The 111,241-nt window shown below is 70.4% G+C and carries 109 protein-coding genes (1 of these 109 cut by a window edge); 51 read left to right on the top strand and 58 right to left on the bottom strand.

The features are described 5' to 3' along the window. A protein-coding gene (locus AB0J02_RS36470; protein ID WP_363198145.1) for an EF-hand domain-containing protein crosses the window boundary here: on the bottom strand, positions 1 to 215 show its start. Its footprint begins 340 nt before the window's first position; the window shows 215 of its 555 coding nt (coding positions 1–215); it begins with the start codon at positions 213 to 215; its stop codon lies off the left edge, out of view. 270 nt (positions 216 to 485) lie between these two features. Between AB0J02_RS36470 and AB0J02_RS36465 the strand changes: the two genes are divergently transcribed. The 4 genes from AB0J02_RS36465 to AB0J02_RS36450 all read left to right on the top strand — a co-directional run bounded on the left by AB0J02_RS36465 (position 486) and on the right by AB0J02_RS36450 (position 5,131). After that, the gene (locus AB0J02_RS36465) at positions 486 to 1,211 is read left to right on the top strand and encodes a GntR family transcriptional regulator (RefSeq protein ID WP_363198144.1); all 726 of its coding nucleotides are present in this window, start codon (positions 486 to 488) and stop codon (positions 1,209 to 1,211) included. A 22-nt stretch (positions 1,212 to 1,233) separates the two neighbouring features. Continuing rightward, a complete protein-coding gene (gene solA, locus AB0J02_RS36460) occupies positions 1,234 to 2,376 on the top strand; it encodes an N-methyl-L-tryptophan oxidase (protein WP_363198143.1) in 1,143 nt (380 codons plus the stop codon). Positions 2,377 to 2,471: 95 nt separating this feature from the next. After that, positions 2,472 to 3,932 carry a sodium:solute symporter family protein gene (locus AB0J02_RS36455; RefSeq protein WP_363198142.1) on the top strand — a complete coding sequence of 487 codons (1,461 nt, stop codon included), beginning with the start codon at positions 2,472 to 2,474 and terminating at the stop codon, positions 3,930 to 3,932. Beyond that, entirely contained in the window at positions 3,929 to 5,131 is a 1,203-nt protein-coding gene (locus AB0J02_RS36450) for an FAD-dependent oxidoreductase (protein WP_363198141.1), read from the top strand. Before AB0J02_RS36455 ends, AB0J02_RS36450 begins: the two co-directional genes overlap by 4 nt. 33 nt (positions 5,132 to 5,164) lie before the next feature. Here AB0J02_RS36450 and AB0J02_RS36445 read toward each other — a convergent pair whose 3' ends face one another. Further along, positions 5,165 to 6,355 (bottom strand): FAD-dependent monooxygenase, encoded by a 1,191-nt coding sequence (locus tag AB0J02_RS36445; protein ID WP_363198140.1) that lies wholly within the window; start codon positions 6,353 to 6,355, stop codon positions 5,165 to 5,167. Positions 6,356 to 6,490: 135 nt separating this feature from the next. Between AB0J02_RS36445 and AB0J02_RS36440 the strand changes: the two genes are divergently transcribed. Then, on the top strand, positions 6,491 to 7,270 hold the full coding sequence (locus AB0J02_RS36440; RefSeq protein ID WP_363198139.1) for an IclR family transcriptional regulator: 780 nt from the start codon (positions 6,491 to 6,493) through the stop codon (positions 7,268 to 7,270). 72 nt (positions 7,271 to 7,342) lie between these two features. Here the strand turns inward: AB0J02_RS36440 and AB0J02_RS36435 are convergent, their stop codons facing one another. Then, on the bottom strand, positions 7,343 to 8,620 hold the full coding sequence (locus AB0J02_RS36435; protein ID WP_363198138.1) for a DUF3500 domain-containing protein: 1,278 nt from the start codon (positions 8,618 to 8,620) through the stop codon (positions 7,343 to 7,345). A gap of 111 nt (positions 8,621 to 8,731) precedes the next feature. Further along, entirely contained in the window at positions 8,732 to 9,484 is a 753-nt protein-coding gene (locus AB0J02_RS36430) for an FCD domain-containing protein (RefSeq protein WP_363198137.1), read from the bottom strand. Between the two features lie 67 nt (positions 9,485 to 9,551). On the opposite strand from AB0J02_RS36430, the gene AB0J02_RS36425 reads away from it, so the two are divergent. Continuing rightward, positions 9,552 to 10,430: a fumarylacetoacetate hydrolase family protein gene (locus AB0J02_RS36425; protein WP_363198136.1), complete on the top strand. Its 879-nt coding sequence runs from the start codon at positions 9,552 to 9,554 to the stop codon at positions 10,428 to 10,430. Between the two features lie 376 nt (positions 10,431 to 10,806). Here AB0J02_RS36425 and AB0J02_RS36420 read toward each other — a convergent pair whose 3' ends face one another. Together AB0J02_RS36420 and AB0J02_RS36415 are read right to left on the bottom strand one after the other, a co-directional pair. Then, entirely contained in the window at positions 10,807 to 12,312 is a 1,506-nt protein-coding gene (locus AB0J02_RS36420) for an arabinofuranosidase catalytic domain-containing protein (protein ID WP_363198135.1), read from the bottom strand. A gap of 563 nt (positions 12,313 to 12,875) precedes the next feature. Continuing rightward, the gene (locus AB0J02_RS36415; RefSeq protein WP_363198134.1) at positions 12,876 to 13,583 is read right to left on the bottom strand and encodes an MBL fold metallo-hydrolase; all 708 of its coding nucleotides are present in this window, start codon (positions 13,581 to 13,583) and stop codon (positions 12,876 to 12,878) included. Between the two features lie 106 nt (positions 13,584 to 13,689). Here AB0J02_RS36415 and AB0J02_RS36410 point away from each other — a divergent pair, with 106 nt between their 5' ends. Beyond that, positions 13,690 to 14,238 carry a TetR/AcrR family transcriptional regulator gene (locus tag AB0J02_RS36410; protein WP_363198133.1) on the top strand — a complete coding sequence of 183 codons (549 nt, stop codon included), beginning with the start codon at positions 13,690 to 13,692 and terminating at the stop codon, positions 14,236 to 14,238. A gap of 49 nt (positions 14,239 to 14,287) precedes the next feature. Here the strand turns inward: AB0J02_RS36410 and cynR are convergent, their stop codons facing one another. Then, positions 14,288 to 15,199: a transcriptional regulator CynR gene (gene cynR / locus AB0J02_RS36405; RefSeq protein ID WP_363198132.1), complete on the bottom strand. Its 912-nt coding sequence runs from the start codon at positions 15,197 to 15,199 to the stop codon at positions 14,288 to 14,290. Between the two features lie 180 nt (positions 15,200 to 15,379). Between cynR and AB0J02_RS36400 the strand changes: the two genes are divergently transcribed. Then, positions 15,380 to 15,895 (top strand): nucleoside deaminase, encoded by a 516-nt coding sequence (locus tag AB0J02_RS36400; protein ID WP_363198131.1) that lies wholly within the window; start codon positions 15,380 to 15,382, stop codon positions 15,893 to 15,895. Between the two features lie 64 nt (positions 15,896 to 15,959). Here the strand turns inward: AB0J02_RS36400 and AB0J02_RS36395 are convergent, their stop codons facing one another. Continuing rightward, a complete protein-coding gene (locus AB0J02_RS36395; protein WP_363198130.1) occupies positions 15,960 to 17,411 on the bottom strand; it encodes an MFS transporter in 1,452 nt (483 codons plus the stop codon). 206 nt (positions 17,412 to 17,617) lie between these two features. Here AB0J02_RS36395 and AB0J02_RS36390 point away from each other — a divergent pair, with 206 nt between their 5' ends. Next, positions 17,618 to 18,058 (top strand): MarR family winged helix-turn-helix transcriptional regulator, encoded by a 441-nt coding sequence (locus tag AB0J02_RS36390; protein WP_363198160.1) that lies wholly within the window; start codon positions 17,618 to 17,620, stop codon positions 18,056 to 18,058. A 25-nt stretch (positions 18,059 to 18,083) separates the two neighbouring features. Here the strand turns inward: AB0J02_RS36390 and AB0J02_RS36385 are convergent, their stop codons facing one another. From AB0J02_RS36385 to AB0J02_RS36375, 3 genes are all read right to left on the bottom strand, one after another. Beyond that, positions 18,084 to 18,518 (bottom strand): anti-sigma factor antagonist, encoded by a 435-nt coding sequence (locus AB0J02_RS36385; RefSeq protein WP_363198129.1) that lies wholly within the window; start codon positions 18,516 to 18,518, stop codon positions 18,084 to 18,086. Positions 18,519 to 18,707: 189 nt separating this feature from the next. Continuing rightward, on the bottom strand, positions 18,708 to 19,070 hold the full coding sequence (locus AB0J02_RS36380; protein WP_363198128.1) for a hypothetical protein: 363 nt from the start codon (positions 19,068 to 19,070) through the stop codon (positions 18,708 to 18,710). A gap of 287 nt (positions 19,071 to 19,357) precedes the next feature. After that, the gene (locus tag AB0J02_RS36375) at positions 19,358 to 19,993 is read right to left on the bottom strand and encodes a hypothetical protein (protein WP_363198127.1); all 636 of its coding nucleotides are present in this window, start codon (positions 19,991 to 19,993) and stop codon (positions 19,358 to 19,360) included. Between the two features lie 190 nt (positions 19,994 to 20,183). Between AB0J02_RS36375 and AB0J02_RS36370 the strand changes: the two genes are divergently transcribed. Then, entirely contained in the window at positions 20,184 to 20,717 is a 534-nt protein-coding gene (locus AB0J02_RS36370; protein WP_363198126.1) for an SRPBCC family protein, read from the top strand. Positions 20,718 to 20,761: 44 nt separating this feature from the next. Here AB0J02_RS36370 and AB0J02_RS36365 read toward each other — a convergent pair whose 3' ends face one another. Together AB0J02_RS36365 and AB0J02_RS36360 are read right to left on the bottom strand one after the other, a co-directional pair. Beyond that, on the bottom strand, positions 20,762 to 22,828 hold the full coding sequence (locus AB0J02_RS36365; RefSeq protein WP_363198125.1) for a glycosyl hydrolase family 28-related protein: 2,067 nt from the start codon (positions 22,826 to 22,828) through the stop codon (positions 20,762 to 20,764). Positions 22,829 to 22,984: 156 nt separating this feature from the next. Then, a complete protein-coding gene (locus tag AB0J02_RS36360) occupies positions 22,985 to 23,494 on the bottom strand; it encodes a 2'-5' RNA ligase family protein (RefSeq protein ID WP_363198124.1) in 510 nt (169 codons plus the stop codon). 182 nt (positions 23,495 to 23,676) lie between these two features. Between AB0J02_RS36360 and AB0J02_RS36355 the strand changes: the two genes are divergently transcribed. The 3 genes from AB0J02_RS36355 to AB0J02_RS36345 are packed head-to-tail and all read left to right on the top strand — an operon-like array spanning position 23,677 to position 26,100. Beyond that, entirely contained in the window at positions 23,677 to 23,991 is a 315-nt protein-coding gene (locus AB0J02_RS36355; RefSeq protein WP_363198123.1) for a hypothetical protein, read from the top strand. Then, positions 23,988 to 25,193 (top strand): cupin domain-containing protein, encoded by a 1,206-nt coding sequence (locus AB0J02_RS36350; protein ID WP_363198122.1) that lies wholly within the window; start codon positions 23,988 to 23,990, stop codon positions 25,191 to 25,193. The genes AB0J02_RS36355 and AB0J02_RS36350 overlap by 4 nt, the downstream gene beginning before the upstream one ends. A gap of 10 nt (positions 25,194 to 25,203) precedes the next feature. Next, the gene (locus AB0J02_RS36345) at positions 25,204 to 26,100 is read left to right on the top strand and encodes a sucrase ferredoxin (RefSeq protein WP_363198159.1); all 897 of its coding nucleotides are present in this window, start codon (positions 25,204 to 25,206) and stop codon (positions 26,098 to 26,100) included. A gap of 13 nt (positions 26,101 to 26,113) precedes the next feature. Here the strand turns inward: AB0J02_RS36345 and AB0J02_RS36340 are convergent, their stop codons facing one another. From AB0J02_RS36340 to AB0J02_RS36330, 3 genes are read right to left on the bottom strand one after another with little or no spacing between them, the layout of a single operon-like run. Further along, a complete protein-coding gene (locus tag AB0J02_RS36340) occupies positions 26,114 to 26,425 on the bottom strand; it encodes an antibiotic biosynthesis monooxygenase (protein ID WP_363198121.1) in 312 nt (103 codons plus the stop codon). Positions 26,426 to 26,478: 53 nt separating this feature from the next. Next, positions 26,479 to 27,813: a family 43 glycosylhydrolase gene (locus AB0J02_RS36335; protein ID WP_363198120.1), complete on the bottom strand. Its 1,335-nt coding sequence runs from the start codon at positions 27,811 to 27,813 to the stop codon at positions 26,479 to 26,481. Between the two features lie 41 nt (positions 27,814 to 27,854). After that, complete coding sequence (locus tag AB0J02_RS36330) at positions 27,855 to 29,354, bottom strand: sulfatase-like hydrolase/transferase (RefSeq protein ID WP_363198158.1); 1,500 nt, start codon at positions 29,352 to 29,354, stop codon at positions 27,855 to 27,857. Positions 29,355 to 29,713: 359 nt separating this feature from the next. Here AB0J02_RS36330 and AB0J02_RS36325 point away from each other — a divergent pair, with 359 nt between their 5' ends. The 4 genes from AB0J02_RS36325 to AB0J02_RS36310 all read left to right on the top strand — a co-directional run bounded on the left by AB0J02_RS36325 (position 29,714) and on the right by AB0J02_RS36310 (position 33,575). Further along, positions 29,714 to 30,907 carry an ROK family protein gene (locus AB0J02_RS36325; RefSeq protein ID WP_363198157.1) on the top strand — a complete coding sequence of 398 codons (1,194 nt, stop codon included), beginning with the start codon at positions 29,714 to 29,716 and terminating at the stop codon, positions 30,905 to 30,907. 19 nt (positions 30,908 to 30,926) lie between these two features. Further along, complete coding sequence (locus tag AB0J02_RS36320; protein ID WP_363198119.1) at positions 30,927 to 31,739, top strand: ABC transporter permease; 813 nt, start codon at positions 30,927 to 30,929, stop codon at positions 31,737 to 31,739. Continuing rightward, entirely contained in the window at positions 31,736 to 32,515 is a 780-nt protein-coding gene (locus tag AB0J02_RS36315) for an ABC transporter ATP-binding protein (protein ID WP_363198118.1), read from the top strand. The genes AB0J02_RS36320 and AB0J02_RS36315 overlap by 4 nt, the downstream gene beginning before the upstream one ends. A 76-nt stretch (positions 32,516 to 32,591) precedes the next feature. After that, positions 32,592 to 33,575, top strand: a complete 984-nt coding sequence (locus AB0J02_RS36310; RefSeq protein WP_363198117.1) for an aliphatic sulfonate ABC transporter substrate-binding protein — start codon at positions 32,592 to 32,594, stop codon at positions 33,573 to 33,575. Between the two features lie 42 nt (positions 33,576 to 33,617). Here AB0J02_RS36310 and AB0J02_RS36305 read toward each other — a convergent pair whose 3' ends face one another. Genes AB0J02_RS36305 through AB0J02_RS36295 form a run of 3 tightly spaced genes read right to left on the bottom strand, consistent with a single transcriptional unit; the run spans position 33,618 to position 36,031 of the window. After that, positions 33,618 to 34,421: a siderophore-interacting protein gene (locus tag AB0J02_RS36305; RefSeq protein WP_363198116.1), complete on the bottom strand. Its 804-nt coding sequence runs from the start codon at positions 34,419 to 34,421 to the stop codon at positions 33,618 to 33,620. A gap of 17 nt (positions 34,422 to 34,438) precedes the next feature. Continuing rightward, entirely contained in the window at positions 34,439 to 35,347 is a 909-nt protein-coding gene (locus AB0J02_RS36300; protein WP_363198115.1) for a PDR/VanB family oxidoreductase, read from the bottom strand. Positions 35,348 to 35,401: 54 nt separating this feature from the next. Then, the gene (locus AB0J02_RS36295) at positions 35,402 to 36,031 is read right to left on the bottom strand and encodes an MSMEG_1061 family FMN-dependent PPOX-type flavoprotein (RefSeq protein WP_363198114.1); all 630 of its coding nucleotides are present in this window, start codon (positions 36,029 to 36,031) and stop codon (positions 35,402 to 35,404) included. A gap of 134 nt (positions 36,032 to 36,165) precedes the next feature. On the opposite strand from AB0J02_RS36295, the gene AB0J02_RS36290 reads away from it, so the two are divergent. Next, positions 36,166 to 36,807 carry a TetR/AcrR family transcriptional regulator gene (locus tag AB0J02_RS36290; protein ID WP_363198113.1) on the top strand — a complete coding sequence of 214 codons (642 nt, stop codon included), beginning with the start codon at positions 36,166 to 36,168 and terminating at the stop codon, positions 36,805 to 36,807. 24 nt (positions 36,808 to 36,831) lie between these two features. Here the strand turns inward: AB0J02_RS36290 and AB0J02_RS36285 are convergent, their stop codons facing one another. The 20 genes from AB0J02_RS36285 to AB0J02_RS36190 form a co-directional block, all read right to left on the bottom strand. After that, on the bottom strand, positions 36,832 to 37,680 hold the full coding sequence (locus AB0J02_RS36285; protein WP_363198112.1) for an ABC transporter permease: 849 nt from the start codon (positions 37,678 to 37,680) through the stop codon (positions 36,832 to 36,834). Between the two features lie 32 nt (positions 37,681 to 37,712). Further along, entirely contained in the window at positions 37,713 to 38,747 is a 1,035-nt protein-coding gene (locus tag AB0J02_RS36280; protein ID WP_363198111.1) for an ABC transporter substrate-binding protein, read from the bottom strand. 14 nt (positions 38,748 to 38,761) lie between these two features. Next, positions 38,762 to 40,354 carry a carboxylesterase family protein gene (locus AB0J02_RS36275; RefSeq protein ID WP_363198110.1) on the bottom strand — a complete coding sequence of 531 codons (1,593 nt, stop codon included), beginning with the start codon at positions 40,352 to 40,354 and terminating at the stop codon, positions 38,762 to 38,764. A 26-nt stretch (positions 40,355 to 40,380) separates the two neighbouring features. Continuing rightward, entirely contained in the window at positions 40,381 to 41,073 is a 693-nt protein-coding gene (locus AB0J02_RS36270) for a GntR family transcriptional regulator (protein WP_363198109.1), read from the bottom strand. A gap of 66 nt (positions 41,074 to 41,139) precedes the next feature. Further along, on the bottom strand, positions 41,140 to 42,000 hold the full coding sequence (locus AB0J02_RS36265; RefSeq protein ID WP_363198108.1) for an amidohydrolase family protein: 861 nt from the start codon (positions 41,998 to 42,000) through the stop codon (positions 41,140 to 41,142). Between the two features lie 46 nt (positions 42,001 to 42,046). Beyond that, positions 42,047 to 43,027 (bottom strand): ABC transporter substrate-binding protein, encoded by a 981-nt coding sequence (locus tag AB0J02_RS36260; RefSeq protein ID WP_363198107.1) that lies wholly within the window; start codon positions 43,025 to 43,027, stop codon positions 42,047 to 42,049. 77 nt (positions 43,028 to 43,104) lie between these two features. After that, positions 43,105 to 43,983 (bottom strand): hypothetical protein, encoded by an 879-nt coding sequence (locus AB0J02_RS36255; RefSeq protein ID WP_363198106.1) that lies wholly within the window; start codon positions 43,981 to 43,983, stop codon positions 43,105 to 43,107. Continuing rightward, entirely contained in the window at positions 43,980 to 45,161 is a 1,182-nt protein-coding gene (locus AB0J02_RS36250) for a DUF3500 domain-containing protein (protein WP_363198105.1), read from the bottom strand. The genes AB0J02_RS36255 and AB0J02_RS36250 overlap by 4 nt, the downstream gene beginning before the upstream one ends. Before the next feature lie 35 nt (positions 45,162 to 45,196). Beyond that, the gene (locus tag AB0J02_RS36245; RefSeq protein ID WP_363198104.1) at positions 45,197 to 46,144 is read right to left on the bottom strand and encodes a hypothetical protein; all 948 of its coding nucleotides are present in this window, start codon (positions 46,142 to 46,144) and stop codon (positions 45,197 to 45,199) included. A 5-nt stretch (positions 46,145 to 46,149) separates the two neighbouring features. Beyond that, positions 46,150 to 47,802, bottom strand: coding sequence for a thiamine pyrophosphate-binding protein (locus AB0J02_RS36240; RefSeq protein ID WP_363198103.1), 1,653 nt, complete (start codon positions 47,800 to 47,802; stop codon positions 46,150 to 46,152). Continuing rightward, positions 47,799 to 48,869, bottom strand: a complete 1,071-nt coding sequence (locus tag AB0J02_RS36235) for an amidohydrolase family protein (RefSeq protein ID WP_363198102.1) — start codon at positions 48,867 to 48,869, stop codon at positions 47,799 to 47,801. Before AB0J02_RS36235 ends, AB0J02_RS36240 begins: the two co-directional genes overlap by 4 nt. A 53-nt stretch (positions 48,870 to 48,922) precedes the next feature. Further along, positions 48,923 to 49,783 (bottom strand): aldolase/citrate lyase family protein, encoded by an 861-nt coding sequence (locus AB0J02_RS36230; protein ID WP_363198101.1) that lies wholly within the window; start codon positions 49,781 to 49,783, stop codon positions 48,923 to 48,925. Then, a complete protein-coding gene (locus tag AB0J02_RS36225) occupies positions 49,780 to 50,409 on the bottom strand; it encodes an SRPBCC domain-containing protein (RefSeq protein ID WP_363198100.1) in 630 nt (209 codons plus the stop codon). Before AB0J02_RS36225 ends, AB0J02_RS36230 begins: the two co-directional genes overlap by 4 nt. A gap of 138 nt (positions 50,410 to 50,547) precedes the next feature. Further along, entirely contained in the window at positions 50,548 to 51,342 is a 795-nt protein-coding gene (locus AB0J02_RS36220) for an ABC transporter ATP-binding protein (RefSeq protein ID WP_363198099.1), read from the bottom strand. A 312-nt stretch (positions 51,343 to 51,654) separates the two neighbouring features. Next, positions 51,655 to 52,890: an MFS transporter gene (locus AB0J02_RS36215; protein ID WP_363198098.1), complete on the bottom strand. Its 1,236-nt coding sequence runs from the start codon at positions 52,888 to 52,890 to the stop codon at positions 51,655 to 51,657. A gap of 29 nt (positions 52,891 to 52,919) precedes the next feature. Next, entirely contained in the window at positions 52,920 to 54,005 is a 1,086-nt protein-coding gene (locus AB0J02_RS36210; RefSeq protein ID WP_363198097.1) for an ABC transporter substrate-binding protein, read from the bottom strand. A 20-nt stretch (positions 54,006 to 54,025) separates the two neighbouring features. Then, complete coding sequence (locus AB0J02_RS36205; RefSeq protein ID WP_363198096.1) at positions 54,026 to 55,111, bottom strand: ABC transporter substrate-binding protein; 1,086 nt, start codon at positions 55,109 to 55,111, stop codon at positions 54,026 to 54,028. 61 nt (positions 55,112 to 55,172) lie between these two features. After that, complete coding sequence (locus tag AB0J02_RS36200) at positions 55,173 to 56,039, bottom strand: amidohydrolase family protein (RefSeq protein WP_363198095.1); 867 nt, start codon at positions 56,037 to 56,039, stop codon at positions 55,173 to 55,175. Positions 56,040 to 56,115: 76 nt separating this feature from the next. Next, positions 56,116 to 57,012, bottom strand: coding sequence for a hypothetical protein (locus AB0J02_RS36195; protein WP_363198094.1), 897 nt, complete (start codon positions 57,010 to 57,012; stop codon positions 56,116 to 56,118). 276 nt (positions 57,013 to 57,288) lie between these two features. Beyond that, on the bottom strand, positions 57,289 to 57,969 hold the full coding sequence (locus AB0J02_RS36190; RefSeq protein ID WP_363198093.1) for a GntR family transcriptional regulator: 681 nt from the start codon (positions 57,967 to 57,969) through the stop codon (positions 57,289 to 57,291). Between the two features lie 750 nt (positions 57,970 to 58,719). On the opposite strand from AB0J02_RS36190, the gene AB0J02_RS36185 reads away from it, so the two are divergent. The 4 genes from AB0J02_RS36185 (at position 58,720) to AB0J02_RS36170 (ending at position 63,651) form a co-directional block, all read left to right on the top strand. Beyond that, entirely contained in the window at positions 58,720 to 59,865 is a 1,146-nt protein-coding gene (locus AB0J02_RS36185) for an ABC transporter substrate-binding protein (protein WP_363198092.1), read from the top strand. A 156-nt stretch (positions 59,866 to 60,021) separates the two neighbouring features. Further along, positions 60,022 to 61,674, top strand: coding sequence for an iron ABC transporter permease (locus tag AB0J02_RS36180; RefSeq protein WP_363198091.1), 1,653 nt, complete (start codon positions 60,022 to 60,024; stop codon positions 61,672 to 61,674). Positions 61,675 to 61,691: 17 nt separating this feature from the next. Beyond that, positions 61,692 to 62,834 (top strand): ABC transporter ATP-binding protein, encoded by a 1,143-nt coding sequence (locus AB0J02_RS36175; RefSeq protein ID WP_363198090.1) that lies wholly within the window; start codon positions 61,692 to 61,694, stop codon positions 62,832 to 62,834. Between the two features lie 151 nt (positions 62,835 to 62,985). Beyond that, positions 62,986 to 63,651 carry a DUF5701 family protein gene (locus tag AB0J02_RS36170; protein WP_363198089.1) on the top strand — a complete coding sequence of 222 codons (666 nt, stop codon included), beginning with the start codon at positions 62,986 to 62,988 and terminating at the stop codon, positions 63,649 to 63,651. Between the two features lie 14 nt (positions 63,652 to 63,665). Here the strand turns inward: AB0J02_RS36170 and AB0J02_RS36165 are convergent, their stop codons facing one another. Next, positions 63,666 to 63,947, bottom strand: a complete 282-nt coding sequence (locus AB0J02_RS36165; protein ID WP_363198088.1) for a DUF3253 domain-containing protein — start codon at positions 63,945 to 63,947, stop codon at positions 63,666 to 63,668. Between the two features lie 163 nt (positions 63,948 to 64,110). Between AB0J02_RS36165 and AB0J02_RS36160 the strand changes: the two genes are divergently transcribed. Further along, a complete protein-coding gene (locus AB0J02_RS36160) occupies positions 64,111 to 65,169 on the top strand; it encodes a vWA domain-containing protein (protein WP_363198087.1) in 1,059 nt (352 codons plus the stop codon). A gap of 136 nt (positions 65,170 to 65,305) precedes the next feature. Further along, positions 65,306 to 66,295: an NAD-dependent epimerase/dehydratase family protein gene (locus AB0J02_RS36155; protein ID WP_363198086.1), complete on the top strand. Its 990-nt coding sequence runs from the start codon at positions 65,306 to 65,308 to the stop codon at positions 66,293 to 66,295. A 17-nt stretch (positions 66,296 to 66,312) separates the two neighbouring features. Here the strand turns inward: AB0J02_RS36155 and AB0J02_RS36150 are convergent, their stop codons facing one another. Both AB0J02_RS36150 and AB0J02_RS36145 read right to left on the bottom strand, forming a co-directional pair. Then, complete coding sequence (locus AB0J02_RS36150; protein ID WP_363198085.1) at positions 66,313 to 67,422, bottom strand: HAMP domain-containing sensor histidine kinase; 1,110 nt, start codon at positions 67,420 to 67,422, stop codon at positions 66,313 to 66,315. Positions 67,423 to 67,557: 135 nt separating this feature from the next. Next, complete coding sequence (locus AB0J02_RS36145) at positions 67,558 to 68,298, bottom strand: response regulator transcription factor (RefSeq protein ID WP_363198084.1); 741 nt, start codon at positions 68,296 to 68,298, stop codon at positions 67,558 to 67,560. A 114-nt stretch (positions 68,299 to 68,412) separates the two neighbouring features. Between AB0J02_RS36145 and AB0J02_RS36140 the strand changes: the two genes are divergently transcribed. From AB0J02_RS36140 to AB0J02_RS36130, 3 genes are read left to right on the top strand one after another with little or no spacing between them, the layout of a single operon-like run. Then, on the top strand, positions 68,413 to 69,147 hold the full coding sequence (locus AB0J02_RS36140; RefSeq protein WP_363198083.1) for a glycosyltransferase family 2 protein: 735 nt from the start codon (positions 68,413 to 68,415) through the stop codon (positions 69,145 to 69,147). After that, on the top strand, positions 69,144 to 69,761 hold the full coding sequence (locus AB0J02_RS36135) for a DUF2064 domain-containing protein (protein WP_363198082.1): 618 nt from the start codon (positions 69,144 to 69,146) through the stop codon (positions 69,759 to 69,761). The genes AB0J02_RS36140 and AB0J02_RS36135 overlap by 4 nt, the downstream gene beginning before the upstream one ends. Further along, complete coding sequence (locus AB0J02_RS36130) at positions 69,758 to 70,546, top strand: class I SAM-dependent methyltransferase (RefSeq protein WP_363198081.1); 789 nt, start codon at positions 69,758 to 69,760, stop codon at positions 70,544 to 70,546. The genes AB0J02_RS36135 and AB0J02_RS36130 overlap by 4 nt, the downstream gene beginning before the upstream one ends. Before the next feature lie 316 nt (positions 70,547 to 70,862). Here the strand turns inward: AB0J02_RS36130 and AB0J02_RS36125 are convergent, their stop codons facing one another. Then, positions 70,863 to 72,113, bottom strand: coding sequence for a molybdopterin-dependent oxidoreductase (locus AB0J02_RS36125; protein ID WP_363198080.1), 1,251 nt, complete (start codon positions 72,111 to 72,113; stop codon positions 70,863 to 70,865). A 113-nt stretch (positions 72,114 to 72,226) separates the two neighbouring features. Between AB0J02_RS36125 and AB0J02_RS36120 the strand changes: the two genes are divergently transcribed. Then, positions 72,227 to 73,582 (top strand): hypothetical protein, encoded by a 1,356-nt coding sequence (locus tag AB0J02_RS36120; protein ID WP_363198079.1) that lies wholly within the window; start codon positions 72,227 to 72,229, stop codon positions 73,580 to 73,582. A 23-nt stretch (positions 73,583 to 73,605) separates the two neighbouring features. Here the strand turns inward: AB0J02_RS36120 and AB0J02_RS36115 are convergent, their stop codons facing one another. From AB0J02_RS36115 to AB0J02_RS36085, 7 genes are all read right to left on the bottom strand, one after another. Then, a complete protein-coding gene (locus tag AB0J02_RS36115; RefSeq protein ID WP_363198078.1) occupies positions 73,606 to 74,307 on the bottom strand; it encodes a GntR family transcriptional regulator in 702 nt (233 codons plus the stop codon). Positions 74,308 to 74,429: 122 nt separating this feature from the next. Continuing rightward, a complete protein-coding gene (locus AB0J02_RS36110) occupies positions 74,430 to 75,473 on the bottom strand; it encodes an LLM class flavin-dependent oxidoreductase (protein WP_363198077.1) in 1,044 nt (347 codons plus the stop codon). Between the two features lie 53 nt (positions 75,474 to 75,526). Further along, the gene (locus AB0J02_RS36105; protein ID WP_363198076.1) at positions 75,527 to 75,775 is read right to left on the bottom strand and encodes a tautomerase family protein; all 249 of its coding nucleotides are present in this window, start codon (positions 75,773 to 75,775) and stop codon (positions 75,527 to 75,529) included. A gap of 1 nt (position 75,776) precedes the next feature. After that, positions 75,777 to 77,309, bottom strand: a complete 1,533-nt coding sequence (locus AB0J02_RS36100; RefSeq protein WP_363198075.1) for an aldehyde dehydrogenase — start codon at positions 77,307 to 77,309, stop codon at positions 75,777 to 75,779. Further along, positions 77,302 to 78,042 carry an alpha/beta fold hydrolase gene (locus AB0J02_RS36095; RefSeq protein WP_363198074.1) on the bottom strand — a complete coding sequence of 247 codons (741 nt, stop codon included), beginning with the start codon at positions 78,040 to 78,042 and terminating at the stop codon, positions 77,302 to 77,304. The genes AB0J02_RS36100 and AB0J02_RS36095 overlap by 8 nt, the downstream gene beginning before the upstream one ends. A 6-nt stretch (positions 78,043 to 78,048) precedes the next feature. After that, entirely contained in the window at positions 78,049 to 78,600 is a 552-nt protein-coding gene (locus AB0J02_RS36090) for an amino acid synthesis family protein (RefSeq protein WP_363198073.1), read from the bottom strand. After that, the gene (locus AB0J02_RS36085) at positions 78,597 to 79,217 is read right to left on the bottom strand and encodes an amino acid synthesis family protein (RefSeq protein ID WP_363198072.1); all 621 of its coding nucleotides are present in this window, start codon (positions 79,215 to 79,217) and stop codon (positions 78,597 to 78,599) included. Before AB0J02_RS36085 ends, AB0J02_RS36090 begins: the two co-directional genes overlap by 4 nt. Before the next feature lie 182 nt (positions 79,218 to 79,399). Here AB0J02_RS36085 and AB0J02_RS36080 point away from each other — a divergent pair, with 182 nt between their 5' ends. The 3 genes from AB0J02_RS36080 (at position 79,400) to AB0J02_RS36070 (ending at position 83,069) form a co-directional block, all read left to right on the top strand. Next, positions 79,400 to 80,356: a flavin reductase gene (locus AB0J02_RS36080; RefSeq protein WP_363198071.1), complete on the top strand. Its 957-nt coding sequence runs from the start codon at positions 79,400 to 79,402 to the stop codon at positions 80,354 to 80,356. A 34-nt stretch (positions 80,357 to 80,390) separates the two neighbouring features. Continuing rightward, positions 80,391 to 81,836: a cytosine permease gene (locus AB0J02_RS36075; RefSeq protein ID WP_363198070.1), complete on the top strand. Its 1,446-nt coding sequence runs from the start codon at positions 80,391 to 80,393 to the stop codon at positions 81,834 to 81,836. 192 nt (positions 81,837 to 82,028) lie between these two features. Then, positions 82,029 to 83,069 carry a YdcF family protein gene (locus AB0J02_RS36070; RefSeq protein WP_363198069.1) on the top strand — a complete coding sequence of 347 codons (1,041 nt, stop codon included), beginning with the start codon at positions 82,029 to 82,031 and terminating at the stop codon, positions 83,067 to 83,069. Positions 83,070 to 83,080: 11 nt separating this feature from the next. Here the strand turns inward: AB0J02_RS36070 and AB0J02_RS36065 are convergent, their stop codons facing one another. Both AB0J02_RS36065 and AB0J02_RS36060 read right to left on the bottom strand, forming a co-directional pair. After that, positions 83,081 to 83,233 (bottom strand): hypothetical protein, encoded by a 153-nt coding sequence (locus tag AB0J02_RS36065; RefSeq protein ID WP_363198068.1) that lies wholly within the window; start codon positions 83,231 to 83,233, stop codon positions 83,081 to 83,083. Positions 83,234 to 83,388: 155 nt separating this feature from the next. Beyond that, positions 83,389 to 83,979, bottom strand: coding sequence for a TetR/AcrR family transcriptional regulator (locus AB0J02_RS36060; protein ID WP_363198067.1), 591 nt, complete (start codon positions 83,977 to 83,979; stop codon positions 83,389 to 83,391). 190 nt (positions 83,980 to 84,169) lie between these two features. On the opposite strand from AB0J02_RS36060, the gene AB0J02_RS36055 reads away from it, so the two are divergent. Together AB0J02_RS36055 and AB0J02_RS36050 are read left to right on the top strand one after the other, a co-directional pair. Next, the gene (locus AB0J02_RS36055; RefSeq protein ID WP_363198066.1) at positions 84,170 to 85,291 is read left to right on the top strand and encodes an NAD(P)/FAD-dependent oxidoreductase; all 1,122 of its coding nucleotides are present in this window, start codon (positions 84,170 to 84,172) and stop codon (positions 85,289 to 85,291) included. Positions 85,292 to 85,629: 338 nt separating this feature from the next. Continuing rightward, positions 85,630 to 86,622, top strand: a complete 993-nt coding sequence (locus AB0J02_RS36050) for a hypothetical protein (protein ID WP_363198065.1) — start codon at positions 85,630 to 85,632, stop codon at positions 86,620 to 86,622. Positions 86,623 to 86,670: 48 nt separating this feature from the next. On the opposite strand, the gene AB0J02_RS36045 is transcribed toward AB0J02_RS36050, so the two are convergent. Beyond that, positions 86,671 to 87,426: a helix-turn-helix transcriptional regulator gene (locus AB0J02_RS36045; protein ID WP_363198064.1), complete on the bottom strand. Its 756-nt coding sequence runs from the start codon at positions 87,424 to 87,426 to the stop codon at positions 86,671 to 86,673. Positions 87,427 to 87,525: 99 nt separating this feature from the next. Between AB0J02_RS36045 and AB0J02_RS36040 the strand changes: the two genes are divergently transcribed. The 3 genes from AB0J02_RS36040 (at position 87,526) to AB0J02_RS36030 (ending at position 89,772) form a co-directional block, all read left to right on the top strand. Next, on the top strand, positions 87,526 to 88,317 hold the full coding sequence (locus AB0J02_RS36040; protein ID WP_363198063.1) for a sulfite exporter TauE/SafE family protein: 792 nt from the start codon (positions 87,526 to 87,528) through the stop codon (positions 88,315 to 88,317). Between the two features lie 166 nt (positions 88,318 to 88,483). Continuing rightward, a complete protein-coding gene (locus AB0J02_RS36035) occupies positions 88,484 to 89,356 on the top strand; it encodes an MEDS domain-containing protein (protein ID WP_363198062.1) in 873 nt (290 codons plus the stop codon). Then, on the top strand, positions 89,353 to 89,772 hold the full coding sequence (locus AB0J02_RS36030; RefSeq protein WP_363198061.1) for an ATP-binding protein: 420 nt from the start codon (positions 89,353 to 89,355) through the stop codon (positions 89,770 to 89,772). Before AB0J02_RS36035 ends, AB0J02_RS36030 begins: the two co-directional genes overlap by 4 nt. An 84-nt stretch (positions 89,773 to 89,856) precedes the next feature. Here the strand turns inward: AB0J02_RS36030 and AB0J02_RS36025 are convergent, their stop codons facing one another. Beyond that, positions 89,857 to 90,282, bottom strand: coding sequence for a cupin domain-containing protein (locus AB0J02_RS36025; RefSeq protein WP_363198156.1), 426 nt, complete (start codon positions 90,280 to 90,282; stop codon positions 89,857 to 89,859). Between the two features lie 318 nt (positions 90,283 to 90,600). On the opposite strand from AB0J02_RS36025, the gene AB0J02_RS36020 reads away from it, so the two are divergent. The 4 genes from AB0J02_RS36020 to AB0J02_RS36005 all read left to right on the top strand — a co-directional run bounded on the left by AB0J02_RS36020 (position 90,601) and on the right by AB0J02_RS36005 (position 93,983). Next, complete coding sequence (locus AB0J02_RS36020) at positions 90,601 to 91,131, top strand: hypothetical protein (RefSeq protein ID WP_363198060.1); 531 nt, start codon at positions 90,601 to 90,603, stop codon at positions 91,129 to 91,131. Between the two features lie 145 nt (positions 91,132 to 91,276). After that, complete coding sequence (locus AB0J02_RS36015; protein ID WP_363198059.1) at positions 91,277 to 92,521, top strand: globin domain-containing protein; 1,245 nt, start codon at positions 91,277 to 91,279, stop codon at positions 92,519 to 92,521. A 148-nt stretch (positions 92,522 to 92,669) separates the two neighbouring features. Further along, positions 92,670 to 92,864, top strand: a complete 195-nt coding sequence (locus AB0J02_RS36010) for a hypothetical protein (protein WP_363198058.1) — start codon at positions 92,670 to 92,672, stop codon at positions 92,862 to 92,864. A 165-nt stretch (positions 92,865 to 93,029) separates the two neighbouring features. Continuing rightward, positions 93,030 to 93,983, top strand: coding sequence for a YihY/virulence factor BrkB family protein (locus AB0J02_RS36005; protein WP_363198057.1), 954 nt, complete (start codon positions 93,030 to 93,032; stop codon positions 93,981 to 93,983). Positions 93,984 to 94,023: 40 nt separating this feature from the next. Here the strand turns inward: AB0J02_RS36005 and AB0J02_RS36000 are convergent, their stop codons facing one another. Together AB0J02_RS36000 and AB0J02_RS35995 are read right to left on the bottom strand one after the other, a co-directional pair. Then, the gene (locus AB0J02_RS36000) at positions 94,024 to 95,454 is read right to left on the bottom strand and encodes a sugar porter family MFS transporter (RefSeq protein WP_363198056.1); all 1,431 of its coding nucleotides are present in this window, start codon (positions 95,452 to 95,454) and stop codon (positions 94,024 to 94,026) included. Then, positions 95,447 to 96,298 (bottom strand): phytanoyl-CoA dioxygenase family protein, encoded by an 852-nt coding sequence (locus AB0J02_RS35995; RefSeq protein WP_363198055.1) that lies wholly within the window; start codon positions 96,296 to 96,298, stop codon positions 95,447 to 95,449. Before AB0J02_RS35995 ends, AB0J02_RS36000 begins: the two co-directional genes overlap by 8 nt. A 114-nt stretch (positions 96,299 to 96,412) precedes the next feature. Here AB0J02_RS35995 and AB0J02_RS35990 point away from each other — a divergent pair, with 114 nt between their 5' ends. After that, a complete protein-coding gene (locus AB0J02_RS35990; protein WP_363198054.1) occupies positions 96,413 to 97,417 on the top strand; it encodes a LacI family DNA-binding transcriptional regulator in 1,005 nt (334 codons plus the stop codon). Positions 97,418 to 97,424: 7 nt separating this feature from the next. Here AB0J02_RS35990 and AB0J02_RS35985 read toward each other — a convergent pair whose 3' ends face one another. Then, positions 97,425 to 98,327, bottom strand: a complete 903-nt coding sequence (locus tag AB0J02_RS35985) for a carbon-nitrogen hydrolase family protein (RefSeq protein ID WP_363198053.1) — start codon at positions 98,325 to 98,327, stop codon at positions 97,425 to 97,427. Between the two features lie 296 nt (positions 98,328 to 98,623). On the opposite strand from AB0J02_RS35985, the gene AB0J02_RS35980 reads away from it, so the two are divergent. The 3 genes from AB0J02_RS35980 to AB0J02_RS35970 all read left to right on the top strand — a co-directional run bounded on the left by AB0J02_RS35980 (position 98,624) and on the right by AB0J02_RS35970 (position 102,554). After that, positions 98,624 to 99,535, top strand: a complete 912-nt coding sequence (locus AB0J02_RS35980; protein WP_363198052.1) for a LysR family transcriptional regulator — start codon at positions 98,624 to 98,626, stop codon at positions 99,533 to 99,535. Between the two features lie 81 nt (positions 99,536 to 99,616). Next, entirely contained in the window at positions 99,617 to 100,978 is a 1,362-nt protein-coding gene (gene hisD / locus AB0J02_RS35975) for a histidinol dehydrogenase (RefSeq protein ID WP_363198051.1), read from the top strand. A gap of 124 nt (positions 100,979 to 101,102) precedes the next feature. Next, positions 101,103 to 102,554: an amino acid permease gene (locus AB0J02_RS35970; RefSeq protein ID WP_363198050.1), complete on the top strand. Its 1,452-nt coding sequence runs from the start codon at positions 101,103 to 101,105 to the stop codon at positions 102,552 to 102,554. 3 nt (positions 102,555 to 102,557) lie between these two features. Here AB0J02_RS35970 and AB0J02_RS35965 read toward each other — a convergent pair whose 3' ends face one another. Next, positions 102,558 to 103,556, bottom strand: coding sequence for a LacI family DNA-binding transcriptional regulator (locus AB0J02_RS35965; RefSeq protein WP_363198049.1), 999 nt, complete (start codon positions 103,554 to 103,556; stop codon positions 102,558 to 102,560). A gap of 214 nt (positions 103,557 to 103,770) precedes the next feature. Between AB0J02_RS35965 and AB0J02_RS35960 the strand changes: the two genes are divergently transcribed. The 7 genes from AB0J02_RS35960 (at position 103,771) to AB0J02_RS35930 (ending at position 111,140) form a co-directional block, all read left to right on the top strand. Further along, complete coding sequence (locus AB0J02_RS35960) at positions 103,771 to 104,910, top strand: hypothetical protein (protein WP_363198048.1); 1,140 nt, start codon at positions 103,771 to 103,773, stop codon at positions 104,908 to 104,910. Between the two features lie 5 nt (positions 104,911 to 104,915). Next, positions 104,916 to 105,653, top strand: coding sequence for an alpha/beta fold hydrolase (locus tag AB0J02_RS35955; protein WP_363198047.1), 738 nt, complete (start codon positions 104,916 to 104,918; stop codon positions 105,651 to 105,653). A gap of 74 nt (positions 105,654 to 105,727) precedes the next feature. Next, entirely contained in the window at positions 105,728 to 107,038 is a 1,311-nt protein-coding gene (gene hisD / locus AB0J02_RS35950; RefSeq protein ID WP_363198046.1) for a histidinol dehydrogenase, read from the top strand. After that, positions 107,035 to 107,808 carry an SDR family oxidoreductase gene (locus tag AB0J02_RS35945; RefSeq protein WP_363198045.1) on the top strand — a complete coding sequence of 258 codons (774 nt, stop codon included), beginning with the start codon at positions 107,035 to 107,037 and terminating at the stop codon, positions 107,806 to 107,808. The genes hisD (AB0J02_RS35950) and AB0J02_RS35945 overlap by 4 nt, the downstream gene beginning before the upstream one ends. Continuing rightward, a complete protein-coding gene (locus AB0J02_RS35940; RefSeq protein WP_363198044.1) occupies positions 107,805 to 108,602 on the top strand; it encodes an aldolase/citrate lyase family protein in 798 nt (265 codons plus the stop codon). The genes AB0J02_RS35945 and AB0J02_RS35940 overlap by 4 nt, the downstream gene beginning before the upstream one ends. Positions 108,603 to 108,711: 109 nt before the next feature. After that, the gene (locus AB0J02_RS35935) at positions 108,712 to 110,058 is read left to right on the top strand and encodes an MFS transporter (protein ID WP_363198043.1); all 1,347 of its coding nucleotides are present in this window, start codon (positions 108,712 to 108,714) and stop codon (positions 110,056 to 110,058) included. A gap of 83 nt (positions 110,059 to 110,141) precedes the next feature. Continuing rightward, positions 110,142 to 111,140, top strand: a complete 999-nt coding sequence (locus AB0J02_RS35930; RefSeq protein ID WP_363198042.1) for an ester cyclase — start codon at positions 110,142 to 110,144, stop codon at positions 111,138 to 111,140. Positions 111,141 to 111,241 lie beyond the last annotated feature (101 nt).

Here is a 111,241-nt window from a genome sequence, read left to right as displayed (position 1 = left end):
TCGGTGTCGGCGATCTCGGCCAACACCTCCCACAAACGGGTGAGTTGCTCGTTCAGCTGGCGCTGCTGGGGAGAGTTGGGCTTGTGCCCGAACTCCTTGCCCATGCGCTGGGCGGCCTGGTCGAAGTCCGCCTTCTCGATGACGCCGTTCTGGTCCGTGTCGTACGTACGGAAGTGGCGGCTGAGCTTTTTGTCGAGGAAATTGGGGCCTGGCACGATTGGTTCCCCCTCAAGGCTTGTGGGGTCCTATTTGCCGAGAACGTAGCAACAGCCGCGGTACGGAGACACGGCGATTTCGGGTCGGAATCGCCACACCACGGACACCGAGGGACAACTCGGCCAGCTCTTGGCACCCGTCACCTCGCGCGGCGCCTTGACGCCCCGCCCGCACGCGGGGCGGCAGGGCGCCCGAGAATGGGCCGGCACCTGCGATCACCTCGTTCCGCACTATTGACCGGTCAATTGACGAATGGTTGGATCAAATCAATGGACGCGCCCAAGTACCAGCAGATCCGGGCCGAGATCGAGGCCCGGATCACCTCGGGCGAACTGCAGCCCGGCTCCCGGGTCCCGACGGAGGCCGAGCTGCGCGAGGAGTACGGGGTCAGCCGCGCCACCGCGCAGCGCACCCTGCACGAACTCGCCCAGGCAGGGCTGGTGGTCCGCTACCGGCGACGGGGAACCTTCGTCGCCGAGGGGGCCCGCCAGGAGAATCTGCTGCGCTTCACCGACGTGCGGCAGACGGGGCCCGAAGTGCCGGGCCCGCACACCGTCCACTCCGCCCGGGTCGTTCCGGCGGGCGATGCCGATGTCGCCCTGCCGGGGGTCCCCGACACCGATCCCGTCAACGAGCTGCGGCGCGTCAAGTACAGCGAGCAGGGCGAACCACTCGCCGTCGAACTCAGCGCCGTGCCCTTCGCCCTCGCCCCGCACCTGCTGAGCGAGGACCTCGAACACCTCACTGTCCTGCACTACTTCCACCGCACCGGTGTCCCGGTCAGCACCTCTCGGATGTACATCGAACCGCTGATCCTGGACGAGACGACCGCCGCCCTCCTCGAAACCCCGCCGGGTGAGGCCGTCCTGCGGCTGCGGCGGCTGACACGGCTGGCCGACGGCGGCCTCGCGGAGGCCATGTGGCACATCATGCGCCCGGGCCTCACCGAGTTCTTCGTCGAGCAGTCCGTCCTGGAGGTGCCGGGCAACCGCTGAACAGCACATCGGAAGGAACCCCATGCCCGCTCCCCCGCCGCGCGTCGCCGTCGTCGGCACCGGCGTCATCGGCGCCATGACCGCCTGGCACCTCGCCGCCCGCGGCGCCGAGGTGCTCGCCTTCGACGCGTACGGCCCCGGCCACGACCGCGGCGCCTCGGCCGGCGAATCGCGGATCTTCCGCACCGCCTACAAAGAAGGTGCCTCCTACGTCCCGCTGCTGCGCCGCTCCTACGAGCTGTGGCGCCGTCTGGAGACCGAGTCCGACCGGGACCTCCTCACACTCTGCGGAGGCCTCACCCTCGGCCCGCCCGACCACCCGGACCTGCGCGCCGTACGACGCAGCGCCGCCGAACACGGCCTGGACATCGAGGTGTTGGACGCCGCCGAGGCCGGCCGCCGGTTTCCTCAGCACCGGCTGGACGACGACGAGATCGCCGTCCTCGACCGACAGGCCGGTGTGCTGCGCCCCGAACCCGCCGTGCAGGCCGCACTCGCCCGCGCGCAGGAACTGGGCGCCCAACTCCTCCCGTACCACCCGGTGACCGGTATCGACGAGCGCTCCGGCGGCGGCTGGCGCATCCGTACACCGCGGGCCACGTACGACGCCGATCACGTGGTCCTCAGCCCCGGCCCCTGGACCGGTTCCTTCGAGCGGCTCGCGGGCCTGCCGCTGCGGGGCCGGCGCATCACAGCCGCGTGGTTCGCCGCCCGGGACATCGCGGCGCACCGGCCCGACAGGCTGCCGATCGCCATCCGGCGCCACCGGGACGCGGGCTTCTCCTGCTTCCCCGTACTGGACGGCACGGCCGTCAAGATCGTGCCCCACCACCTGGCCTGGCCCGACGCGGACGCACCCGAGGATCTGCCCCGCGGCGCGGACGCCGAGTTCGCGCAGGCCGCCTCGGCCGCCGTGGCCCGGCTGCTGCCCGGTCTCGTCCCGCACCCGGTGCGGATCGGGGTCTACGCCGAGGCGTCCAGTGCCGACGAACACGCGCTGCTCGGCCCGCTGCCCGGTGCGCGCGACGCCACGCTCCTGGCCGGCTTCTCCGGGCACGGCTTCAAACTCGCCCCCGTCTTCGGGGAGATCGCCGCCTCACTGGTCACGGAGGGCAAGTCCCCCTACGACATCGCGTTCCTCGATCCGGCGCGCTTCACCGCCTGACACCCGGCACACCACCCACCGCCACACCGCCCCACCCCCACAGCACGGCACCCGCATGCCTCCCGGCCCCTCCCGCCCACCGAGGAGCGTGACCCTTGCTGCACCACTCCACCGCGCAGATCGCCGCCATCGTCGTCGCGGCCCTGCTCATCATCGCCGCCGGAGCCTGTCTGTCGGTGTACTTCGGCCGCCGCGCCAAGAACTCCGCCGACTGGCTCTCCGCCCCCGAGTCCCTCCCTCTCATCGTCGTCGTCATCACCCAGTTCGCGACCGCCGCGGGCGGCGGGGTGCTGATCGCCCACGTGGGCATCGCGTACACCTCCGGCTGGTCGGTCTTCGCCTACGAACTCTGCGTCGTGCTCGGCTTCTTCGGCCTCGCCCTGACCGCGCGCTGGCTGCGTGACCAGGGCTTCAGCACCGTTCCTGACGTCGTCACGCGACTGTTCGGGCACAACCGCACCGTCGTCGCGCTCGCCGGGGTGAGCGCCCTGGTCGTGCCGTTCGGCTGGCTGGCCACCCAATTCGTCGCCTTCTCCCAGCTGTTCGGCCAGCTCACCGGAGTGTCACCGAGCCTGCTGATCCTCTTCATCGCCGCCGGTTCCCTGCTGTTCGTCCTGCCCGGCGGGCTGACCTCGGTGGCCTGGACGGACTTCGTCTTCGGCATCTTCAAGATCGTGATGTCACTGGTGGTCGCCGCCTACGCCGTCCATCTCGCGGGCGGCTGGAGCGGCATCACCTCCCATGTGCCCGAACGGCTGTGGCAGCCCAGCGGCCTGTTCGCCGCCGGTGGCGACCAGATCTGGCTCTGGGTGGCCGCGATCCTGCCCGGCACCCTCACCAACCAGCTCTACTACCAGCGCATCTTCGCCACGAAAAACGTCTCCGACGCCCGTCGCGGCATCATCCTCAGCGGGCTGACCATCCTCGTCGGCGGCGTGTACGCGGCGGCCATCGGGCTCTCGGTCCGCGCCCAGCACCCCGGCCTCGCCAACCCCGAGGAAGCGGCCGGCTGGCTCATCACCCGGCTGCCGCCGCTGCTGCTCGTCACCTACGGGGCGTTCCTGGTGGCCACCATCGTCTCGACGTCCGGCAGCGCGCTGCAGTCCGTCGTCACCAGTCTGGTGCGCGACCTCTACGGCAGCGTCGCCGGAGGGCAGCGCACCGACCGGCGGATGGTCACGCTCTCCCGGATGTGCACCGTCGCCGTCACCGCGATAGCCGCCGTGCTCGCCATCTCCTTCCCGACCGCGCTCACCTGGCTGGTCGCCACCTACGCCTACTCGGCCTCGGCGCTCGCCGCCCCGCTCTTCCTCGGCTACGCGCTGCGCCGCCGCTTCCGGCTGACGCCCGCCGCCGCCCTCGCCTCGATGGCGGCGGGACTTGCGGGCTGCGGCGCGGCCCAACTCCTCGACACCCTGGTGCCGTACGCGGTGTACGGCATCGCCGCCTCCGCCGTCGTCCTCCTGGGATGCGCCCTCACATCCGGCCGCCCCGCCACCACCCTGCCCGCCCCCGCTTCTCCCGTCCCCGCCCCAGAAGGAGGCATCTCGGCATGACAGCACCCTCTGCCCCCGCACAGCCCCGCATCGCCGTCATCGGCGGCGGTGTACTCGGCGCCGCCACGGCCCGCGCGCTCGCCGTACGCGGCGCGGCGGTCACCCTCTACGAACGCACCGCGCTCGCCGCCGGAACCACCGGCACCTCCTTCGCCTGGGTCAACTCGCATGCCAAGAAGCCGCTTTCGTACCACGAGCTGAACTCAGCCGGTCTCGCCGAACACCACGCCCTACGGAAAGCGGGCGCACCGGCGCCGGACTGGTTCTTCCCCTCCGGCAACCTCGAATGGGCCGCCGACGAAGCGGGCGACGAGCGGCTCGCGGCGGCTTTCGCCGAGCTGGAGACCCACCGTTACCGCTGCTGCTGGCTGGACCCCGACCGGGCGCGCGCACTCGTACCGGACCTGCGCGTCCCCCCGCAGGTGCGGCGCATCGCGTACTTCCCCGAGGAGGGTTACGTCCTGCCGCACCCGCTGCTCGCCCGCCTGTGGGGCGAGGCCCGCGACCACGGCGCCGAACTGCGCTGCCCGGCCGAGGTGACCGGCATCGAGGAGCGCGCCTCGGACGTGCGCCTGGAGCTGGCGGACGGGACGCGCGCGAGCGCCGATCTGGTCGTCACCGCCACCGGACGGTGGAGCGCCCGCACCGCTGCCCTGGCCGGGGTCTCCCTGCCCATGGCGGACGCGGCCGAGCCCGGCTCCGCCACGGTCGGGCTCCTCGGCTACACCACCCCGACAGCGGCGCGGCTCGACGCGGTCCTCACCACGCCGCGCCTCAACATCCGCCCGGACGGCGGCGGACGCCTCGTGGTGCAGGGACTCGATCTGGACGTGGACGCCGACCCCGCCGCGCCGCCGCCCGCGGACGGCCGGCACGCCGCCCAGCTCCTCGACCGGCTCGCCGGCCTGCTGCACGGCACACAGGGCGCCGCACTCGAATCGCTCCGGGTGGGTCAGCGCGCGCTCCCCGCCGACGGCCTCACGGTCGCGGGCCGACTGCGCCCGGACGGCCGCGTCTACGCGCTGGCCACGCACAGCGGCATCACGCTGGGGCCGCTGCTGGGACGGCTCGCGGCCCAGGAGCTGCTGACCGGCGAACGCGACCCTCTGCTGGATGAGTTCGGCCCGGACCGCCTTACGGGCGCCGCGCCGGACTCCTTCGGGAAACTGGAGCGCCCGCGCTTCGCGGGCCAGCAGTGACGCGGTCGCCCGGGGCCGGACGGTACTCGCCCGCTACACCGACACGGCCGTCGCATCATAGCCGTAGATCCAGCCGCTGCGCACCAGCGGGTCCGCGTCCGCGAGGCTCAGGTCGCGTGCGCGCTGTGCGGGGCCGTCGGGCAGATGGTTGTCCTCGGAGCGTGCGTGGCTGGCCTGTTGCAGGCGGGTGGTGCGGTCGATGCGGGCCGCCTCGTACCGGGTGAGGGCGTACGGGGGATCCTCCGGAGTTGCGCTCAGACAGCGGGCGAGGACGGCGGCGTCCTCCATGGCCTGCGCCGCGCCCTGCCCGTAGAACGGGAACATGGGGTGGGCGGCGTCGCCGAGCAGGGTGATGCCACCGTGGCTCCAACGAGGCAGGGGCGGGCGGTCGAGGAGGGCCCAACGACCCGGTGCGGAACCGGCGTTGATGAGGTCGGTGACCCGCCCGTCCCAGCCGTCGAACTCGGCGCGGAACTCCTCGGTCCGCGCCGTGGCGCTCCAGGACTCCTCGGCCTCCTCCCCCGCCGGGGCGAAGGCGACGACGTTGACCTCCCGGCCGCCGGAGACCGGGTAGTGCACGAAGTGCCGCCCGGGGCCGAGCCACAGCGTCTGGGCGGGGCGCAGCGCGAAGGCCGGTGCCGCGGCGGCGGGCACGACCGTGCGGAAGGCGCAGAGGCCGGCGAAGCGCGGGCGCGTCGGCTCGGCGACCGCGCGGCGGACGAGGGAGTGCATCCCGTCCGCGCCGATGACGACGTCGGCGTCGGCGCTGGTGCCGTCCGCGAAAGACAGTCGCGCCCCGTCCCCGTGCGGCTCGACGGCCGTGCAGCGTGCGCCGAGCCGCACCGCGCGCTCGGGCACCACCGAGCGCAGGGCGTCGAGCAGATGGGCGCGGTGGATGGTGTAGGTGCGCTCGCCGTAGAGGCGTTCGCAGGCGCTGTCGAGCCGCTCGGCGGAGAGCACGGTGCCGTCCTGCCAGCGCCGGAACTCCCAGCCCCAGTCCAGCGGGACGGCCCGGCTCAGGGCCGGTTCCGCGATGCCGAGGGCGCGCAGCAGCCGTACGGCGTTGGGGGCGGCCACCAGGCCCGCCCCGACCTCGGTGAGCGCGGCCGCCTGCTCGTGGACCGTGGCAGTCAGCCCGGCCTGATGGAGGAAGCCCGCGGCGGCCATGCCGCCGATCCCGCCGCCCACGATCGCTATCCGCAGTTCCGTCTGCCTGTTGCGCACGGACACCTCCAAGACATCGCCGCGAACTCCCGTGTTCCTACGGCACTTTCGCGATCCTCTCCGGCTCCGGCACGCCACGGAACGGCTATGTTCATTGAACGAACGCCGCCGTCGGCCACCCGCATGGAGAAGGCAATGCCGCATTCCCGTCAGCCGGGCCGCAGTGTGAGCGCGCGCCTGCTCGACGTGCTGTTCGCCTTCCGCGCCACAAAACCCCGGCTGACCCTGGCCGAACTGACCCGCGCCACGGGCCTGCCGCACGCGTCGGTGCGCCGGCTCGCCCTGGAGCTGGTGGCGGCCGGGGCCCTCGACCGATCGCCGGACGGCACATTCACCGTCGGGATCCGGCTGTGGGAGGTGGGCACGCTGGCGCCGCTGAGCCTGCCGCTGCGCACGGTCGCACTGCCGTACATGGAGGACCTGCACGGCGCGCTGCGCCAGCACGTGCAGATCGCGGTCCTGGAGGGGACGTCGGCGGTGCTCGTCGAACGGCTCTCGGCGAACCACGCGGTGGACGTCGCTTTCCGCCCCGGCGGCCGGTTGCCGCTGCACAGTTCGGGTGTGGGAAAGGTACTACTGGCCCACGCGGGGCCCGAGTTGACCGAGGCTCTGCTCCGCGACGGGCTTCTGGCGCACACCCCGAGCACCGTCACCGACCCGGTCCGGCTGCGCGCCCAGTTGGCCGAGGCGCGGGAGAGCGGCACGGCCGAGGTGCACGGGGAGACGTCCCCCGGCGTGGACTCGGTGGCCACGCGCGTCCTCGACGGCGACGGCGAGGTGGTGGCCGCGCTCGGCGTCGTCGTCCGCGCGGGCACGGTGGACCTGCGGACGGTGCGTCCTGCGGTCATCGCGTCGGGACTCGCGGTGTCCCGCCGACTGGGCTGGCAGTCGGCGACCGGGATACGTCCCTGCTAGGGCCCTTCTGATGGATCTCCGTGGGAGAAGGAGCGGCGTTCGGTGCGTGCCCTCGGTGTGCGGTGTGAAGGGTCATGTGGCGGAGCCACCTGTCCCTTTGCGCCGCGCGGCACGCTGCCACTGCCGCACCCAGTCCCGGCCGTAGTCGTTGCCGTGCGGTGTGCGCAGCACGGTGTGGACGTGGAACGGCTCGGGTGTGTCGTAGTCGAGGAACACCCCGCAGTGGTGGTCGAGTTCGGCGATGACGACGGGCGACTGGACGCGGTAGTAGAACACGTCGTCGGGGCCGTGGCCGCCGATCCAGCAGAACCACGTCTCGTCCAAGTGGGCGCGCACCTCGCGCAGCCGGGCGGCGCGTGGCCCGGCGGGCAGCGGCCCGAGGAACTCCACCACGGCGGACATCACCAACTCCTGTGCCGCGTAAGGCATCCGGGACACGGGCAGGCCCTCGAAGGGGATCACGCGATTGTCCTGGAAGGCACCGGCGAGATGCCGTTCGTCACCGGGATGCACCCGGCCTTCGGGCATCGCCGGGTCGACCATCCGCGCGTAGACGGTGGCGGCCCGCCGCTGCTCCGGCGGCAGGGCTGCCATGATCTGTCGGCCGACGGCGATCCGGTCGGTGAGGGCGGTGTTCCCGGCGTGCGGTCCCGCGTCGATCGCGTTCGGTTCGGCGCCGAGGAAGACCGGGCCGAGCGCCATCCGCCCGTTCACGACGAGGCAGTTGACAGCGCAGTGATGCCCGAACAGCTGCCAGCCCCACGGGGCGTCCGTACCGGGATCGCCGTACAGGGCGATGTTGTAGCTGAACTCGTTGAGGATGCCTTCCAGGCCGACCACCTCGCCCAGGAAGCCGTTGATCCGCATCATCGTGCGGACCTCTTCGTACCCCTCCGGGCTGAGGGACGCCTCCACCAGAGCGAGTGCCGCCCGGCGCACCTCGGGCGCCTGGAACTCCAGGCGCAGGCCGGTGTCGAACTGCAGGAACTCGGGGTTGGCCCACGTCTGCCACTCCACGGAGTCCACCGGGTGGGAGATCCTCGCCCGGCTCTCCTCGTCCAGCATGCTCAGCAAGTTCCCTGCCGCGCCTGCCATTTCGGCCGTCGGCGCCTCTTCGCCCGGCCGCGCGGGGACCAGGGGGTGGATGCCCTCGCGCAGGGTGCCGTTCTCGGTGATCCCGGTGAAGTCGTTCTTGTACAAGGGGGCCCAGCCGCGCATCAGCTCGCCGGTGAAGGTGCCTTCGGCTCCGGCCACCTCGCGGTACGCGTACGGGTCGAGGCCCTTGAGCGCGGCGATGCGCGGGTGGTCGGGCGGGTAGAGATACCTGCGGTATGCGGCGGCGGATGACATGAGGCGTCCCTCTCGCGCTGGAGTTCCGGATCGGGCTGATGTGCGTGACGCGGTACGAGTTCGTCCGGCACGGCCCGCGCGATGCGCACGCACACCGGACGAACTCCCGCGCTAGGTACTGGCGTTGTGTCGCACGACGGCGGCGCACACGGCGGCCTCGTCGCCCGCCGCGATGGCCTCGACGAGGTCGGCGTGCACCTGGCAGCGCTCGGCCCGGTAGCGCTGTGACGCCTCGGCGTCGTCGTCGAGCCGGGAGGAGGCGGACGTGAGGTGTCCCAGCGTCCCGGTGTACACGGCCGCCGCCATGCGGTTGGGGCAGATCCGCGCGATGCGTTCGTGCAACGCCCAGTTGGCCCGCATGAACGCGTCCCAGTCAAGGGCAGCACGCAACTCTTCTACATGTGTGCGCAGTTCGGCGACGTCCGCGTCGGTACGGCAGCGGGCGGCGCCGACATCGACGAGCGCCTCCAAGTGGTCGCGCAACTCGATGGCGTCGGCGACCGTGGCCGGCTCCTCCCGGACGCTCAGCAGAGTGTGCCGCAGACGCACCACCGGACCCCGGTCGGCGACGAAGAGGCCGCCGCCGCGCCCCGGGCGGATCTCCAGAACTCCCCTGTCCCGCAATACGCGTACGGCCTCACTGACCGTCGAGTACGCGTAACCGGTCTCCTCCCGCAGGGCATCCAAGGTGCCTACGGGATCACCGGCCCGCAGACCGAGCGTGCGAATGCGGTCATCGAGAGCGGCGGCCAGTTGCTCGGCGCGCGTACGGCCAGGACTCGTGTTGAGTCCGGTCAGCGGCGCCCGGGAGGCCGCCGCACTCCGGGCCCGGACTCCTTGTCCGTCGGCTGGTTCGTGGGGCATAGTCGCCATCGAAGCATAAACCTCCGAACCTTTAAAGGTTTTTGAGTTCACGGACCGGGAGCAGCGCATGCGCATAGTCGGCATCCATCGGCAGGGCACGGGGACGGCGGTGGCCACGCTCTCGGCCGACGGTCAGGAGGTGACCGTGCTGGCTCCGCTGGAAGAGTTCTGGGCGGACCCGTCCCGCCACCTCACCTCGGACACCAGCGGGCCGACGCTGACGACGGCCCAGGTGACGCTCGTTCCTCCGGTACTGCCGCAGGCCCGCGTCATCTGCGTCGGCCTGAACTACCTCAAGCACGTGGCCGAGGGCACCTTCCGGGACGAGCGACTGCCGGAACACCCCACGCTCTTCGCCCGCTGGACCCGGTCCCTCACCGTCGACGGCGCCGAGATCCCCGTACCCGCCGGCGAGGACGGACTGGACTGGGAGGGCGAGGTCGTGGCGTGGCTCGGCGCACCCCTCGTGGACGCCACCCCGCAAGAGGCCCTCGCCGCGGTCGTCGGCTACTCCACCTTCAACGATGTCACCTCACGCCGGGCCCAGAAGCTCACCTCGCAGTGGATCCTCGGCAAGAACGGCGACAACTCGGGACCGCTCGGCCCCATGGTCCCCGCCGCCGAAGTGGGTGACCTGCGGGACGGACTGCGCGTCGTGACGCGGGTCAACGGCGAGATCGTCCAGGACGGCACCACCGACGAGATGGTCTACGACGTCGGCAGCACCCTCGCCCACATCTCCCGCACGTTCACGCTGCGCCCGGGCGACCTGCTCGCCACCGGCACACCGTCCGGCGTCGGTTACGCCCGCACTCCCCCGTGGCTCCTCCAGCCGGGAGACGTCGTAGAGGTCGAGGTGGACCGCCTCGGCCGCTTGCGCAACACGGTGACCGCCAACGAGGCACGCCGTGTGGGGGCACGGGGCCCGGCCATGCACGCGGGCTGAAGCCGGGTTTCGGACTTGGGGAGCGCCGGTTCAGACGATGCGCAGGAGAGCGGGTACGCGGCCTGGGTCCCGTGCGGCTCCGCCCGGGCGCTTCGGTAGCCGTCGACACTGTTCCCGCGGCCTGCCGGTGCGTGGTCGAGGACACTCATGGCTCATGGGGCCACCGACCCGACGAGATCCGCGGTCGCGTCCCACAACCGGCCGGCCCCTGCTGACCGCGCTGGGCACCGACCGGTTCGCCGCCGACGCCGAGTGATGCGGTGGGGCGCTACCCGGTGAGCTGGGGCACTTGAACCTCCGCACCGGCATGGGCGGGGACACGACGGCACGACCTGCTCATGGTGCCGGTGCCCCCGCCGAACTCAGGACGAGGTGCTCAGCTCAGGTGGAATTTCTGGGCGTCTGCTCCGTTGCAGTCCCAGATCTGGAGCCGGGTGCCGTTGGCCGTGGCGCCACTCGGCGAGTCCAGGCACCGGCCGGACTGCGGGTTGAGCAAGGAGCCGTCCGACTGTGTCACCCACTTCTGGCCGCCGACCCCGTTGCAGTCCCAGAGTTCGACCTTGGCGCCGCCGGCCGTGCCGTTGCCGACGATGTCCAGGCAGCGGCCCAGGGTGCGCAGCGTGCCGTCGGCGAGGTGCGCCCAGTGCTGGTCCTCGGCGTATTTCTGGCAGTCCCACAGCTGCACCGCCGCGCTGTTCACGCCGGTGTCGTCGGCGGCGACGTCGACGCACTTGCCGCCGGGGCCGGTGAACTTGCGCTGGTCGCCGTTGGGTTCGTCCGTCTGGCCTGCGTAGCCGACAGAGGTGATGTTGGCCTGGACGGCGTTCTCCGCCGCGTCGGTCGGGTAGCCGGTGACCATCACGCCCTCGAAGAACGTGCCGCGGTTCCAGTTGCTGTTGTCGCCGCCGGTGCCCAGGATGATGCCGCCCTCCTGCTGCATCGGCATGTACCCGCCCCGGTTGGGCAGCGCCCCGTCCCACCAGGTCGACAGGGCGCCCGACTGCGCGTTGCCGCCCTTGAGCGCGTATTTGGTCTGCCCGTTGTTCTTCAACACCGCCGTCACGTACGGGGTGTTGTTGCCGCGGTTGGCGGTGTTGGAGCCGTTGGCCCCCTGGAACATGCCGTTCTCCAGGTCTGCCTCGACCCACGGCCCCGATCCGGTGCAGGGGGCGAAGTAGCAGGTGGTGGCGATGGATACGGCGTCCATGTGGCCGTTGCCCGTGTCGGCGGGGGTGCGCTCGGCGTTGCCGTAGTCGAAGCAGCAGGCGGAGCCCACGTGAGTACCGCTTGCGACCATGTAGGCACCTTCGGCCTGACCGTTGACCGCCGTACCCGAAGCCTGTCCGTTGGAGCGGTAGCCGACGCCCGGCGAGACCCAGATGCCATAGACCTTGTGGCCGCCCGCCGTCACCGAGATCTCACTCGCGTCGGCGCCGCGGTCGGCGCCCATCCCGGCGGTGCCCGCGGGCCCGGGGCTGAGGTCGTTGTGGCGCGAGGTCTGGTCGTAGATCTTGCTCATCGAACAGGTGGTGTTCTGGCAGAAACTGTCCTGCGCCGCCGCGTCGGCGTAGCCGCCGGTCGCGAGCGGTCCGATGTCCTTGGTCGCCCCGTCGGAGGCTCGCTTCACCTGGTAGAGCGGCCCGTTGTAGGTGGAGATGAGGGCACGGGTGGTGCTGTGCGCGGCGACGCAGGGGGTGCCCGCACCGGCGTAGATGTCGCACGGCAAGGATGCGGCGGCGTGGGAGAGGCCCGGCATGTTGAGCAGCGCGCCGAAGACGAGAGCCAGCGTGGCGATGACGGAGAGGACCGCCCGGCGCGGGTCGGCGAGCAGGCCGGGTGCGGGGACGCCGGTTCTTCGGGCGGGATGAGGCGATCTGCGCATGATGTGCTCCCAGGGGGGTGAAGGTGGAGCCTCAACTCAGAGACATAGCAAGCGAGTTGCAGTGTCGTGCCAGAGCCGGAACGTAGACGCCCTGTTCGTTTACGTCAATGTTTGTTGCTTTGCCGCGCCGTTCCTTGAAGGAATATTTGGGGTTCCCGGACGGTGGAGCGATCTACAGCTGCGCGCCCACTCGGAACATCTGGTCCACGCGCAGCGTGTCGTGGCGGTCGCAAGGATGAGGGCCCCTGAGCCCGCCGGCAGGCGAGGACGGTACGCGCCTGCGAGCCGAACTCGAAACCGCGCCCATGGAACGCACGATAAGCGGGGAGTACGCCGGTCGCCGGCTCCGCCGGCGATGGTCGAGGCCGCGTATCCACTGAATCACCGGTCTGGCAGTTGCGGGATTTCGCCGGCGGCGAGTTGACATGCACCGAGGAGCCCTGGCGCCGGAGGCACGAAAGTTTCGTTCAGCACTTGTTTGATTTCGAGAAGGCCATTCGAGCGGAGCTTGAAATCCCTGGCGAGATTCCCTACGCCCGGGGTAGTGCGAGGCTGCCGGTGTCTCAGCCCTTTCTGACCGCATCGCTCACCTTGGCCGGTGCGGTCCGCCAGGGGGCTCCGTGTCCTGGAAGCACCCAGGAGGCGGCCAGTGGGGCGATCCGGTCGAGGGAGGCGAGTGCTTCGGCCGGGTCGTCCGTGAAGGGCGCGGGCTGAGGGCCGGTGCGGCCGGTGAGGACGTGCCGGGTCGTCAGGGCGTCGCCGACGAAGACCGCGTCGGCGAGCGGAACGTGAATCGCCACGCTGCCCGGGGAGTGCCCCGGCATACCCACGATCACGGGTTTCCCGGGCAGGTCCAGGACATCGCCGTCGTGGACCTCGGTCACCTCGCCGATATAGCGCGCGCGCAGGCCGTTCTTGCGCAGCGAGTACCCGAAGAACTTGAGGGTCGGCCCCACGCGCATCGGCCCCACGGCCGTCTTGGGCTTGTCGCCGGTACGGGCACGGTCGGCGTCGGCGGCATGCACGAACACCGGTACGCCGTGCTTGCTCCGCAAGCGTTCGGCAAAGCCGATGTGGTCGGAGTCGCCGTGCGTCAGTACGAGTCCGCGGATGTCGTCGACGGACTTGCCGAGGGAGTGGAGTTCGCGCTCCAGGTCATGCCAGTGGCCGGGCAGGCCGGCGTCGATGAGCGTGATGCCTTCGGGGGTGTCGATGAGGTAGCACGCCACCAGATCGTTTCCGAGGCGGTGCAGATGGGGTGCGAGTCTCATGGCGGTCTCTCCCGTGACAGGGGTGCAGGATGTGGGGATTCTCGATGGCTAAGCTACTTAGCTATGATGGCTATCGTCAATAGCTATCAGTGCGGAGGGGCCAGCCATGCCGACGCCGGAGAAGACCTCGCTCAGCGCGATCGTCGCCGCGGGCCGCGACCTGCTCGAGGCAGGTGGTCATCAGGGATTGACCATGCAGCGCGTCGCCGAGCGGGTGGGCGTGAGGGCCCCGTCGCTCTACAAACACGTCGGCAGCCGCGCGGCACTGCTGACCGCCGTGACCGAGGCCACCATCGAAGACCTCGCGTCCTGCCTGGAGGCGACCGACGGCTCGCTCGAGGAACTGGCACGCGCCTACCGGCGGTTCGCCGGCTCACGGCCCGAGGGGTTCCGGCTGATGCACGCCGCACAGGCGCTCCCCCGGGCCGCCCTCGACCGCGCGGCCCGCCCGGTGCTGAGCGCCGCCCTGGGTCTCACCAGCGAGCGGGAAGCGCTCGACGCCGCGCGCCTGCTGACGGCCTGGGCGACCGGCTTCATCGAGATGGAACTCAACGGCGCCTTCCAGCTCGGGGGCAGCATCGACCGCGCCTTCGAGTACGGCCTGAGCGGCATGCGCCGAGCGCTGACGAACGACCACCAGGGGCCGACGGCTTGACGGCCGAAAAGCACCCTGTGCGACATACCTCGTACGCGTGGTGCGGCCGTCAGGGGGCAGGCAGTCCCCGCTCCGCCACGTGCGCCCGCAGCAGAGCGGCGAACGCCGACCGCGCCGCCGAGCGGTAACCGCCGTCCCGGGTGAGCAGGGCCGCGGTGCGGTACGGCAGCGGCGGGTCCAGCGGCACAGGTGTCAGCCCCGGCCGGTCCAGGGTCACGGCGTTCGGCAGCACGGTGGCCAGCGGGCCGCCCCGCACGATCTCGATGAGCGCCAGGGCGGAATCCGCCTCGACCGCGACCCGCGGAACCACGCCCTGCTCCGCGAAGTACGCGTCGATCCTGGCCCGGGTCGCGAAGTCCCCGCCGAGCAGGGCCAGATCCCGTCCGGCCAGCTCGGCGACCGGTAGTGGCGTCGGCAGGGGCGACGGGTCGGTCCGGAACCCGGTGACCACGTCGAGGGTCTCGGTGAACAGCGGCTCGGCCGCGACCCCCGTCTCCCGGTCCCCACTGAAGCCGATGCCCGCGTCGAGCTCGTCGGCCAGCAGGGCTTCGCCGATACGGTCCTGCGTCGCCTCGCGCACCGACAGCTCCAGGCCGGGGTGACGGGTGTGCAGCGCGGCCAGGAGAGGACCGACGAGATAAGCGGTGAAGGTCGGCGTGACGCCCAGCCGCAGCCGTCCGCGCGAGAGGTCCCGCACGTCCCGCACGGCGCGGTCCGCCTCGGCCAGCTCACGCAACGCCCCCCGGGCGTGGGACACGTAGACCTCGCCCGCGTCGGTCGGCCGGACGGTCCGCCCGGTGCGGTCCAGCAGGGGCAGCCCCACGGCCCGCTCCATCCGGCGAATCTGCTGCGACAGGGTCGGCTGTGACACGCGCAGGGCGTCGGCGGCGCGAGTGAAGCTGCCGTGCTCCACGACGGCGAGCAGATACCGCAGGTGCCGCAGTTCCACGAGAGGGGGCATACCAGCAGCCTAGGCCCCCATATAGCTGCCATCTATAGGAGGCATGAACAGGGCGTCTTGGACGCTATAGGGGCAGGTCATCCACACTGAATGCGTCGTCGGTCCGTGACCGTGCACCGTGTGCCCGCAGCCGCGTACCGACATCCACCTCCCGCCGACAACCCCCACCGGAGGCATCGCATGGACTTCGTGCAGCGCACCATCGATCTGGCCCGTCAGAACGTCCTGGACGGCGGCCGCCCCTTCGCCACCGTCATCGTGAAGGACGGCGAGATCATCGCCGAACGCGCCAACCTGGTCGCCCAGACCCACGACCCGACGGCCCACGCGGAGGTCCTGGCCGTCCGCGACGCATGCGTCCGGCTCGGCACCGAGCACCTGACCGGGACCACGGTCTACGTACTGGCCCAGCCGTGCCCGATGTGTCTGGGCGCCCTCTACTACTGTTCCCCCGACGAGGTCGTCTTCGTCGCGACCCGGGATTCCTACGAGCCGCACTACGTCGACGACCGCAAGTACTTCGAGCTGAACACCTTCTACGACGAGTTCGCCAAGCCCTGGCAGGAGCGGCGCCTGCCGATGCGCCACGAGCCGCGCGAGGACGCCGTGGACGTGTACCGGCTGTGGCAGGACCACAACGGCGGCGACCGCAGGGTGCCGGGGGCACCGGTCGCCGGCTCCGGACAGAGCGCGTGAAGAACGGACCGGCCGGGACCCCGCGCGTAGCGGGGTCCCGGCCGGTCCGACGGGTCTGCCTGTCTCAGGCGCGGGCCGGGGCCTGCTCGGTCGGGGCTTCCTTCCCGGCCTGGTTGTCGGTACCGGTACGCAGAGCGGGGATGAGGGACGCGACGGCGGCCGAGGCGAGGGCCACGCCGCAGCCGATCAGCAGGCCCGTGCGGAAGCCGCCTTCGGAGGCGAGCGTGTAGCCGCCCATGCTGATGGTCATCTGCGCCAGGACGACGCCGATCACCGCCGACCCGATGGTGGTGCCCAGCGAGCGCATGAGGGTGTTGAAGCCGTTGGCCGCGGCCGTCTCGGAGACGGGGACCGCGCTCATGATCAGGGCGGGCATGGAGCCGTAGGCGAGAGCCACACCGCTGTTGATGACGATACCGACGATCATCAGGCCCCAGGCGGTGCCCATGAGCGGGAGAGCGATGCCGTAGCCGGCCGCGATCACCAGCGCGCCGCAGATCAGGGCGAACTTGGGGCCGCGCGCGTTGATGAGCTTGCCGCCGAACGGGGAGATGATCATCATCATCACGCCGCCGGGCGCGATCCACAGGCCGGCCGCCAGCATCGACTGGCCCAGGCCGTAGCCGGTGGCCTTGGGGAACTGCAGGAGCTGCGGCGCGATCAGCATGAAGGAGTACATGCCGACGCCGATCAGGATCGAGGCGGCGTTGGTGAACAGGACACGCGGGCGGGCGGTGGTCCGCAGGTCGACCAGGGGGTCGCGGGTGCGCAGTTCGTAGAAGCCCCAGGCGGCGAGCGAGACGACGGCGAGGGCGAGCAGGCCCAGCGTGGTGCCCGAGCTCCAGCCCCAGTCGCTGCCCTTGGAGATCGCCAGGAGCAGGGAGACCAGGCCGATGGCGAGGCCGATGGCGCCGGGTGCGTCGAACCGCTGGCCCTTGGCGCCGGCCGGGACGTCCGGAATGATGAAGAAGATCAGGGTGCCGATGATCAGGGCGAGAGCGGCGGAGCCCCAGAACAGGACCCGCCAGTTCGCGTACTGGGCGACGGCCGCGGCGAGCGGCAGGCCGATGGCGCCGCCGATGCCCATGGAGGCGCTGACCAGGGCGATGGAGCTGCTGAGCTTCTCCTGCGGGACGACGTCGCGCAGCAGCGCGATGCCCAGGGGCACCATGCCCATGCCCATGCCCTGCAGTCCGCGGCCGACGATCATCGGTACGACGGACGAGGCGAGGGCGCAGACGACCGAGCCGATGACCAGGGGCACGACGCAGATCAGCAGCATGCGCCGCTTGCCTATCAGGTCACCGAGACGCCCGGAGACCGGCACGCACACGCCGGCGACGAGCAGGGTGACGGTGACCACCCAGGCCGCGTTCGAGGAGCTGGTGTGCAGGAGCTGCGGCATCTCCGCGATCAACGGGGTCACCAGCGTCTGCATGATCGCGGCGACAGTGCCCGCCATGGCGAGCGTGGCGACGACTGCGCCTGAGCGTGCGGTCGGCTGGGGGCCGTCCATGATGGAGCTCCTCTACGAAACTTCGAGACATCGACAGGTGTGCATACGCCAGGAAGCGCGATATGCACAATACACACCTTGTGGTCCCACCACATCCATTGCCGGGTGCATATAGTGGCCGTAGCGAACCCGCGGGAGTCACACCACGAAGGGGATGTCACGTGAGCAGGGCGGAGCAGGCCGCGGACCGGGTGGAGTTCGAGCAGATGCTGTTGAGCCGCTACATGCATCTACACAAGAGCAAGGGACGCCGGGAGGGCAGCATCCTCGACCGCAGCGCCTACATCCTGCTCAGCCGCATCCGTACGCAGGGCCCGATGTCGATCGGACAGCTCGGCGAAGCCTTCGGCCTCGACGCTTCGACCCTCAATCGGCAGACCGCGTCCGCCATGCGCGCGGGCCTCGTCGAGCGCATCCCCGACCCCGAAGGCGGCATGGCGCGCAAGTTCCGCATCACCGGGGAGGGCGAGAACCGCCTCGACGAGGAACGCGCGTACATCGTCACGAGCCTGAAAAACATCATGACCGACTGGCCGGAAGAGGACATCGCCGCGTTCGCCGACTACCTCCAGCGCTTCAACGCGGGCATCGAGCGCCTCTACGGCATGCCGTGGCCGCGTACGCAGATGGCAGACCGGCCCGCCTGAGGCGTGCGGGGACTTCGCCGCCGCGTCAGGTGTCGCGGGACAACTCGTGCGCCGTCCACGGCGCGGCGACTTCAGCGGGTACTTCAGGCGTGACTTCAGGGGTCGGGCAGACCTCCGAGATGGTGTCCACCACGCGGAAGCAGTGACTGAGACCCGCCGCCCGGAGGATGCGGCGCGGCATCTCGTGCGGGCAGACCAGCACGAGCCGTCCACTCCGCTCGTCCACTCTCCGTCGCGCGCGGACCAGCAGGCGCAGCCCCGAACAGTCGAAGAAGTCCGTCGGGGTGAGGTCGATCACCACCGTGGGTGCGGGCGTGGCCGTGACGTCGTCCAGGTGCGGCAGGATCTCGGGCATGGCGGCGAGGTCGATCTCTCCGCGGAGCTCCATGACGGTCCACTCCTGGACCTCCCGCACGCGCACGAGCTCCGTGCGCGGGCCGTGCAGCTGCGCGTCGTTCATAGCGGCATCACCGGCACCTTCCTGAGTCACAAGGTGCTGCGAGCACGGGAGGGGGACGCTGACGGGGAGTACGCGGCGTGCTTACGCGTTCCCGCACCCTCGCAGGGGGAAGAATTCCAGCACATTCAGCGGGCATACGTCTAGCTTCAACTAAGCATCGAATTGGGCCAGTTGTGGTTGCGGAACCCGTTACCGCCACACCTCGCGCGGGCCGTCCAGCACCTTCCGAGGACCCGCCGGGCGGGCCGGCGGCAGGTAGACCACGCGAAAGGGAAGGTTCCGTTCGGCCGCCAGGGTCCGGGCCAGCTCCAGCAGGCTCAGGCCGGCCGTTCCCAACAGCGCCGAGCGCCGGACTCCTATCACCAAGCCGCCGATATCCTCACGGATGATCGCCGCCAGGAGGCGGGCGATCCTCGGCTCGCTGAATGGGCCCACGTCCCCGCGAAGCTGCAGCACGGCGATGCCCGCCAGCCGTCGCACCTCGACCGGCGCACGGCCGTCCACGTCCGATACAGCTGTCACCCACATCGCAAGCCGCTGCTTCATATTCATCAGCGGCCACTTGGCACGAAACGCGGCCAATGGAATCCGGGAAGGCACACTAGACGCCATTGCAACCCCCTGAGGATCCAACGACGAAGCAGGAACCGGAGTGGAAATTCTGGCACCGCGGCCGGATCGCAAGAATGGGCCGTTCGTCCCGAATCCACCCGCGCTCCGGCGTATCTCCAAAGGAGTGGACCGGTATTCGATCTACGCCGAGATCCTTGCGCCGATCGTGCGAACTTCCGCGACGTCCTTAGCACTCGCAGCGGAGGTCCGCGTGCCGGATCCGTGGTTCACTCCCCGCCCGCGGGCAACTCCACGGTCGAGACGACGCGGGTGAGCGAGGGCCGGCCCGGCACGGACCCGAATCCGAAACGGACGGGCGGATCCACCCGCCGCAGCGCCCCGAGATCGACACCTTCCCAGCGTGCGTGTGCCGCGGTGATCACACGGTGGTCGAGGGCCGCGTACCACTCACGCCGGCCCGCCCCCGCGCTGCCCCGGGTACGGACGCCGGACAGGAGCCACCGCGCGGGAAGGTCACATGCGGCCGCCCAGAGCGGGGCGCTCGCCACCCGGCGCGGAACGGCGCGCAAGGCGAAACCCAGCGCGTCCCGCCGCCCCGGAGCGAACGTCAGCCGCAACGGACCCGCGGTCACCTGCCACCGACCGGGCGTCGGCACGACGGTCACCGGGCATCGGGTGACTTCGTCGAAGCGGTAGGTCCCGGCCACGAATTCGGCGACCCGGGTATTCGGCGCGAGCAGCACCCGATGCCCGTCGGCCCGCTCCACCATCACGTCGGCGAACCCACCCCACGGGGAGCCGGGCCAGTAACCCACCACCAGGCGCGTGCCGGAGGCCGTGCCCACACCGGCGATCCACCCGTCGAAGCGCAGGCGACGGCCCCGGGACCGCGCCCGCTTCACGTCGGCCCCGGATCACAGAACACTTCACCATCGACGACGATCACACGGGCAGGCTAGGGCGTCCCCGTCGGCACGGGCGATCGCCGGGCGGGTGTGTCGCCGGGTGACGCCTCCACGGTGTCCATCCCGGCTTCCGCATGCCATGATCCTACTAAGCAGTAGCTTCGCGTCTCAGAGGAGAGGGATCACCGTGGCCCGCGTGTTCACCGTGAGCGGCAGCATCACCATCGATGTGTCCCCCGACGACGCCTACGGGGCGGTCAGCCGTCTCGAGGACATGGGCCGTTGGAGTCCCGAGAACCGCGGCACGACGGACGACTCACCCACCGGGGCGGCCGTTGTCGGCACCACGTTCGTCGGCCGCAACAAGCGTGGAGCGTTCCGGTGGGTGACGCAGTGCACGGTCACAGCGGCCGAGCCGGGGCGCCGCTTCGCGTTCCGCGTCCATGCGATCGGCCGCAAACGACCCGTCCTGCGCGCGCCGATCGCCACCTGGGAGTACCGGTTCGAGCAGATCGACGGCGGAACCCGGGTGACGGAGACCTGGACCGACGACCGCCGCGCCTGGCCCACGTTCGTGGCCAACACCTTCGACCGCGTCGCCACCTCGGGCAAGACGTTCGCCGTCTTCCAGCAGCGCAATATCGACGTGACGCTGCGCAACCTCAAGCGCGAACTCGAGCGCGACGACGCGGACCGCTCAGGCGGACTCCCGCACCACTAGCCACGTCACCGGCCGGGCGCCTCGGCGCGGCGCCCGGCGGCCGCTCACCACCTGCCCGGCGCGGGCGGTGGAACCACCGGGGGACGGTCGTCGCAGGTGATCGTGGAGGGCAGCTCCCAGGCGGCGAGCCAGGGGCCTGTCGTGCCTCCGCCGTCGTTGCCGCCGCGGTCCTCGACGGAGAACTCCGAACCGGTGGCGGGGAAGTTGAACGATCCGCAGTTGTTGATGCCCACCGCGCCCACATTGCGTGCGTCGACGTTCTCGAAGGAGGCCGAGCCCGCCGCGCGGGCACTGAGCACCGAGGTTCCGGTGCCGTCGACCTTGACGTCCTTGAAGTGGACGTTCGTGATGGCGTACTTGTCCTTCACCGGGTAGTCCGAGACGAGCATGATCGCGTTGTAGGTGTTGTCCAGGTAGTGGTCCCCGGTGACCTGGATGTCGGCGTCGATGTCCTTGTCCAGGGCGTAGAACCAGATGGCGCCCAGCCCGATCCTCCAGTTCAGTTCGTAGGTCCCGGCGCGCACCGTCGTGTTGTCGGTGATGCCGAGCCGTCCGGTGAACGGCTCGGCGCCGAAGCGCGAACCGACGTGGATGGCGCTGCCCTCGCGGACCGGGTCCGCGATCAGGTTGCCGGTGACCTTGTTGTCGGTGCCGCCGTACAGAGCGATGCCGTTGGCGAGGACCGGGGTCTGGACCGTGTTGCGGGAGAAGGTGTTGCGGGCGTCCTGCCGCTTCTCCGACCACATGGCGAGCGCGTCGTCACCCGTGTTCCGTACAAAGTTTTGCGAGACCAGTGAATCGGTCACGCCCGTATGGAAGTTGAGGCCGTCGGCGATCTGGTCCGCGATGACGTTCCGCGTGACCCGTACGTTCTTCATGGGGCCGTCGAACCAGAGGCCGACCTTGGTGTGGTGCAGGTACAGGCCGTCGATGGTGGAGTCGCTCAGCGCGCCGCCGATCGCGTTCACCTGGTCGGTGTCGATGCGCTCGCGGACGTCGCCCTCGACCGCGAAGCCGGACAGGTGGACGTCGTGGCTGCCGCCGTCCGCCGCGTCCTTGCCGTAGAAGCCGACGCCTGTGTGCACCGAGCCGTCGGGTGCGGGGGTGTCGAGGGTGACCTGATGGCCCTTGACGGTCGTGTACCAGTTGCCCGCGCCGACGATCGTCACGTCGTCGACGATGATGTGCCGGTCGACCTGGTACGTGCCCGGGGGCAGGTACACCTTCAGGTGTCGGCGCTTCGCCGCGGCGATGGCCTTGTCGATCGCGTCGGCGGAGTCGCGGCGTCCGGTCGGATCGGCACCATGGGCCAGCACGTTCACGGCGCGCGTCTCGACGTGCGGCGCGCCGACCAGTTCCGAGTCGAGCAGATCGATGACCGTCCAGGCCGCCTTCGTGCCGAGGGGCGCGGTGAGGCGCACGGTGTCACCGGCCCGGTAGGTACTGCCCAGCTTCACCCGCCGCTCGTCGTAGAAGTGGCTGGGTCGGAACGGCTTGTCGACGGCGGGGGCCGGCGTCGTCGCCGACGGGACGCAGCCGCACTCGGTGATCCACCAGTCGGGGTGGAGCAGATCGGCCTGCGGGTCGTTGCTGAACGGGTACTGGTTGTAGAGCCACGCGTACTGCGAGGTCAGCGTCATCTGAGCGTGCCGCTTGCCGTTCACCGCGATGCCCAGCGGGGCCGTGATCCCGCCCCCTCTCTCGGCGTCGGGGATGCTGTAGCGCACGGTGAGCGCGTTGGCCGCGCGGGGCAGCGTGAACTCGACGTACTGGCCCGGCTTCAGTTTCACGGCGGAGCGGCCCGACGCCTCCGACGGCAGCGCGTACGCGGTGCGGTCCGGGCCGATGACGGTGCCGTCGGTACGCGCGCTCTCCGCCTCCTGCTCGGCGAACGGCACGTCGGCGCCGCGGCCCTCGACCAGCGAGGGGGCGAGGGCGGCGCGGGTCACCGGAGTGGGCGCGGGCGTCGGGCCGCCGGCCGCGAGGGCGGGTGGGACGACGGCGAGGGAGAGCCCGGCCGCGGCCGCCGTGAGGGTGGCGGCGAGCCGGACCGATCTTCGGCGCGGGCCACGGCGGCATACCGCGGCCGTGCGGGCGGAGTACCACGACATCCGGTTCTCGATTCTCTTGGGAGAACGTGCGGGGCGACGCGCAAGTGCGGTGACAGTAGGGCGACTTGGCGTGGTTCCACAAGAGATTCGTGCAGGATTTCCGCAGGAGAGATTGTTACTTGCGTATTGCTGTTGGATTCTTGCGTGGCGCCGCGGCTAGGGAGCGAGCGGGAGGTCGGCGAGGAGCTGCCAGCCGGTGGGGGTCAGGGCGACCACGTACAGAGCGCTGATCTCGGTGGTGATCGGCAGGCGGGCGGCAGCGCGGCGGGCGATGTCGGCGGCGGTGCCGGGGTCGGCGTCCAACGCCACGGAGACGTGCACCGGCGGGTCCTGGCCGAACCGGCCGCCGTAGGGGACCTGTGCCGGGAACGCGGCGCGTACCGCGCCGGCCGCCGCGCGCAGCTCGGGCACCGGGATGTTGACGAACCCGCCGGCCTGTTCGACCGTGTCCAGCCGGATCGGGATCCGGCCGGCCGGCAGCGCGGCCCGCAGACGGTCCAGCTCCGGCTCACCGACCTCGTCGGCGGGCAGCCACGGGTAGAGCAGCGCGGCGTGTGCGGGCACACCCGGCCGCACCACCCGCGCGTCCACCCCGGCAGCCAGCTCCAGCAGCGGTTCGGCGTCCGGCAGCACTGCCAGCACTGCCGTGGTCCCCAGTCGCGTCATGACCCGTTCACCCGTCCTTCCGGTCCGTCGGCAGCATGCCATGGCGGTGGGCCGCGCCCGACGGGGGATGCGAGGTGCTCCGGTTGCCGGTCAGAACCGCGTGAGCGAGTTTGTTAGTGATCGAGGGGGCCCGAAACGGTGCCGCCCGCTCCATCCCAGCTGTTCGCTTCTCAGGAGGAACCATGAGCAACCCCGGGCAGAATCCGAACGAGCAAGAGGGTCCCGCGGACGGCGGCGCGGCCGGTACGCCGGGCGTCCACGACGGCGGCGCGGACGGCGGAGCCGAAGGGCCCGCGGACGGCGGCGCGGCCGGCACCCCCGGCGTCCACGACGGCGGCGCCGATGGCGGAGCCGAAGGGCCCGCGGACGGTGGCGCGGCCGGCAAGCCGGGCGTCCACGACGGCGGCGCGGACGGCGGAGCCGAAGGACCTGCCGACGGCGGCGCGGCCGGCACCCCCGGCGTCCACGACGGCGGCGCGGACGGCAGCGCCGGTTGAGCACTCCCCCTGTCGCACTCCAGGATGCCGGCGCCACGACGGGCGCCGGCGTCCTCGAAGCACGCCTGACCGGCCTGCGCCGGGAGGACTTCGCCCGTGACGTGTGGGCGCGCGCACCCCTGCTCACCCGTGGGGCGAGTGACTTCTCCGACCTGTTCTCGGCGGCCGCGGTGGACGAACTCATCTCGCGTCGCGGCCTGCGCGCTCCCTTCCTGCGCGTCGCCAAGGACGGTGCCACGCTTCCCGAGTCGTCGTTCACCTCCCCCGGCGGTGTCGGCGCGACCGTCGCGGACCAGCTCGACGACACGGCACTGTGGCGCAGCTTCGCCGACGGCGCGACGCTGGTTCTGCAGGCGCTGCAGCGCACCTGGGAGCCGATCGCGGACTTCAGTACCCGGCTCGGGACGGAGCTGGGCCATCCCGTGCAGGCCAACGCCTATGTCACGCCGCCGCAGAACCGCGGATTCGACGCCCATTACGACGTCCACGACGTCTTCGTCCTACAGGTCGCCGGGGCCAAACGCTGGACCATCCACGAGCCCGTCCATCCCGACCCGCTGCGTGACCAGCCGTGGACCGGCCACCGCGCCGCGGTGGCCGAGGCCGCCCGGGGCCCGGCCCGCATCGACACCGTTCTCGAACCGGGTGACGTCCTCTACCTGCCGCGGGGCTGGCTGCACGCCGCCCAGGCGCAGGGCGCCGTCTCGATCCACCTGACGCTCGGCATCCACAACTGGACGCGCCACGCGCTGGCCGAGCAGCTCGCCCAGTCCGCGCTCGCACTGCTCCGCGACGATCCGCGGATGCGCGGCTCGCTGCCGCTGGGCGTGGACGGGCCGGCCGACGAACTCGGGTTCGTCCGCGAGCGCCTCGTCGCCGCTCTCGCGGAAGCCGATCCCGAGCCGCTGTTCCAGCGCACCCGGCGGAGCCAGGCCCGCCCGGCACCGATGGGACCGCTGGCCCAGCTCGCGGCCGTCGAGGGCCTCGCCCCCGACTCGCCGGTGCGGCTGCGCGCGGCGCTGGAGGCACGCCTTGACGGGCGGCGCCTGACCACGCGCGTCGGCTGGCTCGACTTCACGGAACCCGATCTGCTCTCGGTGGCCCGCCTGCTCGACGGCGAGGTGCACACCGCCGACTCCTTGGGCCTCGAACTCGTCGGGAGACTCATGCGCGCGGGCGTACTGGTGCCCGCTGAACAGTGACGTGGCCACGGTGACCGCGGCGGCACGCTTCTTCTGCGCCGATGCCGCCCAGGCACGCGGTGACGCGCTCGCGGGCACGGCACCGTACGGCTCCGTCTGGGTCCTGATCGAGTACCGGGGCGGCTGGCCGTCCAACGGCTTCGACGGTCTCGATCTGGAGCCGGAGGTCAAGGGACTCGTGTTCGCCGCGGCCCAGGCTCTGCGGGCACGCATCCTTCTGATCAGGCGCCCCGGCCGCCGCGTGCCCGAAGGCCCCAGGCGCTGGGCCGTACTGCGCCATGACGGCGGCGGCGCCCACCGCCAGACGTGGGGCACGTGGAACCGTGACGAGGACCTGTCCGGGATCATCGGCGCTCTCGGCGCCGCCGGGGAGCCGGGACACCCGCCCGTCGTCCTCGTCTGCGCCCACGGTCTGCACGACGTCTGCTGCGCCGTACGCGGCCGGCCCGTGGGACGGGCCCTGAGCGAGCGCTGGCCGCACCTGGTGTGGGAATGCACGCACGTGGGCGGCGACAGGTTCGCCGCCAACGTCGTCGTCGCGCCCGACGGCGTCTACTACGGCAATCTCACCGCCGGTTCGTCCGTCACAACGGTCGAGGAACACCTGGCCGACCGTATCCACGCGGACCATCTCCGCGGATACACGGATCTCTTCCCACCCCAACAGGCCGCCGTGGCAGCCGTACTCGGGCGTTTCGGCCCGGCAGGGCGGCACGAGTACGCGATCGAGGCGACGTCCCGCGACACCGACCGCTGGCGGATCCGCATCACCGGCCGCCCACCCCGGTCGTCGGCCTTCGACGTCGAGGTACGGTCCCACCGCACCCCGCCCTACCGACTGACCTGCCACGGCCGGGCATGGAGTTCAGCCAACGTCTACGAGGTCACCTCGTTGGACGTCGGCTGAACCCGCCGCCACGTCACCCCGGCAGCCCGGCTCCGCCGAGGGGACGCAGGTCGATCCGCTCGGGCGGACCTGCCAGGAGCGGCAGTGCCTGCCCGATCAGTTCCCCGGCTCCGTCCGCGGAGAGCGAGGCGGTGTGGTCCGCAGCGCTGCGCCAGATCTCGGTGACCCACACCACGTCGTCCTCGCCGGACGCCGTGTTCACGACGTACAGCTCGCACCCTGGAGCGTCCCGCGCATGGTCCGCTGCTTGCAGGAGGAGGCCGGCCAGGGCGTCGCGCTGTCCTGCCTGTGTGCGGAACTTGACGTAGTAGCCGACCTTGTCCATACCTGTCCTCCGGTGCGCTGAGGGTGCGGATGCCAGGGCGATGATCGCATTCCCTATGCCTGTCGCCGGACGGTCAGGCGCTTGCCCTTCGGTCCGGTCCACTCCAGGCGTACGACACCGGCCACCGCGGCGTCGTCGACGCGGGACGGATCGGCCCAGTAGCCGAAGGCGGGGTTGCGGAAGAAGGTCGCCCACAGGCCTCCGTCGCTGTCGGTGAAGAAGTTGTTGTGCCCGGCGCCCACGCCCGCGGTCCAGCGCTCGGAATAGGGGCCCTCGAAATGGTCCGCGACGGCGACGATCGCGTCGTACTGGTACTGCGTCCGTCCGGTGCCCGCCACCTCGTAGGCGTAGCGGGGGCTGCCGTAGGCATCGATGGAGGTGCGGTCCCACGCGGCGTGCACCAGGAAGTACTTGCCGCCGTGCTTGAAGACGTAGGCGCCCTCGAGGTACGGCTCGGGTGTGTAGGGAGTCTGCTTGAACTCCGGGAGGTTCGTCGTGGTGACGATGTCCTCCATGTCGGGGCGGAACTTGGCGTACAGGTTGTTGTGCAGCACCAGCCAGGCGTCGGAGCCCTCCGAGTACAGGCCGCCGTCGATGTGGTGGTACGCGCCGGGCTTGATGAACGACGGTCCGCCGATGAACGAGTCACCGAAGGGCTTGTCGAGGTTGCCCTCGGCGAGACGGTACGGGCCCGCGACCCCGCCCTCGCTCACCAGCAGGAACGAGCCGACCTTCTTGGAGTGGTCGCCCATGCAGGCGACGATGTACCACTTGCCGCGGAAGTAGTGCAGTTCGGGCGCCCACGCATTGCCGCGCTTGCCGAACTGGCCGTCGTCGTACCAGTGTTCCTGCCACGGAGCGACGACGGTGCGGCCGGGGCGGTTCTCCCCGACGAACTCCGGGGACCACACCTTTCCGCGCTCGGCGTCGGGCCGGATGCCGGTGGTGTCGGCCAGCTTCCACGGGCCGTGCAGGGAGCGTGCAGTCCAGACGAAGATGCCGTCGTTCCACGGGCCGGCGGCCGTGAGGCCGGGCACGCGGGTGGTGCCGGTGGCGACGTAGAGCGGGCGGTCGTCGACGACGAAGCAGTTGACATAGGTGTCGCGCATCCAGACCCGGCCGAGCTCCTTGTCGCGGGGGCGGAGCTCGAGGGGCAGGACGAAGGAGTTGTCCTCGCGCGGCCACAAGTCCTCGCGGGCGTCGGCGAGTCCGTACGGTCCCAGGTCGGGCCAGTTCGCCGGGTAATGCTTCGTCTTCGCCGGGCCGCCCTTCGCGGCGGGCAGCGCCTGGGCGGCGACCGGGGGCAGCGCGACCGCTCCCACGGTGCCGGCGACACCGGCCAGCATGGACCGTCGGCCTATGTGCGTTCCGTTCTCGGATCTCGTCATCAGTCTGTCTCCTTCATCGTCACGGGGGTACGGCGTGCGGTTCAGCGCTGTCCGGCCTCGGCGCGCGCTTCGGGTTCGTCGCTCTCGAAGGCGGAGAGGGTGGTGTCGTAGTCCGTCTCCACGTCGTACATCGGCGTCATCCAGTGGTAGAAGTTGTCGCCGCGCTCGCGGAGCAGGTCGTAGAGACGCCGGGTCAGTTCCGTGCGTATGTCGCGCAGTTCCGGCTGGTCGTAGCGGTTGTGCAGTTCGTCGGGGTCGGCATCGAGGTCGTAGAGCTCGTTGCGGGACTCCGGATTGATCACCAGCTTGTGGCTTCTGGTGCGCAACATCCGCTGTGGGTACGGGAAGTGGTGACCGTGGAACTCGGCGAGGTGGTGCTCGTCCCACCGCGGGTGCTCGCCGCGTACGAGGGGCAGCAGGCTGCGGCTGTCCACGGCCGGGTCGGTCCTGCTGCCCGCCAGGTCGAGGATGGTGGCGGTGCAGTCGGTGAGGGAGACGAACTCCTCGCGCACCTGGCCCTGCGGGGCGCCGGGGACCTTCAGCAGTCCGGGGATGCGGTAGATGTCCTCGTACATCGCGGGACCCTTGTCGTGCAGCCGGTGGGAGCCGGTGAACTCGCCGTGGTCGGCGGTGAAGAAGACCGCGGTCCGCTCGTCGAGGCCCAACTCCCGCATGGCGTCGAGGATGCGGCCGATCTGCTCGTCGACGAGCGTGACGTAGCCCCAGTAGACGGCGATCAGCTTCCGCGACTCCTCCAGATCCATGGTGTCGAACGCCCACAGCTTGCTGTAGTTGTGCTGGACGGCCGGCTTCGCCGCGAAGGTCTCGCTGATGGAGGCGGGCAGTTCGACCAGGCCGGGGTCGTACATGTCGTAGTACGCCTCCGGGAGGATGTACGGCAGGTGCGGGCCGAAGAAGTGGGTGGCCAGGAAGAACGGTGCGCCGGTGCCGCGGTCCTCCTGTTCGGCGAAGCGGTGGAGCATCTCGATGGTGCGTGTGGCCAGGTAGTACTCGAAGGTCGCCTCGACCGGTTGGTGGAGGCGGGCGGCGAGGAGGTTCCCGGGGCTCCCGTTGGGAGTCGTGCCGCGCACCGGATCCGTGATGCGGTACGGGGGCAGGCCGTTCTCCGCCAGGTAGGCGAGGTAGTCGGGGTGGTCCACGGGGTTGTGCCAGCCGGCCAGGTCGGGCCCCTCGAAGCCGTAGTCGGCGGCGGTACGCCGTACACCGCCGTGCCACTTGCCGAGGAGGCCCAGGTTGTAGCCCTCGGCGCGCAGTTGCTCGGAGAAGGTGAACTGGCCGTCGGAGAGGTCTTCGAGATAGCCCACGTTGCGCTCGTAGTTGGCGAGCAGCTTGTGCCGGAACGGGGCCGCCCCGGTGAGCAGGCTGGCGCGTGCCGGAGTGCAGATCGCGGTGGGGGTGTAGAAGCTGTCGAACCGTGTGCCGTCGGCCGCGAGCCGGTCGAGGTTCGGGGTGTGCGTGTGCGGGTTGCCGTACGCGCCCAGGGTGTCCACCCGGTGTTGGTCGGTCATCAGGAAGAGCATGTTGTGGCGCACGGAGGGCCTCTCGGGTCGGTCCGGCTCGCACGTCGGCCGGGGCGGGCCGACGCGGCCTTGGGAGCGTGACGCGGCTTCCGGTGCGTGCCGAAGGTGCCGTGCGACGCATGTTCCGATCAGGCGGCGAATTAAGTCAAGAGCACGGACCTTAATCACGTCCGAGACGTCACATCAAGGCGCGCGAGCGTCGTTCCGCGCCGTCCGCACACCACAAGTCCGGGTGTTACGAGGGTATTTGCCCGCAAGTGACAGCAGGTCAAGCCGCTGTCGGCGCAGGTGCCCACGCGGGTATGGCGTTCGTATGAACAATTTGTTTCGACTCATTGACGAAAATACTCGGCGCTCACATGCTGTGCTGCATGCACGAACACGACGGCCCGCTGACGCGGCTCCGACGCAGCCACGAGCAAGCGGTCCTCGAGCTGCTCCGCAAGCACGGTCCGCTGAGCCGCGCCGAGTTGGGCGACCGCAGCGGGCTGTCCCGCACCACGCTCCACGACATCGTCGCGGGGCTCGTCGGCAATGGCTCCGTGGTCGCGGGCACACCCCACGTCGAGGTGCGCAAGCGCGGCAGGCCGGTGGAGAAGCTCAGCCTCAACCCGGCCGCCGGCGAGGCGGTCGGCATCGACTTCGCGCGCCGTACCGTGCACGTCGCGGCGGTCAACTTCGCCCATGAGGTGATCGGTTCGGCGAGCGAGGCGCACACCGCTGACCTGTCGTGGCCCGAGCGGATCGACATCGCGGAGCGCCTCCTCGCCACGTCGGGCGTCGTCCACCTCGACGCGCTCGGCGCGATCGGCGTCGGCGTGGTCGGGCCCATCACCGACCCCGGCAGCGAGAACGCCCGCGCGCAGGGCATCGACGGCCTGCCGGACCTGCTGCGCAAGCAGTTCGGTGTGCCGGTGCTCCTGGACAACAACACCCGGCTCGCGGCGCTCGCCGAAGCGGTGTGGGGCGCGGCGGCGGACAGCAGCGACGTGCTCTACCTGCGGTTGTCGCACGGCGTCGGCGGCGGCCTGGTCGTGGGCGGCGCGCTGCACCGCGGCCGCAACGGCCTGTCCGGCGAGTTCGGGCACATCACCGTCGACCCGGCGGGAAGACCCTGCGGTTGTGGCGGAGTCGGCTGTCTGGAGACCCGTGCCTCCCTCGACGCGGTCCTGCACCGCTACCGCGAGGCCGGCGGCCGCGCCGACGACCTCGCCGGACTCCTCGACGCCACGGCCGCCCGCGAACCCATCGCCCTGAACGTGCTGGAACGCGTCGGCAGCGACGTCGGCGGGGTACTGGCCGCGGTCTGCCATGCCGTCGGCCCGGACGTCATCGTCGTCGGCGGCGAGCTGGCGGAAGCCGGCCCCGCCCTGCTCGGGCCGGTCGAACAGGCCCTGCGGCAGCAGCTGATGCCGCTGGCCCGCCACCACGTGGACGTTCGGCGCGCGACGCTCGGCGACGCCGGCAGCGCGCTCGGCGGCATCGCCCTCGTCCTCCATGAATCCCCCCTGCTCTCCCACTACCCGCGGCCCGTCTCCGAGGAGAACGCGTGAAGCCACCAGCGAGGAACCCATGGCTGTGATCACTCCCGTTGACAAGACCGCCACCGACGAGCGGCAGCGGCAACCGCGCCGCTCCCGGCACCGGCCCCTGCTCCTCAACGTCGTCGCGGTGGCGGCAGGCATCGCCGTGTGGGGTGTCGTGGCCGCCCTCGGCCTGGTCGAGAACCTGCCCACGCCGGCCGAGGTGGCCCAGAAGGCCGGCACCATGATCTCCGACGGCACTCTGGCGTCCGACACGCTCGCCAGCCTGCGCCGGGTCCTCATCGGCTACGCCCTCGGGGTCGCCGTGGCCGTACCGGTCGGCTTCCTCATGGGCTGGTATCCGACGGTGCGCGCCCTGATCGAGCCGTACATCCAGTTCTTCCGCACCATCCCGCCGCTCGCGCTCATTCCGCTGGCGGTCGTACTCCTCGGCATCGGTGAGGTGCCGAAGATCGCGGTGATCTTCCTGGCCTCGTTCATGTCCTGTGTCCTCTCCTCCTTCCAGGGCGTCATCGACGTCGACAGGACACTGATCAACGCGGCCCGGGTGCTCGGCGCCTCGGACCGCACCATCTTCGCCAAGGTGGTCGTCCCGGCCTCCACTCCCTTCATCCTCGTCGGCATGCGGATCGGCCTCGGCGCGTCCTGGGCCACCGTCGTCGCCGCTGAACTCATCGGCGCGGAGGAGGGGTTGGGCTACCGGATGCAGAAGGCGTCCACCTGGTTCGAAATGGACACGATCTTCGTGTCCCTGATCACGATCGGCGTGCTCGGGCTCGTCATGGACCGGCTGCTGCTGCTGGCCGAACGACGCCTCACCGGCTGGCAGGAGCGACGATGAACAGCAAGATATCTTTCCGCGACGTGGTGAAGACCTTCCCGCTGAAGGGCGCGACCTTCACCGCCCTGGGCGGCGTCAGCCTGGACATCGCGGACCAGGAGTTCGTCACCGTCGTCGGCCCCTCCGGCTGCGGAAAGTCCACCCTGATGAGCATGGCCGCGGGACTGCAGGAGCCCGACTCGGGGAGCGTCCTGGTCGACGGCACGCCGGTGTCCGGGCCCGGCCCCGACCGCGGGGTGATCTTCCAGCAGTACGCCCTGTTCCCCTGGCTGACCGTACGCCAGAACGTGGAGTTCGGGCTCAAGCTCGCCTCCATACCCGGTGCGGAGCGGCGCCGGCGCGCCGATCAGGCCATCAGTCTCGTCGGCCTGGACGAGTTCGCCGACGCCCTGCCCAAGACGCTGTCCGGCGGGATGAAGCAGCGCTGCGCCATCGCCCGTGCGTACGCGGTCGACCCCCAAGTGCTGCTGATGGACGAGCCGTTCGGAGCGCTCGACGCGCTGACCCGGGTGCAGCTGCAGGATCAGCTGCTCGCGACCTGGAGCCAGGAGAAGCGCACGGTGCTGTTCATCACCCACGACGTGGACGAGGCCGTCTACCTCGCCAGCCGGGTCGTCGTCATGGCCGCGCGGCCCGGCCGTGTCCACCGTGTCATCGACGTGGATCTGCCCTACCCCCGCACCGAGGAGATCCGGCTCTCCCCCGAGTTCCGGCGCATCCGCAACGAGGTGTGGACCTCCGTGTACCACCAGGACGCGCCGCCCACGGCCGCCTGATTCGGCCTCAACCAAGCCCTCCCCCTGGGCACTTCGCAGTAACAACCCCGTGCATCACCCCGAGAGGACCCTCAGCATGCCCAGAAGGTCGATCAGGCACGCCGTCACGGCGCTGCCCGTCGCATTCATGCTCTCGCTCTCCCTCAGCGCCTGCTCCGGCGGCGCTTCCGATGACGACAGCACCGTCCGGTTCGGCTACATCGGCGACTACAACGGTGCCAGCCTGCTGGCGATCGCCGAGAAGCAGGGGCTGTGGAAGAAGGCGGGCCTGACCGCACAGGTGAAGCCGTTCAACAACGGACCCGTGCAGATCCAGGCACTCAGCGCCGGTGACCTCGACTACGGCTACATCGGCCCCGGCGCGATGTGGCTGCCCGCCTCCGGCAAGTCCAAGGTCATCGCCGTCGACACCCTCACCTATGCCGACCGGGTCATCGGCCAGCCCGGTGTGAAGACCATGAAGGACCTCAAGGGCAAGCGGGTCGGTGTACCCGAGGGCACCTCGGGCGACATGGTCCTCAACATCGCCCTGGAGGAGGCCGGGATGACCGTGAAGGACATCACCAAGGTCAACATGGACCCCTCCACCATCGTCTCCGCCTTCTCCTCCGGGAAGATCGACGGTGCCGGCTTCTTCTACCCCGCCATCGACACCATCAAGAAGAAGGTGCCGGGCCTTGAGGAGATAGCCGGCACGAAGGAGACCGGGGACTCGTTCCCCACCGCGTTCGTCGCCGGCAACAAGGTGCCCGACGACAAGAACAGCAAGGTCATCAAGGTGCTGCAGCAGGCCAACGACTGGCGGCAGCAGCACCCCGACGAGACCATCACGCTCACCGCCGGGATGCTGGAGGTGACCGAGGCCCAGGCCAAGGCCGACGCGTCCCACGTCGAGACCCTCTCCACCGAGGACCTGGCCGCCAAGACCAAGAGCGGCGAGGTGGACACGTGGCTGAAGAAGCTGGGCGACTTCTTCGTCCGCAACAAGCAACTCGACGACAACCCCGACCCCGCGACGTACTACACGGGTGATCTCTACACGAAGGCCTACAGCAAGTAGTGCCCGGCCACCGGATCGGGAACAGGCGGGGACCGATACCTGTCAGCCGGGACTGGAGCGCCCGTGCCGCCAGTAGCCGAAGAACGCGATGTCGGCCTTCGCTACACCTCGGTCGCGCACGAGATGCCGGCGCACCCCGGTCGCCAGGCCCGACTCCCCCGCCGCCCAGGTGTAGGAGAGGCCCGGCGGCAGCGCCGCGTCCTTGACCGCGTCGAGCGCGAGCCGGCCGGGTACTTCGGCGGAGCCGTCCCGGGCCAGCCAGTGCACACGGACGCCCGCGGGGGCGACGACGTCCTTGCGGATGTCAGCCGTTTCGGGCACCTCCAGGAAGACCTCCGCGGCCAGGGAGTCGGGCGCGTTCTCCAGGATCGCGAGGACCGCGGGCACGGCGCTCTCGTCCGCGACGAGCAACTGTGCCTCCGCGTCGGGCGGCGGGAGGTAGGTCCGGCCCATGTCGAAGATGCCCGCCTGGTCGCCGGGACGGGCGCCCAGCACCCAGGAGCAGGCGGGGGTGGGCCCGTGCAGGGCGAACTCGATGTCCACTTCGCCGAGTTCGGGCCGGACCCGGCGGATGGTGTAGTTGCGCACCCAGGGCCTGCGTGACTTCGGCAGGAGCAGCACCTGCGCCATCCAGGCCTCGTTGGAGAGGGTGGGCATCGTGAGGCCGGTCTGCCCCGCGCGGGGCAAGAACAGCCGCACGGCCTGGTCGAAGCCGGTCGGCAGCAGATGTTCGAGTTCGGGGCCGCCCAGGGTGACGGTCGAGAAGGTGGGGGAGGTTCTGTCGGTCCGGCGCACCTCCAGCGTGATCATGCGCCGGGATGTGGGTGACTGCACCTTGGGAAGCATGGTGTTCTCGGTGCCTTTCAGAGGTCGAGGACGAGCCGGGCGGACGAGGCCCGGGAGACACAGGCGTACATCCGGCCTTCGGGGGCGCCGACGTCGTCCCGGTGCTCGGGTGTGCCGTCGAGTACGGCGACTTCGCAGCTGCCGCAGACCCCCTCGCGGCACCCGGAGGGAAGGGTGCGCCCGGCATGGGCGAGCGCGTCGAGAAGCGACTCGTCGGCCGGTACGGCGACGGTCTCCCCCGAGCGGGCACAGACCGCCTCGAAGGCCGTGTCCGGGCCGAAGGTCCGGGCCACCGGCTGGAACCGCTCGGTGCGCAGCCGCTCGGCGGGGAACGCCGCGTCGGCCGCCGCCAGCATGGCCGCGGGGCCGCAGCAGTAGACCAGCGTGTCGGCCTCCAGCGTGGCCGCGAGGGCGTCGAGGTCCGGCCTGCCCTGCCCGTTGGTCTCCACGATCCGCACCCGGTCCCCGTAGGAGCGGCGCAGCTCGTCGGCGAAGGGCATGCTGTCCGCCGACGGCCCCACGTACAGCAGGGTCGCGGGAAGTCCGGCGGCGGCCACCGCGCGCAGCATCGGCAGCAGGGGCGTGATCCCGATCCCGCCGGCGAGGAACAGGTAGCGCGGCGCGGCGATGAGCGGGAAGTGGTTGCGGGGCAGGGAGACGCCGAGGGTCCGGCCCGGGCGCAGGAACCGGTGGACGTACTCCGAGCCGCCCCGGCTGAGCGGGTCGTACCGGACGGCGACGCGGTAGGCGCCCCGGTCGGCGGGGTCCCCGCACAACGAGTACTGCCGGGTCAGCCAGTTGGGCAGGGACAGGTCGACGTGGGCGCCGGGGTCCCAGGGCGCCAGCTCCCCGGCGGCGGTGCGCAGGGTGAGGGCGACGACGTCCTCGGCGACCCGGTCGATGTGCTCGACGACGGTCTGTTGCATCGGTACTTCCTCTGTCGGCCGGTGCGGCCTGGTCGGTGCCTCGTCGGCGGCTGGTCAGTAGAGCTTGCGGTAGCCGTCCTCCAGGGCCTGTTCGAGCAGGGCCGGATCCAGTTCGACACCGAACTGCGCGGCCGCGATCTCCCCGATCGACGGCATTCCCTCGGCGAGCGCCTGGCTGGCCGGGTCCCACAACCGGGAGCGGATCAGGGCCCGCCCGCAGTGGAAGTAGGCCTCGGCCACCTCGACGACGATCGCCAGCTCCGGCTGTTTGGCCTCGGTGCGCATCCGGACCAGGACATCGGGTTCGTCGGTGACGTAGCCGCTGCCGTTGACGCGCAGGACCTCTCGCATGCCGGGGACGAAGAAGCACAGTCCGACGCCGTCGTTCTCGGCGAGGTTGCGGAAGGAGTCGGCGATCTTGTTGCCGGGGCGGTCAGGGAGGGCGATGGTCCGCTCGTCGAGGACCTTCACGAAGCCCGGGTAGTCGCCGCGGGGCGAGCTGTCGGCGCGTCCGGCGGCGTCCGCCGTGGCCATCGTCAGGAACGGCGAGTGGGCGATGAAGTGGCGGAAGTAGTCGTCGATCCGGTCTTTCACCTTCGCGCGGACACTGGCCTCGGGCTGCCCGAGGCGGGCGAGGACCTCTTCCGGGGAGACCCGTCGAGGGCGCGTGGGGGCATGCGTCATGGGACCTTCCTTCAGCGGGCGTCGGCCTGCGGCTGCGAGCACTCGGCTCCGCATCGCCGCAGTTCATGGCACTATTGTGAGCAATTACTCAGGTCGTGCGCTACTCGCTTTCACGGCCCCGCTCAGGAGGTGCCATGACGTCCGACCGCCGCGGACTTCAGCCACGTAAACAGCCCCGGCAGGTCCGGGCCGAGCTGACCCGGCAGCGCGTCCTCGACGCGGCTGCTCACGTTTTCGCCGAGTACGGGTATGCGGCGGGGACCACCAACCGGATCGCGGAGCGGGCCCGGGTGTCGATCGGGTCGCTGTACCAGTACTACCCGAACAAGGACGCGATCCTGGTCGAGCTGCTGACCCGGCATCTCGACGCCGGGATGGTCGCCGCCCCGCTGGACCAGGACGAACTTCTGCCGAAGTCCATCGAGGGCATCATGCGCTTCTACGTGCGCAACGCGATCGAGAACCACCGCGAGGACCCGCAGTTGCTCCGCGTGATGATGGAACAGGGGCCCCGCGCACCGGAGTTGCTGGAGCGCATCACGCAGAGCGAGCGCAGGCGGATCGCCTACGCTCGAAAGCTGCTCCGGAACCACCCGGAGGTGAGGGTCGCGGACGTCGACATCGCCGCCCGGCTCGTCGTCTCCACGGTCGAGATGGTGGTGCACAGGGTGATGGCCGGGACCGGCCGGATCGACATCGTGGGGTTCGAGAACGAACTCGTCACCATGCTCACCCTCTATCTGCGAGGGGACGCGGCCGCGCCGCCCGAGGCCTGACGCAGACCTGGGCGGCCGCCCGCGCTACGGCCGACGACGGGCCGCGAGGCCGAGACGCTTGAGGGCGTACGTGTCGAGGGCCGTCAGGACGCCGTTGAGGGCGAGGGTCAGCACGACGAGGACGATCAGGCCGGCGAACTCACCGGCCGCGTCGAGGTTCTGCGCCGCCGTGAACAGCTCGTGGCCGACTCCCTCGGTCGAGGCGATGAACTCCCCGCCGATGACGCCGAGGATGGCCAGCGGCCCGCCCGTCTTGAGCGCGGCGAAGAACGGGGCGGCGAGCGTCGGGATCGTCACGTAGCCCAGCACGTGATGTTTGTGCCCGCCCATGACCTGGACGACCTCGACGAGTTCACGCTCGCGCAGCCGCAGGCCGAGGTAGATGTTGTAGAAGACCACGAAGGCGACACCGGTCATGGCGATGGTGATCTTCGACCACTGGCCGATGCCGAAGAACAGCAGGAACAGCGGTGCGAGGGCGATCTTGGGGATGCCGTTGAGGGCGGCGACGAGCGGTTCGAGCACCCGTCCCAGGAGGGGGAAGGAGCCCAGCACCAGGCCCATCACCGTGCCGGCGGCGACGCCGAGTCCGAAGCCGGCCAGCACCTCGATGGTGGTCACCTTGATGTCGGTCCATCCCGCGGTGGAGCCGAGCATCCCGGTGAGCGCGTCGAACACGTCGGTGGGCTTGCTCACCGCGTACTCGGGCACGACCGGGCCGCTCATCAGCTGCCACAGGACGAGGGCGACCACGATCACCAGGACGCGCAGCCCGATGACGGTGGCGGTGCCGCGCCAGCGAGGCTGCGTCTTCCTGCCGGGCGGCGCCACGGTGTTCGTTTCGGTCACGGCTTTGCCGGTGACGGTTGCCATGGTCTGCTCCTTGCGATCGGGGTCGGCCGGTGTCACGGCAGGTAGGTGTTGGTCCAGTCGTCGGTGCCGACGGACGGGTCGGACACCGCGCCGATGGCCTTGACGAAACCGGTGGTCTTCTTCCAACCGGCCGCGTCCTGCTCGGCGCTCTCGGGCCAGTCGACCTGGGCAACGGAGGCGCTCAGCACCTTGTCGGGCATGCCCGGCAGCGTCTTGCGAGCCGCGGCCAGCACGGCGCCGTCGTCGGACTTGTGCGTGCTGAGATACGCGGTCGCCTGCTGCACCGCGGTGGCGAATCCCTTCACTGTGGCGGCGTTGGCCTGGGCGAAGCTCTTCTTCACCACGACGGCCTGGCCGTACCCGGCGTCCTCGTAGGCCCACTGCGGGACCTTGAGCGGGTCGGCGACGACGACACCGTCGCCCTCGTTCTGGACCTGCAGCGGGATCGGCTCGGAGGTGATGAACCAGTCGACCTCGCCCTTGGTGAGGGCTGCCTTGTCGGCGGCCGGGCTCGGCAGCGAGACCCACTTCAGTTTGTCCGGGTCGACATCATGGGCCTTGAGGAAGATGCCCGCCTCCGCCTTGGTGTTGGCGGAGCTGGCGCCGGCCGTCGAGTCGGCCAGGGCCTTCGCGACCTCGGCGGCCGGGGTGTCGGCGGTCAGTCCGTGCTTCTTCGCGAAAGCGGTGCTCACGACGATGCCGAGCGGGTTGCCCCCGCCGTTCGTGGCGACGGACTGCTCGGGGAGACCCTTGGACAGAGCCGAAACGAAGCTGGTCGGGCTGGAGTTGAGGACCTGGACCGAACCCGATTGCAGGGCCGAGGTACCCGTCGAGGCGGTCAGCGTCACGTACTTGATCTTGATGTTCTGCTTGTCGAAATACCCGTTCTCCTCCGCCACGCGAATGGACAGATCGAAGATGTTGCCGCTCACGCCGACCGAGACGGTCGTCTTGCCGTCCGCGCCGACCGTCGCCGCCCCCTGATTGCCGCAGCCGGCCAGGACCGCGGCGCCGAGTATCGCGGCGGAGGTCAGCGCGAGGGTCCGTGAAATGGTGTGGTGTCGCATGGGAACTCCTTTGTTCACCAGGCCTGTTGGGTACGGAAGAAGCGGAGCCAGAAATCGGTGCGTGCCGGGTCCGCCAGGTGCGTGGGCCGGAAGTGCGCGCCGATCTCCATGACGGAGCCGGTGTCCGGCGAGAAGGCGGGCCAGTGGGGAAGGCCGCTGCCGTTGGGATCGCCGGTGGCGGCGAAGTTGGTCCAGTACGAGGAGAGGGCCCGCGCGATCTCGTGGTCCTCCTCGGTCCACGACGCGGTACCACCGGCGGGGTTCCCGAAGATGTAGTCGATCTCGGAACCGTGGCAGGCCCCGCGCAGCGCGGACTCCCCCACCGTGGAGCGATGCGTCCAGAAGTAGGTGTGGAGCGTGCGGGTGGTGCGGCGGCTCCAGTCGACGCCCCACAGGTGAGTGGAGAGGCGGGAGTTGTCGCGCGCCGCGGTGCTGCTCGCCCGCGCCGCCTCGTCGTCCGTGGCGGCCGGGTAGAGCCGCAGGTACTCGTCGGCGAGCGGACCGAACTTCCTTTGTGCCGCGGCGCGATGCTGTTCGAGCGTGACGTGGACCGGTGGTGATCCGGGCCGGACCCTACGGCGTCCGCTGCGCAGCGCGGCGACCAGCGTGTCCGGCACCGCGCCGCTTTCGTCGAGGTTGCTCCCTGTGAGGTAGTCGACGTCGTTCTGCAGGCCCTTGGTGTACGTCGCGTCGTAGCCGGCGGGGATCACCCACCCGTCGACGACGGGGCGCAGCAGCGGCGGCCCCGCTGTGCCGCCCGTCTCGACACTTGTGTCGACCGGCTGGTGGCCGTCGATCAGCTTGTGCCAGTGCAGCGCCCGCAGTTCACGGATGGTGTGCGCGCCGTGCTCGCGCGTGTACCGGCCGCCGGCGCTCTCGGCGTCGGCCGGGAGGCGGTAGGAGGTCGACAGGTAGCGGAGTTCGGGGTCACGCGCGTGACGGGCGTGACTCTGCGCGATCGCTCGGTGGAACAGCCCCTCGGCGAGCGGGGACATGGCCAGGAAGTTGACCAGGCCGGCGCCCGCGGACTGGCCCGCGATGGTGACGCGGTCCGGGTCGCCGCCGAAGTGCGCGATGTTGTCGCGCACCCAGCGCAGGGCGGCGACGCAGTCGAGCAGCCCGTAGTTGCCGGAGGACCCGTGTTCCGACTCCTCGCTCAGCTCGGGTGTGGCGAGGAAACCGAAGGCGCCGAGACGGTAGTTGAAGGTGACCACGACGAGGCCGCCGCGGGCCAGGTTCTCGCCGTCGTAGCGGGGGTGGGCCCCGGTGCCCTCCCGGAATCCGCCACCGTAGATCCAGACGAGGACCGGGCGCCGCTCCTCGCGGGAGGCCGCGCCCGTCCAGATGTTCAGGTTCAGGCAGTCCTCGCTCATCGGCACGTCGACACCCGTCGCGGCCGCCTCGGTCGGTGCCTGCGGGCACATGGGGCCGAACCGGTCGGCCTGCCGCGTCCCCTCCCAGCGCGCCGGCGGCCGCGGCGCCCGCCAGCGCAGATCGCCGACGGGCGGGGCCGCGTAGGGGATGCCGCGGAAGACGGTGACGGTGCGGTCCCGGCAGGGGATGCCCTCGACGGGCCCCGCTTCGGTGTCCGCGGTGGGGCGGGCCATTCGGTCCTTTCCGCCCCGGCTGCCCGTCAACTGACAGGCGGCTCCAGGGACTTGTCGAGCAGCAGCGCCCGGCGGGCGGAGCCGACGTGATGGCGCATCGCCGCGTTCGCCGCGTCGGGGTTGCGGGTGACGATGGCGAGGAAGATGGCCTGGTGCTCCTCCAGCGACCCGGTCCTCGGGTGCTGCGCGGAGAGGTTGCGGTACTGGCGCATCACCAGCGGATACAGCAGCGTGTCGTAGGCGCGGGCCAGGGTCTGCTGGTGTGCGGCCAGCTTGATCTGCTGATGCAGGCGCCGGTTGCAGCGTGAGTAGGCGTCCTGGTCGCCGCGGGCCTGCTCCTCCTCCATCTCCTGGAGGGTGCTGCGCAGCTCCTCGATCTCCTCGGCCGTGGCCCGCTCCGCCGCCTTGCCCGCGAGCGCGGCCTCCAGGATCTCGCGGGCCTCCAGGATGTCCGCCGCCTCCTCGACGGAGAAGCTCCTGGTGCGCACCCCGCGATTGACCTCGCCGGTGACGTAGCCCTCCTGCGTCAGCCTCGCCAGCGCGGTGCGCATGGTGCTCCGCGACACGTCGAACATCCGCGTGAGGTCCGCCTCGGTCAGTCGCGTGTCGGGCGCGATGCTCCCCGACAGCAACAGGGAGCGCAGTCCCTCGTAGGCATGGCTGTAGCGGGTGCCCGACGCCTTCGCCCCGGATTCGGCACCGATGCTGTCGCTGTCCACCTTGACCGCCTTCGTCTTCCGTAAAGATGAGAACCGAGGCGGGAACAGTAGCTGACGGCATGGAGGTCAGCTCCCGTGCCTGCCCAGTGCGGGGTACAGGCGCCGGGCCGTCCCCGCGAAGATCTGCTGCCGGTCCCGCTCCGGCAGCCCCGCGAGGACCTCCCGGGCGAGGGCGAGGAGGTCGGGCAGGGACTGCTCGGCCGCCGGGCAGTTCGAGCCCCAGGCGATCCGCTCCGCTCCGAACGCCTCGACGACCGGTCCGAGGAAGTCACCGGCGCTCTCGCCGGCGTCCCGCAGCCGTTCGAGATTGCGGTGGGTGAGCTTGAGGTGCAGGCCGGGGTGGGCGGCGAGGGCCGCGACCTCGGCGCCCGCGCGGGCGGGCGAGGAGGCGATGTCGGGGTAGCCGATGTGGTCGAGGAGCACCTTCACGCCCGGGAACCGCTCCAGGAGTTCGACCAGCTGCTTGGTGGCGGGGCCGAGGCGCATCTGGAGACAGACCGGCAGGTCCAGCTCCCCGGCCTGCTCCCAGAAGGGGAACGTCTCCGGAGCGACGAACCACTCCCCCTGCGTCGGTACGGTGCTGCCGCTGGTGAACAGCCGCACCCCGGCCAGGCCGCCGTCGCCGACCGCGGCCTTGAGGTTCGCGGCGGCGTCCGGGCGCAGCGGGTCGACGGTGCCGACGGCGACGAAGCGCTCCGGCCGGTTGCGGCTGCTGTCGAGGACGTACGAGTTGTCGTAGCCGTAGTTCGTGGTGGCCTGGACCAGGACCGCCTGGTCGATGCCGGTCTCGTCCATGCGGGCGACCATGCCGTCGGCGGTCACGGGCCGGGTCGCGGCCCACGCCGACTGCTTGCCCCCGATCGGGGCCTTGGGGTAGCTGGTGGGGTCCTCGGAGATGATGTGGCAGTGTGCGTCGACGACGTCCACGGATGGTGCTCCCTTGTCTTCGGTGTGTTCTGTGTGTGGCTCGGGCTCAGGCGTCCGGGTAGTCGCCGGCGGCGAACAGCGCGCGCACGTCGTCGGGGAAGTCCGCGTCGAGCAGGTGCTGGTCCTTCGCGAACCGCACCATCGCGTTCAGGCTGGGCTCGTTGGCCGTGATGCCGTAGGGCACCGGGTCGGCGCCGATCGCGCGCCCCTGGCGGGCCAGCCGGGGCACCGCCGCCCACTCGGGCTCGGCGGCGAGGTGCCGGCGCTTGCTGTCCACGAACGCCGCGTACAGCTTGGCCGGCAGGCCGGGGTCGCGCTCCACGAGCTCCGAGCGCACCGAGATCAGCGAGTGCAACGGGTAGACGCCGGTCCGCACGTAGTGGTCCACGGCGAGCGGGCCGGCCTCGGGGAAGAGGGGGTAGGGGCCGTCGCCGCCGGGCTCGGGGTCGGTCGCCGCGGTCCAGCCGGCGCGCGGCGCTCCCGCCCGCCCGGTCCCCGCGTTGCCGGTGAGCGCGGCGTCGATGTCGCCGGCGCGCAGCAGTTCGCCCAGCGACCGGCCGTCGGTGACGCGCTCGACGTTGGCGGGGACACGGCCCTCGATGTGGTCGTCGTCGTCCACCACCCAGGTGATCTTGTCGATGTCCACGCCGTACTCGTCGCGCAGCACGCCACGCACCCACACGCCCGTGCTCACCGAGTAGGCGCGCACACCGACCCTGCGCCCCTCCAGGTCGCGCGGCACGCGGATGCCGGAGTCGGCGGCGCACTGCACGTCGCCGTGGTGGAAGCGCCGGTTGAGGAAGACCGGAACGGCCGTGAGCGGTATGCCCTCCTGACGTGCCATCAGGTATGACACCGGTGCCAGTTCGCACACGTCGAACTCCAGGTCCCGGATCATCCGCCGATAGGCGCCGATGACCGGCTTGACCTCCACCGGTTCGGCCAAGTACCCCTCTATCCCGGCGTCGCCGTCCAGCAGCGGCTGCGCGTGCGGGAACTCTCCGACGACCACAGTGAGCTTGTCCATACCCTGTCCTTCGCTTCTCTCTGAATCGGGGCCGGTGCGTCCTGTCGCATCCGGTCCGGCTGTCCGTGCCGTGGTTCTCAGCCGCCGAGGCGGTCCGGCGAGACGCCCAGGGCCGTGCAGGTCCGCTCGACCAGCTCGTCGTAGTCCACCGCCCGCGGGATCACGTCCTGTTCCAGCGCGTACGCGGCGGCCTTGGTGAACGCGGCGCGCAGGCCTTCGAAGCCCACCGGGTGCAGGGCGACCGGGCCGCCCTCTTCCTTGGCGGTGAGTACCGACCGCATGGCGTCGTACGCGGCGAGGACGGCGGCGGGGTGCTCCGCGGCAGCGGCCTCGGAGATGCCGACCACGTGGTTGACCGGGATGAACCCCTGGTCCTTCGACCACTGTTCGGCCGCCTCGTCGGCGTTGTCGATGGCGGTGCGGATGCGGTCGTCGGCGGGCAGTTCGTTGCCCATGATCCCGAAGTCGACCCGGCCTGCGAGGAAGTCCGCCGGCAGCTTGGTGCCCTGCGGCGCCCGCGTCACCCAGGACGGGTCCCCGGCACCCTCGACGTGGTGGCCCTCGTACGTCGTCCAGTCGGCCTTGCGCAGGTCGACTCCGTACTGCTCGGTGAGGAATCCGCGCACCCATACGCCGGTGGTCTGGCTCCAGGCGCGGACTCCGACGCTGTGCCCCTCCACGTCGGCGACCGACAGCTTGCCGAGGGTCACCAGCGTCTGGTGCTGGTGGCGTCCGAGGGTGGTGACGGGGAGCAGCAGCACCGGTTTGCCGTAGGCGACGGCCTGCAGAACAGTCACGATCGCCAGTTCGCACAGGTCCACGTCCGACGCGTTCACGAAGCCGCGGGATGCCTTGTGCACCGGTTTGATTTCAGCCCGCTCCGGCTCCGCACCCGCTTCGCGGGCCGCCGACAGCGCGGCTGCCGCGAGATCGTCGCGGCCGAGGACCACCTTCATTTCGTCTCTCCTTGCTTGTGACGCTTGTGACGCTTGTGGTGTTGCTCGTGGTGCTGACGCAGCAGGTCGACACCGAAGTCGTTGCCGTTGGGGGTACGGACGACGGTGTGGATGTGCCGGCGCGAGGCGTAGTCGTTGTCGAAGAGCACGCCGGGCATGTGCTCGAACTCGACGAGGATCACCGGGCTGTGGAAGCGGTAGTAGAAGGTGCCGTCGGGGTCGCCGACCCACCCGAAGCGGGTGTCCCCCTCGTGGGCGAGCACCTCCTCCATGCGCACCTTGGCGTGGTGGTCACCGGCCCGGTTCACATACAGGCCCAAGAGCTGAAGCGCGGTGTCCCGCTGGCCGGGGGACATCTCGCTCAGCCGCAACCCCTGATAGTTGAGCTCGAAGTTGTCCCGGAAGGCGCCGGCGAACAGCTCCGAGGGCAAGTTGTCCGCGAGGACGGCCCGCTCCCGCTGTCCGCGGTCGAGGCGGGTGAACAGCTCGTGACCGAGGGCCTCCTCGCCCCGGAAGGCCACCGTTCCGGCGTACTTCCCGGACCCGGCGATCACCGGCTCCGCGCCCAGGAAGGAGGGGGTGAGGACCATCTGGTCACCGACGAAGACGCAGTTGATGTTGACGTGGTGTCCGTCGAGCTGCCAGCCCCACGGGCCGCCGTTCTCCGGCTCCCCGTACAGAGAGAACCAGTACAGCCACTCGTTGAGTCCGTGAGTGTTGTCGCTCAGCTCGCCGATGGTGAGGTTGAGGCGCATCAGGTCGACCATCTGCCGGTAGCCGTCCACGCTGAGGCTCTCCCGGACGACGGCCAGGGCGCGCTCGCGCCCCGCGTCGTCGAGTTCCTCCAGGCAGAGGCCGTGGCGCAGGAAATACCGGGCGCCGTTGTTCCAGTGCCGCCAGCTCACGTCGTCGATCGCGAACCGGCCTTCGGTGAGCTGCTCCCGCGTCAGCCCCGCGAGATAGTCCTCCGCCGCCCGGTACACCGTGCGGACGTCGGCGCCCGTGTCGCGCAGCGGGAACAGTCCCCGCTGTACGCCGTCGGACGTGGCCACTCCCCGAAAGGGCTCGTTCGCCGCCTTCACCCGCCAGGCGACCTTTTCGAGCAGGTCGGGTGTCCAGATCTCCGGTTTGCGCGTGGGCGGGTTGCCCCGCTTGCGCAGCCCTACCGGCTCTCCCATCGCCGCTCCTCCTCTCGATGTCTCCGCACGGGTACTCACTTGTCGAGGAAGGCCGTCTTCTCCGCGATCGCCGCGACATCCACCGGTTCCCTGATGAGCCCCTGCTCCAGGGCGTACCGTCCGGCGACCTCCAGGCAGGCGGTGAGCGACGCGCTCCAGCCGGCTGTGACCGCACGCCCCGCGGGCGAGTCGTCGCGCTCCCCCGCGGTGTCCGCGATCGCCTGCTTCAGGGCCTTGTAGAAGGCGCGTACGGCGTCCGGGGACTCGCGCAGGACGTCGTCGCGCACGACCAGCAGATGGTTGGCCGGGATCGTCCCGTGCCGCTCGATCCACGCGAGCCCCGCGTTCTCGGCATCCGCGACGAGCGGGACAAGTCCCGCGCCCTGCCCGCCGATCGCCTTCGGGCCGAGCACCGCGGCGGTGACGTCGTGGGAGCGCAGCAGGTCCGCGACGCGTCCGGCCTCCGAGCGCTCCACATTCGGCGGGTTGACGTACTCGGCGACATGAACGTCCTCGGTGGTCACCCAGGTGACGTCGGAGGACTTCACCCCGTACTCCTCCTGCAGCCAGCCGCGCACCCACAGACCTGTGGTCTGGCCGTACGCACGGACGCCCACGCGCCGGCCGGCGAGGTCCGCGGGGCGGATCTCAGGGTCCTCCGGCAGCCGTGTCAGCGAACGGTGGTGGGTGCTGCCCACCAGGACCACGGGCAGCAGCGTCACCGGGACACCGAAGTCGCGGGCCTGCAAGTAGGTGGCCATCGGCATCTCGCAGATGTCGTAGGCCAGTTCGCGGACCATCCGGGCGAACGCCGGGGGCAGCGGGGAGGACTCCAGGTACTGGCAGTCGACGCCCTCCACGGGGACGGTCCCGTCCTTCAGCGGCCGGGTGTGCGGGTGGTTGCCCAGCAGTACGGTCAGCGAGGTCTTCGGGTGTGTCCCGGACTTCGGATGTGTCTCAGGCTTCGGGTGTGTCTCGCTCATGCCGCTCACACGTCCTCTCCGTACTGGATCCGGCGGTAGGGGGTACTCAGCACCTCGCGCGTGATGCGGACGTCGATCACGGTGGGCCTGGGGGAACTCACGTATTCCGCGAGCGCGTCGCGCAGCTCCTGCGCGGTGCGGACCGTGGCACCGCCGCCGCCCAACGCCTGGGCCACCGCGCCCAGTTCAGGTGTGGAGATGGTCGCGAGGTCCGGGTCGAGTCCCTTCGCCTTCGCCTTGTGGTACTCGGCGCCGAGGCCCTGGTCGTTCATCACGACGACCAGCAGCGGGATGTCGTAGCGGCACATCGTCTCGAACTCGGACAGGTGCATCAGGAAGCTGGCGTCGCCCTCCACGACGAAGCCGGGCTTGTTGCCCTGCGCGACCATCTGGCCCATGGCGATCAGCGGGGCCTGGCCGATGGCGCCGAACATGCCGTAGTTGGAGAGCACGTCACGGGAGCGCTGGAAGAGCATGGTGCCGAAGTCGGTCTGGTGGCCGCTGCCGAGCACCAGGCCCATCTCGCCCGGGAGTTCGTGGTCGAGGATCCAGATCGCCTCACGCGGATCGAGCCGGCCGGGTTCCTGTACGTACTCCGGCTGCTGGACGCGGCCGGTCAGGTGCTGCTTGACCTGGTCGGTGTGGAAGCCCTCCAGGCGGACGGACCGCTCCTGAAGTGTCCGGGTCAGTTCGGCGAGCGCGGTGACGGCGTCGGCCTGCAGGTAGCAGTCCGCGCCCTTGCCGTTGCCCATCACCAGGTGCGGGGCCGTGTCGATCTGGATGTACTTGGCCTCGGGATAGAGGTAGCCGCTCTCGATGGTGTAGTGGTTCAGGCTGGCGCCCACCGCGATCACGCAGTCGGCCTCCTGGAGCAGCTCCATCGACACCTTGTCGCCGAACAGGCCCGACAGACCGACGTGGAAGTCGGTGCGGTTGCACAGCCAGTTCTTCGCCTGCAGCGTGGTGGCCAGCAGGGCGCCGGTCCGCTCCTGGAGAGCGAGGATCTCTTCGCCGGAGTCCGCCTTGCGCGCGCCGCGGCCCGCGATGATCACCACGCGCTCGGCGTCCTGGATCAGGTCGCAGGCCGCCTGGACCTTGGCCGGGTCGGGCAGCAGCCGGGATTTCTCGATCAGGGCCGTGGACGGTACGTAGTCCTCGTCGTAGTCGTCCAGTTCGGCCGTCTGGACGTCGAACGGGGCGCTGATCATGACCGGCTTGGACTCGGTCCGTGCCAGGTAGAAGGCCTGCCGCACGGCTTCCTGGGCGTTCTCGGGCCGGGTCACGTGGAGGAAGTCGCACTCGATGGCGGCGGCGAAGCGCCGCTGGTCGAGGTACTGGGTGGCGCCCTCGTCGCCCAGGGCGGTCTCCCCGCAGAAGGCGACCAGGGGGGTGCCCGCCCGGCTCGCCACGATCATCGAGGTGGCCAGCTGCGAGACGCCGGGACCGCTGGTGGTGGTGACCACACCCGGCTGTCCCGCGCCGCGGGCCCAGCCGTCCGCCATGCCGAGTCCCGAGCCCTCGTGCCGCACCTCGTACAGGCGTACACCACGGTCGGCGAGCGCTGCCATCCAGTGCATGTTGGCGTCGCCCATCATGCCGAAGACGTCGCTGGTGCCCTCCCGGACGAACGCCTCGGCGAGTGCTTCGTAGACCTTCACTTCTGGAACTCCTTCACGTTCGCCGCGGCTGTCGTCCGCGACTTCAGGACGCCTTCGAGCCGGGAGAAGACCCGCAGCGCGTTGCCTCCGTAGACCGCCTGCCGGTCGGTGTCGCTCAGGCTGTCGATGGAGTCGAGGGTGTATTTGGTGTCGTCGAACCGCCGCCCGGTCTCCGGGTCCACGCTGCGGACGGCGCCGATCATCTCCGAGGCGAACAGGACGTTCCGCGCGGGGATGATGTCCAGCAGCAGCTCCATGCCGCGCTTGTGGTACACGCAGGTGTCGAAGGAGACGTTGCGCAGGATCGACTCCTCGAGGGGAGGCCGGCCGCGGTCCTGCATCATTCCGCGGTAGCGGCCCCAGTGGTACGGGACGGCGCCGCCGCCGTGCGGCAGGATCAGCTGCAAAGTCGGGAAGTCCTTGAACAGGTCCGACTCGCACAGCTGCATGAACGCCGCGGTGTCACCGGCGAGGTAGTGGGCGCAGGTCCCCTGCATGGCCGGGTTTCGCGACATCGCGACGTGGACCATCGCGGGGACGCCGAGCTCGACCATCTTCTCGTAGAGCGGGTAGTAGACCCGGTCCGTCAGCGGCGGCGCCTGGTAGTAGCCGTCCGAGGGGTCCGGGTTGAGCAGACAGCCGATGAAGCCCAACTCCTCTACGCAGCGCTCCAGTTCGGTGACGGAGTTGCGCACGGACGCGGCCAGCGCGTCGCCCGGGGACTGCGGAAGCTGGCACACGCCCACGAACCGCCCGGGGAAGAGTCCGCACACCCGGGCGATCAGGTCGTTGCTGACGCGCGACCAGTCGAGGCTGGTCCGCTCGTCGCCGTAGTGGTGGGCCATCTTGCCCGCGCCCGGCGAGAAGACCGTCAGGTCGGTGCCGCGCTCGATCTGCAGCTTCAGCTGCCCGTTCTCGATGGCGGTGCGGATCTCGTCGTCGCCGATGCGCAGTTCGTCGGGCGAGACCCGGGCGCCGGACTCCTCGAACGCGCGGATCTGCTTCTGTCGCCACTCCCCCAGCGCGGGCGGCGCTGTGGTGAAGTGGCCATGACTGTCGATGATCATGAGTTACTCCGAAACGTGCGGTGGTCGCGTGGTGTGCGGGCGGCGGGGCCCTGTCAGGCGCGGCCGGTCAGTTCCCGGGCCTTGTGCAGGCCGGGGTAGGTGCGCACCGGCGAGGACATCAGGAAGCGGTAGCCGTCGTCGAGGACCTGCTTGACGTTGTCGGCGGTGACGTGCGGATGGCCCACGGCGACCCCGCGCTCGCCGCAGATGTCGAGGATCCGCCGCTTGCACTCCAGGACACGCGGGTGCTCGTACTGGCGGGGGAAGCCCAGTTCCTGGCTCATGTCGCCCTCGCCGATCAGGATCAGCCCGATGCCCGGCACCTGGTCGAGGATGTCCGGCAGGTTCTTGATGCCGAGCTGGTCCTCGATCATGAGGCCGACGAGGATCTCGCCGTCCGGGGCGAGCGGCCACACGTCGGCCCTGGCGTAGTACTCGATGTTCGAGATGCCCCAGTAGCGTGTCGCCGCGTGCGGGCCGTCCCCGCGCAGGCCGGCGGGCTGGTGGAGAGGGGCGTCGGGCAGCCGCGGGTAGCGGCAGGCGGCGACGGCGTTGCGGGCCTCCTCCACCGTGGAGATGTGCGGCCAGATGATGCCGAACGCGCCGAGGTCGAGGGCCTGTTTGGCGTGCCACTGTGCCTTCTCCGCGCCGTTGGCGGGGATGCGCACGATCGGGGTGACGTCCGGGGCGAGGCTGTCGGCCTCGAAGACGCGGCGCCTGCTCAGCAGGTACTGGAAGCTGTCCTTCAGCGCGTTGATGTCCCAGGGCTTGTGTTCCATCTCGAACACCACGGCGTCGTAGTCCGAGTTGCTCAGCTCGATCGCGGACGTCGGATCGGCCGCGGAGAAGGTCGCGAAGACGTGCTGCCCCGCGTCCAGGGCGCCGATCACCTTGTTGAGCCTGGACGTTGTCATCGCCGACCTCCCTGGCCGAGTGCTTCACCGGACGTGTTCTCGCGATCCCGCGTCGCCTGTCCCTGGCGCCCGGACCGCAGCCGCTCCCACCACGCCCGCAGCCGGGCCAACAAGCCGGTCGGCCGGGGTGGTTCCGTACGCGGTTCGGCGGGTGCTGCCGCGAGCGGTTCGGCGGGCGCGGCGCACTTCTGGACCAGTTGGTCGGTGAACTCCTGCGTCATCCGGGAGACCACCATTCCCGCACCCGACTCGATCAACTTGGCGAGTTTGCCGTTGAGTTTGATCTCGCCGTCGCAGAAGACCCGTGAGCTGCCGGGGGTGTCCCCCTCGACGACCCGGAAGGTGGCGCCGGCGCTGAAGCGGGTGGCGCCCTGGCCGTCCGCGCCGCGGGCGGTGAGGCGGCCCTCCCGCGCGGGCTCGTCCAGGTCGAGGGAGACGCGGGCGGCGAACTTGACCCGCAGCCCGCCGAACCTGATGGCCAGGGTCCCGTCGAAGGACCCGTCGTCGTGCGACGGCCCGAGTTCGGCGCCGCCGATGCAGGACACGACGGCCGAGGGGTCGGAGATGACCTCCCAGACGCGTTCGGGCGGACTCGGTACGGCGATCTCTTCCGTGATCGATATCAAAGCGGTGAACCTCACTCGGCGGCAGGTGTGACGTCAGGTCAGGGGAAAAGGGCATGACGGCACACCCGGCATGGTGGTTTGGCTGCTTGGGGTGCGGAGCGCCGGACGGCGGGCTCCGGGCGAAGGGGCTCGGCCGCGTTACGCGGCGGCCTTCCGCTCGGCCGCGAAGAGACCCCAGAGGTCGTTGTAGAGCTCCGAGAACTCGGGCGACTCGACGAGCGAGCCGATCTGGCGCGGGCGCTCGAAGGGGACGTGGATGACGCGGCGGATGGTGCCGGGGCCCTTGGACATCACGATGACCTCGTCGGCCAGGTAGATGGCCTCGTTGAGGTCGTGCGTGACGAAGATCAGGGTCCCGTTCTGCTCCCGCCAGATGTTGAGCAGTTCCTGCTGCAGTTCGAGCCGGGTGATGGCGTCGAGCGGTCCGAAGGGCTCGTCCATCAGCACGATGGACGGGTTGTAGATCAGCGCCCGCGCTATCGCGCAGCGCTTTTGCATACCGCCCGACAGCTCCCGGGGAAAGTGGTTCTCGAAGCCGGTCAGGCCGACGAGTTTCACCCAGTGGGCGACGCGTTCTTCGCGCTCTTCCTTGGGGACCTTGCGGAACTTGAGCGCCAGGCCGATGTTGGCCCGGACACTCAGCCAGGGCAGCAGGTGGGACTGCTGGGTCACGTACGCCGCGTCGGAGTTGACGGCGGTGACCGGTTCGCCGGCGTAGTGGACCTCCCCGTGTGTGGGGGTGAGCAGTCCGGCGGCCAGGTTGAGGATGGTGCTCTTTCCGCACCCGCTGGGTCCGATCACGGCGACGACCCTGCCTCGGTCGACCTTGAACGACACGTCCTCGATCGCCGGTCGGTGCGTGCCGGGAAACTGCAGGGTGACCTGCTCGAGACGGAGTGCCTCCGGGTGGGAGTTGCGCTGTGTGGTCGACATATCTGTCTCCTCGGCCTCCTGCTCGCGAAGCGATGAAGCGGGGCCGTGCGCTCGCGCCTGTGGCGGCGTTCGTGGGTGACGGTGCTGTGACGGTGGTGCGTGCGATGCACGCGTAGGGGCATCGAGGTCGGTTGTGTACTTCCGCTGGTGCCAAGTCGGCGGCCACTTCGCGTCGTTCAGGATTGTCCGACAACCGGTAATGGGAACGTAACACCGCCCCCAGAGCGGCACAAGAAGCATGCAGGAAGAACCTGGTATTCATAGGATTCAGGGTCAACGGTCGGCAAAGAACTGTCCGACAAAGATGCCGGATCAGTCGTGGCGGGGCACGCCACCGCGTAGCGACAGGGCCAGTACGGCGAGGCCGATGCCCGCCGCGGCGAGCCCACCGGCGAACAGCGCGCCGCGGGCTCCCCACGTCGCACCGATGGCTCCGACGGCGGGTCCGCCGACGACCGTGCCGCCCAGCCAGCCGATCGACCAGATCGACAGCACACGCCCGCGCATCCGCGGCGCGGCCGTCACTTGCATCAGGGTCTTGGCCGACGAGTTGAACGTGATCGAGGCGGCGCCGACGAACACGAGCGCGACCAGCGCCAGGGGCAGGCTCGGCGCCATGGCCGCGGCGCAGATCAGGCCTCCCCAGATCACCGCCGACACGGACAACGATCGCGTACCGAGCCGGCGCCGGCGCACCGCGACCAGGCCGCCGAGCACACCGCCCACGCTCATCACGGCCATCGCCGTGCCGTAACCCGCCGGGCCGGCCCGGAACGCGGACGTGGTCAGCAGCGGCAGGCTCACCGGGAACTCCCAGGTGAGGATGCCCGTCACGTACACCATGAGCATCGGGTACAGCAGCTCCGGTGTACGGCGGATGTAGGCGAGACCGGCGCGGATCTGCCCCTTCGCGTGGTCCTCGCGCTCGGCCGGATACATCTCCGCCGTCCGCAGCCTGAGCAGACTGACGATGACGGCCAGGAACGACACCGTGTCCAGGGCGAAACACGGGGCCACCCCCAGAGTGGCGATCACGGACCCGGCGATACCGGGTCCGGCGAGCTTCGCCGTGTTGATGAAGGTGGAGTTGATCGCGATCGCGTTGCTGAGGTGTTCCGGGTCGACGAGCTCGCCGATCAGCTTCTGCCGCGCGGGATTGTCGAGGACGTTCGTGAGGCCGAGGGCCAGCATGAACGCGATGAGCAGCGGCAACGTCAGCAGGTGGGTCCAGGACAGCACGGTGAGGAGGGCGGCCTGGGCGCCGAAGCAGATCTGGGTGAGGAGCAGCAGCCGCCGGGTGTCGTGGCGGTCGACCACGAGGCCGCCCCAGGCGCCGAACAGCACGATCGGCAGATAGCGGGCGCCGGTCACGATGCCGAGCACGGTCCCGCTGTGCGTGAGTTCGAGAGTCAGCCAGCCGATGGCGATGTTCTGCATCCAGTTGCCGACCACGGACGTGGACTGCCCGATCGTGAACCGGCGGTAGTTCCTGTTCCTGAGCGAGGCGAAGCTGCCCGGACGCCCGGACCCGTGCGCCACGTTGGTCATGACTGTGCTCGTTTCAGCAGCGTCCGGGGTCAGCTCACGTTCGTTCCGAGGACCTTCTCCGCTTTCGTGAAGAGGCTCGACAGGCTGTTGTAGTCCCGCAGCGTCGAGGTGGGGAACCACTTCAGGTTCGCCTTGCAGACCGCCTGGAGTACGGGGATGCCGTCCGGGTCCGCACAGTCGGTGGTCACCGGAATCCGTGAGTTGTACGTCTTGGCGAGCGCGCTCTGGGCTTCCTCCGAGGAGAGGAACGAAGTGAGCAGCGCCCCGGCGGCGGGGTGCGGGGCGCCCTTCGGCACGAAGACATAGGACTCGTTGGCGCTGGTCGGTGAGATGGGCGCGATGTCGACGGGTGCGCCCTTGTCCTTCGCGGCGAGGACCTGATTGGCGAGGCTGGTGCCGATGCTCACCTGGCCCGACTCGATCGGCGCCTCGGCCTGACTGAGGTCAGGCGAGTAGTGCGGCTCTTGTGCGGCGAACTTCTCGGCCCACGCCAGCGCCTTCTTGTCGCCCATGGACGGGTCCAGGTGCCAGGCCGCCAGGAACGACGCCCGCGACTCGGCGGAGATCCGGCCGTCGGACCATGCGCTGCCGAGCAGGTCGTCCCAGGTCTTCGGCACATCGGCCGGCTTGACCTTGTCGGTGTTGTAGGCCCACACCTTGGGTGTGGCCCAGACGTAGACGAAGTTCTCGGCGAAGATGTTCTCGTCGTCGATGCCGTACTTCGACCAGTCGGTGTCGGCGGCCAGCGTCGCCGACGGCGTCACGCTGAGCCCGCCGGCGTTGCCGACATCGATCGACACCTTCTTGGCGGCTTGCTCGACCTTGAGCTGACTCACCTCGTCACCGGGCTTGGTGTTGGTGTACTTGACCTTGATGCCGGGGTACTTCTTCTCGAACAGGTCGATCGCCGGCTGCATCTGCTCCTGCGGCTTGGGCACGACCCAGTCGACCTCACCTTCCTTTTTCGCCTGCTTCACCAGGGCGGTCATGGATGTCGGGAGCGCCGCGCTCTCGGCCGATGTTCCGCACCCGGTGAGTCCGAGCGTGCCGACCAGCACACCTGCCGCTGTCAGGGCGAGCCGTCGCGGGGTCCTGCCTCTTCGATCCTCACGCATCGCTCTTCCGTCCTCGGGTGTCACCCGACGTTTGTGCCAAGTGCCTTCTCGCCCTTGGGAAAGAAGGTCGTGAGCTGGTTGTAGTCATCGAGGGTCGCGGTCGGGTACCACTTCAGGTTCGCCTTGCAGATCGCTTCGAGGACCGGGATGTCTCCCGGGTCGGAGCAGTCGGTGTCCACCGGGATCCGGGAGTTGTACGTCTTCGCGAGGACCTGCTGCGCTGCGTCGGAGGACAGGAACGAGGTGAGCAGGGTCGCGGCGGCGGGGTGCGGGGCGCCCTTCGGAACGTAGAGGTAGGACTCGTTGGCATTGGTCGGGGAGAGCGGGGCCACCTCGACGGGGGCGCCCTTCTTCTTCGCCTCGAGGACCAGGTTGATGAGGCTGGTGCCGATGCTCACCTGGCCCGACTCGATCGGCGCCTCCGATTGCGTGGTGTTCGGCGAGAAGAGCGGCTTCTGTGCGGCGAACTTCCTGGCCCAGGCCAGTGCCTTCGTCTCGCCCAGGGACGCGTCCAGCTTCCAGGCGGTCATGAACGACGCCCGCGACTCCGCCGAGACCTTGCCACCGGACCACTTGGCGTCGAGCAGGTCGTCCCAGGTCTTCGGTGCGTCGGCCGCTTTCACCTGGTCGGTGTTGTAGGCCCACACCTTCGGCACCGCCCAGATGTACACCAGCTTCTTGTCGAAGATGTTCTCGGTGCCGATGCCGTACCGCGACCAGTCGATGTCGTCCGCCATGGCGGCGGAGGGGACCACGGTCAGCCCGCCGGCGTTGGCGACATCGATCGACACCTTGCGGGCGGCCTGTTCCATCCTGATCTGGCTGACCTGGTCGGGAGCCTTGGTGTTGGTGTACTTGACCTTGATGCCGGGGTACTTCTTCTCGAACAGGTCGATCGCCGGCTGCATCTGCGACTGCGGTTTGGGGACCGACCAGTCGACCTCGCCCTCCTGCTCGGCCTGCTTCACCAGTGCGCTCATCGACGTCGGGAGTTCAGCGCTCTGGCCTCCCCCACCGCAGCTGGTCAGGCCGGCCGCGGTGACCAGCACGGTGGCCGCCGTCAAGACGGAACGCCGCCGGGCCCCGCTCTTCCATACGTGTGTCATCGCCCTTGCGTCCTCACGTCGTGTTCGTCGTGTTGTACGTCGTCGGCGGATCGGTCGCCGGCTACTGGTTGAAGACAGGTGCGCTGTAGACACGCGCGGCATTGCCGCCGAGTACGGCCGCGAGCTCGTCCGGTGCCAGCCAGGACAGGCGGCTCTCGATCGTGTCCCGCAACTCCTGGAGGGTGCCTTCGGACGCCGGGAAGTTCGAACCCCACATCAGGTGATCGGCGCCGAAGACGCCTGCGAGGCGTCGCAACACCTCGCTGACGTCGACGCCCTCTTCGTTCCCGAGCCGGCGCAGGGCCGGCGGTGTGATCTTGAGGTGTACGCCGGTGAAGCGGGCCAGCTGTCCGAGTTCGCCGAGACGCGGGTACGAAGGCCCGCCACTGGCGTCGGGGCGCCCTGCGTGGTCGAGCAGTACGGTCAACCCCGGGTGGGCGGCGAGGACTTGGAGGAGCTTGCCCGTGTCCTTCGAGTGCATCTGGACGCACACCGGCACACCGCGGCTCTCCACGTAGTCCCACACCGCGCGCATCCGTTCGTCCGACAGTCCGGAGCCCGGTGTGGGGACCTTGGTGGTGCCGTCGGACACCCGGATGCGGACGCCGCTGAAGCCCCGCTCCTCGATCCAGTGCCGGAGGTCCGGCACAGCCGAATCGGAGAGGAAGTCGACCGCGCAGACGCCCACGAGCCGGTCCGGATGCTTGGCCAGGGCGTCAGCCGCGTACCGGTTGTCGAATCCGTACATCGTCGACGCGTGGACGAGTGCCGCACGTTCGATGCCCGCGTCGTCGAGGTTCCGGATCAGGCCGTCGACATCGACGGGACGGATCCGGGACCACTCCGACCGGGTTCCGCCGAGCGGCTTCGGCGGGTAGGCGACCGAGTCGCTCGAGATGGCGTGGGTGTGCGTGTCGAAGTACTGCATCAACTCTCCTTTGAACAGGGCCTTTTGCACAGTGTTGCTACGGCGGCTCACGTCGGCCCGCACGGCTCTGCGCGGGTCACGGCCTGCCGATGTACCGGGTGAAGTCGGCGAAGAGGTCCTCCGCGTCCAGGTCGCTCGTGATGAGTTCCTGCTCGCGGGCGTAGCGGATGGCCGTCCGAAGGGTGGCCAGGAGGGTGTCGCTGATGCCGTGCCGCACCACGAGCTCACGGGTGGAGCCGGTGGGCTCGGCCGGGCGGGCGGCGTCGATGCCGGCGCAGAGTCCCTGGTAGACCGAGCGGACAAGGTCCGGGTCGGAGGCGAGGAGGTCCTTGCGCACGACAGCGAGGTGATTGACCGGAACCCAGCCGTGCCGCTCGATGTGGCGTGCCTGCTGGGCTTTCCAGTCGGTGATGAGGGGAACCAGGCCGTCCACGTGATCGGCCGAGCGGGCGCCCATGACGACCGCGGCGAGATCCCCTTCGCGCAGCGAGTCCACCAGTCCGCGTGATGTGCGCTCGACGTCGGAGGGCTCGGGTGCGCCATCGACGTGCGCTCCTTCCCTGGTCACCCAGGTCACGTCCTGTGCCCGCACGCCGTAGGTGTCGCTGAGCACGCCGCGGACCCACAGGCCTGTCGTCTGGCTGTAGGCGCGCACTCCGACCCGTTGTCCGCGCAGGTCTTCCGGGCGGAGCTGCCCCTCACCACCCCAGCCGGAGAGCGACCGGTGGTGGAAGTTGCCGTGGAGGACGACCGGGAGCGCGGCGACCGGGACACCGGCCTCGACGGCCTGCAGCAGGGTGGCGACGGCGAGTTCGGAGACGTCGTAGCGCAGTTCGCGCACCATCGGGGCGAACGCCCGGTGGATCGGCTCGATTTCGGGAAAGTCGAGTGCGCAGCCGGGGACCGTCAGTGTGCCGTCGAGAAGCGCCTCGGTGTGCGGGTACCGACGCAGCGCCACCGTGAGCCGCGTCATCGTACGCACCGTCCGCGGCCGGGGTGAGGAGCTGTGTTGCGGCGGTGTTGGTAACTCATGTCAGTTCCTTCGTCGTCGCACATTTTGTTTGACAATGCGAGGGAAGCTAACAGCGGTTTCGCCACCTACACAAGGCTGCGTAGCCAGAATCGTCAAACAATCCGAGCGGGACCGAGGCACGCGGGAGCTACACGCGTGGGGCGATCGGAGAGGGCCGGGCAGGGGCTGACACGGGCACGAGGGACCGCTCCGGGTCGACGTCGGGGCCGACCGGTCTCAGTCTTCGGTGGACCGGGTGTTCAACAACAGCGCTCGCCTGGCGGAGGCGACATGGTGTCGCATCGCGGCAGCGGCGGCGTCGGGGTTGTGCGTCTGCAGCGCCGCCAGGATGGCGCGGTGCTCGTTCAGCGAGTTCGCGCGGGGATGGGTGCGCGTGAGGTCGCGGTACTGCCGCATGACCAAGGGATAGACGAGGACATCGACGAACCCGGACAGAATGGGCTGCCGCGCGATGGTCCGTATGTGCCGGTGGAAGCGTCTGTTGAGCCGGGAGTACTCGGCTTCGGCGTGCGCGTCCTCCGCTTCGCCCATCCGCCGCAGGACAGCGGCGAGTTCCTGGAGTTCGGACTCGGTCGCGTGGGTGGCCGCCTTCGCGGCCAGCGCCGATTCGAGTACCTCTCGCGCCTCGAGGACGGCGGCCGCCTCCTCGATCGTGAACACGCGGGTCCGGACACCGCGGTGGGGCTCGCTGGTGACGTAGCCCTCCTGCGTGAGTCGCACGAGAACCGACCGTATGGTGCCGCGCGAGACGTCGAGCCGGCTGGTCAACTCTGCTTCGGTGAGCCGGGCGTTGGGCTCGAAGTGTCCCGAGACGATCAGGTTCCGCAGTTCCTGATAGGCCTTCTCGAACCTGCTCGCCGCCGAGGAGTCGGGCGCGCCCGAACCCTGCTCACCCATGGACCGCACGCCCCTCGGGCAGAGCTGCCGAGTGATGCTCCGAGGGGCACCCGCGCGCCCCCGCGAGTCGAGTCATCGGGCTGGTCAAGCCGGTTCTCCTCGTCGAGCATCTTGTCTTACAAGAAGACGGAATTTAACAGTCACGGACCTGCGGGTACAAGCCGATCGCCCGCCGCCGACGCGCTGATTGTTGAACAATCAGTTTCAGCCACCCGGGCACGACGTCGACCAGCCACACCCGAGGCCTCCGCCGTTCATTGTCCAACAATGGAGAGCGCTCGAGCGCCGACTCGGATGCCGATCCGCTCCGGCGCCACTCCCCTTGCACGGCCGAGGCACGCAGGCGCGAGCACACGACAGGGCGAAACAGCGGGTGCGCGGGAATTTGCTGTGACGGGGTTCACGGCGGGCAGGGCCGGTGCTACGGTCCATTTTGTCGAACAAAGCACTCGAGCCGCGAGTAGCTGCCATGGGGCAGCAGCAGTACACACCGCCGCCCGCACCGCCGCAGCCCGGCGGCGGGCCGTGTCGTCCAGAGTTCATCACCCACCGCAGGCCGACCGACATCGGCGTACGGATCCCGCGTGCCGTCCGAGCGTGCCCACCGGCGGTGCTGGTGCGCGGTGGAGCAACGCCGACGGTCCCGGCACGGTCACCCCGCCGCCGGGCCCGGCTCGGCCGAGGCACTCAGCGGGGTCCGGGCATTCCGTACTGATCGAAAGACGTTGGGTGCGAATCCCTGAGGAGGGGATGGCGATTAGTCACACCGTGCAGAGCAAATCGACGCGGCGCAATGCTGCCGCCTTCGCCGCGAGAGCGACGTCCGGGTCTCCCACCCGGCGGCGGGCCGCGCTGTCGGCCGCGCTCGCGCTGCTGACAACAGCCGCCGCGACAGGCTGCGGAACGGGCGCCGAGCAGGTCGAACTTCCCTCGTCGAAAGCCGCTTTGGTGAAGCAGGCCGAACAGGACGGCGAGGTCAACTGGGCTTCCTGGAACCCGGAGGCCCAGATGCAGCCTGCCATCGACCTGTTCGAGAAGAAGTATCCCGGCATCAAGGTCAAGTACACCAACATCAAGGCGCCGGACCAGGTGAGTCAGCTCAAGATCGAGCAGGCCGCCAAGAAGGTGTCGATCGACGTGGCGAACGCCGGCGGGCTCACCATGAGCCCGGCCGTCAAGCTGGCCGGTGACGTCGACTGGACGAAGTACGGCGTCGGCGCGGAGAACGTCTTCAGCAAGAACTTCGTCTACGTGTGGGCCACGCCCAAGGTCTGGGCCTACAACACCGACAAGGTCAAACCGGCTGATGTACCGAAGACTTGGGACGACGTGCTCGACGCCAAGTGGTCCGGTGGCCGGATCTCGGCGGAGTCGCGCGCCTCGTTCATGTCCGTCTGGGATCTGGACGGTTCGATGGGTGAGAAGAAGGCGCTGGCGTGGGCCAAGAAGTTCGCCGCGTCGAAGCCGCACTACTCGCCGAACGTCACCCAGGCCGAAGCGCCGATCGAGTCGGGTGAGGTGAGCATCGGGACCAGCCTGGCCAGCCTGGTGCTCGCCGCCAAGGACAAGGGCGCCCCCGTCGCCATCGCGCCGATCTCACCGACCAGCGCGAGCGAGTCCTACCTCTACGTCCCGAAGGGTGCCCCGCACCCGGCCGCGGCGGCGCTCCTCACCTCGTTCCTGTCGTCCGACGCCGCCCAGCGGCTGCTCGCGAAGACGTACAACTCCCGGATCCCGGTCGACACCGACTGCTCGGACGCCGACGCCACCGCCGTTCTCCAGGCGCTGTGCACAGCGAACTTGAAGTGGTACGGCACCAAGACCCTCAAGAAGTACAGCACCCTCTCCGCGTTCTATCCGAAGGTGGAGAAGGAATTCGGGACCGATGTCGGCTGAGGACACGAACAAGAGAATGGGAGGTCCGCGATGGTCCTGAAAACTGAAGAAACACCTTCGCCCCCGACAGCGGAATCTCCGACTGCTCCGGATGCTCACCCAGCACCGAAGACACCCAAGGTCTCGTCGGTAGCGGGCGTCCTGCTGAATCTGGCCATGGTCGTCCTGGTCGGCTACCTGGTCCTCGTCCCCCTCGCGATCCTTGTCTACAGCAGCCTGAAGCCCTCCACCACCGACCTCCCCTTCGATGTCCCCGGCTTCTCGCTCGACAACTTCCAGGCCGTCTTCGAGTCGAGCCGGCTGGGATCGGTGACGCTCAACACCCTTCTCTACGTGGTCGGTTCGCTCGTTGTCGCGCTGGTACTCAGCCTCTGCCTCGCCTACCTCTTCGAGAGGACGGACATACCCGGGCGCCGGATACTGAGTCCGCTGGCGCTGGCGCCGATGGCGGTTCCGGTGACGGTGATGGCGATCGCGTGGGCACTCGTCGCGAATCCCGCGAACGGCCCCCTGGCCATCCTCATCCGCAAGCTGTTCGGCGTGCACATCGACATCTATTCGATCCCCGGAATGATCCTCGTCATGGGCATCTTCGGGGTCCCCAGCATGTACTTGATGATCGCCCCGGCCTTTGCCCGGCTCAACCCCGAGCTGGAGGAAGCCGCGGCGACCGTGGGTGCCTCGCTGTGGCGGCGGCTACGGCTGATCGTCCTGCCGCTCGTCGCGCCGGCCGTGTCGGCGGCCGGGATCCTGCTGGTCGTCGTGGCGCTGGAAGGGTTCGCCATTCCCGCGGTCCTCGGACTGCCGGACAAGATCTTCGTCTTCAGCAGCCTCATCCAGTACTCCCTGCAGCCGCCCGGCGGAATCCCCAACTACGGCCAGGCCAGCACCTACGGTGTCCTCATCCTCGCGGTGTCGCTCGTCATGCTCGCCGTGTACCGGCGCCGCGTCCGCGACACCCACCGATTCCGGGTCGTGGTCGGCAAGGGCTACCGCCAGACCCGGGTGAGTCTGGGACGGTGGCGCATCCCGGTCTTCATCGTCGTCTGCGTCTACATGTTCATCGGCATCGTCCTGCCCATTCTGGCGCTGCTGTGGACGAGCTTCTCGCCGTACACCCGGCCCATCACCTGGTCCGGGCTGCAGTCGATGACGTTCGCCAACTACAGCCACCTGCTGGACATTCCGAACATCGGGTCGATCCTGATCAACACCGCGGAGGTCGTCCTGGTCACCGCCACGGTGACCACGGCGATGTCGGTGTGGATCGCCGTGGCGGCGGCCCGACGCCAGTTCCCGGGCAGCACGCTGCTGTTCGAGACGCAGTTCGCGGTCTTCGGAATCCCGAGCGTCGTCCTCGGCGCCGCTGTCCTGTTCCTCTATCTGTACGTCCCCATCCCGATCTACGGGACCGTATGGATCATCGTCGTGGCGCTGGTGACCCGCTTCCTTCCCCGTGGATCGCGCATGGTGCAAACGGCACTCGTGCAACTGGACGACGGCCTCATCGAAGCCGCTCGCGTCACCGGTGCGAGCCCTGCCACCGTGACGAGGACGGTGCTGCTCCCTCTCCTGCGACCGACCCTGTGGAAAGCCTGGCTCTGGGTCTTCGCCCATGCGCTGGGCGAGCTCCCGATCGCGCTGCTGTTGACCGGTTCGGACAACCGCACCCTGGTGGTGGTCCTGTGGGACACGTTCACCTCCAGCGTCGACAACCCGACGGCAAGCGCGCTGTCCGTGGTCCTCGTGGTGATCTCGACTGCCGCGGTGTGGCTGGTCAACAGGCGCAGCACGATGGAAGAGGCATGAGAGAGATGGTGGAAACGATGAGCAAGAACCCCGTGAACTCGATCGTCATCACGGAGCTGCGCAAGTCCTACGAGCGGCAGACGGGCAGCGAGACCACGTACGCGGTCGACGGTGTCTCCTTCGACGTTCCCAAGGGGCAGTTCGTCACCCTGCTCGGGCCCAGCGGGTGTGGGAAGACCACGACACTGCGCTGTGTCGCGGGGCTGGAGCGGGCCACGGGCGGCCGCATCGAGATGGGCGGCCAGGTGGTGTTCGACGTGCCGCAGAAGCGCTTCGTCCGTCCCGAGGACCGGCCGATCGCGATGGTGCCCCAGTCCTACGGCATCTGGCCGCACATGACCGTCCTGGACAACGCGGCCTTTCCGATGCGGCACGGACGGAACCGCCGGCGGGGCCAGGACATACGCAAGCGCGCCATGGACATGCTCGAACAGGTGGGACTTGCCCCCATGGCGGACCGGTGGGCCACTCAGCTGAGCGGCGGGCAGCAGCAGCGCCTGGCGTTCGCCCGTGCTCTGCTCGGTGATCCCGAGGTTCTCCTCCTCGACGAGCCGCTGTCGAACCTCGACGCGAAGCTGCGGGCCAAGCTCCGTCAGGAACTCCGTTCGTTCCAGGAGCAGTTCGGGGTCACCGCCCTCTACGTCACGCACGACCAGGCCGAGGCTCTGGCGCTCTCGGACACGGTGGTCGTGATGAACCACGGGCACGTCGAGCAGATCGACCGGCCGGAACGGCTCTACGACCACCCCCGTTCGGCCTTTGTCGCCGACTTCATAGGGAGCGCGAACCTGCTGCCTGTGCAGGATGTGTCACCACGTCGCGAGGGCGGTGGTGTGATCGCGAAGACCGAGGTGGGTCCTGTTCTCTGCCTCCGCTCGTCGGTCGGTCAGGACCACCGGCCGGGCAGCGGCGGATTCGTGTGCGCCCGCCCGGAGAACATCGAGGTGCGACCCGTGCGGGAAGAGGCGCCGGCGCTGGGAGACGACGAGTTCCCCGGCACCGTGGAGTCCTCCGAGTTCCTCGGCGACCGGCTCGAACTGGTCGTGCGCGCCGCGGATGTACCGCTCACGGTCTCTGCCCGGGCCGGCCTCGGCTGCCGCCCCGGCGACGACGTGGTGGTGCGGTTCGACCCGGCCACGACCAGTTATCTGGCGAGTTGAGGGCGGGGTGGTCCCGCGTCCTCCGGATGCGGGACCACCGGTTGCAGCAAGGCCTGCGGAACCAGCAGCGGCAGGGAACCTTCCGGCGGCCCGCCTCGTTCTCTACGGGCCCGTCCACGCCACCGCCCCTGGGAGCATCGTGCCGGAAACCATGCCCGTGAACTCCAGTGCTCTTTCCGTACTCCCACCCTTGAGCGCGCAGGCCGAGCGGCTGATCGAGCTGGGGGTGCACGAGAGCGCGGGGCTGCCCGCCGCGGACGTTCGTCGTTTCGCCGAGAAGGCCCGGACCTCGGCGGACGGTGCCGGCGCCCTGCTTGCCGTACACCCGGACCGGGCCCCTGCCTCCGCCCTGGCACCGCTGCTCAGCCGCGACGGCAAGCCGGGCTTCGTCGTCATCGACATGCCCGACGTCGACGACTTCACCCCACTCGGCACGGTCGCGCTTCCCGAGGCTCCGCTCTACGTCCTCACCGGCCTCGACCGCGGCGACCAGATGGCCAACTGGAGCCCGGACGAAGCCCTTCCCGCACTGACCGCCCGGGCCCGCACTCCGTTGCTGCTCACCGAGGGTATCCACTGGGTCATCCAGCAGCCCGCCGCCCTGGAACGCAACCACTGCTTCATGACCATCGGCTCCCGGCTGCGCAAAGCCGGCGGCGCGCTGGACGCCCGTACCCCGGCGCTGTGGATCAGCAACGGCACCGGGCGGGACGGCCGCGAACGCCGCGACGCCCCCAAGGTCGGCTGGTGCTGGGCGGGCAACCGGCACACCTGGCTGGGCTTCGCCTCCACGACGGGACGCCGCGGCGAAATGTGATGGGCGGCCGCCCGTCAGCGACCGGCTCGGCGGATGCGGACCGGGCCGCGGACCTCGGTGGACGTGACGGGCCGACCGCCTTGGGTGATCTCGACGTCACCGGCCGCGGCCAGCCGCCGGGCCGCACGACGGGCCGGTTCCATCAACGCGCGCCAGCCCTCGTCCTCGCCCGCGTACACCGCCCGCGCGGCGTCGGAAGGGCAGATGGACGACGTCGGGTCACGCCGCTCCAACAGCTCCACGATGGCCCGCTCCAGGCGCCGCTCGATCTGCCGCTCGCTGTCGTCGTCCGTCATCTCTTCAGTGTCACCCCGCGGGTGATCCGCCGCGCGACGGCGAGGGCGGTCACAGCATGAGGGTGCGCACCATCCGGTGGTGACGAGGCGTCAAGGGCCATTGTCAGTGCCTCCCCATAGAGTGAAAACATCACTCGGGGAGCATCGGAGGGGGAGCAGAAGCATGTCTGCAAACAGGATCCAGCACAAGGTGAATCACGTCGCGCTGGTGGTCGACTGTTCGGGTTCCATGCGTCCGCACCAGAATCAACTCATCCGCGTCGTGGACGAGTTCGTGGCCGGTTTGAAGGCCGAATCGGACAGCCTCGGTCATGAGACCCGGATCAGCCTCTACTCCTTCGACCACAGAGTGGAAAACCTCGTCTGGGACATGGACGTGAAGCACCTTCCGTCCATGCGGGGTCTGTACCAGGTCAACAATGGAGCCACGGCTCTCATCGAGGCTTCTCTCAAGTCCCTGGAGGACCTCGGACACATATGGGAGGAATACGGCGAGCACAGCTTCCTCCAGATCGTCGTGACGGACGGCGAGGAGAACGCGTCGGGGGGCGACCGGCGGCACGACGGTGACATGGCCATACTGGGCCCCTGGCTCGACCGGATCACAGCGAAGATGGGCGGCCTTCCGGGCCACTGGACTTCAGCGATCCTGGTGCCGAACTCCCTGGCCAAGCGGACCGCCCAGAACTACGGCTTCCCGGCGGGGAACATCGCCATCTGGGACGCGGACTCCCAGAAGGGCGTCGAGGAGGCGATCGGCACCGTGCGCGCTGCCGCCACCAGCTTCCTCCGGGGACGCGAGCAGGGAGTGCGCGGCACGAAGAACCTGTTCGCCGTCGGTCAGGACATATCGGTGGACGAGGTGCGGGCGAACCTCGAACCGATTCCCGCCGACAGGTACCGGCTCCTGAAGGTCGACAAGGAGGTCGAGATCCGCCCGTTCGTCAATTCGCACCCGGGCGTGACCTACGAACGCGGCTCCTGTTACTACCAACTCGGCGCCCGGGCCCAGGTCCAGCCGAACAAGGAAGTCATCGTGGTCGAAAAGGACACCGATCGCGCTTACACGGGCGACGCGGCGCGCAACCTTCTGTTCGGTACGGGAATTCAGGGAACGGTCTCCGTAAAGGCGGGGAACAATCCCAAGCTCGAGGTCTACGTGCAGAGTCGTTCGGTGAACAGGAAGCTCAAGCCCAAGACGCGTCTGCTCATCATGCTCTGAGACAGCTCTGCCGTTTCGACGAGCGTTTCGACACAGGACGCGGATCGATCACGCGCACGACCACAGAGGCTTACGGATCCATGACGCGCGGGCCCTGTCCAGCGCTTCGCAAGCGATGCGGACCTAGCGTGGCGGCATGCGTGTACTGGTCACCGGCGGTGCCGGGTTCATCGGGTCCCATGTCGTCGAGGCGCTCTCAGCGCGCGGGCACGAGCCCGTCGTGTTCGATGTGCGGGACGACCCGGGCGCCGACGTGCGGGATCCGGTGGCGGTCGCGCGGGCCCTGGACGGGGTGGACGCCGTCAGTCACCAGGCGGCCATGGTCGGTCTCGGGAACGGGGTCGTCGACGCGGCGGAATACGTCTCCCGCAACGACCTCGGGACGGCTGTGCTGCTGTCAGCCATGGCCGAGGCGGGCGTAGGGCGCTTGGTGCTGGCCGGCTCGATGGTCGTCTACGGCGAGGGGCGCTACGGGTGCCGACGGCACGCAGTGGTGCGGCCGGGTCCGCGCGCCGCCGGTGAGCTGGACGCGGGACGGTTCGAGCCCGCCTGCCCGTTGTGCGGGGAGGAGTTGGAGCCCGGGCTGGTCGCGGAGGACGCGCCGGCCGACCCGCGCAATGTGTACGCCGCGACCAAACTCACCCAGGAACACCTCGCCGCGGCCTGGGCGCGCAGCACGGGCGGCACGGGGGTGTCGCTGCGGTACCACAACGTCTACGGGCCGCGGATGCCCCGCGACACCCCGTACGCGGGCGTCGCTTCCTTCTTCCGCTCGGCGCTGGCCCGCGGCGAGGCGCCGCCCGTCTTCGAAGACGGGCGGCAGCGGCGGGACTTCGTCCACGTACGGGATGTGGCGGCGGCCAATGTGGTCGCCCTGGAGGCCGGTGCGGACGCGGGAACGCTGACCGCCTACAACACCGGCAGTGGAGAGCCGCACACGGTCGGGGAGTTGGCGCGGGCGCTCGCCGACGCGTGCGGCGGGCCGGAACCGGTGGTCACCGGCGAGTACCGGCTGGGGGACGTCCGGCACATCACCGCGGACTCGTCGCGGCTGCGGGACCGGCTCGGGTGGCGGCCCGAGATCGGCTTCGAGGACGGGATGCGGGAGTTCGCGCGGGAACAGTGACGCCGTCCCGGACAGGGTTACGGGGCCGCCGGCAGCGTCACTTCGAAGCGGCAGCCGCCCGGGATGTTGCTGACCGTGGCCCGGCCCTGGTGCGCCTCGACGATGCCGCGCACGATGGCGAGGCCGAGGCCCGCGCCGGCCGGGGGCGTACGGGCGTGCGTGCCGCGCCAGCCGGTGTCGAAGACGCGGGGCAGGTCCTCCTCGGGGATGCCGCCGCAGCCGTCCGTGACGGACACGACGACGCCGTCGGCGGACCGTTCGGCGGCGACGGCGACCGTTCCGTCCGCGGGGGTACGCCGGATCGCGTTGACGAGGAGGTTGCCGAAGACGCGGCTCATCTCCTTGCCGTCCACGTCGACGGGGACCGGCTCGACGTGGTCCCCGATGAGCCGTACCCCGTGTTCGCGGGCGAGCGCGTCCGCGCCGGCGAGGGCGTCGCCCACCAGGTCGTACAGGGAGACGCGGGCCGGGTTGAGCGGCAGGGCTCCGGCGTGGATGCGGGAGAGTTCGAACAGGTCCCCGACCATGCCGTTGAGCCGCTCGACCTCGGTGCGCATCTGCGTGAGGTAGCGGCCGGGGTCGGTGGCGACCCCGTCCTCCAGCGCCTCCGCCATGGCGCGCAGACCGGCGAGCGGGGTGCGCAGGTCGTGCGAGATCCAGGCGACGAGTTCGCGCCGGGACGTCTCCAGGGCTCGTTCACGGGTCCGGGATGCGGCCAGTTTGGCGCTGGTGGCGGCCAGCTCCCGGCTCACCGCCTCCAGTTCGGCGGTGGCCGGGGTGTGCGGGCTGGTGAAGTCGCCACCCTCGCCGAACGAGCGCGCGGCCACGGCGAGTTCTCGACTGCGGGCGACGACCCACCGTCCCAGTACCAGCGCTGTGGCGAGCGAGACGACGGCCGCCATCGCGACGACCGTGGTCACCACGGTCAGGTCGTGCCGGGAGAGGAACATCGCCCAGGCCACGGCGAGGGTGCCGGCGAGCATCGCGACCACGCCGACCGTGGCGACGACGGCGAGCGACGCGGTGAGGGAGCGGCGGCGCAGCAGGCGCAGCGCCACGGCTCCGGCGAGGCCGGTGGCGGCGGCGCCGGCGAAGGCGTAGAGGGCGATGAGGAGGCTGTCGCGCACGGTCGGTCGTCCCTGAGTTCTTTCGTCGTTCCGGATGATCCGCGAATTCTTCGGTTGCCCGGTCGGCTGTCCTGGTTTGTTGTCCCGGTCGGCTGTCCCGGTCGGCTGTCCTGGTTCTGCCGGTCGGCCGCCCCGTCAGTCCTGCCGTGTTTCGGCGCGTGCCGGTTCGAAGCGGTAGCCGACGCCCCAGACCGTCTGGATCAGGCGCGGACGTGCCGGGTCGTCCTCCACCTTGCCGCGCAGTCTTCGGATGTGGACCGTGACGGTCGACAGGTCGCCGAACTCCCAGCCCCACACCTCGCGCATCAGGTCTTCACGGCTGTACGCCCGTCCGGGGTGCCGCAGGAAGAAGGCGAGGAGGTCGAACTCTCGCAGGGTGAGGGCGAGTTCGGCGCCGCCGCGGGTGGCACGGCGGGCGGCGGGGTCGACGGTGAGGCCCCCGGCGCGCACCGGCCGGCGGTCGCCGGCGGGGCGGGCGCGGCGCAGTACCGACTCCACGCGCAGGACCAGTTCGCGCGGGCTGAAGGGCTTGGTGACGTAGTCGTCGGCGCCGACCTCCAGGCCGAGGATGCGGTCCTCCTCATCGCCGCGGGCGGTGAGCATGATCACGGGGACGGGGCCCCGGGACCGTATCCGGCGGCAGACTTCCAGGCCGTCCATGCCGGGCAGCATCAGGTCGAGCACCACCAGGTCCGGACGGTGCGCGGCGGCGTGCGCGAGGGCTTCGGGACCGTCGCCCGCGCGGTCGACGACGTGGCCCGCCCGCTCCAGGTAGCCCGTGACGACTTCGGCGACGGTCGGATCGTCGTCGACGACCAGGACCCGGGCGGCCCCATCGGGCGCCGGCTCCGTCGTGGGCTCGTATGACTGCTGCATTCCTCCAGCCTGACACCTCGATGCCGGTGGCGGCGGAGCGGAAGCTCGCACACGCGTGGACGTCCGTGTTTCGTAAGGAACCAGAGTCCGGAATGCCCGTTTCTCGCTCGTAGGGTGAAAGCCGTGACAACCCCACCCCAAGCAGTCGACGTGGTCCTGCCCTGCCTGAACGAGGCCGAGGCCCTCCCCTGGGTGCTCGAACGTATTCCTCCCGGCTGGCGCGCACTCGTCGTCGACAACGGATCCACCGACGGCTCGGCCGCGCTCGCCCGCCGCCTCGGCGCCGAGGTGGTGCACGAGCCGCGGCGCGGCTTCGGTGCCGCATGCCAGGCCGGCCTGGTGGCGGCCCGCGCCGACATCGTCTGCTTCTGCGACTGCGACGCCTCGCTCGACCCCGCGCTCCTGGTGCCCTTCGTCCGGGAGCTGCGCGAGGGAGCGGCCGATCTGGTGCTCGGGCGGCGCCGCCCGGTGCACCGGAGCGCCTGGCCCGTCCACGCCCGTGTCGGCAACCGTGTCCTGGCCGGGATGGTGCGGCGCAGGACCGGCCTCGCTCTGCACGACCTCGGGCCGCTGCGCGCCGGACGCCGTGCGGAGCTGCTCGCGCTGGACCTCGCCGACCGGCGCAGCGGCTACCCGTTGCAGATGGTGGTGCGGGCGGCCGACGCCGCCTGGCGGGTCACCGAGCACGACGTGCCGTACCTCCCGCGTACCGGTGCCTCCAAGGTGACGGGGACCTGGCGCGGTACCTGGCACGCGGTGCGGGACATGCGGCGAGTGCTGTCGGAGCCACCTGTGGGTGCCGCAACTCCCGTACAGCACACGCCCGTTCAGGAAGGGCGGCCCCTGTGACCACACTTCTCGTCATCGCCAAGGAACCGCTTCCGGGGAAGGTGAAGACACGGCTCACCCCGCCGTTCACGCCCGAGGACGCGGCAGGGCTGGCCGAGGCGGCGCTCGCGGACACCCTGCGCGCGGTAGCCGCCACCCCGGCGGCACGGCGCGTCCTCGTTCTCGACGGGGAGCCCGGGCCCTGGCTGCCGTCCGGCTTCGATGTCGTACCGCAGTGCGCGGGCGGCCTCGACGAGCGGCTCGCGGCCGCGTTCGCGGGGTGCGCGGGGCCCGCGCTGCTCATCGGTATGGACACCCCGCAGGTGACGCCCGAGCTGTTGGACGTGGACTTCGCCGGCTGTGACGCCTGGTTCGGGCCCGCGCTCGACGGCGGGTTCTGGGCGCTGGGCCTGGCCGCGCCCGCTCCCGGGCTGCTGCGCGGTGTGCCGATGTCGACACCGATGACGGGCGCCGTGCTCCGTGAACGGCTCGTCGTCGCCGGGCTGCGGGTACGCGATCTTCCGGCCCTGCGCGATGTCGACACCGCGGACGACGCGCGGGCCGTCGCCGCGCTGGCGCCCGACGGCGGATTCGCCGCGCGCCTGGCACTGTGCGCGGCGGAGGCACGCCGATGAGCGCACCGCCCGCGCCCCCGGCCGCCGCGCCGTGGGCCGCCGCCGACCCGTACGCCGTGGCCCTGCGCGCCGGGCGGGGCCCGCTGTTCCTGCGCCGCGCCGACGGCTGGCTGCTGCCCCTGGAGGTGGAGCGCTGGTGTGCGCGGGCCGACGCGGTCGACCGTGCGGTCCTCGACCGGTGCGAGGGCGCCGTCCTCGACGTGGGCTGCGGGCCGGGACGCCTGGTGGCGGAGCTCGCCGCGCGCGGTCGCACGGTCCTCGGCGTCGACGTCAGCGAGGCCGCGGTCGACCGCACCGCGCGCCTCGGCGGCCCGGCGCTGCGCCGCTCCGTCTTCGAGCCGCTGCCCGGCGAAGGGCGCTGGGACACCGTGCTGCTCATGGACGGCAACATCGGTATCGGTGGCGAGCCCCACGCCTTGCTGACACGCGTCGCCGAACTCCTCGCCCCTGGCGGCCTGTTGCTTGCCGAGACCGCGCCGGTGGAGGTCGACGAACGCACCGACGTACAGGTCGTCGGCGTCAGCGACGTCCGCGCCGGCGGCCGCCCGTTCCCGTGGGCGCGGCTGGGCACCCGTGCCCTGCTGCGGCACGCGGAACGGGCGGGTTTCCTCCCCGTCGCTCAATGGGCGTCGGGCGGCCGCCGCTTCGCCGCGCTGCGCACCCGCAGCGCGGGCCGGGTCAGCGACCACGCCAGCGACAGCGCCGCACCACCGAAGAGCACCGCGGTGATCAGCAGCCAGCGGGACAGGAAACCGTCCGCGGCGAGGCCGGTGGCCGACTTGTAGCGCGCGTTCTGGTTCCCGCTGATCAGCGGGAACCAGACGAGCAGGAGCAGCAGGGACAGCGCGGCCGGGACTCGTACAAAGCCGGCCCGCTTCCGCTGCCCGACGATCCGGGCCGCCCCGAGCAGCGCCCGGTCCGCGACCGAGTAGAGCGGCAGCAGGACGAGGTCGTGCAGGAGCGCCGCCCCCACGATCCACAGGGTGACGCCGAGCCGGTCTCCGTCGAGCAGCCGTACACCCGCGTAGGCGGCGAGCGCGAACGAGCAGACCAGCATGAGGAGTTGGAACGGACTGCCGAGCGGGATCCGATGCACAACGGTCACACCCTTCCGAACGTCAGCCGGGCCACCCATTTGGTGTTCAGCACACCAGGCGCGGCGGGCACGATGATGCGCGCCGGGTAGCCGTGGTCGGGGGACAGCTCCTCGCCGTTGACGAAGAGGGCGAGCAGGGAGCGCGGATCGGCGACCTGGTTGGCGCGCAGCGCGGCGTGACGGAACGCGCCGTGGCGCTGGAGGGACTCGACGAACACATCCGGCGCGTCGTCGCCGTGGCCGACGAGCGCCGCGAGGTCCCGCAGCCGAACGCCGCTCCACGTCTGATCGGATGTCGACCATCCTTCTACGCAGGCGATGGGCAGAGCCGCGCTGTGCAGGGCGAGTTGAAGCAGTTGCGGGCGGCTGTAGCGGACCGTTCCGGAGCGTCCGGTGACGACCAGGTGCCAGGTTTCCTCGCCGGTCTCCGCCGGGCGGATGCCCGCGTAGGCGGCGGTCTTGTTGATCTGGAAACCGTTCGGTCCGGTGCCGGGTTCGGCGCCGCCGTGCGGGGCGAGCAGCGCGGTGCGCCGTAGCGGGCCGTCGAAGCTGCGGCCAACGGTCGTGGCGAACAGCAGCAGCGAGCCACCGCCGACGAACCACAGGGCCCCGCGCCGCGACACGGAGGGCGGATCCGGCCGCACGGCCACCAGCCCGCCCTGTTCCCCCGCCTCCTCTCCGCCCTGGCGCATGCGCCGCACATTGCGCAGCGCGGTCGGCAGCTTGAGCACCGCGTGCGCGACGAAGGCGGCGATGAAAACCCATGCCCCGTAGAAATGCAGCCGGTAGAACGAGCCGGGGAAGAGATAGTCGAGCTGGACATTGAGCACGCCCGTCGCGAACTCGAAGAGGCCACCGCCGACCAGGAGGAGCAGCGATACACGTTCCAGCGCGTGGGTGAGCGAGCGGACCGGCGGCAGCTCGAACAGCCTGGGCACCACCGACCACAGCTTGGCCAACAGGACCGGGATCAGTGTGATGCCGAGGGTGACGTGCACGCCCTGGGTGAGCCGGTACAGCCAGTGCGGGTGCGTGGGCCAGGCGAAGAGGTAGAAGCCGAGGAGCCCCTTGTCGGGGGTCTTGTCGTTCACCGGCGCCAGGTCCGGGTTGTACGCGGCGTACGAGATGAGTCCCGTCACGAACAGCACGGCGATGCCGACGAGCAGGGCGAGACCGAGCACGGAAGTGAACCCGGGGCCGCGCAGCGGGCTGCGCCAGAAACCGGGAGTGGTGGGCAAGCGGGGGATGTCACGCATGCTGTGACCGTAGGACGGGATCAGCCCCGAACCGGGGCCGTGACCCATGACGAAACGCTGACGTCCGGCCCGGACAGCGCTGTCGGGGCCCGGACCCGGCCTAGCGTTCCGGTGTGATCCGCACCAAGCCTTCTGCCCGGACCGGCGGCAGCCGCCGGGACCTGTACGCCGTCGCGGCGGCCGCCCTCCTCGTGGTGGCGGCCGTGCTGATCGGCCGCCACATCGAGTCCGCCCGGCACACGCTCCACGTCGGCTGGCCGCCGCTGTACGCCAACTGGCTGCCCCATGTCGGACCGGGCACCCCGGCGGCGCTCGCGGTGGCGGCCGCGACCGTGGCGTACGGTCCCCGGCTCGCGGCGGTGTTGCGCTGGCGCGTTCTGCTCGCCGTGTCCTGGGCGACGGCGACCGCCTGGATCCTCTGCCTCGCGCTCGTCGACGGCTGGCACCGGGGCGTCGCCGTCCGCCTCACCACCAAATACGAGTACCTACAAGTCGTCGACCGCTTCCAGGACATCCCCGCCACGCTGCGCGACTACACCCGGCACATCCTCATCGACTCCCCCGATCACTGGCCCGCCCACACCGCGGGACATCCGCCGGCGGCGCCGCTCACCTTCGTGCTGCTCGACCGGATCGGTCTGGGCGGTGGTGGCTGGGCCGGGCTGTGGTGCGTCGCCATCGGCGCGACGGCGTCCGTGGCCGTACTGGTCACCGTACGGGCCCTCGCGTCGCAGGAGTTGGCGCGGCGGGCGGCTCCGTTCCTGGTCCTGGCACCGGCCGCGGTGTGGATGGGCGCGTCGGCCGACGCCTACTTCGCGGCCGTCGCCGCCTGGGCCGTGGCCCTGCTCGCGCTCGCGGTGACCGGACGCTCCGTGGTGTGGGCGGCCGGGGCGGGGCTCCTGTCCGGCCTGACCTGTTACCTCTCGTACGGGCTCACGCTCATGGCCCTCGTCGGGGCGGCCGTTCTCCTCCTCGGGGCGCGCCGGGTCCGAGAGCGACCGGTCGCCCTGGCCCTGCTGCTCGCCGGGTTCGCTGTCGTCCCGACAGCGTTCACTCTCGCCGGGTTCAACTGGTGGGAGGCGTACCGGTTGTTGACCACCCGCTACTACCAGGGCGCGGGTGGCGTCCGCCCCTACGGCTACTGGGTGTGGGCCAACCTCGCCTGCACGGTCCTCATCGTCGGACCGGCGACCGTGGCGGGGCTGCGCCGGGCCGGGACGCGCCTGCTGCCACGCCCGCGTCCCACCGGGCCCCGCACCCGCCTCGCCCTGCTCGTCGTGGCCGCCCTGGCGGCCCTCCTGATCGCCGATCTGTCCGGCATGAGCAAGGCGGAGACGGAACGCATCTGGCTGCCGTTCGCCGTCTGGCTCCTGGCATCCGGAGCGCTCCTCCCCCGCCCCCGCGCCTGGCTCACGGCCCAGGTGGTACTGGCGCTGGCCATCAACCACCTGCTGCTCACCGGGTGGTGACCTTGGGCCGACCACCGCCGGGCCTACTCCGGCGAGGTGTCCTCCTCCGCGTCCCAGGCGGCGAGGAGCGCCTGGTGGCTGCGGCGGACGTGCTCGCGCATCATGCGTTCGGCGCCGTTGCCGTCCTTGGCGAGGATCAGGTCGAGGACCTGATGGTGTTCGTGGTCCGATTCGCTGAGACGGCCCGGCTGGGCGAGCGCGGTGCGCACGAGGCGGGCGTAGGCCAGCTGGTTCATGAGGGTGCGGTAATGCGCCACGAGTTTGCCGTTGTCGGCGCCCATGACGATCAGCTCGTGGAACTCGTGCACCACTTTCCCGTAGCGTTCCGCGTCCCCCGCCCGCGTCGCCTCGTCGGCCTCGGCCATGACGGACTCCAGGCGGTCCGTCTCGGCGACCCGGCCGCGGAGCGCCAGCAGGCGGGCGGCGGCACCCTCCAGCAGTTCCTTCATCTGGAACAGTTCGGCAACGTCCCGGTGGGAAGGGACGGCGACGAACGTGCCGACGCGCGGGCGGATCTCGACGAGCCCTTCGGTCTGCAGCTGCTTGAGGGCCTCGCGGATGGGGGTACGGCTCACCCCGAAGGTCTCCGAGAGCGCCATCTCGGAGAGGCTGGACCGGGGCGGAAGCTCGCCGCCGATGATCATCTGGCGCAGTTCACCGGCTACCTGGGCCTGCATACTGGCCTTGGGGAGCCGCTTGCTTCCTCGCCCCGTGGGTTCTTGCATGGCACAAGACGGTAGTGACGAGAGATGCCGACGTCAACATCCCACCCGCACACACCACCCAGGGGCCGCTCAGGGCTCATCTGCCATGCAAGACCGGACAGTGGTCGGCGTCCTGCCGTCTCTCACTGGAAGGCCGGCACGACCTCCTTGATGAAGAGTTCCAGCGAGGCCCTCTTCTCCTCGTGCGAGAGGCTGTTGTCGATCCAGAAGCTGTATTCGTCGACGCCCATCTCCTCGTACGCACGCAAGCGCTCGACGACCTCGGCCGGTGTGCCGATCATCGCTGTGCGGTGGAGGGACTCGGGAGTGAACTCGGGGCGCTCCTCGAACTTCTCCCGCGGGCTCGGCTCCAGGAATCCGTTGGCCGGGGTCTCCTTGTTGCCGAACCACGCGTCGAAGGTGCGGTAGAAGCGGTTGATGGCCTCCGCCGCGGGGCGCCAGCCCTCCGGCTCCTCCGGCGCGTGCACGTGCGTGTGGCGCAGCACCATGAGATCGGGGCGCGCCACCTCGGGGTGGTCGGCGACGGCGGTGTCGAACTTCTCCTTCAACGCGGCGACCTCCTCGTCTCCCTTCATGAGCGGGGTGACCATCACGTTGCAGCCCTGGGAGACGGCGAAGTCGTGCGAGGCGGGGTCGCGGGCGGCGATCCACATCGGCGGGGTGGGCTGCTGCACCGGCTTGGGCACGCTCGTGGACGTGGGGAACTGCCAGATCTCGCCGTCGTGCGCGTAGTCGCCCTTCCACAACGCCCGTACGGCGGGGACGAGTTCACGCAGATGCTTGCCGCCGTCCGTGGCCTTGACCCCGTCGGTGAGGCGGTCGAACTCGATCTGGTAGGCGCCGCGGGCGACGCCCACCTCCATGCGTCCGTTGCTGATGACGTCGAGGAGCGCGGTCTCGCCCGCGGCCCGGACCGGGTGCCAGAAGGGGGCGATGATCGTCCCCGCGCCGAGCCTGATGGTGGTCGTCTTCGCGGCCAGGTGGGCCAGGATCGGCATGGGGCTGGGGGCGATGGTGTACTCCATCGCGTGGTGTTCGCCCACCCACACCGTGCTGAATCCGCCGGCCTCTGCCATGAGGGCGAGTTCGGAGAGGTTCTCGAAGAGCTGCCGGTGGCTGCTCTCTTCGTCCCAGCGCTCCATGTGTACGAACAGCGAAAACCTCATGACGGCTCCTTCTAAACGGTTCGGTGATCTCTGCGGTGGTGGGGGCGAGGCCTCTACGGTGGTGGGAGCGAGGCGGCGTCCCGGCCGTGCCCGCTCCCGTCGGTGGAAGCGGCGGCCCGCATCTCGGCGAGGGTGAGGTCGCCGGTGGCCCAGTGCGTGCGGGGGACTTCGTGGACGACGACGCGAATGTGCTCGGGCCGGGTGTCCACGGAGCGCAGTACGGCTTCGTGGACCTCGTGCAGCAGGGTGCGGAGCTGCCCCGGCGTGCGTCCTTCGGCGATGGTGATCGTGACCTGGGGCATCTCAGCCGCGCATCGTGAACGGGTCGGCCAGCGGCTCCTCGCTCGTGTTGATCCAGACACTCTTGAGGCGGGTGTACTCCTTGACCACCTCGGTTCCGTGCTCCACTCCGACGCCACTGCTCTTGAAGCCCTGGCGCGGCGACATCGGTGACATGGCCCGGTAGGTGTTGACCCAGACGGTGCCGGCGTCGAGGCGGGCGGCGACACGGTGCGCGCGGGAGAGGTTGGTCGTCCAGACGCCTGCCGCGAGGCCGTACTCGGTGTCGTTGGCCAGGCGCACGGCCTCCTCCTCCGTGTCGAAGGGCATGATCGCCACGACGGGTCCGAAGATCTCCTCGCGGACGACTCGCATGGTGTTGTCGACGTCGACGAGGACGGTGGGTTCGTAGAACCAGCCGCCGAGCCCGCCGTCGGTGGGTGCTCCGCCGGTGAGGACGCGGGCGCCCTCGCTCCGGCCGAGTTCGACGTAGGCGGCCACCTTGTCCCGCTGGCTCTCGAAGGCCAGGGGCCCGAGTTCGGTGGCCTCGTCGAGCGGGTCGCCGATGCGGATGCTCTTGGCGCGTTCGCAGACCCGGTCGAGCAGTTCGTCGTAGACCGAGCGGTGGGCGAACACCCGGCTGCCGGCGATGCAGGTCTGTCCCGCGGCCGCGAAGACACCGGCGATCACGCCCATGGCGGCGTTGGCCACGTCGGCGTCCTCGAAGACGATCTGCGGTGACTTGCCGCCGAGTTCGAGGGTCGAGCCGATGAAGCGGCTCGCGGTGGCCGCCGCGATGCGCGAGCCGGTGGCGGTGGACCCGGTGAACGAGATCTTCGCGAGGCCGGGGTGGTCGACCAGGGCCTGTCCGGCCTCCGCGCCGAATCCGGTGACGACGTTGACCGCTCCCGGCGGGAACCCTGCCTCCAGCGCGAGTTCGGCGAGCCGCAGCCCGGTGGCCGAGGTGTGTTCGGACGGCTTGATCACCACGGTGTTGCCGGCACAGAGCGCGGGCGCCAGCTTGCTGGTGGTCAGGGTCAGCGGGGAGTTCCACGGGGTGATCGCGCCGACGACGCCGAGCGGTTCGCGGGCCGTGTAGTTCAGCACCCGCCGGTCCGAGGTGGGGATCGTGGAGCCGTGGATCTTGTCCGCGAGGCCGGCGTAGTAGTGGAAGTACTCGGGCACGGAGGCCAGTTGGCCGCGCATCTCGCGCAGCAGCTTGCCGTTGTCCCGCGCCTCCATCAGGGCGAGTTCGTCGGCGTGCTCGGCGATGAGGTCGCCGAGGCGGCGCAGCAGGTGTCCGCGCCGGGTCTGGCTCAGGTCGCGCCAGGCCGGGTCCTCGAAAGCGGCCCGGGCGGACGCGACGGCCCGGTCGACGTCGGCCGCCGTGCCACGGGCCGCCCGGTACAGGGTGCGGCGGGTGGCCGGGTCCGTGCTCTCGAAGTACTCCCCCGCCGCAGGCTCGGCCCAGGCCCCGCCGATGAAGTGGTGCCAGGTGGTGAGGCCGGTGGGGTCGGCAGGGCCGAGGGAATCGGCGTGGCCGGTGGGGTCAGGCATATGCACTCTCTCCGATCGACCCGATGAACGTGGTGAAAGCTTCGACGAGCGCCTCCGGCCGCTCGACGGGCAGCATGTGACGCGCACCGGGGACGATCACGGCCCGGCAGTCGGGCAGCGCGTCGGCCAGTCTGTGCGTCATTTCCGGGGTGGAACCGGGATCGTCACCGCCCGTCACCGCCAGCGACGGGACCCTGATCCCGGCCAGGTGCGGCGCGAGTTCGGCGTCCGCCGTGGCGAACACCCGGTAGGAGGCGAGGAAGGAGCCGATGTCGTTGGCGCGCAGGGTGGCCTCGGTCCGCCGGACGATGCCGGGCGGGACGGCGGTGCCCGCGTACCAGCGTTCCAGGGACGCTGTTGTGCTGGCCTCGAAGTCGGCTTCCGCGGTGTGCAACCGGGCCCGGACGGCGGCTCGTTCGTCCGGTGTACGGCGGCAGACCGAGCTGACCGAGGTCAGCGTCGCGGTCGACTCCGGCCGGTGCAGGGCGAGATGCTGGGCCACCAGCGCCCCCAGCGAGAACCCGACGACGTGTGAGCCGGCCGGGATGCCGGCGGCCACCTCGTCGGCCAGTTCGGCCAGGGTCACCCGGTCGTCCACGGGTGGGCGCGTTCCGTGTCCCGGCAGATCCGGGGCGAGGACCGTGAAGCGGTCGGTGAGCAGCGCGCCGGCGGACTCCCACATGGTGTGATCGAGCCCGACACCGTGCAGCAGCACCAGGGTCGGCTTGCCCATGGCGGCCTACTGCTCGCTCGCCAGCGGGGCGAGGCGCGCCTGGGGACGGCCCTGGGACGCCGCGGCCAGACCGATGACGATCTCGTCCGCCCGCGGGCCGTCCGGAACGCGTACCTCGATGCTCTGGTGGTGCGAGCGGATCGTGGCGTCGGTGATGTGCTTGAGCGGGATGTCGAAGACCGCGCCGGCGACGGCCCGCTTCTCCACCGCGGGCAGCAGGGTGGTGGCGTTCGCGGCCTTGCGGAAGTGATCGCCGAACTTCAGCGTGTGGATCAGGGCGCTGCCGTGCTCGATCTCCCCGTCGAGGCCCACGATCGCGGCCTTGCCGTACGCCTCGACGGGCCCGCCGAGCGCTTCCACGACGCGCGGGGCGAGCAACTCGCCCAGTTGCGGGGCGACTTCGTCGATGCCGGGCAGCAGCTCGGTGACGAAACCCTGGCCGGCCCAGGGGTTCTCGATCACGGCGAGCACCACGGCCGTACGGGCGACCGGGTCGACGGGGCGGCCGCCCTCGGTGTGGATGTCTTCGACGTACGTGACGATCTTGCGGAGCTTCATCGGGCGTTCTCCAGGTCGGCGAGGCGGACTACGGGGTCGGAACGGCGGTCTCCGATACGGGCGTTGGGCCGGGGCCCGGACGCGGCGGCGGCGACCACGACGATCTCGTCGGGGCGCGGTGCGTCCGCCACCCGGATCTGGACCGTCTGGTAGTGCGTGCGGGTGGCGGCGGCGGTCTTGTGCCACACGGGAACGGTCAGCGGTTCTCCCGCCGCGAGGCGGTCGTCGCTGAAGACGATGATCGAGGTGCCTTCGGCCAGTTCCCTCAGCACATTGCCGAAGTACGGGGTGTGGATGAGGGCGCTGCCGTGCTCGATCTCCCCGTCGAGCCCCACCACGGCTGCCTTCCCGAAGGCCTCGATGTTCTCCACGCCGCCGAGCTCCTCGGCCAGGCGGCCGGCGAGCAGTCGGCCGAGGCCGGGCGCGACGGTCTCCACGTCGGGCTGGAGGTCGGCGACGAAGCTCCGGCCCGCCCAGGGGTTGCGGATCACCGCTGCCGCGGCGACGCGGCGCACCACGGTGGCGACCGGCCGCCCGAGCTCCAGGAGGACCTCGTCGGTGACCGTGACCACCTTGCGTAGGTCGGCCGATTGGCCTGTTCGTTGCTGCTGTGCCATGGCAGTGAGGCTAGGAGCCGACCGGAACAGCGTCAAGAGGGGTTCGCAATCAATGGGCGCTGACCATGCAGTTCTCCATAATTGCCCGTCACATACAGGGAAATCCGACGGAAGCATTGACAGTGCATGCGGTCCATTCTTACGGTCCTGTGCCATACAAGAGTCCGATCGAGAGGATCGTCATGAGCCGCACTCTTGACCACGCCGCCCCCACCGCAGTGCCCGCCGGCACGGACCGTTCGGCCCGCCTCACCGCCGCCTGGGACGCGGCCTGGAACCTGGGCGACGTGCACGCCCTGGACGACCTGCTGGAGCCCTCGTACGTGCGCCGCCGAGGACCGGCGGGCACCGCGCAGGACCGCACCGAGTTCAAGGCGTCCATCAGCGCGGTGCGCGAGGCGTTTCCCGATCTGCGCACCGAGATCGAGGATCTCGTCGAGGACGGCGACCGGCTGGCCGTCCGCTGGCGCAGCACCGGGCGGCACACCGGCGCCTTCCTCGGGGTACCGCCCACCGAGCGGACCGTCGAGGTGTCCGGGGCCACCTTCGCGCGCTTCGACGGCGACACGATCGCCGAGGAGTGGGTCACCTTCGACTCCCGGCAGCTCCTGGAAGCCCTCGGCATCATCACCACCGGTCACGCCGCCGCGGTCGACCCGGGACCGGTGAAGGGCGTGCACCGCAAGTTCATCACCGGCGTCACCGTGGTGACCACGGACGACGCGGGCACCCCCAAGGGCCTGGCCGTCAACGCCTTCTCCAGCATCTCGCTCGACCCGCCCATGGTCCTGGTCTGTGTCCAGCGCAGTTCGTCCACGCACCCCGCGCTGCACCGCGCGACCCACCTGGGCGTCAGCATCCTCGCCGCCGACCAGCTCGATGTCGCCAGGACCTTCGCGGGCAAGAGCGCCGACAAGTTCGCCGAGCTCCAGTGGACTCCCGGCGAGCACGGCGCGCCGCTGATCGACGGCTCCAGCGCCCAGCTCGAGGTGGAGATCGCCGAACGGCTGGAGGTCGGCAGCCACACCGTCTTCACCGGCCGCGTGGTGTCCGCACACCACGACGACGATCGCGCGCCCCTGGTCTACAGCGGCGGCGGCTTCTTCGACATCTCGCGGACGGCGCCGCTCCCGTGGTGACCCGCCCCCTCCCCCGACTCCCCCGGAGCACGCCATGACACCTGCTTCCCAGGGCCCCGTCTACGGCAGCGCGGTCACCAAGGTCGAGCCCTTCGGCGTCGACCACATCCCCGACAGCGAGCGCCACGGCAAACCGAGTTCGCAGTTCTTCGTCTGGTTCGCCGCGGGCCTCAACTTCCCCGTGATCCTGCTGGGTTTCAGCGCCGCCTGGTTCGGGCTGAGCTTTCCCGCCGCCGTCGGCGCGATCGTCGCGGGGGCCGCCATCGGCTCCCTGCTCATGGCCGTCATGTCCCGCATGGGGGTGCGCCTCGGCGTACCCCAGCAGATCCAGGCCAGGGGCCCGCTGGGCTTCTACGGCAACTTCCTGCCCGTCGCCTACATCAACGTCTTCTCCGGCATCGGCTGGGCCGCGGTCACCGTCATCCTGGGCGGAAAGGCGTTCGCGGAACTGTCGCATCTGCCGTACTGGCTCTGCGCCGCCCTGCTCACCGTGGTCGAAGTGGTCGTGGCCGTCTTCGGCTACAACATGATCAACTTCCTTCAGCGGATGCTCACTTACGTCCTGACCCCGCTCTTCCTCCTGATCACCGTCGTGGCCGTGGTGCGCGGCGGAAGCCTCTTCGCCGCCAACCCGCAGGCCGCCGGATACGTCGGCAGCAGTGGCGGTGTCATCACTCTGGGCGGGTGGTTCCTGGCCTTCCTCGTGGCCTGGGCGCCCTTCGCGTCGGACTACTCGCGCTATCTGCCCGACACCCCGAAGGTCGTCCGGCGCACCGCCTGGTACACGGGGTTCGGCAACTTCGCCACCATCTGCTGGCTCGGCATTCTCGGCGTGGTGGTCGGCGGTTCCGCCTCCAGCACCGACACCATCGCCGCTCTGCACGAACTGGCGGGCCCGTTCGCCGTCCCCGCCCTCATCGCCGTGGGCCTGTCCGCGCTGGCGCAGAACTTCCTCAACGTCTACGGCGGCGCGATCTCCGTACAGACCCTGAAGGTCCCGGTCACCCGCTCCCAGGCAGTGGTCGCGATCTGTGTGCTCGCCTACGTCATCAGCCTGTGGGGCGCGTCCGGTACGGAGGACAAGTTCAAGGTCTTCCTCAACCTGACCGCGTACTTCATCGCCCCCTTCGCCGCGGTGCTCCTCCTCGACTTCTACCTGGGCGGACGCAGCGACCCCCGGCGGATCGCCGAACTCTACGACCGTTCCAGGGTGCTCGGCTGGGGGCTGCCGGCCTGGGCGGGCGGTGTCCTGGCATCCGTCCCGTTCTGGCAGTCCAGCCTGTACACGGGCGCGTTCGCCGCCGCCCACCCCGGAGCGGGCGACCTGAGCATGCTCGTCGCGGCCGGGGTGACGGCCGTCCTGTACCTGCTGACGTACCGACTGAAGCCGCTCTGGCAACGGACCGCGACCGGAGACGGCCCCACGGACACGGCCGCGGAACCCTCCGGACAGGCCCCGGACCTCGCCACCCGCACCTGACACCGTCACGGACCACGACTGCAGGGCCTGACCCGCCTCACCTGAGGGGATCAGGCCCTGCGTGCCGTACGGCCCGGGGCCGAGGTCAGCCTCTGTTTTGGGGGCGTCGTCGTCCGGCCGGGCCCGGGAGTGTCCCCCCTGTACCCGGAAGGCCGGCGTCCGGGCCCTCACGCACCTCAGTAGCATGTGCGCATGTTGGCCTATGCCCCATCGCTCGTATGCTTGCTCGTCTGCTGCTTCGGAGTGGTGCGTGACCGCCGCAGGGTCAGCAACGCCGTCTTCCTGGGGCTCGCCCTCGTCTTCGCCGCGGCCGCGCTCTTCCTGCGACTCGCTTCCAGAAAACCGCAGTTGGGCCACGACATGGCGGTCGCTCTGCTGGTTCTCGCGGCTCTGGGCATCGTCACACTGGCGTGGTTCCTGCTCGCCAACGGCATCACCATGGTGCGCAAGGAAGGCAGGAGCCCGGGCAATCTGCTCTCGCTGGGAGCGGGCATCGTCCTGGTCGCGCTCGTCGCCCTGTTGATCACCGCGCTGGTCCTGCACACGCACACCCTCGTGGTCGTAGCGGGAACCGCTGTCGCGCTCGCCGGGTACGTCGGCTTCCTCTTCCTCTGCTTCCTGCTCTACGCCACGCTCTACGAGCGTCTGCGCATCCGGCGCGCGGCGGATTACGTGGTGGTGCTCGGCTCGGGCCTGGTCGGCGGCAGCACCGTGCCGCCCCTCCTGGCCAGCCGTCTCGACCGGGCGCGCAAGGAGCACGCCACGCTCTCGCGCCGAGGAAAGCGACCCGTGCTCCTCACCTCCGGAGGGCAGGGGCCGGACGAGGAGTTGCCGGAATCGCACGCCATGGCCGACTACCTCGTCGCACGCGGATTCCCGGCCGACCTCATCGAGCGCGAGGACCGCTCGACCACCACCGAGGAGAACCTGACGTTCAGCAAGGCGCTGATGCAGAAGGCACGTCCGGACTACCGGTGCGTGATCGTCACGAACAACTACCACGTCTTCCGCGCCGCGGTGACCGCCCGCCGCACCGGCGTGCGGGGCCATGTCGTGGGCGCCCCCACGGCCGCGTACTTCTGGCCGAGCGCCGTGATGCGTGAGTTCGTCGCCATCCTGCTCACCTACCGCCGGACCAATGCCGCGATCTTCCTGCTCCTCCTGCTGGGCGGCTTGTTCATCTGGTGGCTGGGCTGGCCGTCGACGGGTCACGCCGAATTCCTCGGGTCCTGACGAGAGACCGTTCAGTCGCCCTCGTGACGCCCGTGCGGTTCCCAGTTCCCGTCGGGCGTGACGTCGGACGCCACGGTGTGGCTGTCCCACGGCATCGGCGCCGCCGCGGCCTGCGACGCGAGAACCCCCGCGGCGGACACGACAACGAACAGAACAGCGGTCACACGGAGCCGAAGACGCATCTGTTTCCCTTTCCCGAACCGGAGTTGAGGCGCCGTCACCGGTCGGCGCCACCGCCCAGTCTCAAGGCGACGGCACAGGCCGACCACCGCTTCCACCCGTCCCCCTCGATCGGGAGACGGGATTCCGGTCGTCCGCGTCAGGCGGTCGGCTCAGCAGGGGGCCGCCAGCCGTTGGCCAGGATGTCGAAGACCTCCTCCACCGCGGCTCGGCGGTCCTTCTGTCCCTGCGCGAGCAGGGGAACATCCAGAGCGAAGCGGGCGAGGGCCGCGCAGGCGAGGTTGCCGTGCTCGACGCCGAACTCGTCGGCGATGGCCGCGCCGAGGGTGTCGGTGTGCCGGATCCACATGCGCTCGGCGTACGCGCGCAGCGCCGGGGTGGACTCCACCAGGTGGTTGAACTCTTCCCTCTGAGGATGCGCCGCGATCGGGAGCCACGTGTCCAGCACGTGCCGGCGCAGGGCCTCGATGACGTCCTGACCGGATTCGCGCCGGCGCACCGCGGCGGTCAGCCGGGCGTCCGTGCTCTCTTCCTGGTCGAAGACGAGGGCTTCCTTGCCGGTGAAGTGCTTGAACACCGTCGTAGGCGAGACGTCGGCCGCTTCGGCGACATCCCGGACACTCACGTGGTCGTACCCGCGCTCCAGGAAGAGACGGAGAGCGGCGTCGGCGATCGCTTGCCGGGTGGCCGCCTTTTTGCGTTCGCGGCGGCCGATCGGGGGTTCGGTCATGGCGAGATCGTAGCCGATAGCGGTATCCATAGCTAAGTGGAACCAGCAGATAAGTTGTCACGTACCACTTTTTTACGTACTCTCCTTTTAGGCGTCGCGGAACACTTTGCGCCCTGCGCCGCGGCCGACGCTCGCCGCCCCGCCTGCGGCCTCCGCCCCTCTTGTCCCGCCCCTCGCGAAAGGCACAGCCATGACTTCACCGCACCCCGCCCACGCCCGGATCAGCATCATCGGGGCCGGCCCCGGCGGGCTGACCTGCGCCCGCATCCTTCAACGGCACGGCATCACGGTCACCGTCCATGACCGCGACGCCGGTCCCGACTCCCGCGACCAGGGCGGCTCCCTGGACCTGCACGCCGACAACGGCCAGATCGCCCTGCGCGCGGCCGGCCTGCTGGACCAGTTCTTCGAACTGGCCCGCCCCGAAGGCCAGGAGATGCGTCAGATGGACCCGACCGGCACGATCACGTCCCACCAAGTCCCGGCGGACGACGAGATGTTCAAGCCGGAGATCGACCGCGGACAGTTGCGCGGCCTCCTGCTCGACTCGCTCCTGCCCGGGACCGTGGACTGGGGTCACGCGCTGGAGTACGTCAGCGGGCCCGCCGAGGGGCCCCGGCGGCTGCACTTCACCGACGGCACCACCGTCGAGGCCGATCTGGTCATCGGTGCCGACGGCGCCCGCTCCCGGGTCCGGCCGGCCGTCTCCCCCGCCGTCCCCGAATACAGCGGCGTGAGCTTCCTGGAAGCGTGGTTCGACGACGTCGACGACCGTCACGCCGAGATCGCCGGACTGGTCGGCCGAGGCGGCGCCCACGTCGCCGACGGCGAACGCGCCATGTTCGCCCAGCGCAACGGCGGCGACCACATCCGCGTCTACCTCATCCAGCGCGTCCCGGCCGACTGGATCCGCGCGAGCGGCCTGACGCCCCAGGACACCGAGGGCATCCGCTCCCTGCTCCTGGACCGTTATGCCGGTTGGTCGCCCCGCCTGCTGCGGATACTCACCGACAACGACGGCCCCTACGTCGATCGTCCGATCCTCGCCCTGCCCGTCCCGCACACCTGGGAGCACAGCCCGACGGTGACCCTGCTCGGCGACGCCGCCCACCTCATGCCCCCGCTCGGCGTCGGCGTCAACCTCGCCATGCTCGACGCCGCCGACCTCGCCGCGGCTCTCCGCGACGCCACCACCGTCGAGGACGCCGTACGCGTCTACGAGAAGACCATGCTCCCCCGGTCCGCCGAGATGGCCCGGCTCCTCGAAGGCGGCGCCGAGCACCTGCTCGGTGACGACGACCGCGCGGCCTGAACACCGCCGCGCGCCGCCGGACTCCGCGTCGCGAAACGGCGTTGCGCGAAGGCGTTTTTCTCCCTTTTGCCTATGGCGTCCCGACTCGATACCTAGAGTCGTCGAGTGCCGTCCTCGACGGTGCGGGACCGGCCCACCCCGACGCCGGCGACGCCCGGGGCCGCCGTGCCGGTCGACCCGTAGGCGCACTGCGACACATGCCGGGCCCGGGTGCCCGGAGCCCTGGAACGGCCCCGCCGACGCACGTTTTGCCCCCTCACCCCGCGGCAAGGCGCCCTGTCGACGATGATCACGACTAGCCGTCACGGCACGCGCCTCGGCGGCGGACGGGAGACGAGGTGCGGACAGACGGTCACACCGACAGCACGAGCCCGGGCGGCGTACGGCGGCGCGCGCTGCTCAGCGCGGGGGCCGCGGGCGCGGCCGCGCTCGCCACCGGCTGCAGCACGTCCGCCGCCGAGGAAAGCGCCCCGAGCCCCACCCCTTCCGCACGCACCTCACGGACCGCCTCGCCGAAGCCCACGCACCGCCGCCCCGAACTGCCGCGCGGCGGACGCCGACTCTTTCCCGAACACCGGCTCGTCGGCTACTGCGGACTGCCCGGCGCCGCCGCCCTCGGCCGACTCGGCACCGGCGACCTGGACGACCGTGTCGCGGAGATCGAACGTCGGGGCCGCGCCTACGCGGACGGCCGCACCGTGCTACCGGTCCTCGAACTGCTGGCCGTCGTCGCCAACGCGGGACCCGGCCCCGACGGCACGTACCGCAGCCGCACCCCCGACAAGACGGTCCGCGCCTTCCACGAGGCCGCCCGCGACCACAAGGCCCTGCTCCTGCTGAACATCCAGCCGGGCCGCGCGGCTCCCCTCGACGAGGTGAAGGCCCTCCGGGAATGGCTCGTGCACCCGGACGTCGGCATCGCCCTGGACCCGGAATGGGAAATGAGTTCCGGCCAAGTACCGGGCAACACCTACGGCCACACCAGCGGCGCCGAACTCACCCGGATCGCCGCCTATCTCGCCTCCCTCGTCGAGGAACACGACCTCCCGGAGAAGGTGTTCGTCTACCACCAGGTCGCCGAGTCGGTCGTCCGTGACGAACAGCGGTTGAAGGTGCCCAAAGGTGTCGCCGTCATCAAGAGCGCCGACGGGATCGGCTCCCCGCAGCTCAAGCGCCAGACCTGGAAACAGCTGGTCGACGCGATGCCCCCGCGACTGCACACCGGCTTCAAGCTGTTCTTCGAGGAGGACGCCGAGGGCGGCGGCCGCCTGATGACACCCGCCGAGGTACTGGCCCTGACCCCGCGTCCGTCGTACGTCATGTACGAATGACGCGCACGGGCCTGCGGTACGTAAGTTCCGTGCTCCCCCGCACTCCGATCACCTGAATCGGGACGGCGGGGCGCCGAACGCGCGGGAGAAAGCGGCCGTGAACGCGGCAGGCGAGGCGTAGCCGAGGCGGGAGGCGACCGCGGTCACGCTCTCGGTCGTGAGCAGCGGGAGACTCGCGAGGAGGCGCGCCCGCGCACGCCACGTCGCGGGACTCGTGCCGGTGAGCGCCCGGAAGCGCCGGTCGAAGGTGCGCGTGCTCATCGCGGCCGAACGCGCCCAGTCCGTGTTCGTCAGCGTGGCGTCGGGCGCGGCCAGGTAGGCACGGCAGAGCGTACGGAACGGGTCGGCACGCGGGAGGGAGATCGCGAAGGGCACCGGCGTCATCCGGCGCAGTTCGTGCAGGGCGAGGCGCACGAGCGCGCCGTCGCGGCCGGCCGTGTCGTAGTCCGCGTCGAGGTCGTTCGCGGCGCGGAGCAGTTCGCGCAGCAGGGGCCCGACCTCGATGACCGTGCACGAGGTCGGCCACCACGGCACGGCGTCCGGTTCGACGTAGAGGCTCCAGGTGGAGACGCCGAGCATGCGGACCTCGTGCGGTACGCGCGGAGGGATCAGCACGGCCCGGTCGGCCGGTACGGTCCACGAACCCTCGTCGGTCTCCACCTGCATCACGCCGCAGGCGCCGTAGAGCAACTGCGCCCGGCGGTGCGCGTGCCGGGCGAGCAGGAAGTCCGGCGGGTAGTCGGTACCGATGGGGAGCACGTCCACGGGGAGGTGGTCGTGGTCGTCGATCGAGGTGTTGCGCACCTGTGCAGCCTAGGGCCTGGACCGCTGGTGGCTGACACACGAAGCTTATGGTCACAGTGTCGATTGCTGGACACCACCGCGGCGCGGTGGAATCGTCAGGTGTCCGAACTCGTACTCGTTCTCATAGGTCTTCTCGTCGGTGTCACCACCGTCCTCTTCGGCTTCGGCGGCGGTTTCGTGACCGTCCCGGTGATCACGGTGGCGGATGCCGCGCTCGGCGACGACGCGGTACGCGTCGCCACCGCGACCTCGGCCCTGGTCATGCTGGTCAACGCGGTCGTGGCCACCCTCGCCACCAGGCGCGAGGTGCTCGCACGGTTGCGCGGGCGCTGGGCGTTGTTCCTCCTGCTCGCGACCGGCGGCGCGCTCGGCGCGGCTGCCGCCCGCCTCCCGCCGGGCGATGTCATCCGCTGGGGGTTCGTGCTCTACGTCGCGGCGACCGTCGTCGATCTCGTGGCGCGCCCCGGATTCCTCCGGCCGGCCTCCGTCGCGTCCCGGGCCGCCCGCACGCACGCCATGCCGACCTGGCTCGGTGTGCCGATCGGGGGGATCGCCTCGTTCCTCGGTGTGGGCGGCAGCGTGATGACGGTTCCGCTGATGCGCCGCGCGGGGGCGTCGATGCCCGTGGCCGCGGCGCTGGCGAACCCGCTCACCCTCGTGACCGTCGCCCCTGCCCTGCTCGTCTCGCTTCTGCTGCACGGAAACGCACCGGATGCCCCGGGGCTCGTGGGCACGGTGGACGTCCTGCCCGCGCTCGCGCTGCTCGCGGGATCGCTGCCGGTGATCGTCGGTCTGCGGCGCCGGCCGCCACGGATCCCGGACGCGCTGCACGCCTGGGCCTACGTCACTTTGCTCGCGGCGGCGGGGGCGACGGTGGCCGTGACGGGCTGAGACAGCCGAGAACCGATAAGAATCGGGCATCTTCGCGCCGACCCGGTCACCGTCAACGGCGATCCGGAAGCCGGTCCACCGGTATCCGACATGTGGCCGGCCCGGCGCCCGCGGCTGGCTACGTTGGGGCGGCAGATCTCACCGAGCCCTGGATTGGAGGTGAGTGATGGACGCGGCGCCTGTCGCCACGATCCCGGTACAGCAGCTCCGGGCGGGCGACCATGCGATTGCCAGCTACAACGACGACGACGCGGGCGGCGACGTAGTGGCCGCGTTCACGTGGACGGGGCTCGCCAAGCGCGAGAAGGTGATGCTCTTCGCCGCCCCACAGGTGGCCGAGGACCAGGTGTGGAACCGGCTGGACACGCCGGGCCCGCTCCTGAGCATCGCCCGCGACCGGGGCCAGCTCGTCGTCAGCAGCATGCGCGCGCTCATCCACCCCGACCGGCACTTCACCCCCGAGCGGCAGTGGCAGCGCATCGAGGAAGAGACCGAGCAGGCCCTGGCGGAGGGCTACCGGGGACTGCGCACCTATATCGACATGCACTGGGTGGGGGATCTGAACGCCGATGTCGCGGTGATGATGTACCGCGAGTCCCACGCGGAGCACCTGTTCACCGACCGCCCCTACACCGAGGTCTGTTCCTACGACAGCCGCTGGTTCACCGACGAGGTCCTCGGCGCCATGCACGAAGCCCACCCGTGCCGGCTGCTGCCCCACCTAGGAGCCCTGCACGCCGAACACACGGACACCGTCGTGCGGCTGGCCGGTGAGGCGGACATCGCCACCCGGGAACAGTTCATCGCCGCGCTGCGCGAAGGGCTGGCGCGCACCGCGGACGCCCAAGGGCTGACGGTGGACCTGTCGGGGCTCAGCTTCCTGAGCGCCGCCTGCACCATGGACCTGCTGCGACTGGTCGCGTCCTGCGCGCACCAATCGGTCGAGGTGCGCTGTCATTCGACAGTGGCCCGCCTCCTGCGCCGCGCCGACCCCGGCCGCATCCCCCATCTCCTCATCAGGGAGGTGAGCCGCACATGACAGCACCCGGCCGCGGCGACCAGGCTGACACCCCCGTGCTGGAATATCCCTTCACGCGAGGCGACCTGCCCCGGCTACGGATGCTCGTCGACCAGTACGCGGACCGCGAGGGCCTGTCCGAAGTACGACGCTGCGACTTCGTCGTGGCCATCGACGCCGTCGCCACCAACGCCATCCAATACGCCGGTGGCGGCGGCATGTTGACCCTGCAGCGCGCCGACGGCCATCTGGAATGCCACGTCCACGACGCCGGGCCGGGGTTCACCGCGGATGTCACCCCGCCAGCGGCTCCCGGGGCCGGCGACCCCGGCGGGGGCCGCGGACTGTGGATCGCCGCCCTCAGCACGGACCAGCTGACCATCTCCTCGGACACCAGGGGCGCCATCGTCGCCCTCATCATGCGGCTGCCCCACTGAACGTCCCGCCCGCCCCCTGGGCAACATGTGATGTCACAAGTGACACGTTGTGCTCAGACGATGTCACTCACGTGCCCATTGCCCTCACTTCGCGGGCCGCGGGGCACGCAGGTGGGCGCGCTCTGCCAGCTCCTCCTTGGAGACGAGTTCGAGCATGGGCTTTCCCGGCGCGCACATCATGGTCACCACGAACCGGGTCCTCGCGTCGCTGAGCGCGTTCCCGTCCTGGTAGTGGATCACGTCGCCACCCGGCTCCCAGAACGTGCCGCCGGCCTCCACCACCCGCTCGGGTTCGCCCTCCAACTCGAAGCGGACCGCGCCCTCGACAACGTACCCGAAGGCGGGGCCCGAGTGGCGGTGCGGCGGGGTGCCCGGATCGCCGGGCTCCCACTCGACCTGGATGGTCATCGCGGAGGCGCCCGCGGGGATCGTCAGCGGCGCGGCGTCCTGGAGCAGTTGTGCCGCCTTCATCCAGCCTTCCGACGCCGTCTCGTCACCGGCTCCGTGCATGTGCGCTGCGTGGTTGTCCGACACTGTTGAGCACCTTCCGTGCGTCGCCATGTCATGGGCAGAGCGCTCCGTCCGCCGGGCGCGGCTCCATGACCGTTCATCAAGGGTGACCGGACACGGTGCGGGTCTGTGACACGTAAGTCGGCCCGGCTCGTGATGTGGCGGTGCGTGTCACAGCAGGGAGACAAACATCCAACGTCGAAGGCGAAAGTGTTCCCTACGTATGATGAAGAGTGGTAACTGTAGTGCGAGCGCGGCGGCGCATCGAAGCACGCCCGGGCGCACTCGCCATTCGATGACTCAGGACGAGAGGAACACATGGTCTCCGGGACCCATGCGGCACACGACATCGAGGTCACCGCCGAGAGCCTGCAGGAGGACCTGGCCCGGCTGGAGGTCCAGCGGCAGGCCCTGGAGCGGGAACTGGCCGCGGTCGTCGCCCATCTCCGTTCCGTCCAGCGCGCTCTGGAGGCCTTTCAGACGTTGCTGCCCTCCCTCGGGCCTTCCGGAACCGTCAGCACCGCGCCCCCGCATGTGACCGGCTCGGCCGCACGCGGGGAAAGGCGGGAGGCGCCCGCGGTGGAGCCCTCGACCGCACCTCAGGCCCATGAACCGGCCGAGCACACCGACGAGTCCGACGGGCAGACGAAGTACGGCAAGCTCACCGAACAGATCCTGGACTACTTCGCCGAGGCCGGTGACACCGACGTACGCGCGCGCACTGTCGCGGCGGCCCTCGGCCGCGACAGTGACAGTGGCAGCATCAACGCCGTGCGCAGCACCCTCGACCGCCTGGTCGGCACGTCCCGTATCCGCCGGGCCGGCCGCGGCCTGTACCGCGCCGCGTGACTTTCCGGATTCGCTGATTCCCCCTCGGTCCCCCGAACCCCTTGGCTAGGATCGCGCTCTCTGCACATGCATCGTGCACCTCATTTCACAGACACGTTGTTTTGTGTAACACGTGCGCGTGTCACACGAGCTATTGGGAGTCAGCTTGCTCTCCACACAGTCGGCATCCGTCGTCCGTGCCACCCTTCCGGCGGTCGGGGCCTCGCTCGGCGCCATCACCGAACTCTTCTACCGCCGAATGTTCGAGGAACGCCCGGACCTGCTGCGCGGCTTGTTCAACCGGGCGAACCAGGCCAACGGCGCCCAGAGTGAGGCGCTCGCGGGGGCGGTGGCGGCTTTCGCCACCGCCCTCGTCGATCACCCCGACGAGCGTCCCGACGCCATGCTCGGCCGCATCGCCAACAAACACGCTTCGCTGGGCGTCACTTCCGACCAGTACAGGCTGGTGGGGCGCCATCTGCTGGGAGCCGTAGAGGAGTTACTCGGCGACGCCGTCACTCCCGCCGTGGCAGCCGCGTGGGACGAGGTGTACTGGCTGATGGCCAACGCCCTCATCGCCATGGAGGCCCGGCTGTACGCCGAAGCCGGCGTGGAGAACGGCTTCGTCTGGCACGACATGGAGATCGACGAGCGCACCGAGGAGTCCCCCGACACCGCTTCCTTCGTGCTGCGCCGCCGCGACGGACTGCCCACCGAGCCCTTCCTGCCCGGCCAGTACGTCAGCGTCCAGGTCGAACTCCCCGACGGAGCACGACAGATACGCCAGTACAGCCTGTCCGCCGCTCCCGGCCACAAGACCTGGCGCATCACCGTCAAACGCGAACGCTCCACCGACGACCTCGTCCCCGAGGGAGAGGTGTCCTCCTGGCTGCACGCCCACGCCCGGCCCGGCCGGACGCTCAAGGTCTCCCTGCCCTTCGGCGACCTCGTGCTCCCCGACGGCGACGGCCCCCTGCTCCTCGCCTCCGCGGGCATCGGCATCACCCCCATGCTCTCCATGCTCGACCACCTGGCCACCGTCTCGCCCGACCGGCCCGTCACCGTCATCCACGCCGACCGCTCCCCCGCCCAGCACGCCCACCGCCTGGAGCTGGCCGAACTCGTGCACCGGCTCCGCGACGCCTCGTTGCACCTGTGGTACGAGGACCGCGCCGCCGAGTGGTACGAGAGTTTCGGCGACGCCCCGGGTGAGCCGGGGACACCGACGGCGCACGTGCGCGAGGGCCGGGCGGACGTCTCGGGTCTGCTCCTGCCGAAGGACACGACCGCCTTCCTGTGCGGCCCCCTCCCTTTCATGCAAGCGGTCCGCAGTGACCTGCTCGCTCATGGCCTCGGCCCCGCGGCCATCCATTACGAGGTGTTCGGTCCCGACCTCTGGCTCAGCAAGTAGCAAGCGCCGTGCGCACGGGTGGCACGCAGGCACCGCTCGCCACACGAGTGCGTCCGGTCGGGTGGTCGCGGTCGCCCCGACATGCGCGCCGCGGGTGACCGGCTCACCGTGGGTCGTGTCGGACCACGGACCAACCCGAGGAGTCGTCATGGCTGACCGGAACAACTGGCAGGACCCGACCGATCCGTTCGATCCGCAGGATGAGCGGGCCCGCCGGGATCCCGGGCGCGAGCGCCAGGCACCGGAGCGCGAGAAGCCCCGCGAGGACGACACCCGGCCCCTGCTCCCCGAGAAGGACCAGCCGGGCTACAGGAGCCCCGGGGACAGCGACGGCTACCGGTAGGCCGCACCCGCGTCATCACGCCCCCGGAGCGAGCACGACGGCCCCGGGGGCGTCGCGTTGTACCCGCGACGTCGCGGCCCCCTCGATTGCCGACGGCATTCGGGGGCACAGGTGCACGCGGAGCGCACGCGGTGCGTGCCCCACTGACCTGGGGAGCGGATGGAGATGGGCACGGCGACCAAGGTCCCCGAGACGCGGGACATGCGGGGCGACGAGCTCTCCGGCGACGAGGCGTACGCCGCTCTGCGCCGCTACGCAGGACAGCAGCTGCTGCGGGATGCCTTCGTCCGGTTCCGTTACGCGGACGGGTTCAGCCACGCCCGGGCACTGGCTCTGCAGACAGTGCTGGCGCTGATCCCGCTCGCCATCGTGTTCGTCGGCCTGTCGACGACATTGCACACCGAGAGCATCGGGCGGTTCGCGGAAGTGACCATGCACCGGATCGCCCGGGGCCCGAGTGCCGCGGTGGTCGACGACGCCCTGGCCAGAGGCCGGCGAACCGCGGGCGGGGGCACGCAAGTCGCTCTCTGGTTCGCCCTGGCGTTCTCGCTGTCCAACGTCACCACCGGCATGTGCCAGATCGAGCGCGGCGCGAATCGCATATACGGCAACGAGCGCGACCGCCCGTTCCTCAAGAAGTACGCGCGCGGACTCGTCATGGCCGTGTGCGCCGGACTACCGCTGGGCCTCGGCTTCGTCATGATGGTGGCCGGACGCGATCTGGGTGCGGCGGCCGTGTCGGTCTACGGCCTCGGTGACAGGTTCAACGCCGTGTGGGACGTCCTGCGGTGGCCGCTGGGCCTGGTGTTGGCACTGTTCTCGGCCAGTGCCATCTTCCGGCGCTCGCCACGCCGCCGGCAACCCGGCTATACGTGGCTGGCGTTCGGTGCGGCCGTGTATCTGGTGCTGTGGTCGCTGCTGACGTGGGGACTGAGTCTGTATCTCTCGGTCAGCGGTTCGTTCGACACCGTCTACGGACCGCTCAGCGCCTTCATGTCGCTGCTGCTGTGGGCGTATCTCACCTCCGTGGCGCTGTTCCTCGGCCTGTCGTTCGCGGCTCAGCTCGAAGCGGCACGCGCTTTGCAGCCCGGCCCCGCCGCGCCTGATCCCGGAGTGTGAGGCGGCGCGGACGGGGGCGGGCGGGCGAGCTGCTGCGGGGTCACTCCGTCTTTTCCAGCGCCCTACGGAAGGGAAGCGGGCTCCGCAGTGCCTGTTCGATGCTCTCCAGGCTGCGGCCCTTCGTCTCGGGGACCTTCAGGACGACGAAGACGATGCAGGCCACGTTCATCAGCGCGTAGAAGAGGAACGTGCCGGAACGGCCGATGGTGTTGATCGCCGTCAGGGCGGTCATGGCGATGAGGAGGTCGAATCCCCACACGGAGACCGTGGCCAGACTGGTGGCCGGGCCGCGCACGCTCAGCGGCAGGATCTCCGGGCCGATGAGCCAGACGACGGCCTGCATCCCCACACCGTTGAAGAGGATGTACGCGAACAGCGCGATGATCACGGTCCAGCGCTGTGCCGATGCGCCCGAGGAGGTGGCGAAGGCCAGCGCCAGTACCACCATGGCAAGGGCCGAGCCGGGCAAAAACCACAGCATCGTGCGGCGTCGCCCGGCCTTGTCCACGGCGATGGCACCCACCACCCCCGCCACGACGAGCATCGCGCCGATCCCGATGCCGGTGAGCAGCGCCACCGAGTTCCCGAACCCCGCGTCGTCCAGGATCGTCGGCGCGTAGTACACGATGGCGTTGACCCCGGTGAGCTGGGAGAAGGCCGCGATGCCCACGGCGATCAGCAGAGCCGGGCGCAGCCAGCGCTGCCGGAGCTGTCGCCAACTGCCGCTGTCCGCGGACGAGTCGGCTGTCACGGCGGCGATCTCGGCCGCCTCCGCCCCGACGTCCGCTCCGGCGGGCCGAAGCCTGCGGAGCGTACGCACCGCGTCGTCCCCGCGGTTCTGCTCGATGAGCCAGCGCGGGCTCTCCGGCAGGAACAGCATTCCGATGGCCAGGGCCGCGGCGGGGATGACGGCGAGGGCGAACATGACGCGCCACCCGCCGCTGCCGGACAGCGCCCAGCCGCAGAGGTAGGCGATCAACTGCCCGATGGCGACCATGAGTTGGAAGAGCACCATGAGCCGGCCACGTACGGCCGCGGGCGCCAGCTCCGCGATGTAGACGGGCACCATGTTGGAGGCTCCGCCCACCGCGAGGCCGAGCACGAAGCGCGCGGCGATCAGCGTCGTCACGTCGGGGGAGAGCGCGGCCGCCACCGCACCGACCGCGAAGATCACCGCGACCGCCGCCACCACCTTGCGCCGGCCGTGCCGTACGGCGGTGCGCCCCGAGATCAGGGCGCCGGCCATCGCGCCGAGCAGGATGACGCTGACGACGATCTCCTGTTCGCGGGAGGAGAGGTCGAGGTCGTCGCGCAGGTGGAGCAGGGCGCCGGAGATGATGCCGGTGTCGTAGCCGAAGAGCAGGCCGCCGAGCGCCGAGACGGCGGCGACCGCGTAGACCAGCAGCGGCGGACGCCCCGCGCCTGCGGGGTGGGCCGGCGGACGCTCGGCCACCGTGGTCGCCTCAGGCATCGCCCATGACCAGGCCCTCGATGGTGTGCTTCTGGGTGATGGGCGTCAGTTCGTCGACGACCGGGCAGTCCAGGTGGTGGCGGACCCGCTCCGGCAGCGATTCCCAGAAGGCCCGCGTGACGGCCGTGTCGTGGCGGTCGGCGTTGTTCGCCTCGGGACCGTCGAGGCCCAGCACGAGCACGGGCCGCGCCTTGGCCGACTCGTTCTTGGTACCGCGGTGGATGGTCAGCGCGGTGCGCGCCGAGATGTCGCCGCGCTGCGGGTACTTGCGGACCGCGCGCTCCTCGTAGCGGCCGTAGCGTTCGCGGGGCGGGAACATCCCGTGCTCGAAGTCGGGCTCGTCGTCCCACTGGGTACCGGGCGCGATCTCGAAGGGCCCCATGTCCTCGGCGGTGTCGACGGCGGTGACGTTGAACGCCAGGGAGGTGAGGCGGCGTTCGGTGCGCGTCTCGTCGGGGAGGGGGAAGTCGCGGTGCCAGGGCTGGTTCACGGCGCCTTCGAGCGGTACGTCGAAGCCGAGTTCGACGATGCGGTAGTCGGGGCCGAGGACGGCCGTGGCCACCGACCGGACCCACGGGTGGTCGACCAGGTCGACGAAGCCCCGCAGCTGCTCGGGGTGGATCTCCACGTAGTACCGCTCCGGTCCCCGGCCCACGGCACCGTCGGGCCGGGAGCGCGCTTCCTCGTACGCCGTCTCGATGTCCTCGCGCAGCCGGTCGACCCACTCCTTGGTGAAGGCCCCCTTCCGCGCGGTGATGCCGTCCGTGTACAGATTCGCCGCGTCCTGCGTCACGTCGACGTCCAGGTCGGCGGGGCGGATACCCGGAAATGCGGACACAGTCATCCTTGCCTCCTTGCAAGCAGATCTTCCGCCCCTAGATTGCATCGCTGCATGCAACGTTGCAATACCCTTTGGTGCAGTCATTTTGTGAAGGGCGTCGCATGAAAGGATGACGGCGTGAGCAGTCGTCTGAAAGATGTGGCCGCACTGGCCGGCGTCTCCGTACGCACCGTGTCGAACGTCGTCAGCGGATCCGCCACGGTGGCGGCCGAGACCCGACAACGCGTCCAGGAGGTGATCGACGAGCTCGGCTACCGGCCCAACCTCGCCGCCCGCAGCCTGCGCGCCGGCCGCACCGGCATCATCGGCCTGGCCATCCCCGAACTGCACTCGCCGTACTTCGGCGAACTCGCCGGACTCCTGGTCGACGAGGCCCAGCGCCGCTCCTGGACCGTGATCATCGACCAGACCCGGGGCGACGCCGACGCCGAACGCCGCCTGCTCGCCCAGGGCGGCGGACGCGTGGTCGACGGCCTCATCATCAGCCCCTGGGCGCTGGACCCCGCCGAACTCGCCGCGACGGCACCGGCCGTCCCCCTCGTCCTGCTCGGCGAGCGCAGTCCGCAGGGAGCGGCCGACCGCGTCGCCGTCGACAACGTCGCCGCCGCCGGTGAGGCCACCGGCCACCTGATCGCTCTCGGCCGCCGCCGCATCGCCGCCATCGGCCTGCAGCCCCACCTGCACAACGGCACCGCCCGGCTGCGCGCCGAGGGCTACCGCCACGCGCTGGAGCGCGCCGGGCTCCCCCGGCTCCCCGACGCCCAGCGCCCGGTCGCCGCCCTGCACCGGGCGGACGGCGCCCGCGCCATGACCGAACTCCTCGACGGTCCCGTCGCCCCCGACGCCGTGTTCGCCTTCAGCGACGAACTCGCCCTCGGCGCCCTCCACGTGGCGCACGAACGGGGGTTGCGCGTACCCGAGGACCTCGCGATCGTCGGGTTCGACGACATCGAGGACGGCCGCTACAGCCACCCGCCCCTGACCACCATCGCGCCGGACAAGCGGCAGATCGCCGAGCGGTCCCTGCAATGCCTGGCGGACCGGATATACAGCCCCGGCAACGCCGTCCCCCCGCAGGAGCTGATCGTGCCGCACCGCCTCGTCCGGCGCGGCACCACCTGAGCACCCGTCACGCGGGACCGGGCCGGTCCGCTTCCCGGCGGTGGCCTCCCCCACGCCACCGTTCGGGGTCGATCCGGCCCGCGTACAGGGGGAGTTCGAGCGGCGGCTGATCCTCCGCGAAGGGGTCCCACACCCGGGTGAGGCCCGCGGTTCCGTGCGCGCGGACCCTGCGCGCCTCGGCGAGGTCGAGCACATCCGTCAGGACCAGCTCCGGCTCAGGCCCGGCCTCGGCGCGCACCCGCCCCTCGGGATCGACCAGCACGCTCCGGCCGATCCCGTCCGGCGGCGCCGCGTTGACGCTGGCCATGAAGACCTGATTGACGATGGCGTTGGCGCGCGCGAGGACCAGTTCCTGCGCCCGGTCCACGGTCGGCGTGCGCACCAGGTTCAGGACCAGATCGGCGCCCTGCCACGCCAAGTGCCGCGTGACCTCGGGGAACCAGGCGTCGTAGCAGATCGACAGACCCACCCGCCCGTACCCGTCCATGTCGAAGACCACGAACCGCGAGCCCGCCGCCGTCGTCTCGTGGGGCCGCCACGGGAACATCTTGCGATACGCCGCGACGCGCGCGCCCCGAGGCGAGTACACGACGGCCGTGTTGTAGATCTGCCCGTCCTCGCCCTGCTCGTAGACCGTGCCGGGGACGAGCCAGAGGTCCAGTTCGCGGGCCAGGCCGGACAGCATCGCGTCCCTCGGCCCGTCCAGCGGCTGCGCCGCCGCGACCATGACCTCCTCCGGGTCCTCGTCCTTCGCGTGCCCGCACAGATGCAGTTCCGGGTAGACCAGCAGCCGGATGCCGGGGTGGGTCCGGGCGAGCCGCCGTACCTCCGCGGCGAAGGCGTCCGGGTCGGGGGCGGAATGATGGCGGGCTGCGGCCTGGACCAGGCCGACCGACAGGGGCTGGGACATCGGGCGGAAGTCACCTTTCGGACGCGGACGGGGTGCATTCGAGCGCTGACGGGAGCACTGACGGGGGCGCGGCCGAGCCAATCACCCCGGTTTCCACGGGACAAGGCCCCTCTTTCCTGCGCGATCCACAGGAAGACCCTGCGCCTCGGCAGCACGGGCGGGCAGCCGATCGGCCGGCGAACGACGTGGTAGAACGGGCGAAACCGACCCTCACCCCGAGCGCTCACCCGCCCGAGCCCTCACACCCCGAGATCACCACACCACCGGACTCACAGACCCCGAGGCACAGGCAACCCATGACCCTCAATCAGCTGAGGGCCTTCGTCGAAGCGGAGCGGCTCGGGTCGTTCACCGCCGCGGCGCAGGCCCTGGACATGGCCCAGGCATCGGCCTCCGAACTGGTACGCCGGCTGGAGACCGAGCTGGACGCCGAGTTGTTCGTCCGCGGCAGCCGCACCCTGACCCTGACGTCGGCCGGACAGGAACTGCTGCCGTACGCCCAGCAATCGGTGGAAGCGGCGGATCACGGGACGCGGGCGGTGCGGTCGCTGGGTTCCCTCGGGGGCGGCACCGCCACCTTCGGGGTGCTGCGCAACGCCGACTACTACCTGCTCTCCAACCTCGTACAGATGTTCCACGCCCGCTATCCGTCCGTCCGGGTCCGGCTCGTGGGCCAGAACTCCGCCGAGACCGCCGCGGCCGTCGCAGCGGGGCGGATCGAGGCGGGCCTGGTCGTGCTGCCGATCGACGACGAGGGACTCGCGGTGAGTCCGCTCCTGCGCGACGAGGTCTACTACGTCAGCGCCAGCGAGGAACGCACCCGCACCCCTGTGACGATCGAGGCCTTCTCGCAGGCCCCCCTCGTGCTCTACGACGCCCATTACGGCTGGCAGGACCCGACCCGGCGACAGATCGCGGAGCGCGCGCAGCTCGCGGGAGTCACCGTAGACCCGCTGATCGAGCTCGAACACGTCGAGGCCGCTCTGAAGCTCGTGGCAGCCGGGGTGGGCGACACGATCGCCAGCCGTGCGGTGGTCGCCGGGCCCACGTTCCCCGCCGGCCTGCGCACCGCCTCCTTCGCCGAGCCCCTGTACGACACCGTCGCCCTGGTCCGGCGTAGGGGCCACCCTCTGTCTCGCGCCACCCGGGAACTCGCCCGGATCGCCGAGGACACCCTCCGCGAGATCGGCGCCGGTCTCAGCCTCTGACCCTGCCACAGGGAAACCCTTTGACTCGGACAGGAACTGCCCCTCTAGTCCTGTGCCAACGCGGCGTCTAGCGTCCAGGCCATGCAGATCACGCACGACGAAGCCCAGGCCCTCCCCCCGCTCCAGTGGCTGAAGAAGCCGGCCGTCGACGGCCCTCCCGCCCAGCGCGCCCCCAAGGTGGTCGAGCGGGTGTCGCAGATGCTCAAGGAGATCGAGCACAAGGGCATGGACGCGGTACGCGCCTACGCCCAGGAGCTGGACGGCTGGTCCGGCGAGCTGGAGATCGGGGCCGCCGAGCTCAAGAAGTCGGGGGACGCGCTGCCCCCGGATGTCCGCACCGCCCTGGAGATGGGGTACGAGCGCACCCACCGGTTCGCCGCCGCCCAGCGCGAGCACCTGACGGACTTCGAGATCGAGGTCGCCCCCGGCGTGGCCGGCGGCCAGCGCTACGTCCCGGTCTCTCGAGTCGGCGCCTACCTGCCGGCCGGCCGCTTCCCGCTGCTCGCCAGCGCCTTCATGACAGTGAACGTCGCCAAGACGGCCGGGGTTCCCACCGTGCTGGCGTGCACTCCCCCGTCGGGTGAGCACGGCGCCCACCCCGCCGTGCTGTACGGCGCCTACCTGTCCCGCGCCGACCGCGTCTTCGCCCTCGGCGGCGTCCAGGCGCTGGGCGCGATGGCCTTCGGCCTGCTCGGCGAGGCCCCGGTCGACATGCTGGTCGGCGCCGGGAACGCCTTCGTCACCGAGGCGAAGCGGCAGCTGTTCGGCCAGGTCGGGATCGACCTGCTGGCCGGCCCCTCCGAGGTCGCGGTCATCGCCGACGACAGCGCGGACCCGGTGTGGGTCGCGGCGGACCTGCTGGGCCAGGCCGAGCACGGCCCCAACTCCCCCGCCGCGCTGATCACCACGTCCGAGAAGCTGGGGCGCGCCGTCGTCACGGAGATCGAGCGGCAGCTCGCGTCCCTGTCCACCCGGGACATCGCCGGACCGGCCTGGCGCGACTTCGGTTCGGTCATCGTGGTGGGCGACCGGGCCGACGCCGTCGCCGTGGCCGACGTACTGGGCCCCGAGCACCTGGAGATCCAGACCGAGGACGACGACTACTACCTGACCAACCTCACCTGCTACGGCTCCCTGTTCATCGGGCGGTGGTCCACCGTCGCCTACTCCGACAAGGGCATCGCCGGCACCAACCACGTGCTGCCGACCGGCAAGACCGCCCGGTACAACGCCGGACTCTCCGTCTCCCGCTTCCTCAAGCCGCTGACCTACCAGCGGGCCGCGAAGGAAGGCACGGCGGCCCTGGCCCCCGCGGTCGAGCGGATCTCCGCCTTCGAGGGACTGGCGGCGCACGGCGCGACCGCCACGCTCCGCATCGACGAGATCGGCCGGACGGCCGGGATGTTCGACGCCGTCCCGGCAGCCCTGCGCGACCAGCTCTGATCCCCGGCTCCTGGCCGCCGCACCTGGTGCGGCGGCCAGGAGCCGCACCGCGAAACGCCCCCTGTACGCCCGTCCCCTCCCTCTCCAGGTCGCCCGCGCCCCACGCTCATCCGAGGATCCCCGTATGCACCACCCGTCCGAGCCACCCCCGGCCGCCCCCGCCGGCGCGGCCCTCACCCAGGGCCTCAAGGGCCGTCAGATCACCATGATCTCCATCGGCGGAGTGATCGGCGCCGGCCTCTTCGTCGGTTCGTCCACCGCGGTGGCCACCGCGGGCCCCGCCGTCCTTATCTCGTTCCTGCTGGCCGCCGCCCTGGTGGTGCTCGTCATGCAGATGCTCGGCGAGATGGCCGTCGCCAACCCCGACACGGGCTCCTTCTCCACGTACGCCGACAGGGCCCTGGGCCGCTGGGCCGGGTTCTCGATCGGCTGGCTGTACTGGTGGTTCTACATCCTCGTCATCCCCATCGAGGCCATCGCGGCAGGCGAGGTCATCGCCGCTCTCACCGGACTGCCCAGCTGGCTCCCGGCACTGGCGATGATCGTGCTGCTGGCGGGCAGCAACCTCCTCGCGGTGCGCAACTACGGGGAGTTCGAGTACTGGTTCGCCCTGCTGAAGGTCGTCGCGATCGTGGCCTTCCTGGTCCTGGGAGTCCTCGCCGTCCTCGGCCTGCTGCCCGGCTCCGGCACCAGCGGAGTCTCGAACCTGTGGAGCAACGGCGGCTTCGCGCCGAAGGGCGCCACGGCCGTCCTCGCCGGCCTGCTCACCGCGATGTTCAGCTTCCAGGGCAGTGAGATCGTCACCATCGCCGCGGCCGAGTCCGAGGAACCGAGGAAGAACATCAAGAAGGCCGTCCGCGCCGTCGTCTGGCGTCTCGGCCTCTTCTACGTCGGCTCGATCCTCATCGTGGTCTGTCTCGTGCCGTGGAACTCCGACGACCTGGCGGCCGCCGGCTCCTACCAGGCCGTCCTGGAGCGGATGAACATCCCCGGGGCGGGACGGATCATGGACGTCGTTCTGGTCATCGCCGTCAGCAGCTGCCTCAACTCCGCCGTCTACACCGCTTCCCGCATGGTGTTCTCCCTGGCCAAGCGCGGCGACGCGCCGGCCGCCTTCGCCCGCACCTCCCGCCACGGAGTGCCCCGCAACGCGGTCGTGGTCTCCACCGTCATCGGCATCGTCGCGGTGATCGCCAACTACCTGCTGCCGAGCGTCTTCTCCTACCTCATCGCCTCCAGCGGCGCGATCGCACTCATGATGTACCTGGTCATCGCGCTCACCCAGTACGCGATCCGGCGCAAGGAGGGGGACCCGCGCGAGGTGCGCATGTGGGGGTTCCCCTGTCTCACCCTCGCCACGATCGCCTTCATCGCCGGGGTGCTGGTCCTCATGGCCGTACTGCCGGGGCACCGGCTCGAACTGTGGCTCTCCCTCGGCCTCGCCGCGGTCCTCGTCGGCGTGGGTGTCCTGCGCCAACGGCGGCTGCGGGCGGGCCCGGACGGCACGGACGCCGCCGGGAAGAGCGGGGCCACGGCCACCGAGCCGCCCTCGACGACGACCGCCTCGCGGCTCTGACGGTCAGGAGACGCGCGCGTGGGTGGCCCTGGGGACGAACTCGGTCGGCAGGACCAGGCGTTCGCCCCCGGGGTCGACGTCCCCGCCGATCCGGCGCACCAGCAGCCGGGCCGCCTGCCGCGACAGTTCCCCCAGGTCGTGCCCGACAGTGGTCAGCCGGAACACCTCCCAGGAGGCCATCGGCAGATCGTCGAAGCCGATGACGGTGAGATCGTCGGGGACCCTGATCCCGGCCGCGAGCGCGGCGTTCAGGACACCGATGGCGACCACGTCGTTGCCGCAGAACACCGCTGTCGGCGCTTCGGCCGCCGCCATCAGGACGGGCAGCGCGCGGTACCCGGTGTCGTACTCGAACGCGCCGCGCACCACCCGGTCCTCGGCGAGCCCGACCCCCGCGTCGGCGAGCGCCAGCCGGAAGCCCAGTTCGCGGTCGCGGCCGGTCGTGGTGTTGGCCGCGCCGAAGATGCCCGCGATCCGCCGGTGCCCCAGGGCGACGAGTTCCCGGGCCACCAGCCGGCCACCGCCCTCGTTGTCGACGACCGAGGCATAGTCGTCCGGCCCGCCGGTGTCGCGGTTGAGGAAGACGAAGGGCATGCCCCGCCGCTCCAGCTGGGCGGGCAGCCGGGAGTCGGTGGTCGCCGTCGCCAGGACGACACCGTCCAGCGACTGGTCGAGGAGTCGCTCCTCGGCGACCGCCTCGTCCGACCGCTCCGTGATGAGCATCATCCGGTAGCCCAGGGTGCGCAGTTCGTCGTGGAGCGGCGCGATCACATGCGGGTAGAAGGGGTTCGTCAGGTCGGTCACGATGACGCCGACGCGCCGCGTGGACCGCGTCGACAGGGTGCGTCCCGCTTCGCTCGGCACGTAGTTCAGCGCCTGGGCCGCCCGTCTGACCTTCTCCCGGGTCGCCTCCGACACCCGGGGGTCGTCGCGCAGCGCCCGGGAGACCGTGGGCTGCGAGACACCCGCCAGCCTGGCCACGTCGTGACTGGTGATCCCCATCGGCTCGCTCCTCGTCGCCACCACTGCGCCGCCCCGGCGCGCATCCCGATCAGTATACGTATGTCGACTGCGCCGTCGGTGGTCGACGCCCCCTTCGCCAGAAGCCGTCTGCGCCACGCATCTTCCGGACACTCCCCCACGCGCACCTCTTGACACTTTCTCCCTCCAGGGCCTGTCATGGAGATACATACGTATTCACGAGCAAGGAGCGGTCATGCCCGATGTCGTCGTATCCACCAGCGAACTGACCCACCGCACGGTGCGCCGCAGCGACTTCGTCTCCTGCAACCAGGCCTTCATCGACTGCCGTACCCCCGGCTCCGACCGGAAGGAGAACTACGCGATGATCGGTCCCGGCGTCTCCCAGGCCGCCGGTCAGCACGTCAACCTCCGCCTGCCGCACGGCTACAACATCGGCGCCGCGGCCATGCCGCACGGCATCACCAACAACCTCCACCTCCACTACACGGCCGAGGTCTTCGTCTGCACCGAGGGCGAGTACCTGCTGCGCTGGGGCGCCGACGGCACCGAAGGCGAACTCCTGCTCAAGGCCGGTGACATCGCGTCCGTCCCCACCTGGATCTTCCGCGGCTTCACCAACACCGGCCCGGACGACGGCTGGCTCTTCACCGTGCTGGGCATGGACCACACCGGCGGCATCATCTGGGGCCCCTCGGTCCTGCGCGAGGCGGAGGGCCACGGCCTGTACCTCAGCGCCGAGAACAAGCTGATCGACACGGTCGCCGGCGACACCCTCCCGCCGGAGGCCGAACGCGTCAGCCCCATGACCCAGGAGCAGATCGACCGACTGCGCCACTACAGCCCCGACGAGATGAAGCGCCGGATCGCCGCCGCGGACGAACTGGTGTGGTCCGAGCACCCCTTCCTCGACAGCACCCTGCCCGGTGGCGGCGTGCGCCTGAGCTGCGTCATCGGGTACGGCATGACCGAGGACCCGCACCAGGACCCCCGGATCTTCAACCCGCACGGCCACAACGCCGCCTGGCTGCGCGCCGATCCGGGCCAGGGCGTCTCGCTCCACCGGCAGCACGAGACCCAGACGCTGATCGTGAAGGACGGCCTGTGGGAGGTCACGCTCAACCGCACCGACCCGGTGTCGGTACGCCTGGGCCCCCGCGACATGCTCTCCGTCCCGCAGGACGCCTGGCGGACCCTGCGCAACGTCGGCGACAGCCAGGGAGACCTGCTCGTGGTCAACTCCGGCGACGGCAGGGTCCGTCTGGAGTGGGACGAGGAAGTCCTCAAGGCCGCCGCCGACGCGGGCCTCGGCATCGACCACAACGGCTACGTCGCCCCGTACGCCCTGCTGCCCCGCTCCGCGCGGCGCTGGTGACCGGCGTGCGTCGGGGCGACCGGGCAGGCGCGCTGCCGTTGGTCGTGGTTCCCGGCATGCTCTGCGACGCGAGCCTGTGGTCCGATGTCGACTTCCCCGCCGGCCACGACGTCCACCACGTGCCGCTGACCGAGCCGGACATCGGGGCGCTTGCGGAGGATGTGCTGGCCGCGGTGCCGGGCCCGTTCGTCCTGGTCGGGCTGAGCCTGGGAGCCATCGTCGGCTTCGAGGCACTGCGCCGGGCACCGGAGCGGATCGCGGGCCTGTGCGTGATGTCGGCCAACGCGGGCGCCCCGCGCCCCGAGCAGTACGCGGCCTGGCGCGCGATGGACGGGCTGATCGATGCCGGGCGGTTCGCGGACGTCGTCGAGCAGACCCTGCCCGACATGTTTCCCGGCCGCCCCTCGCCCGAAGCCGCGCGGCGCTACCGCCGCATGGCACAGAGCGTGGGCCCCGACGCAGCCCGCGCCCAGCTCGCCGCGCAGGCGACCCGTACGGACGCGAGCGCCGCCTTGCGCACCGCCCGGTGCCCCGCGGTCGTACTGAGCGGAACACGGGACTCCCTGTGCCCGCCCACCTTCCACCGGACGATCGCGCGCGCCGTGCCGGGAGCCCGGCTGCGGGAACTGTCCGACGCCGGCCACCTGCTGCCCTGGCAGCGCCCCGACGCCGTCGCCACTGCCCTGCGCGCGGTACTCGCCGCCGCCGAGCGGGACGAACCGGCCCTGAGCACCACACCCTGAACTCCACCCGGGACCGCTCCCCGCCGACCGATCCCCTCTTGCACACCCCTCCCCCCAATGAAGAGAGCCGTGTCATGCCCCGATTCCTCAAATCCCCCGTGCCCGCCACCGAGGTGCGTGCCGCCCGCGCGGATGTCGCCGAGCGCGTCCACGCCATCCTCGACGACATCCGTGAGCGCGGCGACGAAGCGGTCCGCCAGTACTCCGAGAAGTTCGACGGCTGGAGCCCCGGGTCCTTCCGCCTGACGCCCGACGCGATCGAGCGGATCATCTCCGGGGTCCCGGGGACCGTCCTGGACGACATCCGCTTCGTCCAGGAGCAGGTGCGCACGTTCGCCCGGGCCCAGCGCGACTCGATGCGCGACGTCGAGATCGAGACGCTGCCCGGCGTCCACCTCGGCCACCGTCACGTGCCGGTGGCCGGCGCCGGTGCGTACGTACCCGGCGGGCGCTACCCGCTGACCGCGTCGGCGCACATGACCATCGTGACCGCCAAGGTGGCGGGGGTCCCCCGGGTCGCCGCCTGCACCCCGCCGATCCGGGGCGAGATCCCGGCCGCCACCGTCGCGGCGATGCACCTCGCGGGCGCCGACGAGATCTACCTGCTGGGCGGCGTCCAGGCCGTCGCGGCGCTGGCCCTGGGGACGGAGACCATCGGGCGGGTCCCGATGATCGCCGGGCCCGGCAACGCCTATGTCGCGGAGGCCAAGCGCCAGTTGTTCGGTGAGGTCGGCATCGACCTGTTCGCCGGACCGACCGAGATCCTGGTGATCGCCGACGAGCACGCGGACCCGTTCGTCGTCGCCGTCGACCTGCTCTCCCAGGCGGAGCACGGCCCGGACTCCCCCGCCGTGCTGGTGACCACGTCCGAGAAGCTGGGCCGCGAGGTCGCGCAGCACATCGAGCGCCTGCTGCCCGGCATGCCGACGAAGGACTTCGCCGAACCGGCCTGGCGCGACCACGGCGAGATCGTCGTGGCCGACTCCCTCGACGAGGCCTTCGCGATCGCGGACTCCTACGCCAGCGAACACGTCGAGGTCCTCACCGAGAACCCGCGCCAGGCGCTGGACAAGATGCACGACTACGGCGCGCTCTTCCTCGGCGAGGGCACCTGCGTCTCCTACGGCGACAAGGTCATCGGCACCAACCACGTACTGCCCACCCGGGGCGCCGCGCGCTACACCGGCGGCCTGTGGGTCGGGAAGTACCTCAAGACGGTCACGTATCAGGAAGTCACCGACACCTCGTCCTCGGCGCGGCTCGGCGAGGTGTGCGGACGGGCCGCACGCGTCGAGCTGTTCGAGGGGCACGCCCGCTCCGGTGACGTACGAGCCGCCAAGTACGGCAAGGGCACCCTGCCGTGGAACGACGAGGCCCGCGCGTGAGCCGCCCCGCGACGCCGCTCGCCGGACGGACCGCGCTGGTCACCGGAGGGGGCAGCGGACTCGGCGCCGCCATCACCCGGTCACTGCTCTCCGACGGCGCCCGCGTGGTCATCACGGGACGCGACGAAACCGCGCTCAAGGAGACGGCCACCCGGCTCGGCCCGAGCGTCACCCATCAGGTCTGCGACGTGTCCCGGCTCGACGACGTCCGGGAACTCGCGGAGAACCTCGCGGGCGAGGAGATATCGGTCCTGGTCAACAACGCCGGGATCGCCGGGCCCGTGGCCCCGCTGACGGAGATCGCGCCCGACGAGTGGGACGAGGTCTTCGACGTGAACGTGCGCGGGGTGTTCCTGATGTGCCGGGCCTTCCTCCCCGCCATGACGGACCGCGGCACCGGCGACGTGATCAACATCGCCTCGGTGTCGGGCAAACGACCCCTGCTGCGGCGTACGCCCTACTGCGCCTCGAAGATGGCGGTCATCGGTCTCACGGCGACACTGGCGGGCGAGGTCGGACCGCTGGGGGTCACGGTGAACTCCCTTTCCCCGGGCCCCGTTTCGGGCCCGCGGATGGAGCGCAACTTCCGCCTGGAGGCCGAGCGCACGGGCAGCACCCACGAACAGGCCGAGCAGGCTTTCGTGTCACGCTCCGCCCTCGGCCGCATGGTCACCGAGGACGAGGTCGGTGAGGCGGTGAGCGCGATGCTGCGGATGCGCGGCCTGTGCGGAGCCGATATCGACCTGTCGGCCGGGATGGTGGCACGGTGACGGCGCGAAGCGCGGAGCCCGCGCGCCGTGGCCTCAAGCAGCGGCTGGCGGACGGTGAGCAACTGCGCGGCGCGCTGCTGCGACTGCCGTCGGAGACGCTCGTGGAGATGGCGGGCGTGGCGGGTCTCGACTATGTGGTCATCGACTGCGAACACGGGCCGGCCGACACCGCTCTGCTCCAGCACCACCTCACGGCCGCGGCCGCCCAGGGGATCGACGTCCTCGTCCGCGTGGGCACGTCCGAACCGGCCCTGGCGCTGCGCTGCCTGGACCTGGGAGCCGTCGGCGTGATCCATCCGCATATCGACAGCGCCGAGGACGCCCGGCGGGCGGTGGCCGCGAGTCACTACCCGCCGCTCGGCGAACGGGGCTTCGCCACGTACAGCAGAGCGGGCCGGTTCGGCACGGTCTCCGCGGCCGAGCATGTGGCCGCCTCCCGGGACACCCTGGTCGTGGCGATGATCGAGACCGAGCGGGCCTGCGCCGCGGCCGACGCGATCGCCGGCACACCGGGCGTGGACGCCGTCCTGGTCGGTCCTGCCGATCTGGCGGCGGACTGCGGTTTCCCCGACCGGTCCACCGTCACCGCGCTGATCGCCCGCGCGCACCGGGCCACCCGCGCACAGGACCGCGCGGTCATGACCATCGTGCCCGGTCAGGACGCGGCCCGAGCAGCCGAGCAGGCGGGCTCCCAGCTGATTCTCTTCAACATGGCGCAGGTCCTCATGGACACCCTGCGGGCCCTCGCGGAGCCCGGCACCACGGAGACCACATGCACCTCGGCAACCCCTTGACGGCCCTTACCCGGCCCCATAGCGTTCACCACGAGTTCATACGTATGCACATCCTTCGCAGCATCTCTCGCACCCCTCGCACCCCTCTCCCTGCGCGATCGGAGAAGCCATGTCCGCCGCAGCGCCTCCCAGTACAGCCACCGGCTCCACCACGGTCGACCCGGACAAGCGGAACGCGATTCGCCGAGCCATCGCCGCGGGAAGCATCGGTAACTTCGTAGAACAGTTCGACTACGGTCTTTATGGCTACATGGCGCCGATCATGGCTCCCGCGTTCTTCCCCGAGAGCGACAGGACCGTCGCCGTCCTGGGGACCTACGCGATCATCGCCGTGGCGTGCCTGTTCCGGCCGCTGGGCGGAACACTGGTCGGCCGCTGGGGCGACCGGGCCGGCCGCAAGAAGACGCTGCTGTGGACCATCGTGTTCATGGGTGTGGCGACCGCCCTCATCGGAGCGCTGCCCACGTACCACCAGGTCGGCATCCTCGCGCCGGTCCTGCTCCTGGTGCTCCGCGTTGTGCAGGGCACGGTGTCCGGCGGTGAGTACGTCGGCGCGGTGGCCTTCATCGTCGAGTGGGCGGAGCCCAACCGGCGGGCCTACTACACCTCTTACGCCTCCAACAGCTGCTTCGTCGGCACCCTCGCCGGCGCCGGCACGGCCGCGCTGACCAGCTGGGTGTTCGCGGGCCCCTCCCTCGACTCATGGGGCTGGCGCATACCGTTCCTGCTGGCGATCCCGCTCAGCCTGGTCGGCATCTGGCTGCGCCGGCACATCGAGGAGACCCCGGAGTTCGTCCGCGCCACCGCCGACGGGACGCAGGTCGTCAAGTCGCCGGTCCTCGAGGCGCTGCGCTCCCAGCGGCGGCCCATCCTGGTCTACTGCGGCATCTCGATCATGTGCGCGATCCTCTCCTACACCTGGGTCACGTTCTATCCGCAGTACCTGACGGACACGCTCGGCCTGCCGCGCTGGATGGGCCTCGCCTCGAACGCCATCTCGATCGCGGTCCTCATCCCGCTGCTCCCGCTGGCCGGCATGCTCTCGGACCGGATCGGGCGCAAGCCGATGCTGATCACGGGCGCCCTGGCCTGCATCTTCCTGGTCCCGGTCGCCTTCTGGGTCGGCGAGGGCGGCACCTTCGGCGCCGCGATCGCCAGCCAACTGATCTACCTGGTCCCGGAGTTCTTCCTGACCGGCATCATCACGGTCTGCGCCGCGGAGCTCTTCGCGACCCGTACGCGGTTCAGCGCGAGCGCCATCGCGTACAACAGCTCCTTCTCCATCTTCATGGGGATCACACCGTTCGTGGCGACCCTGCTCGTCAGTACCTTCGACACCATCTACGCCGTGTGGGTCTATCTGGCGGCTGCCGCGGTCCTGGCCCTCGTCGTGGTGACCACCTTCATGACGGAGACGTACCGGAGCCAGCTGGGCGCGGACAAGTTCGCCCGATAGAAGAGACTGGACCTCCGCGCCCTCGCCGGGGCCGACGACTACATACGAATTCACATCTTCACCCCACTCAGAACGGAGCCATCATGCCCCTCGACCCCGTCGCCTACCTCCCCTACAAGGACCCGGACGACTTCATCCGTGAGGTCACCGACCGCATCTGGGTCGACCGCGACATCGACCACATCGTCGAGAACTACGAGCCCGACTCGATCGTCCACACGAGTCTCGGCACGGTCGTCGGCCGCGATGGCGTGATCGAGGGCACCACCATGCGGATCGGCAGCACCCCGGGCCACATCGGCCAGGCCGAGGACGTGGTGTGGGAGGCCCGTGGTGACGACGCGTTCCTCAGCTCGCATCTGGTCTTCTCCGCCGACGAGCACCTCGTCGACGGCCGCAACATCCGCATCCGCAAGCGCACGGTGGCCAACTGCCTCTACCGCCGCGGCCGCATGGTCGAGGAGTGGGTGGTCCGCGACGAACTGGCGGACTGTCTGCAGCGCGGACTCGATCCCGACGAGGCAGCTCGTGCCCTGCAGTTCCAGGGGTACAGCGGGTCCATGACCGAGGAGCCGCCCAAGGACGTGCTCCTGTCCGGCGTGAGCGGGCCGCGCCCCGACGAGTTCCGTCCCGAGTGCGAGATGGTGCTGGAGTTCATGGACGAGGTGTGGAGCCGGCGCCGGCTGCACAGGGTCAAGGACTTCATGGCCCGCGATCTCTTCCTGCACACCATCGGCGACCGCACCGTCATCCGGCCGGAGCGCTACCAGAGCGACCTTCTCTCCATGGTCGGCGCCTTCCCGGACGCCCGGTTCGCCGTACGGGACATCCAGACCAACCACTCCGAGCGGCACGCCGGCCTGCGCATCGCCGTCCTGTGGACCATGCACGGCACCTACCGGGGCACGACGACCTTCGGCCCCCTCACCGGCCAGCCGGTCACGATGCTCGGCGTGTCCCAGTTCCTGGTCCAGGAGGGCCGCATCGTCAAGGAGTTCCGCGTCTACGACGAGATCTCCCTGCGCGCGCAGATCAACGCGGTCCGGGGCGACGGCCCCGACGTGGAGGCCAACATCTACTGACCCTGAGCGTGTGAAAGCGGGGTGGGGGGGGGGGGGGGGGGGGGCGGCCCCCCCCCCCCCCCGCGCGCCCCCCGGGGGGGGTGTGTGGAGAAAGGCCGAGC

This window comes from Streptomyces sp. NPDC050264 (genome assembly GCF_040655895.1).
Lineage (GTDB): Bacteria > Actinomycetota > Actinomycetes > Streptomycetales > Streptomycetaceae > Streptomyces.
The sequence above is the reverse complement of the archived record's forward strand: the minus strand, read 5'-3'. Positions and strand labels throughout refer to the sequence as shown.

Bases quoted from the DNA above. Each gene is read 5' to 3' on its own strand.
- AB0J02_RS36465 (WP_363198144.1), top strand. From the start codon at position 486: ATGGACGCGCCCAAGTACCAGCAGATCCGGGCCGAGATCGAGGCCCGG.
- solA (WP_363198143.1), top strand. From the start codon at position 1,234: ATGCCCGCTCCCCCGCCGCGCGTCGCCGTCGTCGGCACCGGCGTCATC.
- AB0J02_RS36450 (WP_363198141.1), top strand. From the start codon at position 3,929: ATGACAGCACCCTCTGCCCCCGCACAGCCCCGCATCGCCGTCATCGGC.
- AB0J02_RS36440 (WP_363198139.1), top strand. From the start codon at position 6,491: ATGCCGCATTCCCGTCAGCCGGGCCGCAGTGTGAGCGCGCGCCTGCTC.
- AB0J02_RS36435 (WP_363198138.1), bottom strand. From the start codon at position 8,620: ATGTCATCCGCCGCCGCATACCGCAGGTATCTCTACCCGCCCGACCAC.
- AB0J02_RS36430 (WP_363198137.1), bottom strand. From the start codon at position 9,484: ATGCCCCACGAACCAGCCGACGGACAAGGAGTCCGGGCCCGGAGTGCG.
- AB0J02_RS36425 (WP_363198136.1), top strand. From the start codon at position 9,552: ATGCGCATAGTCGGCATCCATCGGCAGGGCACGGGGACGGCGGTGGCC.
- AB0J02_RS36420 (WP_363198135.1), bottom strand. From the start codon at position 12,312: ATGCGCAGATCGCCTCATCCCGCCCGAAGAACCGGCGTCCCCGCACCC.
- AB0J02_RS36415 (WP_363198134.1), bottom strand. From the start codon at position 13,583: ATGAGACTCGCACCCCATCTGCACCGCCTCGGAAACGATCTGGTGGCG.
- AB0J02_RS36410 (WP_363198133.1), top strand. From the start codon at position 13,690: ATGCCGACGCCGGAGAAGACCTCGCTCAGCGCGATCGTCGCCGCGGGC.
- cynR (WP_363198132.1), bottom strand. From the start codon at position 15,199: ATGCCCCCTCTCGTGGAACTGCGGCACCTGCGGTATCTGCTCGCCGTC.
- AB0J02_RS36400 (WP_363198131.1), top strand. From the start codon at position 15,380: ATGGACTTCGTGCAGCGCACCATCGATCTGGCCCGTCAGAACGTCCTG.
- AB0J02_RS36395 (WP_363198130.1), bottom strand. From the start codon at position 17,411: ATGGACGGCCCCCAGCCGACCGCACGCTCAGGCGCAGTCGTCGCCACG.
- AB0J02_RS36390 (WP_363198160.1), top strand. From the start codon at position 17,618: ATGCTGTTGAGCCGCTACATGCATCTACACAAGAGCAAGGGACGCCGG.
- AB0J02_RS36385 (WP_363198129.1), bottom strand. From the start codon at position 18,518: ATGAACGACGCGCAGCTGCACGGCCCGCGCACGGAGCTCGTGCGCGTG.
- AB0J02_RS36380 (WP_363198128.1), bottom strand. From the start codon at position 19,070: ATGAATATGAAGCAGCGGCTTGCGATGTGGGTGACAGCTGTATCGGAC.
- AB0J02_RS36365 (WP_363198125.1), bottom strand. From the start codon at position 22,828: ATGTCGTGGTACTCCGCCCGCACGGCCGCGGTATGCCGCCGTGGCCCG.
- AB0J02_RS36360 (WP_363198124.1), bottom strand. From the start codon at position 23,494: ATGACGCGACTGGGGACCACGGCAGTGCTGGCAGTGCTGCCGGACGCC.
- AB0J02_RS36355 (WP_363198123.1), top strand. From the start codon at position 23,677: ATGAGCAACCCCGGGCAGAATCCGAACGAGCAAGAGGGTCCCGCGGAC.
- AB0J02_RS36340 (WP_363198121.1), bottom strand. From the start codon at position 26,425: ATGGACAAGGTCGGCTACTACGTCAAGTTCCGCACACAGGCAGGACAG.
- AB0J02_RS36335 (WP_363198120.1), bottom strand. From the start codon at position 27,813: ATGACGAGATCCGAGAACGGAACGCACATAGGCCGACGGTCCATGCTG.
- AB0J02_RS36330 (WP_363198158.1), bottom strand. From the start codon at position 29,354: ATGCTCTTCCTGATGACCGACCAACACCGGGTGGACACCCTGGGCGCG.
- AB0J02_RS36325 (WP_363198157.1), top strand. From the start codon at position 29,714: ATGCTGTGCTGCATGCACGAACACGACGGCCCGCTGACGCGGCTCCGA.
- AB0J02_RS36320 (WP_363198119.1), top strand. From the start codon at position 30,927: ATGGCTGTGATCACTCCCGTTGACAAGACCGCCACCGACGAGCGGCAG.
- AB0J02_RS36315 (WP_363198118.1), top strand. From the start codon at position 31,736: ATGAACAGCAAGATATCTTTCCGCGACGTGGTGAAGACCTTCCCGCTG.
- AB0J02_RS36310 (WP_363198117.1), top strand. From the start codon at position 32,592: ATGCCCAGAAGGTCGATCAGGCACGCCGTCACGGCGCTGCCCGTCGCA.
- AB0J02_RS36305 (WP_363198116.1), bottom strand. From the start codon at position 34,421: ATGCTTCCCAAGGTGCAGTCACCCACATCCCGGCGCATGATCACGCTG.
- AB0J02_RS36300 (WP_363198115.1), bottom strand. From the start codon at position 35,347: ATGCAACAGACCGTCGTCGAGCACATCGACCGGGTCGCCGAGGACGTC.
- AB0J02_RS36295 (WP_363198114.1), bottom strand. From the start codon at position 36,031: ATGACGCATGCCCCCACGCGCCCTCGACGGGTCTCCCCGGAAGAGGTC.
- AB0J02_RS36290 (WP_363198113.1), top strand. From the start codon at position 36,166: ATGACGTCCGACCGCCGCGGACTTCAGCCACGTAAACAGCCCCGGCAG.
- AB0J02_RS36285 (WP_363198112.1), bottom strand. From the start codon at position 37,680: ATGGCAACCGTCACCGGCAAAGCCGTGACCGAAACGAACACCGTGGCG.
- AB0J02_RS36280 (WP_363198111.1), bottom strand. From the start codon at position 38,747: ATGCGACACCACACCATTTCACGGACCCTCGCGCTGACCTCCGCCGCG.
- AB0J02_RS36275 (WP_363198110.1), bottom strand. From the start codon at position 40,354: ATGGCCCGCCCCACCGCGGACACCGAAGCGGGGCCCGTCGAGGGCATC.
- AB0J02_RS36260 (WP_363198107.1), bottom strand. From the start codon at position 43,027: ATGGACAAGCTCACTGTGGTCGTCGGAGAGTTCCCGCACGCGCAGCCG.
- AB0J02_RS36255 (WP_363198106.1), bottom strand. From the start codon at position 43,983: ATGAAGGTGGTCCTCGGCCGCGACGATCTCGCGGCAGCCGCGCTGTCG.
- AB0J02_RS36250 (WP_363198105.1), bottom strand. From the start codon at position 45,161: ATGGGAGAGCCGGTAGGGCTGCGCAAGCGGGGCAACCCGCCCACGCGC.
- AB0J02_RS36245 (WP_363198104.1), bottom strand. From the start codon at position 46,144: ATGAGCGAGACACACCCGAAGCCTGAGACACATCCGAAGTCCGGGACA.
- AB0J02_RS36235 (WP_363198102.1), bottom strand. From the start codon at position 48,869: ATGATCATCGACAGTCATGGCCACTTCACCACAGCGCCGCCCGCGCTG.
- AB0J02_RS36230 (WP_363198101.1), bottom strand. From the start codon at position 49,783: ATGACAACGTCCAGGCTCAACAAGGTGATCGGCGCCCTGGACGCGGGG.
- AB0J02_RS36220 (WP_363198099.1), bottom strand. From the start codon at position 51,342: ATGTCGACCACACAGCGCAACTCCCACCCGGAGGCACTCCGTCTCGAG.
- AB0J02_RS36215 (WP_363198098.1), bottom strand. From the start codon at position 52,890: ATGACCAACGTGGCGCACGGGTCCGGGCGTCCGGGCAGCTTCGCCTCG.
- AB0J02_RS36210 (WP_363198097.1), bottom strand. From the start codon at position 54,005: ATGCGTGAGGATCGAAGAGGCAGGACCCCGCGACGGCTCGCCCTGACA.
- AB0J02_RS36205 (WP_363198096.1), bottom strand. From the start codon at position 55,111: ATGACACACGTATGGAAGAGCGGGGCCCGGCGGCGTTCCGTCTTGACG.
- AB0J02_RS36200 (WP_363198095.1), bottom strand. From the start codon at position 56,039: ATGCAGTACTTCGACACGCACACCCACGCCATCTCGAGCGACTCGGTC.
- AB0J02_RS36195 (WP_363198094.1), bottom strand. From the start codon at position 57,012: ATGACGCGGCTCACGGTGGCGCTGCGTCGGTACCCGCACACCGAGGCG.
- AB0J02_RS36190 (WP_363198093.1), bottom strand. From the start codon at position 57,969: ATGGGTGAGCAGGGTTCGGGCGCGCCCGACTCCTCGGCGGCGAGCAGG.
- AB0J02_RS36185 (WP_363198092.1), top strand. From the start codon at position 58,720: ATGGCGATTAGTCACACCGTGCAGAGCAAATCGACGCGGCGCAATGCT.
- AB0J02_RS36180 (WP_363198091.1), top strand. From the start codon at position 60,022: ATGGTCGTCCTGGTCGGCTACCTGGTCCTCGTCCCCCTCGCGATCCTT.
- AB0J02_RS36175 (WP_363198090.1), top strand. From the start codon at position 61,692: ATGAGCAAGAACCCCGTGAACTCGATCGTCATCACGGAGCTGCGCAAG.
- AB0J02_RS36170 (WP_363198089.1), top strand. From the start codon at position 62,986: ATGCCCGTGAACTCCAGTGCTCTTTCCGTACTCCCACCCTTGAGCGCG.
- AB0J02_RS36165 (WP_363198088.1), bottom strand. From the start codon at position 63,947: ATGACGGACGACGACAGCGAGCGGCAGATCGAGCGGCGCCTGGAGCGG.
- AB0J02_RS36160 (WP_363198087.1), top strand. From the start codon at position 64,111: ATGTCTGCAAACAGGATCCAGCACAAGGTGAATCACGTCGCGCTGGTG.
- AB0J02_RS36155 (WP_363198086.1), top strand. From the start codon at position 65,306: ATGCGTGTACTGGTCACCGGCGGTGCCGGGTTCATCGGGTCCCATGTC.
- AB0J02_RS36145 (WP_363198084.1), bottom strand. From the start codon at position 68,298: ATGCAGCAGTCATACGAGCCCACGACGGAGCCGGCGCCCGATGGGGCC.
- AB0J02_RS36130 (WP_363198081.1), top strand. From the start codon at position 69,758: ATGAGCGCACCGCCCGCGCCCCCGGCCGCCGCGCCGTGGGCCGCCGCC.
- AB0J02_RS36125 (WP_363198080.1), bottom strand. From the start codon at position 72,113: ATGCGTGACATCCCCCGCTTGCCCACCACTCCCGGTTTCTGGCGCAGC.
- AB0J02_RS36115 (WP_363198078.1), bottom strand. From the start codon at position 74,307: ATGCAAGAACCCACGGGGCGAGGAAGCAAGCGGCTCCCCAAGGCCAGT.
- AB0J02_RS36110 (WP_363198077.1), bottom strand. From the start codon at position 75,473: ATGAGGTTTTCGCTGTTCGTACACATGGAGCGCTGGGACGAAGAGAGC.
- AB0J02_RS36105 (WP_363198076.1), bottom strand. From the start codon at position 75,775: ATGCCCCAGGTCACGATCACCATCGCCGAAGGACGCACGCCGGGGCAG.
- AB0J02_RS36100 (WP_363198075.1), bottom strand. From the start codon at position 77,309: ATGCCTGACCCCACCGGCCACGCCGATTCCCTCGGCCCTGCCGACCCC.
- AB0J02_RS36095 (WP_363198074.1), bottom strand. From the start codon at position 78,042: ATGGGCAAGCCGACCCTGGTGCTGCTGCACGGTGTCGGGCTCGATCAC.
- AB0J02_RS36090 (WP_363198073.1), bottom strand. From the start codon at position 78,600: ATGAAGCTCCGCAAGATCGTCACGTACGTCGAAGACATCCACACCGAG.
- AB0J02_RS36085 (WP_363198072.1), bottom strand. From the start codon at position 79,217: ATGGCACAGCAGCAACGAACAGGCCAATCGGCCGACCTACGCAAGGTG.
- AB0J02_RS36080 (WP_363198071.1), top strand. From the start codon at position 79,400: ATGAGCCGCACTCTTGACCACGCCGCCCCCACCGCAGTGCCCGCCGGC.
- AB0J02_RS36075 (WP_363198070.1), top strand. From the start codon at position 80,391: ATGACACCTGCTTCCCAGGGCCCCGTCTACGGCAGCGCGGTCACCAAG.
- AB0J02_RS36070 (WP_363198069.1), top strand. From the start codon at position 82,029: ATGTTGGCCTATGCCCCATCGCTCGTATGCTTGCTCGTCTGCTGCTTC.
- AB0J02_RS36060 (WP_363198067.1), bottom strand. From the start codon at position 83,979: ATGACCGAACCCCCGATCGGCCGCCGCGAACGCAAAAAGGCGGCCACC.
- AB0J02_RS36055 (WP_363198066.1), top strand. From the start codon at position 84,170: ATGACTTCACCGCACCCCGCCCACGCCCGGATCAGCATCATCGGGGCC.
- AB0J02_RS36035 (WP_363198062.1), top strand. From the start codon at position 88,484: ATGGACGCGGCGCCTGTCGCCACGATCCCGGTACAGCAGCTCCGGGCG.
- AB0J02_RS36030 (WP_363198061.1), top strand. From the start codon at position 89,353: ATGACAGCACCCGGCCGCGGCGACCAGGCTGACACCCCCGTGCTGGAA.
- AB0J02_RS36025 (WP_363198156.1), bottom strand. From the start codon at position 90,282: ATGCACGGAGCCGGTGACGAGACGGCGTCGGAAGGCTGGATGAAGGCG.
- AB0J02_RS36020 (WP_363198060.1), top strand. From the start codon at position 90,601: ATGGTCTCCGGGACCCATGCGGCACACGACATCGAGGTCACCGCCGAG.
- AB0J02_RS36010 (WP_363198058.1), top strand. From the start codon at position 92,670: ATGGCTGACCGGAACAACTGGCAGGACCCGACCGATCCGTTCGATCCG.
- AB0J02_RS36005 (WP_363198057.1), top strand. From the start codon at position 93,030: ATGGGCACGGCGACCAAGGTCCCCGAGACGCGGGACATGCGGGGCGAC.
- AB0J02_RS36000 (WP_363198056.1), bottom strand. From the start codon at position 95,454: ATGCCTGAGGCGACCACGGTGGCCGAGCGTCCGCCGGCCCACCCCGCA.
- AB0J02_RS35995 (WP_363198055.1), bottom strand. From the start codon at position 96,298: ATGACTGTGTCCGCATTTCCGGGTATCCGCCCCGCCGACCTGGACGTC.
- AB0J02_RS35985 (WP_363198053.1), bottom strand. From the start codon at position 98,327: ATGTCCCAGCCCCTGTCGGTCGGCCTGGTCCAGGCCGCAGCCCGCCAT.
- AB0J02_RS35980 (WP_363198052.1), top strand. From the start codon at position 98,624: ATGACCCTCAATCAGCTGAGGGCCTTCGTCGAAGCGGAGCGGCTCGGG.
- hisD (WP_363198051.1), top strand. From the start codon at position 99,617: ATGCAGATCACGCACGACGAAGCCCAGGCCCTCCCCCCGCTCCAGTGG.
- AB0J02_RS35970 (WP_363198050.1), top strand. From the start codon at position 101,103: ATGCACCACCCGTCCGAGCCACCCCCGGCCGCCCCCGCCGGCGCGGCC.
- AB0J02_RS35965 (WP_363198049.1), bottom strand. From the start codon at position 103,556: ATGGGGATCACCAGTCACGACGTGGCCAGGCTGGCGGGTGTCTCGCAG.
- AB0J02_RS35960 (WP_363198048.1), top strand. From the start codon at position 103,771: ATGCCCGATGTCGTCGTATCCACCAGCGAACTGACCCACCGCACGGTG.
- hisD (WP_363198046.1), top strand. From the start codon at position 105,728: ATGCCCCGATTCCTCAAATCCCCCGTGCCCGCCACCGAGGTGCGTGCC.
- AB0J02_RS35935 (WP_363198043.1), top strand. From the start codon at position 108,712: ATGTCCGCCGCAGCGCCTCCCAGTACAGCCACCGGCTCCACCACGGTC.
- AB0J02_RS35930 (WP_363198042.1), top strand. From the start codon at position 110,142: ATGCCCCTCGACCCCGTCGCCTACCTCCCCTACAAGGACCCGGACGAC.